104 protein-coding genes, 2 tRNA genes, 1 pseudogene and 1 riboswitch (1 of these 108 running past the window's edge) are annotated in these 115,343 nt (G+C 48.6%); of the genes and pseudogenes, 48 read left to right on the top strand and 59 right to left on the bottom strand.

Going from position 1 to position 115,343, the window contains the following annotated elements:
• From H6G45_RS15970 to grrP, 4 genes are all read right to left on the bottom strand, one after another.
• Positions 1-469 carry the 5' portion of a hypothetical protein gene (locus tag H6G45_RS15970; RefSeq protein WP_242018205.1) on the bottom strand. The gene continues 17 nt to the left of window position 1, outside the view, so the window shows 469 of its 486 coding nt (coding positions 1-469); the start codon lies at positions 467-469; the stop codon falls past the left edge of the window.
• Between the two features lie 77 nt (positions 470-546).
• Positions 547-984, bottom strand: coding sequence for a GrrA/OscA1 family cyclophane-containing rSAM-modified RiPP (gene grrA / locus H6G45_RS15965; RefSeq protein WP_190599383.1), 438 nt, complete (start codon positions 982-984; stop codon positions 547-549).
• 65 nt (positions 985-1,049) lie between these two features.
• Positions 1,050-1,454, bottom strand: a complete 405-nt coding sequence (grrA, locus tag H6G45_RS15960; RefSeq protein ID WP_190599382.1) for a GrrA/OscA1 family cyclophane-containing rSAM-modified RiPP — start codon at positions 1,452-1,454, stop codon at positions 1,050-1,052.
• A 114-nt stretch (positions 1,455-1,568) separates the two neighbouring features.
• Complete coding sequence (gene grrP, locus H6G45_RS15955; protein ID WP_190599381.1) at positions 1,569-2,468, bottom strand: extracellular substrate binding-like orphan protein GrrP; 900 nt, start codon at positions 2,466-2,468, stop codon at positions 1,569-1,571.
• A 119-nt stretch (positions 2,469-2,587) separates the two neighbouring features.
• On the opposite strand from grrP, the gene H6G45_RS15950 reads away from it, so the two are divergent.
• The gene (locus H6G45_RS15950) at positions 2,588-3,316 is read left to right on the top strand and encodes a precorrin-2 C(20)-methyltransferase (protein ID WP_190599380.1); all 729 of its coding nucleotides are present in this window, start codon (positions 2,588-2,590) and stop codon (positions 3,314-3,316) included.
• Here the strand turns inward: H6G45_RS15950 and H6G45_RS15945 are convergent.
• The 3 genes from H6G45_RS15945 to H6G45_RS15935 form a co-directional block, all read right to left on the bottom strand.
• Complete coding sequence (locus tag H6G45_RS15945; protein ID WP_242018204.1) at positions 3,313-3,876, bottom strand: DUF922 domain-containing protein; 564 nt, start codon at positions 3,874-3,876, stop codon at positions 3,313-3,315. The genes H6G45_RS15950 and H6G45_RS15945 overlap by 4 nt on opposite strands.
• Before the next feature lie 63 nt (positions 3,877-3,939).
• Entirely contained in the window at positions 3,940-4,860 is a 921-nt protein-coding gene (gene thrB, locus H6G45_RS15940; RefSeq protein ID WP_190599378.1) for a homoserine kinase, read from the bottom strand.
• A 41-nt stretch (positions 4,861-4,901) separates the two neighbouring features.
• The gene (locus H6G45_RS15935) at positions 4,902-5,039 is read right to left on the bottom strand and encodes a hypothetical protein (protein WP_190599377.1); all 138 of its coding nucleotides are present in this window, start codon (positions 5,037-5,039) and stop codon (positions 4,902-4,904) included.
• A 98-nt stretch (positions 5,040-5,137) separates the two neighbouring features.
• Between H6G45_RS15935 and H6G45_RS15930 the strand changes: the two genes are divergently transcribed.
• Positions 5,138-6,271: an aminoglycoside phosphotransferase family protein gene (locus tag H6G45_RS15930; protein ID WP_190599376.1), complete on the top strand. Its 1,134-nt coding sequence runs from the start codon at positions 5,138-5,140 to the stop codon at positions 6,269-6,271.
• A 102-nt stretch (positions 6,272-6,373) separates the two neighbouring features.
• Here the strand turns inward: H6G45_RS15930 and glmM are convergent, their stop codons facing one another.
• Positions 6,374-7,819, bottom strand: a complete 1,446-nt coding sequence (glmM, locus tag H6G45_RS15925; protein ID WP_190599375.1) for a phosphoglucosamine mutase — start codon at positions 7,817-7,819, stop codon at positions 6,374-6,376.
• Positions 7,820-7,986: 167 nt separating this feature from the next.
• Here glmM and H6G45_RS15920 point away from each other — a divergent pair, with 167 nt between their 5' ends.
• From H6G45_RS15920 to ribF, 3 genes are all read left to right on the top strand, one after another.
• Positions 7,987-8,214: a ferredoxin family protein gene (locus H6G45_RS15920; protein WP_010872324.1), complete on the top strand. Its 228-nt coding sequence runs from the start codon at positions 7,987-7,989 to the stop codon at positions 8,212-8,214.
• Between the two features lie 106 nt (positions 8,215-8,320).
• Positions 8,321-9,043: an ABC transporter ATP-binding protein gene (locus H6G45_RS15915; protein WP_190599374.1), complete on the top strand. Its 723-nt coding sequence runs from the start codon at positions 8,321-8,323 to the stop codon at positions 9,041-9,043.
• Positions 9,044-9,212: 169 nt separating this feature from the next.
• A complete protein-coding gene (gene ribF / locus H6G45_RS15910) occupies positions 9,213-10,154 on the top strand; it encodes a riboflavin biosynthesis protein RibF (RefSeq protein ID WP_190599373.1) in 942 nt (313 codons plus the stop codon).
• A 10-nt stretch (positions 10,155-10,164) separates the two neighbouring features.
• On the opposite strand, the gene H6G45_RS15905 is transcribed toward ribF, so the two are convergent.
• A complete protein-coding gene (locus tag H6G45_RS15905; protein ID WP_199309811.1) occupies positions 10,165-10,983 on the bottom strand; it encodes an HpsJ family protein in 819 nt (272 codons plus the stop codon).
• A 196-nt stretch (positions 10,984-11,179) separates the two neighbouring features.
• Here H6G45_RS15905 and H6G45_RS15900 point away from each other — a divergent pair, with 196 nt between their 5' ends.
• Positions 11,180-11,449, top strand: coding sequence for a DUF3143 domain-containing protein (locus tag H6G45_RS15900; RefSeq protein ID WP_190599371.1), 270 nt, complete (start codon positions 11,180-11,182; stop codon positions 11,447-11,449).
• 159 nt (positions 11,450-11,608) lie between these two features.
• Here the strand turns inward: H6G45_RS15900 and H6G45_RS15895 are convergent, their stop codons facing one another.
• Entirely contained in the window at positions 11,609-11,833 is a 225-nt protein-coding gene (locus H6G45_RS15895) for a Calvin cycle protein CP12 (protein ID WP_190599370.1), read from the bottom strand.
• A gap of 277 nt (positions 11,834-12,110) precedes the next feature.
• On the opposite strand from H6G45_RS15895, the gene trpS reads away from it, so the two are divergent.
• The 4 genes from trpS (at position 12,111) to rsfS (ending at position 14,913) form a co-directional block, all read left to right on the top strand.
• Positions 12,111-13,133 (top strand): tryptophan--tRNA ligase, encoded by a 1,023-nt coding sequence (gene trpS, locus H6G45_RS15890; RefSeq protein WP_190599369.1) that lies wholly within the window; start codon positions 12,111-12,113, stop codon positions 13,131-13,133.
• Between the two features lie 143 nt (positions 13,134-13,276).
• A complete protein-coding gene (locus tag H6G45_RS15885) occupies positions 13,277-13,444 on the top strand; it encodes a hypothetical protein (protein WP_190599368.1) in 168 nt (55 codons plus the stop codon).
• Between the two features lie 340 nt (positions 13,445-13,784).
• Positions 13,785-14,363 (top strand): bis(5'-nucleosyl)-tetraphosphatase (symmetrical) YqeK, encoded by a 579-nt coding sequence (gene yqeK / locus H6G45_RS15880; RefSeq protein ID WP_190599367.1) that lies wholly within the window; start codon positions 13,785-13,787, stop codon positions 14,361-14,363.
• A gap of 85 nt (positions 14,364-14,448) precedes the next feature.
• Positions 14,449-14,913, top strand: a complete 465-nt coding sequence (gene rsfS / locus H6G45_RS15875) for a ribosome silencing factor (RefSeq protein WP_190599366.1) — start codon at positions 14,449-14,451, stop codon at positions 14,911-14,913.
• Positions 14,914-15,038: 125 nt separating this feature from the next.
• Here rsfS and H6G45_RS15870 read toward each other — a convergent pair whose 3' ends face one another.
• Positions 15,039-16,199, bottom strand: coding sequence for a hypothetical protein (locus H6G45_RS15870; protein ID WP_347338281.1), 1,161 nt, complete (start codon positions 16,197-16,199; stop codon positions 15,039-15,041).
• Positions 16,200-16,337: 138 nt separating this feature from the next.
• Here H6G45_RS15870 and hemC point away from each other — a divergent pair, with 138 nt between their 5' ends.
• From hemC to pta, 4 genes are all read left to right on the top strand, one after another.
• Positions 16,338-17,300: a hydroxymethylbilane synthase gene (hemC, locus tag H6G45_RS15865; protein WP_190599365.1), complete on the top strand. Its 963-nt coding sequence runs from the start codon at positions 16,338-16,340 to the stop codon at positions 17,298-17,300.
• 147 nt (positions 17,301-17,447) lie between these two features.
• Complete coding sequence (locus tag H6G45_RS15860; protein ID WP_190599364.1) at positions 17,448-19,340, top strand: GNAT family N-acetyltransferase; 1,893 nt, start codon at positions 17,448-17,450, stop codon at positions 19,338-19,340.
• Positions 19,341-19,488: 148 nt separating this feature from the next.
• Complete coding sequence (locus H6G45_RS15855; RefSeq protein ID WP_190599363.1) at positions 19,489-20,238, top strand: DUF3887 domain-containing protein; 750 nt, start codon at positions 19,489-19,491, stop codon at positions 20,236-20,238.
• 805 nt (positions 20,239-21,043) lie between these two features.
• Entirely contained in the window at positions 21,044-23,137 is a 2,094-nt protein-coding gene (gene pta, locus H6G45_RS15850) for a phosphate acetyltransferase (protein WP_190599362.1), read from the top strand.
• 271 nt (positions 23,138-23,408) lie between these two features.
• On the opposite strand, the gene H6G45_RS19640 is transcribed toward pta, so the two are convergent.
• From H6G45_RS19640 to H6G45_RS15830, 5 genes are all read right to left on the bottom strand, one after another.
• A complete protein-coding gene (locus H6G45_RS19640; protein WP_242018203.1) occupies positions 23,409-23,573 on the bottom strand; it encodes a hypothetical protein in 165 nt (54 codons plus the stop codon).
• Between the two features lie 26 nt (positions 23,574-23,599).
• Positions 23,600-23,797, bottom strand: a complete 198-nt coding sequence (locus H6G45_RS19635) for a hypothetical protein (RefSeq protein ID WP_242018202.1) — start codon at positions 23,795-23,797, stop codon at positions 23,600-23,602.
• A 207-nt stretch (positions 23,798-24,004) separates the two neighbouring features.
• The gene (gene sfsA / locus H6G45_RS15840; protein ID WP_190599361.1) at positions 24,005-24,718 is read right to left on the bottom strand and encodes a DNA/RNA nuclease SfsA; all 714 of its coding nucleotides are present in this window, start codon (positions 24,716-24,718) and stop codon (positions 24,005-24,007) included.
• Positions 24,719-24,771: 53 nt separating this feature from the next.
• Positions 24,772-25,359 (bottom strand): DUF1997 domain-containing protein, encoded by a 588-nt coding sequence (locus H6G45_RS15835; RefSeq protein ID WP_190599360.1) that lies wholly within the window; start codon positions 25,357-25,359, stop codon positions 24,772-24,774.
• A 158-nt stretch (positions 25,360-25,517) separates the two neighbouring features.
• Complete coding sequence (locus H6G45_RS15830) at positions 25,518-26,474, bottom strand: RNA polymerase sigma factor, RpoD/SigA family (RefSeq protein ID WP_190599359.1); 957 nt, start codon at positions 26,472-26,474, stop codon at positions 25,518-25,520.
• 107 nt (positions 26,475-26,581) lie between these two features.
• Between H6G45_RS15830 and H6G45_RS15825 the strand changes: the two genes are divergently transcribed.
• Positions 26,582-26,854, top strand: a complete 273-nt coding sequence (locus H6G45_RS15825; protein WP_190599358.1) for a hypothetical protein — start codon at positions 26,582-26,584, stop codon at positions 26,852-26,854.
• Between the two features lie 7 nt (positions 26,855-26,861).
• Here the strand turns inward: H6G45_RS15825 and H6G45_RS15820 are convergent, their stop codons facing one another.
• From H6G45_RS15820 to H6G45_RS15805, 4 genes are all read right to left on the bottom strand, one after another.
• Positions 26,862-27,491 (bottom strand): 7-carboxy-7-deazaguanine synthase QueE, encoded by a 630-nt coding sequence (locus H6G45_RS15820; RefSeq protein ID WP_190599357.1) that lies wholly within the window; start codon positions 27,489-27,491, stop codon positions 26,862-26,864.
• A gap of 138 nt (positions 27,492-27,629) precedes the next feature.
• Positions 27,630-28,991 (bottom strand): UDP-N-acetylmuramoyl-L-alanine--D-glutamate ligase, encoded by a 1,362-nt coding sequence (murD, locus tag H6G45_RS15815; RefSeq protein ID WP_190599356.1) that lies wholly within the window; start codon positions 28,989-28,991, stop codon positions 27,630-27,632.
• A gap of 184 nt (positions 28,992-29,175) precedes the next feature.
• On the bottom strand, positions 29,176-30,483 hold the full coding sequence (locus H6G45_RS15810) for a pitrilysin family protein (protein WP_190599355.1): 1,308 nt from the start codon (positions 30,481-30,483) through the stop codon (positions 29,176-29,178).
• A 12-nt stretch (positions 30,484-30,495) separates the two neighbouring features.
• Positions 30,496-31,782, bottom strand: a complete 1,287-nt coding sequence (locus tag H6G45_RS15805) for a pitrilysin family protein (RefSeq protein ID WP_242018201.1) — start codon at positions 31,780-31,782, stop codon at positions 30,496-30,498.
• A 14-nt stretch (positions 31,783-31,796) separates the two neighbouring features.
• On the opposite strand from H6G45_RS15805, the gene H6G45_RS19895 reads away from it, so the two are divergent.
• The 3 genes from H6G45_RS19895 to ispG all read left to right on the top strand — a co-directional run bounded on the left by H6G45_RS19895 (position 31,797) and on the right by ispG (position 33,998).
• The gene (locus tag H6G45_RS19895) at positions 31,797-31,919 is read left to right on the top strand and encodes a hypothetical protein (protein ID WP_277922731.1); all 123 of its coding nucleotides are present in this window, start codon (positions 31,797-31,799) and stop codon (positions 31,917-31,919) included.
• A gap of 41 nt (positions 31,920-31,960) precedes the next feature.
• Positions 31,961-32,104, top strand: a riboswitch (cobalamin riboswitch).
• A 52-nt stretch (positions 32,105-32,156) separates the two neighbouring features.
• Positions 32,157-32,729 (top strand): HupE/UreJ family protein, encoded by a 573-nt coding sequence (locus H6G45_RS15800; RefSeq protein ID WP_190599353.1) that lies wholly within the window; start codon positions 32,157-32,159, stop codon positions 32,727-32,729.
• 57 nt (positions 32,730-32,786) lie between these two features.
• A complete protein-coding gene (gene ispG / locus H6G45_RS15795) occupies positions 32,787-33,998 on the top strand; it encodes a (E)-4-hydroxy-3-methylbut-2-enyl-diphosphate synthase (RefSeq protein WP_190599352.1) in 1,212 nt (403 codons plus the stop codon).
• A 159-nt stretch (positions 33,999-34,157) separates the two neighbouring features.
• Here the strand turns inward: ispG and H6G45_RS15790 are convergent, their stop codons facing one another.
• The 5 genes from H6G45_RS15790 to H6G45_RS15770 all read right to left on the bottom strand — a co-directional run bounded on the left by H6G45_RS15790 (position 34,158) and on the right by H6G45_RS15770 (position 37,729).
• On the bottom strand, positions 34,158-34,568 hold the full coding sequence (locus tag H6G45_RS15790; protein ID WP_190599351.1) for an HNH endonuclease signature motif containing protein: 411 nt from the start codon (positions 34,566-34,568) through the stop codon (positions 34,158-34,160).
• Positions 34,561-34,917, bottom strand: a complete 357-nt coding sequence (locus H6G45_RS15785; RefSeq protein WP_190599350.1) for a hypothetical protein — start codon at positions 34,915-34,917, stop codon at positions 34,561-34,563. Before H6G45_RS15785 ends, H6G45_RS15790 begins: the two co-directional genes overlap by 8 nt.
• Before the next feature lie 147 nt (positions 34,918-35,064).
• The gene (gene gyrB, locus H6G45_RS15780) at positions 35,065-36,990 is read right to left on the bottom strand and encodes a DNA topoisomerase (ATP-hydrolyzing) subunit B (RefSeq protein WP_190599349.1); all 1,926 of its coding nucleotides are present in this window, start codon (positions 36,988-36,990) and stop codon (positions 35,065-35,067) included.
• Positions 36,991-37,124: 134 nt separating this feature from the next.
• Positions 37,125-37,382: a chlororespiratory reduction protein 7 gene (locus tag H6G45_RS15775; protein WP_190599348.1), complete on the bottom strand. Its 258-nt coding sequence runs from the start codon at positions 37,380-37,382 to the stop codon at positions 37,125-37,127.
• 227 nt (positions 37,383-37,609) lie between these two features.
• The gene (locus tag H6G45_RS15770) at positions 37,610-37,729 is read right to left on the bottom strand and encodes a photosystem II protein Y (protein ID WP_010872352.1); all 120 of its coding nucleotides are present in this window, start codon (positions 37,727-37,729) and stop codon (positions 37,610-37,612) included.
• Between the two features lie 207 nt (positions 37,730-37,936).
• Here H6G45_RS15770 and H6G45_RS15765 point away from each other — a divergent pair, with 207 nt between their 5' ends.
• Positions 37,937-38,833: a methylenetetrahydrofolate reductase gene (locus tag H6G45_RS15765; RefSeq protein ID WP_190599347.1), complete on the top strand. Its 897-nt coding sequence runs from the start codon at positions 37,937-37,939 to the stop codon at positions 38,831-38,833.
• On the opposite strand, the gene H6G45_RS15760 is transcribed toward H6G45_RS15765, so the two are convergent.
• Positions 38,830-40,383: a glycosyltransferase family 39 protein gene (locus H6G45_RS15760; RefSeq protein WP_190599346.1), complete on the bottom strand. Its 1,554-nt coding sequence runs from the start codon at positions 40,381-40,383 to the stop codon at positions 38,830-38,832. The genes H6G45_RS15765 and H6G45_RS15760 overlap by 4 nt on opposite strands.
• Positions 40,384-40,514: 131 nt before the next feature.
• Between H6G45_RS15760 and H6G45_RS15755 the strand changes: the two genes are divergently transcribed.
• Positions 40,515-41,699, top strand: coding sequence for an aminotransferase class V-fold PLP-dependent enzyme (locus H6G45_RS15755; RefSeq protein WP_190599404.1), 1,185 nt, complete (start codon positions 40,515-40,517; stop codon positions 41,697-41,699).
• A 65-nt stretch (positions 41,700-41,764) separates the two neighbouring features.
• On the opposite strand, the gene H6G45_RS15750 is transcribed toward H6G45_RS15755, so the two are convergent.
• The gene (locus H6G45_RS15750) at positions 41,765-42,643 is read right to left on the bottom strand and encodes a Tab2/Atab2 family RNA-binding protein (RefSeq protein WP_190599345.1); all 879 of its coding nucleotides are present in this window, start codon (positions 42,641-42,643) and stop codon (positions 41,765-41,767) included.
• A 61-nt stretch (positions 42,644-42,704) separates the two neighbouring features.
• Between H6G45_RS15750 and H6G45_RS15745 the strand changes: the two genes are divergently transcribed.
• On the top strand, positions 42,705-43,709 hold the full coding sequence (locus H6G45_RS15745) for a hypothetical protein (RefSeq protein WP_242018200.1): 1,005 nt from the start codon (positions 42,705-42,707) through the stop codon (positions 43,707-43,709).
• Positions 43,710-43,747: 38 nt separating this feature from the next.
• A complete protein-coding gene (locus H6G45_RS15740; RefSeq protein WP_190599344.1) occupies positions 43,748-44,671 on the top strand; it encodes a Dam family site-specific DNA-(adenine-N6)-methyltransferase in 924 nt (307 codons plus the stop codon).
• 16 nt (positions 44,672-44,687) lie between these two features.
• Here H6G45_RS15740 and H6G45_RS15735 read toward each other — a convergent pair whose 3' ends face one another.
• The 3 genes from H6G45_RS15735 to H6G45_RS15725 all read right to left on the bottom strand — a co-directional run bounded on the left by H6G45_RS15735 (position 44,688) and on the right by H6G45_RS15725 (position 46,532).
• Entirely contained in the window at positions 44,688-45,434 is a 747-nt protein-coding gene (locus H6G45_RS15735; protein ID WP_190599343.1) for an SDR family NAD(P)-dependent oxidoreductase, read from the bottom strand.
• A 131-nt stretch (positions 45,435-45,565) separates the two neighbouring features.
• Positions 45,566-45,850, bottom strand: coding sequence for a DUF427 domain-containing protein (locus H6G45_RS15730; RefSeq protein WP_190599342.1), 285 nt, complete (start codon positions 45,848-45,850; stop codon positions 45,566-45,568).
• 49 nt (positions 45,851-45,899) lie between these two features.
• On the bottom strand, positions 45,900-46,532 hold the full coding sequence (locus tag H6G45_RS15725; protein ID WP_190599341.1) for a response regulator transcription factor: 633 nt from the start codon (positions 46,530-46,532) through the stop codon (positions 45,900-45,902).
• 215 nt (positions 46,533-46,747) lie between these two features.
• Here H6G45_RS15725 and H6G45_RS15720 point away from each other — a divergent pair, with 215 nt between their 5' ends.
• On the top strand, positions 46,748-48,997 hold the full coding sequence (locus H6G45_RS15720) for an MASE1 domain-containing protein (RefSeq protein WP_190599340.1): 2,250 nt from the start codon (positions 46,748-46,750) through the stop codon (positions 48,995-48,997).
• A 462-nt stretch (positions 48,998-49,459) separates the two neighbouring features.
• On the opposite strand, the gene H6G45_RS15715 is transcribed toward H6G45_RS15720, so the two are convergent.
• Positions 49,460-50,452 carry a 30S ribosomal protein S1 gene (locus tag H6G45_RS15715; protein ID WP_190599339.1) on the bottom strand — a complete coding sequence of 331 codons (993 nt, stop codon included), beginning with the start codon at positions 50,450-50,452 and terminating at the stop codon, positions 49,460-49,462.
• 405 nt (positions 50,453-50,857) lie between these two features.
• On the opposite strand from H6G45_RS15715, the gene H6G45_RS15710 reads away from it, so the two are divergent.
• From H6G45_RS15710 to H6G45_RS15680, 7 genes are all read left to right on the top strand, one after another.
• A complete protein-coding gene (locus tag H6G45_RS15710) occupies positions 50,858-51,769 on the top strand; it encodes a M48 family metallopeptidase (RefSeq protein WP_347338280.1) in 912 nt (303 codons plus the stop codon).
• A tRNA-Leu gene (locus H6G45_RS15705) sits at positions 51,748-51,829 on the top strand. The genes H6G45_RS15710 and H6G45_RS15705 overlap by 22 nt, the downstream gene beginning before the upstream one ends.
• Positions 51,830-52,103: 274 nt before the next feature.
• A complete protein-coding gene (gene psbZ / locus H6G45_RS15700) occupies positions 52,104-52,292 on the top strand; it encodes a photosystem II reaction center protein PsbZ (RefSeq protein WP_014407093.1) in 189 nt (62 codons plus the stop codon).
• A 122-nt stretch (positions 52,293-52,414) separates the two neighbouring features.
• Complete coding sequence (ribH, locus tag H6G45_RS15695) at positions 52,415-52,912, top strand: 6,7-dimethyl-8-ribityllumazine synthase (RefSeq protein WP_190599337.1); 498 nt, start codon at positions 52,415-52,417, stop codon at positions 52,910-52,912.
• A gap of 99 nt (positions 52,913-53,011) precedes the next feature.
• Positions 53,012-53,917 carry a tRNA epoxyqueuosine(34) reductase QueG gene (gene queG / locus H6G45_RS15690; protein WP_347338283.1) on the top strand — a complete coding sequence of 302 codons (906 nt, stop codon included), beginning with the start codon at positions 53,012-53,014 and terminating at the stop codon, positions 53,915-53,917.
• A gap of 35 nt (positions 53,918-53,952) precedes the next feature.
• Positions 53,953-54,618 carry an HAD-IA family hydrolase gene (locus H6G45_RS15685; protein WP_190599336.1) on the top strand — a complete coding sequence of 222 codons (666 nt, stop codon included), beginning with the start codon at positions 53,953-53,955 and terminating at the stop codon, positions 54,616-54,618.
• A gap of 29 nt (positions 54,619-54,647) precedes the next feature.
• Positions 54,648-55,844: a pentapeptide repeat-containing protein gene (locus H6G45_RS15680; protein ID WP_190599335.1), complete on the top strand. Its 1,197-nt coding sequence runs from the start codon at positions 54,648-54,650 to the stop codon at positions 55,842-55,844.
• A gap of 107 nt (positions 55,845-55,951) precedes the next feature.
• On the opposite strand, the gene H6G45_RS15675 is transcribed toward H6G45_RS15680, so the two are convergent.
• Together H6G45_RS15675 and H6G45_RS15670 are read right to left on the bottom strand one after the other, a co-directional pair.
• Positions 55,952-56,545, bottom strand: coding sequence for a cytochrome b (locus tag H6G45_RS15675; RefSeq protein ID WP_199309808.1), 594 nt, complete (start codon positions 56,543-56,545; stop codon positions 55,952-55,954).
• A gap of 356 nt (positions 56,546-56,901) precedes the next feature.
• Positions 56,902-57,825 (bottom strand): carbohydrate kinase, encoded by a 924-nt coding sequence (locus tag H6G45_RS15670; RefSeq protein WP_190599333.1) that lies wholly within the window; start codon positions 57,823-57,825, stop codon positions 56,902-56,904.
• Positions 57,826-58,035: 210 nt separating this feature from the next.
• Here H6G45_RS15670 and H6G45_RS15665 point away from each other — a divergent pair, with 210 nt between their 5' ends.
• From H6G45_RS15665 to H6G45_RS15650, 4 genes are all read left to right on the top strand, one after another.
• Positions 58,036-59,454 carry a DUF2079 domain-containing protein gene (locus H6G45_RS15665; RefSeq protein WP_190599332.1) on the top strand — a complete coding sequence of 473 codons (1,419 nt, stop codon included), beginning with the start codon at positions 58,036-58,038 and terminating at the stop codon, positions 59,452-59,454.
• 18 nt (positions 59,455-59,472) lie between these two features.
• Entirely contained in the window at positions 59,473-62,463 is a 2,991-nt protein-coding gene (locus tag H6G45_RS15660) for an ATP-binding protein (RefSeq protein ID WP_190599331.1), read from the top strand.
• A gap of 41 nt (positions 62,464-62,504) precedes the next feature.
• Entirely contained in the window at positions 62,505-64,784 is a 2,280-nt protein-coding gene (gene recJ / locus H6G45_RS15655; RefSeq protein ID WP_190599330.1) for a single-stranded-DNA-specific exonuclease RecJ, read from the top strand.
• 65 nt (positions 64,785-64,849) lie between these two features.
• Positions 64,850-64,923: transfer RNA gene (locus H6G45_RS15650), tRNA-Met, on the top strand.
• Here the strand turns inward: H6G45_RS15650 and H6G45_RS15645 are convergent.
• The 3 genes from H6G45_RS15645 to H6G45_RS15635 all read right to left on the bottom strand — a co-directional run bounded on the left by H6G45_RS15645 (position 64,883) and on the right by H6G45_RS15635 (position 68,968).
• Positions 64,883-65,911, bottom strand: a complete 1,029-nt coding sequence (locus H6G45_RS15645; protein WP_190599402.1) for a CHAD domain-containing protein — start codon at positions 65,909-65,911, stop codon at positions 64,883-64,885. The genes H6G45_RS15650 and H6G45_RS15645 overlap by 41 nt on opposite strands.
• Before the next feature lie 283 nt (positions 65,912-66,194).
• Entirely contained in the window at positions 66,195-68,066 is a 1,872-nt protein-coding gene (locus H6G45_RS15640; RefSeq protein ID WP_190599329.1) for a protein kinase, read from the bottom strand.
• Between the two features lie 44 nt (positions 68,067-68,110).
• Positions 68,111-68,968 (bottom strand): RnfABCDGE type electron transport complex subunit D, encoded by an 858-nt coding sequence (locus H6G45_RS15635; protein ID WP_190599328.1) that lies wholly within the window; start codon positions 68,966-68,968, stop codon positions 68,111-68,113.
• A 193-nt stretch (positions 68,969-69,161) separates the two neighbouring features.
• On the opposite strand from H6G45_RS15635, the gene H6G45_RS15630 reads away from it, so the two are divergent.
• The 3 genes from H6G45_RS15630 (at position 69,162) to H6G45_RS15620 (ending at position 75,094) form a co-directional block, all read left to right on the top strand.
• Positions 69,162-71,696, top strand: coding sequence for a glycogen/starch/alpha-glucan phosphorylase (locus H6G45_RS15630; protein WP_190599327.1), 2,535 nt, complete (start codon positions 69,162-69,164; stop codon positions 71,694-71,696).
• A 151-nt stretch (positions 71,697-71,847) separates the two neighbouring features.
• Positions 71,848-73,032, top strand: coding sequence for a cupin domain-containing protein (locus H6G45_RS15625; protein WP_190599326.1), 1,185 nt, complete (start codon positions 71,848-71,850; stop codon positions 73,030-73,032).
• Positions 73,033-73,081: 49 nt separating this feature from the next.
• On the top strand, positions 73,082-75,094 hold the full coding sequence (locus H6G45_RS15620) for a c-type cytochrome (RefSeq protein ID WP_242018199.1): 2,013 nt from the start codon (positions 73,082-73,084) through the stop codon (positions 75,092-75,094).
• Between the two features lie 69 nt (positions 75,095-75,163).
• Here the strand turns inward: H6G45_RS15620 and H6G45_RS15615 are convergent.
• The 6 genes and pseudogenes from H6G45_RS15615 to H6G45_RS15590 form a co-directional block, all read right to left on the bottom strand.
• Positions 75,164-75,724, bottom strand: a pseudogene (locus H6G45_RS15615) (alpha-isopropylmalate synthase regulatory domain-containing protein); the annotation flags it as partial.
• Between the two features lie 202 nt (positions 75,725-75,926).
• Positions 75,927-76,454 (bottom strand): DoxX family protein, encoded by a 528-nt coding sequence (locus H6G45_RS15610; RefSeq protein ID WP_190599324.1) that lies wholly within the window; start codon positions 76,452-76,454, stop codon positions 75,927-75,929.
• A 1,451-nt stretch (positions 76,455-77,905) separates the two neighbouring features.
• The gene (locus H6G45_RS15605; protein ID WP_190599323.1) at positions 77,906-78,838 is read right to left on the bottom strand and encodes an isoaspartyl peptidase/L-asparaginase; all 933 of its coding nucleotides are present in this window, start codon (positions 78,836-78,838) and stop codon (positions 77,906-77,908) included.
• 128 nt (positions 78,839-78,966) lie between these two features.
• Entirely contained in the window at positions 78,967-80,262 is a 1,296-nt protein-coding gene (gene purB / locus H6G45_RS15600; RefSeq protein ID WP_190599322.1) for an adenylosuccinate lyase, read from the bottom strand.
• A 114-nt stretch (positions 80,263-80,376) separates the two neighbouring features.
• A complete protein-coding gene (gene ureB, locus H6G45_RS15595; RefSeq protein WP_347338282.1) occupies positions 80,377-80,694 on the bottom strand; it encodes an urease subunit beta in 318 nt (105 codons plus the stop codon).
• Positions 80,695-80,925: 231 nt separating this feature from the next.
• Positions 80,926-81,882, bottom strand: a complete 957-nt coding sequence (locus H6G45_RS15590) for a methyltransferase domain-containing protein (protein ID WP_190599320.1) — start codon at positions 81,880-81,882, stop codon at positions 80,926-80,928.
• Between the two features lie 68 nt (positions 81,883-81,950).
• Between H6G45_RS15590 and H6G45_RS15585 the strand changes: the two genes are divergently transcribed.
• The 6 genes from H6G45_RS15585 (at position 81,951) to H6G45_RS15565 (ending at position 88,189) form a co-directional block, all read left to right on the top strand.
• Entirely contained in the window at positions 81,951-82,913 is a 963-nt protein-coding gene (locus tag H6G45_RS15585) for a DNA polymerase III subunit delta' (protein WP_190599319.1), read from the top strand.
• A gap of 303 nt (positions 82,914-83,216) precedes the next feature.
• Positions 83,217-84,545, top strand: a complete 1,329-nt coding sequence (urtA, locus tag H6G45_RS15580) for an urea ABC transporter substrate-binding protein (protein ID WP_190599318.1) — start codon at positions 83,217-83,219, stop codon at positions 84,543-84,545.
• 185 nt (positions 84,546-84,730) lie between these two features.
• Positions 84,731-86,251 (top strand): DNA repair protein RadA, encoded by a 1,521-nt coding sequence (gene radA / locus H6G45_RS15575; RefSeq protein WP_190599317.1) that lies wholly within the window; start codon positions 84,731-84,733, stop codon positions 86,249-86,251.
• Positions 86,252-86,407: 156 nt separating this feature from the next.
• The gene (locus H6G45_RS19890) at positions 86,408-86,542 is read left to right on the top strand and encodes a hypothetical protein (RefSeq protein WP_277922729.1); all 135 of its coding nucleotides are present in this window, start codon (positions 86,408-86,410) and stop codon (positions 86,540-86,542) included.
• Positions 86,543-86,605: 63 nt separating this feature from the next.
• Positions 86,606-87,814 carry a transposase gene (locus H6G45_RS15570; protein ID WP_242018198.1) on the top strand — a complete coding sequence of 403 codons (1,209 nt, stop codon included), beginning with the start codon at positions 86,606-86,608 and terminating at the stop codon, positions 87,812-87,814.
• A 3-nt stretch (positions 87,815-87,817) separates the two neighbouring features.
• Complete coding sequence (locus H6G45_RS15565; RefSeq protein ID WP_190599315.1) at positions 87,818-88,189, top strand: DsrE family protein; 372 nt, start codon at positions 87,818-87,820, stop codon at positions 88,187-88,189.
• A 19-nt stretch (positions 88,190-88,208) separates the two neighbouring features.
• On the opposite strand, the gene H6G45_RS15560 is transcribed toward H6G45_RS15565, so the two are convergent.
• From H6G45_RS15560 to nusB, 4 genes are all read right to left on the bottom strand, one after another.
• The gene (locus H6G45_RS15560) at positions 88,209-88,793 is read right to left on the bottom strand and encodes a pentapeptide repeat-containing protein (protein ID WP_242018197.1); all 585 of its coding nucleotides are present in this window, start codon (positions 88,791-88,793) and stop codon (positions 88,209-88,211) included.
• 201 nt (positions 88,794-88,994) lie between these two features.
• On the bottom strand, positions 88,995-90,617 hold the full coding sequence (locus H6G45_RS15555; RefSeq protein ID WP_190599313.1) for a sodium:proton antiporter: 1,623 nt from the start codon (positions 90,615-90,617) through the stop codon (positions 88,995-88,997).
• 45 nt (positions 90,618-90,662) lie between these two features.
• A complete protein-coding gene (locus tag H6G45_RS15550; RefSeq protein WP_347338279.1) occupies positions 90,663-91,136 on the bottom strand; it encodes a DUF2996 domain-containing protein in 474 nt (157 codons plus the stop codon).
• A 30-nt stretch (positions 91,137-91,166) separates the two neighbouring features.
• On the bottom strand, positions 91,167-91,832 hold the full coding sequence (nusB, locus tag H6G45_RS15545; RefSeq protein ID WP_190599312.1) for a transcription antitermination factor NusB: 666 nt from the start codon (positions 91,830-91,832) through the stop codon (positions 91,167-91,169).
• A 227-nt stretch (positions 91,833-92,059) separates the two neighbouring features.
• Between nusB and H6G45_RS15540 the strand changes: the two genes are divergently transcribed.
• Entirely contained in the window at positions 92,060-93,868 is a 1,809-nt protein-coding gene (locus H6G45_RS15540; protein ID WP_242018196.1) for a phosphodiester glycosidase family protein, read from the top strand.
• Between the two features lie 32 nt (positions 93,869-93,900).
• On the opposite strand, the gene H6G45_RS15535 is transcribed toward H6G45_RS15540, so the two are convergent.
• Genes H6G45_RS15535 through H6G45_RS15525 form a run of 3 tightly spaced genes read right to left on the bottom strand, consistent with a single transcriptional unit; the run spans position 93,901 to position 97,510 of the window.
• Positions 93,901-95,622 (bottom strand): DUF262 domain-containing protein, encoded by a 1,722-nt coding sequence (locus H6G45_RS15535; RefSeq protein ID WP_190599310.1) that lies wholly within the window; start codon positions 95,620-95,622, stop codon positions 93,901-93,903.
• Positions 95,623-95,624: 2 nt separating this feature from the next.
• Positions 95,625-96,251 carry a retron system putative HNH endonuclease gene (locus tag H6G45_RS15530; protein WP_190599309.1) on the bottom strand — a complete coding sequence of 209 codons (627 nt, stop codon included), beginning with the start codon at positions 96,249-96,251 and terminating at the stop codon, positions 95,625-95,627.
• Positions 96,248-97,510: an AAA family ATPase gene (locus H6G45_RS15525; RefSeq protein WP_190599308.1), complete on the bottom strand. Its 1,263-nt coding sequence runs from the start codon at positions 97,508-97,510 to the stop codon at positions 96,248-96,250. The genes H6G45_RS15530 and H6G45_RS15525 overlap by 4 nt, the downstream gene beginning before the upstream one ends.
• Before the next feature lie 108 nt (positions 97,511-97,618).
• Here H6G45_RS15525 and H6G45_RS15520 point away from each other — a divergent pair, with 108 nt between their 5' ends.
• Together H6G45_RS15520 and H6G45_RS15515 are read left to right on the top strand one after the other, a co-directional pair.
• Complete coding sequence (locus H6G45_RS15520) at positions 97,619-97,903, top strand: DUF1778 domain-containing protein (RefSeq protein WP_190599307.1); 285 nt, start codon at positions 97,619-97,621, stop codon at positions 97,901-97,903.
• Positions 97,896-98,411, top strand: a complete 516-nt coding sequence (locus H6G45_RS15515; protein ID WP_190599306.1) for a GNAT family N-acetyltransferase — start codon at positions 97,896-97,898, stop codon at positions 98,409-98,411. The genes H6G45_RS15520 and H6G45_RS15515 overlap by 8 nt, the downstream gene beginning before the upstream one ends.
• A gap of 299 nt (positions 98,412-98,710) precedes the next feature.
• Here H6G45_RS15515 and priA read toward each other — a convergent pair whose 3' ends face one another.
• The 10 genes from priA to H6G45_RS15465 all read right to left on the bottom strand — a co-directional run bounded on the left by priA (position 98,711) and on the right by H6G45_RS15465 (position 114,421).
• A complete protein-coding gene (priA, locus tag H6G45_RS15510; RefSeq protein WP_190599305.1) occupies positions 98,711-101,206 on the bottom strand; it encodes a primosomal protein N' in 2,496 nt (831 codons plus the stop codon).
• A gap of 6 nt (positions 101,207-101,212) precedes the next feature.
• Positions 101,213-101,626, bottom strand: coding sequence for a DUF948 domain-containing protein (locus tag H6G45_RS15505; protein ID WP_190599304.1), 414 nt, complete (start codon positions 101,624-101,626; stop codon positions 101,213-101,215).
• 104 nt (positions 101,627-101,730) lie between these two features.
• Complete coding sequence (locus H6G45_RS15500) at positions 101,731-102,078, bottom strand: YtxH domain-containing protein (protein WP_199309807.1); 348 nt, start codon at positions 102,076-102,078, stop codon at positions 101,731-101,733.
• 110 nt (positions 102,079-102,188) lie between these two features.
• Complete coding sequence (locus H6G45_RS15495; RefSeq protein ID WP_190599303.1) at positions 102,189-106,943, bottom strand: EAL domain-containing protein; 4,755 nt, start codon at positions 106,941-106,943, stop codon at positions 102,189-102,191.
• Between the two features lie 201 nt (positions 106,944-107,144).
• Positions 107,145-108,377 carry a P-aminobenzoate N-oxygenase AurF gene (locus H6G45_RS15490; RefSeq protein ID WP_190599302.1) on the bottom strand — a complete coding sequence of 411 codons (1,233 nt, stop codon included), beginning with the start codon at positions 108,375-108,377 and terminating at the stop codon, positions 107,145-107,147.
• Positions 108,378-108,390: 13 nt separating this feature from the next.
• Positions 108,391-109,290: a ferritin-like domain-containing protein gene (locus H6G45_RS15485; protein WP_190599301.1), complete on the bottom strand. Its 900-nt coding sequence runs from the start codon at positions 109,288-109,290 to the stop codon at positions 108,391-108,393.
• Positions 109,274-110,362: an aromatic ring-hydroxylating dioxygenase subunit alpha gene (locus H6G45_RS15480; protein WP_347338278.1), complete on the bottom strand. Its 1,089-nt coding sequence runs from the start codon at positions 110,360-110,362 to the stop codon at positions 109,274-109,276. The genes H6G45_RS15485 and H6G45_RS15480 overlap by 17 nt, the downstream gene beginning before the upstream one ends.
• 14 nt (positions 110,363-110,376) lie before the next feature.
• Positions 110,377-111,096, bottom strand: coding sequence for a hypothetical protein (locus H6G45_RS15475; protein ID WP_190599299.1), 720 nt, complete (start codon positions 111,094-111,096; stop codon positions 110,377-110,379).
• Between the two features lie 45 nt (positions 111,097-111,141).
• Positions 111,142-112,221 (bottom strand): fatty acid desaturase, encoded by a 1,080-nt coding sequence (locus H6G45_RS15470; RefSeq protein WP_190599298.1) that lies wholly within the window; start codon positions 112,219-112,221, stop codon positions 111,142-111,144.
• A 493-nt stretch (positions 112,222-112,714) separates the two neighbouring features.
• Positions 112,715-114,421: an NAD-binding protein gene (locus tag H6G45_RS15465; RefSeq protein ID WP_190599297.1), complete on the bottom strand. Its 1,707-nt coding sequence runs from the start codon at positions 114,419-114,421 to the stop codon at positions 112,715-112,717.
• Between the two features lie 42 nt (positions 114,422-114,463).
• Here H6G45_RS15465 and H6G45_RS15460 point away from each other — a divergent pair, with 42 nt between their 5' ends.
• Positions 114,464-114,625 (top strand): hypothetical protein, encoded by a 162-nt coding sequence (locus H6G45_RS15460; protein ID WP_190599296.1) that lies wholly within the window; start codon positions 114,464-114,466, stop codon positions 114,623-114,625.
• 91 nt (positions 114,626-114,716) lie between these two features.
• Positions 114,717-115,067 (top strand): phage holin family protein, encoded by a 351-nt coding sequence (locus H6G45_RS15455; RefSeq protein ID WP_190599295.1) that lies wholly within the window; start codon positions 114,717-114,719, stop codon positions 115,065-115,067.
• Positions 115,068-115,343: the final 276 nt, after the last annotated feature.

Here is a 115,343-nt window from a genome sequence, read left to right as displayed (position 1 = left end):
ATAACCAAATTGACTTTTGTGTATCGTCCGGATCGATAATTAATTCCGGCGCTAATCCTGATTCCGATGCTTCAGATTCTTTAAAACTAGAACCGAATACTTTTTGCAGTCGGTCCCGGGAAATTTCTATGGGAACATCAAACGTGACAGCATAGACCCCCCAGGTACCAGCCGGGATCATGATTTCTGTGACGGGGAGACCGTAATAGTTAGTTTGAATTTGGTAGTAAGCAAAGTCATCTTCAATTTTTTCAGGGAAAAGATCATCAAAAAATTCCTGACTAGGACGATCAATGCCTTCCCAAGGAGCAATATACATGCCCTCCAGCCGACACTCAGAAAAGCCCTGCATCATATCTTGAAACCTATTGTCAATGGCATCCGACGGGCCGGCCATCAAAGGGGCGATCGCCAGCAATTGATAACCACCAATTACTAGAGCAATCATGGCCGCCGGACAATCAAACATGGCAAAGGAAGAAAAAAACAAATTTGCTTTCCCTTGGTCTCAAGGTTCAGAATCCTTTCTGAGAGGCTGATCCCTTACTACCAACGGTTAACAAAACCGCCGCCACCAACCCGGTTCGCAAAGCCACCGCCATCCCCCCAACCGTTGCCCCAGGGATTATTGATATTGGCAAAACCGCCACCACCACCGCCATCGGCCCAGCCGCCTCGCCCTACATTGGCAAAGCCACCACCGCCAGCGCCATTGCCCCATCCTCCCCGCCGGGCATTACCAAAACCACCGCCACCACCACCCCGGTTAGCAAAACCTGCTTGCAAATCAGCTCGATTGCTGGGGACTTCCTGGGAAGGAAGTTGATTGGCTCGTTGTTGCAGGGCCGCACTCAGGTTATTTAAGCGAGTGGCTAGGGGATTATGGGGATTAGCTTCTAGGGCGGAGCTGGGTTCTGCCACTGTCCCGATCGCCGTGAGGGCAAGAACGAATGCCATCCAGCTAGAGCAGTTATTGATGGACATAGATATTTCTCCCGGATTGATGAGGTGATAGCAGAAAAGGACAGGTCAGACTTCAATGATAAGCTCTACCAACGGTTGATGAAGCCGCCCCCGTTGGGCCAACGACGGTTATAGAAACCGCCCCGATCGCCCCAGCCATTACGCCAGGGATTAACATTACCCCAGCCACCGCCGCCGCCCCCATTGCCCCAGCCGCCCCGGCCTAAGTTGACAAAGGTACCGCCGCCCCGTCCATTACCCCAACCGATTGCCACTTGGGGGGGGACTTCCGGAGAGGGGGCAACACTGCCGAGGAGATTGGTGGAATCAGCTTTATTGCTAATGGTGGAGTGGATACGGGCAATACGGGATTCGATGGTGCCACTTTGACTGGAGACATCATTGTCGACCACGGCGGCTTCAGCAGGGGAGGATGCCACACTGGCGATCGCCACGAGGAAAGCAGTCCAGCCAAGTTGGTTAGAGTTCATGACAAATACCTAAAAATCGACAAAAACAATGGGGCTAGGGATTGGGACGAGGCAAGGTCGGAACAGCCCCCAAAAGGTACCAACCAAATTACCATCCATCAAAATCAACCTCATTTACTGGCCATTTTTGGGTTCCATCACCTGCTCGTGGGTAATCACCAGGTAATTAAAGAACTGACGGAGATTGTCATTGTCCACTGGCACAATTCCCTCGGTACCAATCCATTTGTCAACGATGGCCACGTCTTCCGGATCGCCCTGGACATAGCCCTCCGCTAGCCGCACCAGAGCCCGATTAGCCAAGCGCAAAAAGCTGGGATTGCCCTCCCGCACCATACAACCGACCCCATACCTAATTTGCGCCGGTTGGGGAATAATTTTGGTGTCAGGCATATCCAATACCTGCCTTAGGCCTGCTAGTTGAATACCGTCCGCCGCCACTGCATCCACTGTGCCCTTTTTAAGGGCTTCCATGCCGGCCCGCACACTGGGAACGGGCACCACTTCGATGTCAGCTTGGGCAATTTTCACTGCATCCTCCACAATGGTGTTGGGCACCAGGGCCACCCGCCGTCCCATTAACGTTTCGGGAGAATTGATCGGGGTGTCATTGGGCACAAGTAGTTGGACACCAGCCACTGCATAGCTAGCGGTAAAGTCAACGTAGCGGTCCCGCTCCCAGGTAAAGGCGGTATTACAGACAATGTCTAGCTCACCGTTTTTGACCTTGGGCAGGGCATCTTTCATATCTTGTACTTCCACAATTTGCAGAACCACTTCCCGCCCCAATTCCTTACCCACTTCCTCCCGGATGCGATCGGCAATGTCAATGGAGTAGCCCACCACCTCATTGTTTTCGTTGATATAGGAGAAGGGCACAGTGTCCAGGTTTGCCCCAATGGTTAGATTACCCGTGCGAATAATTTTCTCCATTACGGTTTCGGCGATCGCCGCCTGGGCACCCACCGTGGCGAGTAACAGTCCAATGAAGGTGGCTGACAACTGCTTCAACATGGCATTAATTAACCCAAAAGTTTGCGTCCAGTCTAATATAGACCGGCTTTTGTCTGGGTAAAGTAAAGAACTATTACAAATAAAAAACCATATTTTTATTCCTATTTTTATCTTTGTCCATGACACTTGGTATTCTCTATGGCGTTAGTGTGGGCCCCGGCGATCCGGAGCTAATTACCCTCAAGGGGTTAAAAACTCTGCAAGCTTGTCCCGTGGTGGCTTTTCCCGCTGGACTCCAAGGGAGATCGGGGGTTGCCGAGGGAATTATTACCCCCCATCTTCTCCCAGAACAAATTTCCTTGCCCTTAAAATTTCCCTATGTGCAAAAGGAAGAGATTCTAGAAAAGGCCTGGGAAGAGGCAGCAGCAAAAGTTTGGCCCTATTTAGAAAAAGGAGTAGATGTGGCCTTTGCCTGCGAAGGAGACATCAGCTTTTACAGCACCTTCACCTACCTTGCCCAGACGTTAAAAAGTAACCATCCCCAGTTGGTGATCAACTACATCGCTGGGGTGAGTTCCCCCTTTGCCGGAGCTTCCGCCCTGGGCTTACCCCTCACTTGCCAGGAAGAAAAATTAGCAATTTTGCCGGCATTATATTGCCCAGAAGAATTGGAAAAAGCGTTGGATTGGGCAGAGGCGGTGGTATTGATGAAAGTGCGAATGGTGTATGAACAGGTGTGGGAAATTTTAGCTAAAAGGGAACTATTAGACCAGACCTGGGTGCTGGAAAAAATTTCTACCACCGAGGAAAAAATTTATCATCCCCTTAGTAACTATCCCCAGTTGTCCCTATCCTATTTTTCTCTGATGTTGATCAAGCAAAACCAAAATAAAATTCGGAAAAATTAACGGAGAAAATTTTCGATCATAATGCCTTCTTTGCGGCCATGATCTGTTTGGCGATCGTAATCCAGATCCCTTTGGCGGTAACGCTGGATAATCTGTTGAGCAGTGCTTTCAGCTTTGGTTTCTAAACCCTTACAGTTGGGAAATGGACCCAAGTTCAGTAAAGCTTTTTCAATGGATCTAGCTGCATAAAGGCCAGAATTTTTGTGGTTTTCCTCATGCTTAAAGAGGGCGGCTAAGTAGCGATTAAAAACTCGTCGGGCTTCTGGATCAGTGGGGTGATTAGTAGGAATGCGGGGCAGGGTATAGGTAACATCGAGGTTGGTGGTAACGGTGGTGATTTGACATTGTTGGGCCGTGGACCACCATTGATACTGCCAGCGCACTAACCATTGAGTGTAACCACGATACCGTTTTCCCTGAAAAATAATTGGGCTACGTCGATTTAATTCATCGTTTAAGTCCCATTTAGTTTTTGGGTAAATGGAGTAGTATTTGTACTCGACTTTAACAATGGGTTCCGCTTCTACTCTGGCTGTCCAAAGCAGTCCCAAAATTATCATTAATGGGCCAAGCAATGCTGGTTTAACATACATTTTCCTCAGCCTGTCCACCGTTGGTAATGGTTACCTCAATTTAGTAATGGTTGCGCCCTTGGTATCAATGGGCAAACAATGGCTTTCGGCCTCAATGCCGGCATTATGCCAGGTTTCCACTAGGGTGGAAGCGACTTGGGGAGCCCGGACTTCGTCGGCGATCGCCAATAGGGTGGGGCCGGCACCGCTAATCACTAGGTTGTAGGCCCCGGCGGCTAGGGCGGCTTGGTGGAGTTGGTCGTAGGCAGGGATTAAACTCTGGCGATAGGGTTGATGGATTTGATCCTGGAGAGCTAGGGCCAACCAGTCCCCCCGACTTTGGTTAAAAGCCTGTACCAATAGCGCTAGGTGGGAAGCATTAAAAATAGCGGCACTACGGTCATACTGATGGGGAAGAACAGCCCGGGCGGCTTCAGTGGATAGTTCAAAATTGGGAATGGCCAACACTGGGACAAATTGGCTCGGCCAATCTAGGGCAACCAATTGCCAATGGTCACCATTTTTGACGGCCAACTGACAACCCCCCAATAGGGCCGGGGCCACATTGTCGGGATGCCCTTCCATGGCGATCGCCATCTGCAAAATTTCTTCCTCAGTACAAGGATTACCCGCCGCCTGATTGGCCGCCAATAATCCCCCCACAATGGCCGTGGCCGAACTGCCCAAACCCCGTGCCAAAGGAATTTCTAAGTCAATCTCTAGTTTTAGGGGAGGTACGGCCTGCCCGATTTGTTGATAAAAATAGGCAATGGCTTGGTAGAGTAAATTGTCTTTGTCAGTGCTGATTTTTTCTCCGTCCCTGCCCCGGGCTTCGATCAATAAATCAACTTCCGGATCCGTCGGGCTGGTCACCGTCACATGGTTATATAACCCCAGGGCCGCCCCCAAACAATCAAAGCCTGGGCCAATATTGGCGGTGGTGGCGGGCACAGAAACGGTGAAGCTGACCATGGCAAATAGCAGAAAAAATGGGGATTAATGCTCTGGCATTATCAGGCTTGGTCTGGGCCAGAGGCAATAGTGGGCTGACCGGCAGTCCAACCCATCGGCGATCGCCTAGTGGCTATGATTAATTTCTGCTGAGCCGAAAATAGTTCATCAGGGCTATGGCTAACTGGCTGGATGGCCATGTGGTAATGGGGTTAATGGGACTAAAATATCCATCTATTCAGCCAATGATGATTTATTAATATTTACTTATATTCATTTGGGGAGTAAAGCTTAGCCAATGGAATCCACTGGGAAAATATCGAACGTAGCAGAAAAAGTTTTTGCCATTGCGGATCAATTTGATCACCAGGGAAAAATTATCCAGATCAAATCCTTTGGCAACGGCAATATTAATGACACTTTTTTGGTGGATTTAGATGGCGAAACCCAGACTAGTTTTGTTTTGCAAAGGATCAATCACGAGGTATTTAAAAATCCAGCGGCGGTGATGGGTAATATGGTCAAGGTAACTACCCATATTAAGCAAAAATTACAACGGCATCCCCTGGAACGTCCTTGGTTAATGCCGGAAGTGATTTTAACTAAAAATAATCAGGACCATTGGGATTCGGGCACTGGCGAATTTTGGCGGGCCATAAGTTTCATTGCCGGTTCAGAATCCTTTGACACCCTGACCAACCCAGCCCAGGCCAGGGAAGTGGGCACAGCCCTAGGCATTTTCCATCAACTGCTGAGCGATCTTTCCCCTAGTAAATTAGTCGATACCCTGCCAGGATTTCACCATACCCCTGTTTACCTGGAACAGTATCAGCAGGCATTGGCCCAGAGCCCAAGGCTAACGGGAGCATTAAGCCGAGAAATTAACCATTGCCAGAGGGTGATTGAAACCTGGATTGGCCGCTGTGCCGTGTTGGAACAAGCTAAAGCCAAAGGGCAATTACCCCTGCGTTTAATGCACGGCGATCCTAAAGTTAATAATATTTTGTTCGATCGCCAATCGGGACAAGCGGTCAGCGTGATTGATTTAGATACCACTAAACCAGGCTTAATCCATTACGATTTGGGTGATTGTTTACGTTCCGGTTGTAACCTGTTGGGGGAAGAAACGGAAAATTGGTCAGCGGTGGAATTTGATCTAGACCTCTGTCGCGCAATTTTGGCGGGTTATTTACCCCAATGTCAACATTTTCTCACCTCTGCTGATTACGATTATTTGTTTCCCGCCATTGCCCTCATCAGCTTTGAGTTGGGACTGCGGTTCTTCACCGATTACCTCAACGGCGATCGCTATTTCAAAGTTAAATATCCTGAGCACAATCTAATCAGAGCTTTGGTGCAATTCCAGTTAGCCAGCGACATTCAAAGCCAAGAGGATGCCATTGGTCGGATGATTAATGACATTAGGGGCTGAAGCCTTTTTCTGACAACGAGGCGTCCTTGCCACCGCTCAGTTTGCCACGGTTATGGGTAGTGAACTGCGGTTTTGCAAGCTCTTTTGGCTAACCGATAACTGTTAACTGTCTCCCAAATGGCATTGCACAGCGCTGGTGAGTTGTGCCGACCAGTGGGCTGCCGTCTCCGCACAGGCCGCCTCCACCATGACTCGAATCAGGGGTTCCGTGCCCGAAGCCCGCACTAAAATTCTTCCTGTGTCGCCCATGGACTCTTCCGCCGTGGCGATCGCCTGTTGCAAAGAGGTGCATTCTTGCCAATGCAAACGACGCTCCCGGTCTAGCACCCTGATGTTGCGGAGAATTTGGGGATAGGGGTGGAAACTTTCCGCCAGCAGTTCCCCCAGGGATAAACCAGACTGTTGCACTAGGGCGGTTAAGTGCAGGGCCGCCTGCAGGCCATCCCCGGAATAGCTATGGTGATGACAAATAATATGTCCCGACTGCTCTCCTCCCAGCATGGCTCCGGTTTCCCACATTTGGGCTTGGACGTTTTGGTCCCCCACGGCAGTGCGAATTAACTTACCCCCCAACTTCTCCCAGGCCCGCTCGAAGGCCAAGTTGGCCATGACAGTGCCGACAATTAAGTTATCAGGCAGATGATTGCTTTGCTGGAGGGTTTTACCCCACAAAAAGAGAATGTAATCCCCGTCCACTGGGCGGCCTTGGGCATCCACTGCCATCACCCGGTCCGCATCGCCGTCAAAGGCAAAACCTAAATCCGCCCCAGTTTCCCGTACTGCCCTTTGCAAACGGTGTAAATGGGTGGAGCCACAATCGACGTTAATTTGACTGCCATCGGCCAAATCGTGCAGGGCCACCACCTCTGCCCCTAAACTGCGAAAAATATGGGGTGCTAAATTCACCGAAGCCCCCCAGGCCAGATCCAGCACCACTTTTAGTCCCTGAAAATCTAAGGGTTGGGGCAAACTACTTAGCAAAAAATCCTGGTAATGCTGAACGCGCTGGGGTTGGCCGTAGCTGCGACCCCACTGGCTGGTATTGAGAGCAGAAGTTTGGCTTTGGCCCCGTAGTCCGGCTTCGATCGCCATGGCCAGGGATTTAGGCAATTTCAGTCCCTGGTGATCAAAAAACTTGATGCCATTATCTTCCGGTGGGTTATGGCTAGCGGAAATCATGATGCCCCCGATCGCCGCTGTCTTTCTGGTGAGGTAGGCCACGCAGGGAGTAGGACAAAGCCCTAGTTGCCACACCTCCACCCCCGCACTGTTCAAGCCGGCGGCCATGGCGTTGGCGAGCATATCACTGGAAAGGCGAGAATCTTGGCCAATAATCACCGGCCCGGAAACATCAGCGTGGTGCCGCAACACCTGTCCCGCCCAAAAGCCCAAGGATAAAGCCAAAGGCGCTGTCAACAATTCCCCCGCCTTACCCCGAATACCGTCCGTACCAAACAATGGCGATCGGGGCAAACTGAGGCCGAATTCTCCCATCGTTGAAGGCAAAGGCAAATCTAAACCACGGCTGTGGATGGGGGACGCAACCATCTGAAAATTTTCCTCACACAATTCTTCCTCTCAGGATAACTGCTTCGGGAAATTTCAGGTAAATCACGCTCCAGTGGATTGCCTCAGGGGTTGAACGTCCGCTACCCTTAGAACTGTGACGATTTGTAAAAATCCGCCAACTTTTGAAATTCTGATTCCGGCGAAATATGCCCCACACCATTGTTACGGAAACCTGCGAAGGCGTGGCCGATTGTGTAGAAGCCTGCCCCGTAGCCTGCATTCACCCCGGAGACGGGAAAAATACCATTGGCACTGATTGGTACTGGATCGACTTTGCCACCTGCATTGATTGCGGCATTTGTCTCCAGGTCTGTCCAGTGGAGGGGGCTATCCTGCCAGAGGAACGGCCCGATTTACAAAAAAGTCCTGCCTAGGGTTGGGAGAGAGTCAACTGCCCTGGGCTAGCTTAAATACGACTAGTTGACTGATATTCACTGAGTTCCCCGGCCTGGGTCGATCAAACTTTTCCACCCTTTACCTATGTCTGACCTCCTCGTTGTTAAGGATGTATTTGCTGGCTATGTGGCCGATGTGCCCATTTTGCAGGGCATTAATTTTTCCATTGCGCCGGGGGAGTTGGTCACAGTCATTGGTCCCAATGGAGCGGGAAAATCAACCCTAGCCAAAACCATTTTTGGTTTACTGACCCCCAGCCAGGGGGAGATTATTTTTAAGGGTAAAAACATTGCTGGCCTTGGTTCTGACCAAATTGTGCGCCGGGGTATGTGCTATGTGCCCCAGGTTTGTAACGTGTTTGGCAGCCTAACGGTGGCAGAAAATTTAGATATGGGGGCTTTTCTCCACCAGGGCCCCACCCAAACCCTCAAGGACCGCATTTACACCATGTTTCCTAAATTGGCCCAACGCCGTAACCAGAGGGCTGGGACTTTATCAGGCGGGGAACGGCAAATGTTGGCCATGGGTCGGGCTTTGATGTTAGACCCGGATTTGTTGTTGCTAGATGAACCGTCGGCGGCTCTGTCACCCATTTTGGTTAAGGATGTGTTTGCCCAAATTAAGGCGATTAATTCCACTGGTAAGGCGATTATTTTGGTGGAGCAAAATGCCAAACAGGCTTTGATGATGGCTGATCGGGGTTACGTGCTGGAAAATGGCCAGGATAAGTTGGAGGGGTCGGGGCAAAGTCTACTGAATGATCCTTTGGTGGGAGAACTCTATTTGGGGGCGGCCTACCACGCTTAAATTTTTCCAGGATTAGACCGTTTCTGTGGCTAAATAATCGCTAACCGCCCGGTATCTGCAATCCTTCAATGATGTTTTCCCATCTGTGAACAATGACGTTTTTTCCTTACCCATTACCCAGATCGTTTCAGTCCTGACCGATAATCGCCATTATTAATTACCAATTACTTTGCATATTCTTTCCGCCACCAATGTTTTGCAAACCCCCACGGCGATCGCCCTGGGAAACTTTGATGGGGTCCATCGGGGCCATGGGGCGGTGTTGCGTCAGGTGATGGATTTTGCCCAGGGACTGGAACATCCCCTACATTCGGCGGTGGTTAGTTTTAATCCCCATCCCCGCAGTTTTTTCAGTGGGCGCACCCAACCTTTATTGACCCCCTTGCCGGAGAAGGTGGAGCAATTGACGGCGATCGGCATGGAACAGTTGGTGTTGTTACCCTTTACGGAAAACTTAGCCAACCTTAGCCCCAGGCAATTTGTCCAATCTATCCTAGTGGAACAGTTGCAAGCCAAATTTATCAGCGTCGGCCAGGATTTTTGCTTTGGTCATCAACGGCGGGGCAATGTGCAGGATTTACAAAACCTCGGCCAAGAATTTGGCATCACCGTGGCGATCGCCCAGTTGGAACAAACGGATACGGAAAGGATTAGTAGTTCGCGCATTCGCCGCGCCCTAAAGGAAGGCAAGTTAGCCATGGCCAATCAGTTGTTGGGAAGGCCCTATGCCCTGCGGGGGACGGTGGTGCAGGGACAGCAATTGGGTCGTAAATTGGGCTTTCCCACCGCTAATCTTTGTTTACCGGAAGATAAGCTCTGGCCCAAGTATGGAGTTTATGCGGGTTGGGTCAACTTAGATGCCTTAGCTGTGCCCATACCAGCGGTAATTAACCTTGGCGATCGCCCCACAGTCAACGGGCAGGAACCTTCAGCGGAAGTGCATCTCCTGCAATGGTCAGGGGATTTATACGGCCAAGGCCTGGAGGTGGCTTTGACCCACTATCTCCGGGCCGAAACAAAATTTGCTGGCTTGGACCAGCTAAAAAATCAGATCAGTCAGGATTGTCGCCGGGCAGAAAAATTACTTAATCTGGATGGGGCTATGACCTAACGGCCCTAATCTAGGCAAGGGGATCGGCACTGGGGGGAGTCGGAGACGCGGAAAGTAAATTCCTCAGACCCAAAGCGCCAAAGGCGGCAAAACCAATGGAGAGCATTAAACTGCTTAGTCCCACCCGTAAACCTTGCTTGAGGGCTTGATTAGAGGCTTGGCTTTCCACTTTTTGCCGTTGCTCCGCCACCTGGGTTTCCAAATTAGTTTTAATTTCTTCCATCTTTGCCTTCAGGGCGGCCGGGTCTTTAGACATTTCCTGGAGACCTTTGAGTTCGTTCACTTGGCGCTCAATATTAGCTAACTGCTCTTGGTTTAAGGGATTCCCATTCGCCTGACCGGCCGCTAACAGTTGCTCCCCTTCTTTGATTTGTTGTTCCAATGCTTCTGGATTTTGGGACAGGGCATCAAATTGCCTGAGGGCCCCTTCCACCTGTTGTTGCCCCTGGCCGATCTGGGTTTCTAGTTGGGCCAACTCCGCTGTTTTAATTTGGTTCACATTGGTCAAATGTATGGGGATCAACAATAAAAAGACTAATCCCAAGGCGATCGCCAAAATATAAACCGGCATCCGTAAATCAAAACCACCTTTGGGGGACGTCGTAGCGGTTTTCGCCATGGTATCCACCAAGTAACCAAGGGAAATCAACCCCATACCCAACATGGGCACTATGCCCCGGTCGACAATGCCCGTTATCGTTGTCAACTGCCACTGGGGATCAGCCATTTGCAGAGGGAAAATGAGGCTAACAAAATCCAGCAGGGCAATGAGGACGAAAATAACGCCGAACAACTTCAACGTCAGGGCGGTAAAGGCAGGGATGTTCATAGATTCCAGAGAGCAACGCAATATACTATACGCCATCTTAGCTAAGCACTTTCCTAGCACGGGGGGCAATGGTAGCGTTGGTGCCGCCTCCCATTGGCGGTTTAAACAAGATCCAAGATCAAAGTTAGATGGTCTAGATTAGATTAGGCGAATTAAGCCAACGTCCACCAAATTATTTTCCATTTTGCCATTGCCCATGAGTCTCCCCGCACCGGAAACCCCCCTCTATAACCATCCCCTGCCCCAACTAGAACGCTGGCTCATGGCCCTGGGGTGTCAGCAAGACCGTGGCGATCGCCATTGTTGGATGCTTAAGCAAGGGGATTGGGATGCGGAACTGAGTTTGGACACGGAGGAATTAGTCATCTGCTACTTCCCCCAGCAACCCCAGCGCCAAGTGGTGCGGAGCTTTAAATACTCCCTCAGCCGACAAGATGTGGAAGCCGCGGTACTGGAAGGGCCTTAGGTTTTACCACGGGGAGATATGGTTTACCCCCATCCCTCCAGCACAAACAGCAAAAAGCAGTAACAACCCCCAGGAAATTGTCACTGCTCCAACCAAAAACATCGTTTCGGGAATCCTGGCGATCGCCAGTTATGGTTAGTGGGTTGGGGTTACTGTCCCCTAGTCATCATAAATACGGCACTCGGCGGCGTCGGGGTTTTCGTCACAGAATTTTTCTAGGGGGGTTTGGGCGGGATGTTGTTGACGTTGGTGGGCGGCTTCCGCTTCTAGCTCTTCCACAGCGTCCCAGGCTGCAGCGCACTCCGCCGGAGAAGCTTCATCGGCACCGCAAACTTGTCTAGCGTTGGCTAGCTCCTGTTCGATTTTTTCTTGAATATTGCTCATAAAGTTTAACCGCCTACGATTATCTACAGAGAGTAAGGCTCATTCATGTTAGCGAATTTGGTTGGCTTTGGGTAGAAGAAACCACAACGGTAATATGCGGTTTTCCTCACTTTGCCAACCCTAACTTACCCCATCGGGCCCAAGGGGGCCACCGCCGGGGATAGTATTAAGAATTGTGAAAATAATCACAACAGTTTCCTAGGGGAAAGCATTGGGTCAACTAAACCAATCCCCAAGTTTAATTAAGTTTAATTTCGCTCATAGGTCAACCACCACCATGGACAAGCCACGTATCCTTTCCGGAGTTCAGCCCACGGGGAATCTGCACCTAGGCAACTATCTGGGAGCTATCCGTAGCTGGGTCGAACAACAGCAACATTACGATAACTTTTTTTGTGTGGTGGACCTCCATGCCATCACGGTGCCCCATAACCCTCAAACCTTAGCCCAGGATACCCTCACCATTGCGGCGTTGTACCTCGCCTGTGGCATTGATTTGCAGTATTCGACTATTTTTGTCCAGTCCCATGTGTCGGCCCACAGTGAATTGGCCTGGTTGCTCAACTGCGTCACCCCCCTCAATTGGCTAGAACGCATGATTCAGTTTAAAGAAAAGGCCGTTAAACAGGGGGAAAACGTTAGCGTGGGGCTACTGGACTATCCCGTACTAATGGCGGCGGATATTTTGCTCTATGACGCTGATAAGGTGCCAGTGGGGGAAGACCAAAAGCAACATTTGGAACTGACTCGAGACATTGTGATTCGCATTAACGACAAGTTTGGCCGGGAAGATACGCCGGTGTTGAAGTTACCGGAACCCTTAATTCGCAAAGAGGGAGCTAGGGTGATGAGCTTGGCCGATGGCAACAAAAAAATGTCTAAATCCGATGAGTCGGAACTGAGTCGCATTAACCTGTTAGACCCACCGGAGGTGATCCAAAAGAAAATTAAAAAATGTAAAACCGATCCCCAACGGGGTTTATGGTTCGACGATCCGGAGCGTCCGGAATGTCACAACTTACTGACTTTGTACACTCTGTTGAGTAACCAAACTAAGAAAGCGGTGGCGAAGGAATGTGCCGAGATGGGTTGGGGTCAATTCAAGCCCCTACTGACCGAAACGGCGATCGCCGCCCTCGAACCAATTCAAGCAAAATATGCGGAAATTTTGGCTGATCGGGGGGAATTGGACCGCATCATCCAAGCTGGTAACGCCAAAGCCAGTCACACGGCCCACCAAACCTTGACTAGGGTGCGGGAAGCCCTAGGATTTTTACCAGATCCCCACCACCCCCAATAATTTGGGAAAACAGGAGCCGTGTTAGGATGAAGTTTGGGATGCGCCTCCACGGCCTAACATTTCCTGTGCAAACTTCCCGTAGCACGACGACCGCAACCGGACTCAGAAGTGGTCTGTAAACTATATTTCACGAGGAACAAACAATGGCAAAACGTCGTAATTTAAAGAAGGAAAAAGCTGAACGTAATCGTGCTTATGCCCGTCAGTTTCGCTCCGCCAGTCGCACCCAAAACCGCCGCTATTCCGGTGGTCAAAGGCAACAAAGTGACTCCAATGGCTCCAGCAATAACGGTGCCGCCAGCGACGTTTAACCTATTTTTAGCGCCCCTAATGGTGGCTAAAACTCTGCATAAAAAACGGCGATCGGTGGGTTTCGGCCCGCCGTTTGTTGTCTGTAGATCGGGCGAATGAACTTCCCCGCTGCAAGCAACGGGGTATCACTGCGCTTCACTTCACACACTTCGTGGTTCAGTTACGCTTGCTTTACAATGCCCTTCGGACATCGTTTTCATTTGTAGTCGCAGCAAGCTGCGGGGTATGTATCCCAAGAATTAAGATCAAGCCTGATTGCGGAGCGACTTGTTTTCCCTAAGACAAAGTTTTCGTCCTCAACCATTACTTTCGATTTCGGCGAACATTTATTTTTTGGCCATGGCTGAGTTAGACCGACAGGGGGTAATTCAATGGCTAAGGTGCAACGTTTCCCCCCAACGGTTAGACCACATTTTGGGGGTTGAAAAAACTGCGGTGCAATGGGCTCCCCTCCATGGAGTTGACCCAATCAAAGCTGGACAAGCGGGACTACTGCACGATTTAGCTAAGTTTTTCCCGCCGGCCAAATTGTTGGCGATCGCCGAGGAGCATCGGTTACCCCTCGATCCAATTTTGCGAGCTAGTCCCCATCTCATCCATGCCGATGTCAGTGCGGTCATTGCCGCCGAGGAATTTGGTGTTGATGACCCAGATGTTTTGACTGCGATTCGTTGTCATACTTTGGGGGCGGTGCCCATGGACCCTTTGGCTTGCCTGATTTTTGTGGCTGATGCCCTGGAGCCCACTAGGGGCAATAGCTTGGAGCTAGAAAAACTCCGTCAAGTGGCCCAGCACAATCTTTATCAAGCAGTGCGCCTTACCTGTGAGCAAACCCTGACCTATTTGATCAAACATCACAAAGTTATCCATCCCCAGGTGATTTTGACCCGCAATTGGGCTTTACAAATGGCAAAGTAAGCACAACATTGCCAGTGGTTCTGGCTACACTAGAAAAATATTCCTTTACCCGTCCATCGTTCTTTTGGAGTTGACAAAATCCTACATGACTGAAATTTCCCGCTTCGATGCATCCCCCCCCACTTTGACCGTTAATCCCACCGTTCCCGCCGATGCCCCCGCCACCGAGCATTTGGTGTGGACCATTGCCCAAGCCGCCGAAGAACGCAAAGCCGGGGATTTGGTCATTCTTAAGGTTACGGATGTGTCCTATCTGGCGGATTATTTTGTCATCTCCACCGGATTTTCCCGCACCCAGGTCCGGGCGATCGCCGACAATATTGAAAAGCAGGTGGAACTAGTCCACGGTCAACTGCCTACCCACACGGAAGGCAACAGTGAAAGCATTTGGGTGTTACAGGATTTTGGCGACGTTCTCGTCCATACCTTTATGCCAGAGGAACGGGAATTTTATAAACTAGAGGCCTTTTGGGGCCATGCCCAGGAGCAAACTTTAGCCGATATTGCCACGGCGATCGGCATTGCCTACAATCCCCCTACTTCTGCTTGAAGAGTATTTTGACAACTCCCTGAAACCCTAAGTTTGGCGGCAAACTAGATAAAATTCCCCCGGCATTGGGTTACTAAAAAAGTGCAGAGGTACTCCGCCAACGGGTTCTGTATAACCATTCCTAGTCACGATTTCAGCAATAAAAAAGTGACACTGCCCAGGCCGGCGATCGCCGTGTAAAGCCAACGGATTAACCGTGACGTGGAGGCCATGGCCAGGATGGTTAGCAGAAATACGTCCAGAAAAACCCGACTGTAGTTGAGGTAATAATTCAAAATGTAAAAGCTGGCCACCAGTAACAGCCCGCCATAGAGCCAGCCGCCATAGGTCAGGGTGATATTGCCCCGACGTTGGGGTAGAGTGAGCCAAACTAACAGGGCCAGGGTAAACAGTAATAAAAACCAAAGGAAGGCTTCGTACAGATTGTTAGCGGTCAGCCCCGTTTGGATTAGGTTCTGAAATTTTTCCCCGATGCCCACCAATGGCCAGCCAAAATTGCCGGTACCACTGCCCCCTGGTAACTGCCGCCCATGGATATAGCCCAACCAGAGAGTTAAGGGAAGCAAACTGAGTAGTAAGACCCCCATTGATCGCCATTGACGATTTTGCCCCAGGGTTAAAGCAATGGCCAGCCAGATAATTAGGGTCGTTTCCCTCGTTAATAATCCCAAAGCAAGGAGGAAGGGCACCAACCACCACTTTTTATTTTGATGGAGGGGAAATATTGCTTGGCAGACCACTGCCCCCAAACTAAAAACACTGGCCAGTAAGTCCGCGGTGGAGAGAAATAACACCATCCACATCCCCGGAATTGCCAGCACCGCCAAGGCTCCCATGGTTTTCTGTTTTTGATCTTGAAAGTAAAACGCAGTTAACCCTGTACAAACGGCGATCGCCACAATGTTAATGAATACCAAAGCCCAGGGAATTAACACTGGATTGCCCAAACCGAGAACATAGCCCAGTAGAGGATAAAGAATGCGGCGGTAACGATAGCTGGGGTGATCCAAAGCGGCAATAGAGTCTGGATTATGCAAGCCCGGATCCAGGGCAATGGTTAAAAATTGTTGGCCGTCGTAACCCAATTCCCCTTGATAAATTAATGTTGCCGCCGGATTCAACAACGGGGACAGGGGCAACACCGACCCAATGCGGAAAAAGCCTGTAATCTGGCCGTCAAATTTAGCCCAATAAAAATAGCTCGCCACGGCGATCGCCAGCCCTAAGGCCACCAACATCGCTTGATAAATGTATTTACGACCAATGTTTTGAGCAATCTTTTCCACGGCGATCGGGTTGGAATAGTAACAGCAACAGCCAGAGTGAGTGAGTTTCCTCCTAGCTTTACAGAAGGAAAACCAAGGCCGATAGCCTCTGATGCTATGCTAGATCGAGTCTATTTTTAACAATATTTTTTAAGTTTCATGACTGTTTCGACTTCTGCTCCCACAGTTCGGATAGGCTCACGGAAAAGCCAGCTAGCCCTTGTGCAAACCTATTGGGTGCAGGAAGAATTGCAAAAGCACTTCCCCGATCGCCAATTCGATGTCGAAACCATGGAAACCCAGGGGGATAAAATCCTCGATGTGGCGCTAGCAAAAATTGGGGATAAGGGACTATTTACCCAAGAACTTGAAGACGGGATGTTGGGAAGAAGAACCGATCTCGCCGTTCACTCCCTCAAGGATTTGCCCACCAATTTACCAGCGGGCTTGATGCTCGGTTGCGTTACTAAACGGGTCAACCCTGCCGATGCGTTGGTTTTAAACGCCAAACACCAAGGCAAAGACCTGGCTTCCCTGCCGGAAGGGGCTGTGATTGGAACTTCTTCCCTCCGCCGTCTGGCCCAACTGCGCTACCACTTTCCCCATTTAACTTTCAAGGATGTGCGGGGCAACGTTAATACTCGTTTGGCTAAGTTAGATAGCAATGAGTACGATGCCATTATTTTGGCCGCCGCTGGTTTGGAACGGTTAGACATGGCCAATCGTATTGATCAACTCATTCCCCCGGAAATTTCTCTCCATGCGGTAGGTCAAGGGGCCTTGGGCATTGAGTGTCGGGACGGCGACGGGGAAATTCTCAGCCTCCTAAAGGTTTTGGAAGACGAAGATAGTCGAGATCGTTGTCTAGCCGAACGGGCCTTTTTACGTCAATTGGAAGGGGGTTGCCAAGTGCCCATTGGGGTTAACACCCATTTAGATGGGGATAATCTGACCCTGACGGGGATGGTGGCCAGTTTAGATGGCAAAAGGCTGATCAAGGATAACCTCAGTGCCCCCCGGAACGAAGCGGAAAAATTGGGACAGGATCTTGCCCTCAAGTTACGGGAGCAGGGCGCCGGGGAAATCCTAGCGGAAATTTTGGCCGAAGTGGGACGAGGATAGGCGCTCTAACTCTGGCTGGAGAGTGAGACTGTAAACTTGGAGGTACAACGTTGCCCGTTGCTGATGGGCGAATGATGCCCTGACCTTTATTAACGACAACAGCTTCGGTGACGAGATGCTCGTCTTTACTCCTCCCGGTCAAGCACCATGGTTAATTCTGATCGTCAAGAACGATTAGCCCAATTACAAAGCCAATATCCCCAAAAGTTTGTCCCCACCGCTGAAATTTTTAGTCATCTTCATCGCGGCGATCGCCTGTTTATCAGCACCGCCTGCGGGGAACCTCAATACTTGGTGCAGGAGTTGGTTAACTATGTGCAAGCCCATCCCAAATCCCTATTTGATGCGGAAGTGCTCCAGGTCTGGACCCTCGGTTTAGCGCCCTATACCGATAGCAAATTTGCCAAAAACTTCCGCCATAATTCCTTCTTCATTGGCCACCACACCCGTAGCGCCGTTAATGAAGGCCTAGCAGACTATACCCCCATTTTTCTTTCCCAAGTACCGGGATTATTTGAGCAGGGATTTGTGCCCATCGATGTGGCCCTAATTCAAACTTCCTATCCCGATGACCATGGCTACGTTAATTTGGGGGTGAGTGTGGATATTGTCAAAGCGGCAGTGGAGCAAGCGTCTTTGGTCATTGCCCAAATGAATAGCCAAGTGCCCAGAATCCACGGGGATGGGTTCATTGCCCTGGAAAAATTGGACTATATCATTGCCCATGATGAACCGCTGTTGGAATACCAAATGGAGCGGGACAATATTCTCGCCGGCCGCATTGGCAAATATGTCGCCAGTTTGATTCAGGATGGGGATACGATTCAAGTGGGTTATGGCAGTATTCCCGACGCAGTGTTGAGTTATTTAAGCAACAAGAAAAATTTGGGGGTGCATACGGAATTAATTTCCGATGGGCTCGTACAACTGCTTAAAAGTGGAGCGGTTAATAATAGTCAAAAAACAAGAAATCGGGGTAAAGTGGTGGCAACTTTTTGCATGGGCAGTCGGGATACCTACGACTATTTGAACGATAATCCTGCGGTGGAATTTCGCACTGTTGATTACACCAATCATCCCATTACCATTGCCCACCACGACAATATGGTGGCCATCAATAGTGCCCTAGAAATTGATTTGACAGGACAGTCCACCGCCGAATCCCTGGGCAGTAATTTTTACAGTGGCATCGGTGGCCAGGCCGATTTCATGCGGGGAGCGGTGATGGCCAAAGGGGGGCGTACCATTTTAGCTCTGGAATCCACCGCCGAAAATGAAACCATTTCCCGCATTGTGCCTTTTCTTCGGGAAGGTGTGGGCATTACCCTCAATCGGGGGGACATTCATTACGTGGTTACGGAGTATGGCATTGCCTATCTCCACGGTAAAAACATTCGGGAACGGGCCATGCAGTTAACGGCGATCGCCCATCCCAAATTTCGCCCTTGGTTAATTGAGCAGGCGAAAAAGCATCATTTAATTTATGCTGACCAGGCTTTTATTACCGGGCAACAGGGGGAATATCCTGAACATCTGGAAACCTATCGCACCACCCGCACCGGGCTGGAATTATGGCTTAGACCAGTGAAATTTAACGATGAACCTAACTTAAAAGATTTCTTTTATGCCCTTTCCGACGAAAGTTTGGTGCGACGTTTTATGTCTGTGCGCACTGATATGCCCCACCAAAGACTACAACAGTTTTCTGTGATTAACTACAACGAAGAAATAATTATCCTGGCGATCGTCAAGCAACAACATCAAGAGGTCATTGTCGGGGTTGGTCAGTATGCCCTTAACGAAGATAGCCACACAGCGGAAGTGGCCTTTGTTGTGCGGGATGACTACCACCAACAGGGCATTGGTACTTTATTGTTGAATTATTTGACCCAATTGGCCAAAAAACAAGGTCTACTCGGTTTTACCGCCGATGTTTTGCTGGAAAATCGGGCCATGTTGCGCCTATTCGAGAAAATGAATTTTCGCCTAGAACGATGTATGAGTGACGGGGTTTATGAATTAAAAATGTTTTTCAATTAGGAAATTTGCTCGTCATTGCAACTTCTTGTGGTTGACTTCGTGCTCATCGTCTCACTGCTAGCCAACCTTTTGACCTGATTAATCCTGAAGTCCACCATAAATTGGGCTAAACTCAATGGCAAAGTCATTTAGGAGTGAACAGAAATCGATGTTCTTTAATCTTTCTCTCAAAAGTATAAATATATTGACTGTGTTGGGTTTGATTACAACCCCCATGGTCATCTTTGCTCCCCCTAGTTATAGTCAGGAGAGACAAATCATCACGGCGGAGCAACGGCAGGAACTTATTGCTACATCCGAGCAGATTTTAAGCTTAATTAACGCAGGCCAGTACGCCGCCGCCCTGGATTATCTGGTGCCAGAAAGTAAGGATTACATTACACCCGAACAGATCAAGGCCATCTGGGAAAATGAAATCATCGCCAAGGATGGTGCTTTTGAAGAAGTTGTCACAGCCAAAGTAATCGATGTTGTCAATGCTGACATTGTCATCCTCAATGCTAGATTTGCTAACATCAGTGAAAATATTCAGTTTATTTATAATAAAGAACAGCAATTAATTGGTTTTGGTGTTCCAAGCAAACAGAGCATTGATGCCATCGTTACATCTTTTATTAATAACTTAGCTACGGGGGAATACGGCCTAGCTCGTAGGTATTTTAGTCCCCTGTTTAAAACAGAAATTTTTCCAGCTAAACTTGAAGAAGAATGGCAAATTGAGTTAAATCAATATGGTAAATTTATGGGTATTAAAGATATTGTTGTCCGCCCAGGGGTAACATTAAGCGAGCCAGACTTGGCCATTGTTACCCTCGAATTTGAGCAGAGTACCAACGATTACTTTATTTTATTTGATAATCAAACTGCCATTATCAACATAGATTTTGTTACCGATTAATTTACCAAGGTGTAGATGAAGCTTCCCCCTAGGAGACCTATTCAATGCAGTGATGGGCAGCCTAGGGGAGACCGTTGTCAGCTCCGTACCCAGTTTATTAAATTAAAAATATTGGTTAATTTTCCTCAAGAATGTATTTGAAAATTTTATCTAATTCTCTAAGCTTTGGAGAAAAATAGATACGAATATTGTCTTATTGTCAGAGTTTTAGGGGACAAACTAAAACTTTCTAAGTAAGCTCAGGTCCCACTTGATAACAGGGAAAATTTTTCGAGAAGTGTGACTTTTTACACTGGGGCTTTAGGGTTAATTTTATCAGTCTGCTGGTCTCACTCCATAGCCCATACAGCAAATTCCGAATCAACTTGATACACACATAACAGTCGTTACGATTATTATGTAAGAACTTTACTGTGCTAACCAGAAACGTAACCTCTGTAACAAAGACGTTAGATTTTGACATAACCAATTTTTTAAATAGACTAAAGGCTTGTCAGACAAGGGATTGAGAGATTTTAAGTTTTCTTTAGAAATCAGTTCTTGAATGCCTGGATTGAGTATGTAAAATTTATTGCTCTGAACTTTGAAAATGCACCCTTAGATTTATTAGAATTACTTTATAAAACTTTACTGAATTATAATTTATTTCCTGAAAAAAAGAGTTATTACTTAGGTAGATGGGGCAATGACAAGGGTTAATTGGTAGTGGTTAATACTTAATTGCAGGTCAAGATCTCCGGGGAAAAAGTTTTAGTTGATTTTCCTGGACAAAACCATTGCTAGCTATGTTGAGGCTATTTAAATTATGACTAGTTCCCTTTATTTGAGCACCACCGAAGCCCGCAGTGGTAAATCCCTGGTGGTATTGGGTATTTTAGACTTAATTCTCAAAAAAACTACCCGTATTGCCTATTTTCGTCCCATTATCCAAGACCCAGTTAATGGCAAACATGATAACAATATTATTCTGGTGCTGGAAAATTTTCGTCTTCAACAAACCTACACTGATTCCTTTGGTTTGTATTTCCACGAAGCGGTGAGTTTGGCCTCAGATGGAGCCATTGATCAGGTATTAGACCGAATTTTGGCTAAATATCGTCATTTGGCGGATCGGGTGGATTTTATCCTCTGTGAAGGCTCAGATTATTTGGGGGAGGAGTCGGCCTTTGAGTTTGATCTCAACACCACGATCGCCAAGATGTTGAACTGTCCCATTTTGCTATTGGGTAATGCCATGGGTAACACCATTGCAGATAGTTTGCAGCCCATTGATATGGCCCTGAATTCCTATGAAGAAGAGTCTTGTCAGGTAGTGGGAGTAATTATTAACCGAGTCCAGCCGGAATTAGCTACAGAAATTCAAGCCCAACTGGAACAGCATTATGGCGATCTTCCGATGGTATTGGGCACTATTCCCCAGGACAGCATGCTGAAAAGCCTACGTCTGAGGGAAATTGTCACCGGTTTAAATGCTCAAGTGCTGAGCGGTGCGGATTTGCTCGATAACTTGGTTTATCAGCATTTGGTGGTAGCTATGCACATTTCCCATGCCCTCCATTGGTTGCACGAAAAAAATACTTTAATTATCACCCCTGGCGATCGGGGTGACATTATTCTGGGGGTGATGCAGGCCCATCGCTCCCTCAACTATCCCAGCATTGCCGGTATTTTGCTCACTGCGGACTACCATCCCGAACCGGCCATTATGAAACTAATTGAGGGGTTACCCGATGCCCCTCCCCTATTGCTAACCAGCACCCACACCCACGAAACCTCTGCCCGTTTAGAAGCTCTCCACCCCGCCCTAAGCCCCACGGATAACCATAAAATTCGCCACAGCATCGCCCTATTTCAACGGCAAATTGATGGAGAAAAATTACTCAATTACCTCAAAACGATCCGCAGCAAGGGCATTACTCCCAAACTATTTCTCTACAATCTAGTTCAAGCTGCCACCGCCACCCAACGGCACATTGTCCTACCGGAAGGGGAAGAAATTCGTATTCTCAAAGCCGCCGCTAGTTTAATTAACCATGGCATCGTCCGTTTGACCTTACTCGGAAACATTGAGGCGATCGAGCAGACAGTAAAAATTAATCACATTGACCTGGATTTGAGTAAAGTTCGTCTCATTGACCCCAAAACTAGCCCTGATCGGGAACGTTACGCCGAAACCTATTATCAGCTACGTAAACATAAGGGCGTAACCCTTGCCATGGCCCGGGACACCCTCACCGATATTTCCTATTTCGGCACCATGATGGTGCATTTGGGAGAAGCAGATGGCATGGTTTCTGGCTCCGTCAATACCACCCAACATACGGTGCGCCCTGCTTTGCAAATTATTAAAACCCAGCCAGGTTTTTCTCTGGTATCTTCAGTCTTTTTTATGTGTTTGGAAGATCGAGTTTTAGTTTATGGAGATTGTGCCGTTAACCCCGACCCCAATGCGGCACAGTTAGCAGAAATTGCCCTTACTTCTGCCGCCACGGCCAAGAATTTTGGCATTGACCCCAGGGTAGCCCTATTGTCCTATTCTTCCGGCTCGTCTGGACAGGGAGCAGATGTGGAAAAAGTCCGTCAAGCTACGGCGATCGCCAAAGAAAGGGAGCCAGATTTAGCCTTGGAAGGGCCAATTCAGTATGATGCAGCGGTGGATGCCACAGTGGCGGCTCAGAAAATGCCGGGGTCGGCAGTGGCCGGTAAAGCAACGGTATTTATTTTTCCCGATTTAAATACCGGTAACAATACTTATAAAGCAGTGCAAAGGGAAACAAAGGCGATCGCCATTGGCCCCATTTTGCAGGGATTAAATAAACCAGTTAATGATCTAAGTCGGGGGTGTTTGGTAGAAGATATTATTAATACGGTGGTAATTACGGCTCTGCAAGTCAAATAATTTTACTTGTGACTAGTTAAAATATCCCCTTAAAGCGTATTTAAAAACTAATAATCATATAGCTAACTCAACTAAGAATAGGGCAATATAAACAACTAAGGTACTTCTAACACAAGCCTGGAAAAAATCCCTACTGTCTTAATTTTATTTCAAGTAGCTATACTCTTAATTTTTTTCACTAAAGCTCTGTCAATGCCAAGTTTTTTCCCTTGTTTATCACCAAATTTAAGGAAACGGGAGGGGGATTTTAAAATCAATATTTCTCCCCAAATCACCAATAGTTGGGCTGAAAATTGGCATCATTTAAAATCACCAATGTCTCCCCCGACGGAGCTAGCACAAACAGGCCCTTGCCATAGGCATGGTTAACCACCTCTTGGCTTAACACCATGGCGGCCACTGCGCCCAAAGCTTTGACATCACGGTAGCGGGGCATAAACTGTTTGAATTTACTCAACAGTTCTATGTGTCGTCCACATCTTTTTCCGTTAAATTACTCTTTACTTCAATTAAAATGGCTTGGGTTTCATTGACTACTAACAGTTCAATTTCCAATTCCCCATCTTCCCGTTGCACTGATACGCCAGGATGAAACTCATGGACGTCAATGCCTCGGTCTTGAAACAGACGCACCACAGCGGGTCTAACTTGCCATTCCACAAATTCCCCCAACCGGTCACTGAGTTTACCAACATCCCTGCTAATTCGTTTGATGTAACGCTCTGTTTTTTGGAAGCGGCAATCAGTTTCTTGAAAACGGCGGCAAGCTCAGCTAATATTTGCCAAACATTATCCGCGGTGGTGGCCATGGTAGTGGGAGGGACTAAAGCTAGGAATATAGTCTATTTTAACTCTCTGAACAAATTGTCAAACTATCAACTCTGCCATCCCAAGGAATTTAACTCCTTCTGGACTAACCATAAATCGACAGGACATCACCTCTACCCCAGCGGCGATCGCCTGACGGAATAGTTCTCCATAACGGCGATCGTAGGCGTCTCCAGGGGAGAAATGAGTACAATCACCCCGATTGATGAAGTAAAGCATCACCGCCCGGGATGTGGGGAGAATATCTATCAACTCCTGGAGATGTTTTTGACCCCTGGTGGTTTCCGTATCAGGAAATAAAGCCAATTTTCCCTGGGCCAAGGTGGTATTTTTTACTTCTACATAAATAGATTTTTGTTCTGGCTTAGTAAGCAAAAAGTCAATGCGACTTTTTTTATCTTTACCATAGGGAACTTCGGGCTTAAACGCATCGTAGCTACTCGTTAAATTAGGAAAAATTTTCTCAGCTAAAGCCTGCTTGATTACCCGATTAGGCAAGCTAGTATTTACCCCGACCCAGGTACCATCAATCTCAATCATTTCCCAGGTATAGGCTAATTTACGCTGGGTATTATCACTTTTAGAGAGATAAACTTGCGCTCCAATTTGGCACACCCCTGTCATGGGGCCAGTGTTAGGGCAATGGGCTGTAACTATCTTACCATTATCTAACTGCACATCGGCTAAAAAACGCTTGTAACGTTTTACCAAAATGCCAGGAATTAGGGGCGGATAGGAATAAAAAAAGTCCATTAATTTTGTTTCACTAGGCCCAGTTAGGGGGTCGTCTTTAAATGGTTTTCCAATTAAATTGGTTCCAAAGCTTCGGTAGCAGAAGAAGCCGGGGTTACTAGGTGATCATTTTGCTGGGCCAACCACTGTTGATAGTCTGCCAACAGTTGTCCTTGGAGTCGTTGCTTGATGCGAGCTAAAACTCCCCGCAACAGACCATTGGCCGTCATTTCTAGCAAAGGTTTTGGGGTCAACCAAAGAGCCTGGGGTAAATCTACCCCCACCTGTAAATCCGCTTTGCCCTGGAGCAGAGTATGGCCATCCTGGCAATAGGGAGCTAAACGACCCTTTAATTGCAAACTAAAGCGATGGTTGATGTAGTCAATGCCCCGGATTTCACAGCTTTCCGATTCTAAAAATACAGTGCCGGTGGCGTTGGCCCAGACTTTCAGTACCACTGTGGGTTGAAAATGATAAATATCTAAAAAGTTGAGCGGTCGCATTTTCAATCTAAACCGATCGCCTGGTAGCACTTCCATCAATTTCGGGTCGGCGATCGCCTGGACCAAGCGTTGGGGTTGGCGCAGATAGTGTTGCAAACTGGGCAAAGGGTCAGATTGCCGAAGCTGCAACTGCTCAGTGGCGGAAAAGGTGACTCGCATAGTTTATTGTTATTACTTTTATTCCAAGGGTGAGGTTTGGTGGCAAGGATAATTGTTAAAATTCTTTACATTTCTTAAAACGCTGGTAGGGATTATAAGGTTTTTAGGGCATCAACCTCAGCGAAAACAGAGTTAATGTAATGAAAGTTAGCTTTTCTTTAGCTAGCTAAATATTCTTGGATCATGGACTTGCGTTTGCGCAATTTATTCAAGGCTTCTCGTTCAATCTGCCGCACCCGTTCCCGACTAATGCTCAGCATGGAGCCAATGCTTGCTAGGGTGAGGGGCTGGCCATCGTTGAGACCAAAGCGGAGGATTAAAACTTCCCGTTGTTGGGGCGTTAATTCCGCCATCAGGCTATCCAGGTCCAACTGCAGGGAGGCATAGGTGGCAAAATCCTCCGGTAAAGGACCGTCATCTTCCAACAGATCCCCCAACTCCGTATCCTGGTTGTCCCCCACCCGTAGATCCAAGGAGAGGGGATGGCGGGAGCGCTCCAAATATTCCCGCACTTGCTTGGGAGTTAACTCCAAATGTTCTGCTAATTCAGCAATGGAAGCGGCCCGGCCTTTTTCCTGGGAAAGTTGCCGTTGGGCTTTTTTAATTTTGTTTAACTTTTCCGTAATGTGGATCGGTAAACGGATAGTGCGGCTCTTTTCGGCGATCGCCCTGGTGATGGCCTGGCGGATCCACCAATAGGCATAGGTGGAAAATCGGTAGCCCTTGGTGGGGTCAAACTTCTCTACCCCCCGTTGCATACCAATGGTGCCCTCTTGGATGAGGTCGAGCAAATCCAGATTGCGCTTGAGGTATTTTTTGGCGACGGACACCACCAGTCGGAGATTGGCCTCCACCATTTTGCGCTTGGCCCGTTCCCCTTCTTTGATCGTTTTCTCTAATTCTCGAATGGACAAATCGGCAGCCTTGGCCCACTCGCTGGGGGAAACGGGCTCGCCATCCTTGCCTTCGGCCAAAGACTTCTTGATTTCGTTGAGGCTAACAACCTGTTGAATTTGCTTAGCGTAAACAATCTCTTCTTCATGGGTGAGCAGGGGCACACGACCAATTTCTCTGAGATAGGCACGGACGGAATCGGGGCTGGTTCTGGCAGTCATCTTGGATTAAGGATTTCAGTGGGAGAATCGCAGTGGTAGACCAATAAACCCAGGGAACGCCACGTTAGTAATATTCGAGACGGACTGGGCGAGGTAAATGACGGATAATGCCTGTCCGATGGGGGCGTTTGGGCCAACTGGAAACTGAAGATTTATGGGGGAATGACTGGGATCAATCCACTAATAATATTAAACAATTCTTTAAGTTTTGTAAAGTTTTTTGTGAAGCATCTACTCCTACAAAGGCGATCGCCAAGGTCTGGGAGGTAAGAAAAACAGGAAAATTTACCCCAGAAAGCTTGATTTACCTAGGGTTAGAGCTTTTTAAGCTTAATTATGAGAAAACTTTACAATTCCTGAAAATAGCACCGCAAAACTGACCGCAGACTAGCGCACACCCAAATATTTATGGGTTTGGAGACTCAAGCGCCATTGGGGGTGGGAGAGAATATAGGCAAAAATTCTTTCATTAGCCGCTTCAGTGCCCCATTCGGCCTGGAGATAGAGGGGAATATCTGCCTTGACCTTGGTTGCAGCCATTGCCGCCCAGCTAAAATCTTCTTCCTGGCTAATAATCACTTTTAATTCGTTGGCCAGGGAGTAAATTTCTGCTTGGGGCAGTTTATAGGGTTTGGGGGAGAGGGTAATCCAGTCAAATTGCCCCGTCAGTGGGTAAGCGCCAGAAGTTTCCAGGTGGAGACGTAAACCTTGGTTTTTCAGGGCTTGGCATAGGGGGTGGAGGTTGTGCATGAGGGGTTCTCCCCCCGTAATTACTACAAAGCTGGGTTTAGCTGTAACTGCTTGTTGCACCAATTCTGTTACCGTTTGTCGGGGATGGTGTTGGGTCGGCCAGGTTTCCTTTTGATCACACCAGGGGCAATGAACATCACAACCCCCGAGGCGAATAAAGAAGGCATTGGCCCCAGCCCAAGCCCCCTCCCCCTGGAGGGAATGGAAAGTTTCCGCAATGGGATAGGTCACAGTTGACGGTTCAGAAATAGGGCCCATAGTTGACATTGCTTAAACACCAGCGTTTCACCAAATTTCCCCAAGGCCCCATGGTGGAGGATTTTCTTTACCTCAACCCAGCGTTTGCCCCAGTTTGGGTGAAGAGATTGAGGAAAAAGATTGGGTCCGCCGACAATTAGCCGACAGTTACGAAACCAAACCTAAACAACAGGCACGGAAATCTTCTCCCCGTTCTTCAAAGCTATTATATTGGTCAAAACTGGCACAGGCCGGCGAGAGCAGCACCGCACTGGCATTGTTTTTACTGGCCAACTCCAATCCCCGCTGAACGGCATTAGCCATGGTTTCCACTATTTCGTAATTTCCATAGTCCACTGCCTTTAGTCGAGCCGCAAAGCTGGGGGCCGCATCCCCAATTAACAGCACTGCCACTGCTTTTTTTTGAATTTGGGCTAACCAGGCCTGGTCGTCCCCTTCCTTGGCTTCTCCCCCGGCGATCAGAATGGTGGGGCCTTTCATGGAAGATAGTCCCACTTCCGCCGCATCATAGTTAGTGGCCTTACTGTCATTGATAAATTGCACTCCATTGACGGTGCAAATAGGTTCTAAGCGGTGGGCCACTCCGGTGAAAGTTAACAGGGTTTCTGTGATCGCTTTTTTGTCTATGCCGGCTAAACGGGCGGCGGCGATCGCCATTAGCAAATTTTGTTGGTTATGTTGCCCAGGCATTTTGAATAAATTAATTGGGGCAATCAATTCCCCAAAGGCATTGACCCAATTGTCCTGCAGGTAAACCCCCTGTTTGGGGTCACAAAGACCGGCCAGATGATTAGCTCCCTGGGTACTAGTCCAATGGGCTTGGGGGTATAAACCGGGGCCATGGCCATAGAGGTGGGGATCGTCGCCGTTGAGCACCTGAATGGTGGAGCGGGAAAGCAAACTGGCTTTGATGTCGAAATAATTTTCTAAGGTTTTGTGGCGGTTGAGGTGATCGGGGGTAAAGGTGGTCCAAAGGCCAATTTGGGGCGCTAGGGTGGGGGAAGATTCAATTTGGTAACTGCTAATTTCGGCCACAATCCAATCGTAGTTTTGGTTTTGTAGCACCAATTCGCAGGCCGCATGGCCAATGTTGCCGCAGGCGGGGGCCTTCAAACCTGCTTTTTGGAAAATGGCATGGACCAAGGATGTGGTCGTGGTTTTACCATTGGTGCCAGTGATCCCTAGCCAGGGTACAGCGTGGAGATATTGCCAAGCTAGTTCCAATTCCCCTATCACTTCCACCCCTTTTGCCCGGGCGGCCACCAACAGGGGAATGTCCCAGGGCACCCCAGGGCTAACCACCATGCGTTCGGGCCAAGTCGTTGTCGTTGGCTCCAGGCGATCGCCTAGGTTAAGGCTGATGCCCTCCTGGATTAGGGGTTGTCCCATGGCCCGCAGTTGCTCATTATCCGCCTGGTCGAATACCGTTACCTCCCAGCCATCCCGATGCAAAACTCGAGCCGCGGCAATACCGGAACGTCCTAACCCAATTACACAAGCCTGGGGCATATGATTTGACTTTACTGTGGAAAACTAACGAATGGAGGTGGCGGGTCCAAAGGAAATCCCGCTGGCATCGATGTCGCACCATTGTAGCTTTGAGGGGGATCCCAGCCAACCAACCTCGACAATTCCATCGGGCAAGTTACGCCATTTCAGGGTATTTTAGATTTTTTTCAACCTTGGTTGAGCTTTATACCAGGGCAGCCGAGGTTTGGCTTTCTTCTTCTGAAGCCCAGTCGAAATATCTCGCTAAACCTTCCTCTGGCCCCACCACGGAAAGGTAGGGTTCCGCCAAATAGTTTTGGGCCACCCGTTGGGCATCGGGCGCTGTCACGGCTTTAACCTGTTCTTGAAATTCGCTGTCAAAACCCAAACCCAAGCCCAAGGTTTCATACCAACCAAATAGATGGGCAATTTCTCCATTGGTTTGTTTACCCAGGGCATACTGGCCCAACAGTTTATTTTTCGCCGCCGTAATTTCCTCTTCCTCCAACGCCTGGGCGCATAATCGCTCGGTTTCCGCCCGTAGACCGGCAATGGCGATCGCCGTATTTTCTGGGGCAGTGCCCATATAGGTGACAAATTGGGAAGACCCCAACCGGGTGGGGTAAAAAGCCGATACGTCGTAGGCTAAACCCCGTTTTTCCCTTAGTTCCACAAACAAGCGGCTAGAGAGACCATTGCCCAAGTAGGTGCTGAGCAATTTTAGCGGTGCATAGTCTTCATGTTTAACGCCCACCCCTAGATAACCTAAGAGTACTACCGATTGCTGGGTCGCCTGGGGGGTGAGATGTTCCTGGGGAGAAACATTTAACGGCGTTAGAATCGGGCAAACAATCGATTGCTCCGGAATGGCCCAATCTCCAAAGCTAGTTTCTACCCAATCCTTAGCCTGGGCCAGGGTTAACCGTCCCGCCAAGCTAATTACCAAATTATCGGGGCGAAAATAGGCTTGGTGATATTCCCACAAATCCTGGGCAGTAAAATGGGGTACCACTTCCTCGCTACCCAAAATGGAGTAACCATAGGGATGGTTGGGATACATGGATTGGCGCAGTTGGTGAAAAGCCACGTTGAAGGGTTGTTCCCGTTGGGACTGAATTGCCTGGACGATTAAGCGTTTTTCCAGTTCAATTTCCCCCACGTCAAAGGTGGGATAACGTAAGATTTCCGCCGCTAAATCGAGGATGACCGGAAAATCAGCGGTGACAGTTTTGAGACTTAAAGCCCAATAATCGCTGGCCGCATCGGCCCCGAGGTGCGCTCCCAAGCATTCCACAAATTCAGCAATGGCTAAAGCTGATCGCCGTTTAGTGCCCTTAGTAATTACCGTGGCCATGAGATGGGAGAGCCCCACTTTCTGGGGAGAGTCCCAACAGGCTCCTGCTTGCTTGAGAAAAATCCGTCCTGCCACTAGGTCTGCGGCTGGATTTTCTGTACAAATGAGGGTGATGCCGTTATCAAGAATGAGGCGATGGATAGATTGATGATTGCGCATAAATTGCCAAGACTAGGATTGGGCCGCTTCTAGGAGTACCAGGGCATAGGCCTCGGTGGATAGGTAACGCTGGGCTAGGCTTTGTAGGGCCTCGGGGCGATACTGACTGACGATGCGGGGATAGGCGATCGCCAACTCAGCGGTGGCTAGGGTTTGGTAATAACCGTAAAGGCCGGCTAGTTGGGCAGGGGTTTCGGTGGAAAAAATAAACTCATTACAGAGTAGCCGTTGGGCCCTGGCCAATTCCGCTGCACTAATGGGGGTGGTTTGTAGATTCTGGATAGCGGCACAAATTTCTGCTTCCACCGTTGCTGCCTGGGTTGAGGTCAGATAGGCATTGATGGTAAATAAACTGGCTTCCTTTTGCAGGGAAAAACAACTCTGGATATCAAACACTAGCCCCAGTTCTTCCCGCAGGCGTTGCACTAACCGGGCGCAGTGGCTACCGGCCAACACCATGGCCAATAAATCTAAACCAATATTGTCCTGGAGACGGTCAATGCCTGGGCCATTCCAACCCATGGTTAAACGACTAGGACCCAATTCCGGTATGCGGAGAGTTTCCCGTTTAACGGTCTGGATCGGGTGATTTGCTGATGGGGTTGTGGGGGGACATTCTGACCGCACGCCAAAATGGTCAAAAACATCTTCAATGTAGGCGATCGCCGCCGTTTCCCGGATATCCCCCACCATCACCACAGTCATATTTTCCGGCTGGTAATGGGTGCGGTGGAAGCAACGCAATTGATTGGCGGTGTAGTTTTGTATGGCGGTGGCATCCCCCAGCACGGAGCGGCCATAGGCATGGCGGGGATGGAGCAGTTGACAAAGAGCTTGAAATCCTAACCAATCGGGGTCATCTTCACTGCCACGAATTTCCTCTAGCACCACTTCCCGCTCGTAAAAAAGACATTCTTCCGGCACTTCCGCCTGCAAAAGAATTTCCGCTAGGTAGGGTAACGTTCTGGGCAAATAATCCGCCGCAGTGGTGAGGTAAAAATGGGCATAATCATGGCTAGTGGCGGCGTTGGCCATGCCCCCGTTGTATTCAATTACTTGGTCGAAGGCCCCCGGCGGTACCCTTTTGGTGCCCTTGAAAATCATGTGTTCCAATAAATGGGCTACCCCAGGCCAGGCATCTGGCTCGGCGATCGCCCCGGCCCGCACCCACACATCCACCACTGCCACGGGAACGGAGGGCAAGTCCTGGTGAATCAGGGTCAACCCCCGGTCAAAGGTGAAAATTTTGGCCGGAAAATCTGGTTTGGTTGGGCATGGTTGCACAGACACAAGGCTCATATCCATTGGGGTCTATGACTTCTATCCTAGGCGATCGCCGCCTTAACCGTTGGTTAACCGTGCCAATTTGTAGAATTTTCGTGACAAGGACGCTAATTAGTGGAGTAGAATCTCGTTCTTTAGTTTATATCAACTAATCAAATCATCCTCGAAAAGGGAGGAAAATCCGTGCTAGGGTTGGGAACTGAGTTCAGTTGGTTCCAGTGGGTAACAGCCAGTGGAGGTAACGGGGAAAAGCTGGTGTAAAGCCAATACTGTCCCGCAACTGTGATGGGTCTAGTTGCCCTAAGTCAGGATGCCCGCCAACCATTACCCCTTCTCTTAATCAAATCTGCGAGGTACAGATTGTGAATGTTACAGGTTTATCTAATTTAATGACTTCCCCCCGGATCCTAGCGCACCATCCCTTTGGGGGCACTACGCCGGATAATTTCTTTGAAGGTTTTCTTTCTGGATTAGGGCACCCCGTTATCGGCCTAGACCATCTTGCCTTTGTTATTGCCGTGGGCCTCATTGCTGCTGGATTGCGCCATGGTTGGCTTATGCCCCTCATTTTTATCACCACGGCGATCGCCGGCACGGGATTACATTTAATTGGCGCCGATCTTCCCCAACCGGAATTAATTATTGCCGGTTCCGTCCTCCTATTTGGCCTACTCTTGGCCATCGGTCGTCCCCTATCATCCCCCGTGGTAATGGTTTTAGCCGCCGTAGCCGGTGTGTTCCATGGCTATGCCTACGGGGAAGCCATTGTGGGGGCAGAAATGAATCCCATTGCGGCCTACCTGCTCGGTTTTTCCATCGTTCAACTGGCGATCGCCATGGCAGCCTACACTTTGGCCAAGGGCTGGTATGAAACCCAAGAATCCTTACTAAATCTAAGATTTATTGGCTTTTTGCTAGCAGGGGTAGGACTAGCCTTCACCTCCGGCGCCTTGTTGGGGTAATTGGTTGTGGGATAATCTAGGTTGCCTACAGTTTTTTGCTAAAAACTAAACTTTCCCATGGTAACTGTTTCCCTACCGACCCCTGTCCAGCCCGAGTTCGACACCACCATCCATCGCCGCAAAACCCGTCCTGTGCCCGTGGGAACCGTTACCATTGGTGGCGGTCATCCCGTGGTGGTGCAATCCATGATCAATGAAGACACCCTGGATGTGGATGGCTCCGTGGCCGGTATTCGTCGCCTCCATGAAATTGGTTGTGAAATTGTCCGGGTAACGGTGCCTAGCATGGCCCATGCCAAAGCCCTAGCAGATATTAAACAAAAGCTCGAGAGTACCTACCAGAGGGTTCCCTTGGTGGCGGATGTACACCACAACGGCATGAAAATTGCCCTAGAAGTAGCCAAACACGTCGATAAGGTGCGCATCAACCCAGGCTTATATGTTTTTGAAAAACCCGATGCCCAACGGGAAGGCTACAGCGACCAAGAATTTGCTGACATTGGTGACAAAATTCGCGAAACATTGGAACCCCTAGTAGTTTCCCTGCGTGATCAGGGTAAATCTATGCGCATTGGCGTTAACCATGGTTCCCTCTCGGAGAGGATGCTCTTCACCTACGGGGACACCCCAGAGGGCATGGTGCAATCAGCCCTAGAATTTATCAAAATCTGTGAATCCTTAGATTTCCGCAATCTAGTCGTTTCCATGAAAGCTTCCCGGGTGCCGGTGATGCTGGCGGCCTATCGCCTCATGGTCAAGCGCATGGATGAATTGGGGATGGATTATCCCCTCCATTTGGGAGTCACCGAAGCTGGGGATGGAGAGTATGGTCGGATTAAATCCACCGCTGGCATTGCTACCCTTTTAGCCGATGGCATTGGAGACACTATCCGGGTTTCCCTCACTGAAGCCCCCGAAAAGGAAATCCCCGTTTGCTACAGCATTCTCCAGGCGTTAGGTTTACGAAAAACCATGGTGGAATATGTGGCCTGTCCTTCCTGTGGCCGTACCCTGTTCAATTTGGAAGATGTGTTACACGAGGTACGGGAAGCCACCAAGCACCTGACTGGGTTGGACATTGCCGTTATGGGATGCATCGTTAACGGCCCCGGAGAAATGGCGGATGCTGACTATGGCTATGTGGGTAAACAAGCCGGTTACATTGCTCTCTACCGTGGTCGAGAAGAAATTAAACGGGTGCCTGAAGCCGACGGAGTACAGGAATTGATTAACCTGATCAAAGCCGACGGCCGCTGGGTTGATCCCTAGATATTCCCTAAAACCTTCCACACAATGAACAAATGTGGGCAAGCTCACCAGCGGGCCTATGTCATGTTTTACGTTACTCCGTGTTTTGTGGCAACAAAGAGGATAGCCGATGGAAAAGTAAAAGTTCCAGTCTGGACTATCCACTTTCTGGGATCAGAGTTATCCTATTTTTGCCAAGAGTTGGCGGACAGTGAGGTTTTCTAACCGATTGATGCGGAGCAGGTTGGCGGTTACTCGCCCGATCGCCGTTTTGGTTTGAATGAGTCCGCTTACAGATTCAAGGGTGTAGTGGTCTGTCCAGATATCTTTTCTTGGATTGTAGAGTCTAACGGTTTCCCCTGTATGGGGGTCGATGGAAGCGATGTCACTGCCTTTGGCTAGGTTACAGAGAGCACAGGCAAGGGCTAGGTTTTCAAGGGTACTGTGGCCGCCATGTTTTTCGACAATGATATGATCAACATGATGGGAAGACAGCGATAGAGCTTCAGGGATGAGGCAATATTCACAGCAATCGTTAGCCCGATCGCCAACAATACGCCGTAGGGATGGAGAAATATAGCTTTTACTCATCAGCCCGGAGTTTCAGCAGGGCTTGGGTTTTTGCCAGTCGCACAAGATGTTCTATAAATTCATATTGTTGCCAAAGGCGTTGCTCTTTAGGATCTAGACCTTGGGTGCGATTTTTCTCTAGAAGAGTTTCGATCTCGGCCTGCAGGGTGGGAGAAAGATGTAGATCAAGTATTTGTTGAGGACTGGGGAGTTGAGCCAAAAATTCGAGAATTTCAGTAAGTCCAGACAAGCCTGTGTTGGGATTAGCGTTTAGTTGCTGTATGCCGAGGGCCAATATTTGTGGCAATTCTCCCTGGAGGGGTTGAAGCTGTTGAGCAATGTCGTCGGGGATGTCTAGGGTAATTTGCATGCTTAACCTTCACTGAATGATGGTAAATCAAGCATAGACACTTTTGGCGATCGCCAATGTCGACCTTGTTTTTTTGTGTACATTAATGAAATACTCTCAACCCTAGGCACAGCAACCAAACCATGCCTAGAGTCCTTAAAAAAAGGATTAGATATCCAAATCGGTCAGATCTAACTTGGTGCCATAGGTTTCAATGAATTCCCGCCGGGGGGCAACCCGATCGCCCATGAGCACGGTAAAAATGCGATCAGCTTCAGCAGCATCTTCAATGTGCACCCGTTTCATCGTGCGGGTTTCCGGATTCATGGTGGTATCCCAAAGTTGTTGGGGCATCATTTCCCCTAAACCCTTAAAACGCTGGATGGTGTAATTAGCGTTGGGAGGAAATTGACTAATTTGCCCCTGCAATTCCCGGTCAGAATAACAGTAGAAATGGTTTTTACCCCGTTCCAATTTGTACAACGGTGGACAGGCGATATAAATGTAACCTTGGTCTACTAAGTCCCGCTGATAACGGTAGAAGAAAGTCAACAAAAGAGTGCGTATGTGCGCCCCATCTACATCAGCGTCAGTCATAATCACAACCCTATGATACCGAAGGGAAGATATATCAAAATCGTCACCCTTAATACCTAGGCCTAATGCTGTAATCAGAGCTTGAATTTCAGTGTTTTTATAAATTTTGGCATCGTCAGTTTTTTCAATATTTAAAATCTTGCCCCGCAGAGGCAGAATTGCTTGGAAACGACGATCTCGACCTTGCTTGGCCGACCCACCGGCACTATCGCCTTCGACGATGAAAATTTCCGATTCTGACGGATCTTTGGAGCTACAATCTGCCAGTTTGCCCGGTAAAGTTGAAGATTCTAAAACTGACTTACGACGTACTAATTCTCTGGCTCGACGGGCCGCTTCCGCCGCCTTAAAGGCCTGTACCGCTTTTTCAATAACGGAGTCGGCAACACCAGGATTGAATTCCAAAAACTCCGTTAGGGCTTCCCCCACCAAGGTATCCACAATGCCCCGGACTTCCGTGTTACCCAATTTAGTTTTAGTTTGCCCTTCAAATTCTGGATCGGGCACTTTCACAGAAATTACCCCGGTTAGACCTTCCCGAATATTTTCTCCCCCTAAATTACTATCCCCTTCCTTCAATTTATTGCGTTTACGGGCAACGGAATTAAGGGTACGGGTTAAAACCGCTTTTAGACCTTCTAAATGGGTACCCCCATCAATGGTACGGATATTGTTGGCAAACCCCAGCAGAGTATCACTGTAGGCATCCACACACCACTGGAGAGCCACTTCCACCTGGACATCATTCTTTTCCCCCGAAGTGTAGATAATTTCATCGTGGAGCGGAGTTTTGTCTGTAGTCATATAGGTGACATATTCCCTAATGCCCCCTTCATAATAAAACTGCTCTTCTTTGAGGGAATCGGCCCGGCGATCGCCAAAGGTAATACGTACCCCAGCATTGAGGTAGGCTAGTTCCTTGAGACGACTGGCTAGGGTGTGGTAGTCAAACTCGATGCCATCCTTAAAAATTTGGGTATCCGGCAAAAAAGCAACCTGGGTACCTGTGGAGTGCTCCTCGTTAGGAGTGGCGGCCAAGCTACCGATGGGATTGCCCCGCTCAAACCGTTGGAAATGTTCCTTACCCTGACGCCAGACCTTTACTTCCACCCACTCGGACAGGGCGTTAACCACGGAAACCCCGACCCCGTGTAAACCACCGGATACCTTATAGCCACCGCCCCCAAACTTGCCTCCAGCGTGGAGCACCGTCAATACCGTTTCCAACGCCGATCGCCCGGTGGTGGGATGAATATCGGTGGGAATGCCCCGACCATTGTCCACTACAGTGACGGAGCCATCGGCATTAATATCAATTTCAATATGGGTACAATAGCCAGCCAACGCCTCATCAATGGCATTGTCAACCACTTCATACACTAGGTGATGCAGACCCTTTGGCCCCGTGGAGCCAATGTACATCCCTGGGCGCTTACGGACTGGTTCCAACCCTTCCAAGACTTGAATTTGATCGGCACCGTAGTTCGTGGTCGTCATGGTCACTCCAAAATCAGGCTGAGCTTAGGCATTTTTGCTGTGGGATGACAAAAGCCCTCAAAATCTTAGCACAAAAGGGTTAAAGGCTTTAATATCGAGGACTGAGAACTGATTTGGAGGCGGGATCGATCAAGCTATTTTTCTAGGCGCACCACATACCATTGCCAAGTACCGCCATCCCCCCGGTCGAGGTCGCAGTAATTGTCCCGTAAATGTTCTGCTTTTGCCGCCAAAGTAGGCAATTTATCCAGTCCTTGGGGGAGGCGAAGATCGTATTCAGCCAAAATCTCCGTCAACTTAGCAGTCATTTCCGCCGGAGTTAGGAATGTTTCTGGTTCCTGGTCAGCCAAGAACACAAACATTTCTTCTTGGTACATCAGTGGATCGACCATGGCAATTGCTGGAAAATATTGTTGAGGTGGAGGTCGGCGCTGGTTAATCGAGTAGGGATTTAGTCTTCTGGGTTTCCTGATGGGGCATTGCTCCAAAAATCTCTCCGGTGGAAAGACTTTGCATTAACCAAGTAACCCAGAAAACAGTAACCCTCCTAGCCCAGGGCCAGGAAGGGCCATTGCACAATACTTTATCGATTCATCGGCGATCGCCAAGACGTTGTGGCCTAGGCTTCGCGACCTAAAACGTCCTGTAATTGCCGGATCGCGGCGGCCCCAATATTGATAGCGGCCCAAGTTGCGGCGATCAGAAGGGGGCTAACAACTACAATTACACGCCAATCCATTGCTGTACCTCGTTTTGTTAAAAGAATATAAATTTTTTGAACACTTTTAATCTTACATCCTAATGCTGATCCCTTGGGAAGGGAAACATGGCCGGGGGTCGGGGGCAATTGCCCCAGCCAGTAAACCGGAAAAATTCTGTTAAGATCTCCTCTCAGAGAGGCAGTCACCGCTCGGAACTCAAACCACCGTTGTCACCATTGCATGTAATGACCATTAGCCGGTTTCGTCAGGCAGCCGAAGCAAAGGAATTTTTAATTACCGCAGAAGTTACCCCCCCCAAAGGTGGTAATCCAGAGCGGATGTTGGCGGTGGCGGAGAAGTTGCGGGGCCGGGTCCATGGGGTCAATGTCACCGATGGCAGTCGGGCAGTGTTGCGCATGTCCTCCATTGCGGCCTGTGTGTTACTGCAACAGCGGGGCATTGAAGCTATTTGTCAGATGACCTGTCGAGATCGCAATTTAATTGGTTTGCAGGCGGATCTGATGGGGGCCTATGCCCTCGGTTTACGTAATGTTTTAGCTTTAACCGGCGATCCCCTCAAAGCGGGAGACCATACCAAAGCCAGGGCCGTATACGATTTAGAATCGGTGCGGTTGTTGAGTTTAATCCGTTCCCTCAACCAGGGGCTAGATTTCAACCAGGCTCCCTTGGTGGATGGCAGGCTAGATTTATTTCCTGGAGCAGCGGTGGATCCCCAGTCAAAGAGTTGGTCCGGTTTGCAAAGTCGGTTTGAAAAAAAGCTCGTAGCCGGGGCCCAGTTTTTCCAAAGTCAGTTGATCACGGATTTCGATCGCCTGGATAAATTTATGACCCAGGTGGCCGTGGGATGTGGCAAACCAATTTTGGCGGGCATATTTCTTTTCAAATCAGCTAAAAATGCGGCTTTTATCAAGCGGGTGGTACCGGGGGTAAATATTCCTGATTCTTTAATTGATCGCCTGGCCCAGGCCGAAGATCCCCTAACGGAAGGGGTGGCGATCGCCGCCGAACAGGTAAAACTGGCGAAAGAACTATGTCAGGGAGTCCATTTGATGGCGATTAAAAAGGAAGAATTAATTCCCGAAATCCTCGACCAGGCTGGCATTGCCCCTCTGGAAAATTAAGGCTTACCAACCTTAGGGCTAAAAAATAAACTAAATTCATCCGCTTGCCCCCGTTGTTGTAGACCCGGCAAGCCTAACCTAGTCTGGGCTTCTGGATCCAACAGTAAATAGTTCCCCTCCTTGGCCATGGCACGTAACTGGTCATCGTTCATCGCAATAACTTGGCGATCGCCGTAGAAATCTAAACTGGGGCGACTGTAGGCAAAGGAAGTATAAACTGGCGTGTTTACCGGAGTGGCCTGTTTAATTAATTCCCCCACCGGTTTAACGGCAAAAGCTTCGTTCACTTCCCAATTCCACAGGGGGCTGGAGAAAAGAAATAGGAGAGTTACATATAAACTCACCACCAGGGTTTTAACGAATTTGGCAGAATGGTTCAGATATTGCCTGGCACTCCACCCCACGCCGACAAATAGCACGAGTCCCATGATGATGATCACCGGCCTTTGCTCAGTGAAGCCAGCGTATAGTCCCCCCACCAAGCCCACCCCAGCAGTGAACGCCAGTAGATAACCAATCAGCAGAGGGTAACGCTGACGATTTTGTAAATCCGCCAGATAGTGCCCCCCCATGAGAGCGAAAAAGGGATAGCAGGGGAGGACATACCAAGGCAATTTAGTGCCCATGGCGGAAATAATTGCTAAAAAGCCAAAGCCAAAAATGATGGCTACCTTAGCCCAGTCCTGTCGCCATTGTTTGATGGTCGTCACCATGGCTGGAACGAGGAAAAATAGCCAGGGAGCGGTGTATTTTGCTATCTCTAGTAAGTAGTACCAAGGCGGCCCTGTATTGCCCTCCAATTCCTGGGTAACTCGGTTAAAACTGTGGAATTCAAAATGAATTTGCCAGAAGGTTTCCCCATACTGAGCAAATTGGAGTTGGTACCACCACAGCACCGGGGCAAAACCGATCGCCAGCCCCAACCAGAATTGCCAGCGCTTAAAAATCTCACCGGCCCCTAACCAGAGAATCAAAATTCCCAACAACATTGTCAGAGCCAGCACCAACAATCCTTTAGCTAAGGCAATTAAGCCCAAGCCAATCCCCATGCCCGCTAACCAATGGGGTTGTTTACGCCCCTTCAGTAAACAGAATAATGACCAGAGCAAACAGGTATTAATCACCCCGTCCAGCATGGTTAAACGACCCAGACGGGCGGTGGGGAGCAGGGTTAACAAGACTGAACTACTCCAGAGGGCGGCTTTCGGAGTAGAAAAAATTTCCTTACCCACTAGATACAGTAAGGGCACCGCCAGGGCAGACCCTAGGGCTAAGGGTAAACGGGAACTAAATTCACTGATGCCCAGCAGATGGTAACTGCCCATCACCAACCAAGTAATCAGGGGTGGTTTGGATAAAAAGGGTTGTCCCAAATAGGTAGGAAAACGCCAATCTCCCCTGAGGTAAGTATCTTGAGCTGTAGTAGCGTAATAACCTTCGTCAAAATCCCGCAGAGCCACATTACCCAAGCCGGCGATCGCCAAAACTAGAGCCGCTGCCGTGAGTAGCAGTAGATATTTCCGATCATCGTTAAGGGCAGGAAAGTTCAAGGGCAGAGTCTGGGGACGTGGTGACGGTTGGACTTGAGGGGCATTTTCCCATGTTCTCGGGGGAACTTTGGGCTTTTGTTAAAGTATTTTGTTGATGTTACCCCCAACTAACGGCTGACCCTGTGAACCTGATGCCCGATCGCCAGCAATTCCCCGGCTTAACGAATAAAACCTATTTCAATTTTGGCGGCCAGGGTATTTTACCCACCGTAGCCCTAGACGCAATTATGGCCACGTATGGCTATCTGCAGGAAAATGGCCCCTTTTCCATTGCGGTTAACCAGTACATTCAGCAGTTAATTGCCGAACTACGCCAAGCTTTGGGGGAAACTTTTAACGTTAATCCCAACACCATTACTATCACCGATAACGTCACCACCGGCTGCGACATTGTGCTTTGGGGCATCGATTGGCACCAGGGCGATGAAATTTTACTCACCGACTGTGAACATCCAGGCATCATTGCCATTGTCCAGGCGATCGCCGCTCGGTTTGGGGTTACATACCGCTTTTTTCCGGTGGCAGATACCCTAAACCAGGGGGATGCGGCCGCAGTGTTAGCTGATCATTTGGGGCCAAAAACCCGTTTGGTCATTCTCAGCCATTTACTTTGGAACACGGGGCAGGTATTACCCCTAGCGGAAATTATGGCCGTTTGTCGCCGTCACCAAGGGGATTATCCAGTAAGGGTCTTAGTGGATGGAGCCCAATCCGCCGGTTCTTTACCCCTAGATTTTTCCCAACTAGAGGTGGATTATTACGCTTTCACTGGCCATAAGTGGTTCACCGGCCCCGCTGGAGTGGGGGGTCTGTATATCCATGGCGATGCCAAAGGCACGGCGAATGCCGCACGCCTGGGGGACATTAACCCGACCTATGTGGGCTGGCGTAGTATTACCTATGGCGCTAAGGGGGAACCCACTGGCTGGGCCGAAGGGGGCAAACGGTTTGAAGTGGCCACCTCCGCCTATCCCCAATATGCCGGTTTGTTGGCCGCTCTGCAGTTACACCAACGGCAAGGCAGCGCCGAGGAACGTTACCAAGCAATCTGTCAACGCAGTCAACTGTTGTGGCAGGGCTTAAACCAGCTACCCCACGTCCATTGTTTAGCCACATCGGCTCCCCAAGCGGGTTTGGTTTCCTTCACAGTGGATTCTCCCCTGGGCCACCGGGCGATCGTCCAGAAACTGGAGGAACAACGCATCTATCTCCGCACCATTGCTGACCCTGACTGTATTCGGGCCTGTTGCCATTACATAACCAATGAAGAGGAAATTGGGCATTTGTTAAGCAAATTAGCTGAATTTACCCCCTAAAAATTTATCCTCAAGGCTTTTAGTAAACCAAGGAGAGATGCCCTTGTTTTGAAGAGAGCTAAACCCTAAATTTGTCCTGTTTCCTGCAACAACCAAAAACCGGCAAAGGCTTCACTGTCGGGGCTGGCTTGGATGGCCAAAAAGTGAATGCCCTGGGCTAATTTTTTTGCTTGTTCAAATCCCTGGGCTTCCTGTTCACTGGTTTTATCGGTGACGTTAGCCACAATCCAACTATCACTGGCTCCGGTTTCCAGGCGGACAATGGGACGGGGGTCGGTGTTGTATTGCAAATAGCCCAATTCCAACCCTGATAACCAGGCAGCAAAGGGTAAAGCCCTGGGGGAAAAGAGGATCAGACCGGGAATGCGGCAATCGGCGGGCAAATTGTAGGGAGAGAGAGGAAAACTTTCCCCAAAGCTAATTTCCCAATCCGGCAAATCGTTGAAATCGGCGGCGGCTAGACTGACTAAGGCCCACTGATCTCCCCGATCGCCCCGCACTGCATCGGGTAAGGCAATGGCATTGAGTTCTGGATACTGCACCGATGTGGAGGAGGCCAACTTGGGGTCATAGCCCGGTTGATGGGGATAAAAATTTTCTAGGCGATCGTCTAACCATTGCTCCAGCACATAGGTGCGCCGGCTGGGGACCGGGGGAATGCCAGCTTCCTCACAGGCTTTGCTGATCATGTTATTCATCTGCCGCCGGAAAAAACGGATCTTTTGGGGCATCTGACCCGCTTCGGCGATCGCCGCTTCGATGGCCTGCCGGAGCCAAACGGAATTAACGGTGGAACTGGGGCAATATTGGCTATAGCGAAACAAATCCTCGGGCGACTGTTGCACGGACTGGGGAGATTCACAAATTAGTACTTCCCACACCTTTTTTTCCTCATCGTCCAACAACGGCCGTGAATAAAAATCCAATTCCCAGGTAACGCCCATATATCAATTAAATGTTTGTCAAAGCCAGCCCAAAAGGGCTAACCGCTATCCTATCAAGCAATTGTCCCCGGTTTGCCATCGTCCCATGGCCCAGGCCTATAACTGCCCCCATCACCATTGTCGGACCAAGGCCACTGAGCTTAAGATATCTTGGGAAGCAGGGGGCTTGCCATCCGACCTCTACATGATTGATTTCACTGCCCCTGGTTTCATTTTTCATCGCCCTAGAACCTTACCCAATATGATCTCCCAGCCCCAAGGATTCGCCCGCCTTAACCGCTCTTCTGCCCGCTTTTTCCCAGCCCGTTGGTTAATGGCGTTGGGTTGGGGTGTGGGTTTAATAGCGTTGGGATCAATACCAGTAACGGCGGCTACCATTGCTCAAGGCACCGTTACAGAGCGCCAAGTCCGGGCTTTGATCGAACAATTTGATGCGGTAGCTAATCAACACGATACCGATCGCCTGGGGGAAATTTACAGCCCTGAATTTAGCAACAGCGACGGTCTGACCTTTGCCCAGATGGAAACGACCTTGCAACAACTCTGGGAAACCTATGGCAATTTGACCTACAACACCGAGCTGAAAAGCTGGAAACAGAATGGACAAGCAGTGGTGGTGGAAACTTTGACCACCATCAAGGGTGAACGGCCTTGGCTGGGTCGCACCGCCCAATTGAATGGAGAAATTACTTCCCGCCAAACCTTTATGGACAACAAATTGGTGCGCCAGGAAGTGTTGACGGAAAAGATGACCCTCACCGCCGGAGAAAATCCACCGGAAGTGGATGTCAATCTGCCTCAGCAAGTGCAGGCGGGCCAAGAATTTGATTTCGATGTTATCCTGCGCCAACCGATTGGAGATGACCTCCTGGCGGGCACGGCCTTTAGTCAAAAAATAGACCCTAATAACTATATTGATCCTTCCCAGGTGAAATTAGAATTGTTGCAGGCCGGTGGTTTATTCAAAAGGGCGATCGCCGGCAAGGAGCCCCAGTGGTTATCTGCTTTATTAGTCACTCCTGAGGGCATGGTGTTGGTTACCCAGCGTTTGGCCGTTGTTCCTTAAAAAATCTGCAATAGTGACAAGGAAGTCAATTAGAAAATGTGAAAGTTAAGCAAACTATTGCCAAGCCATTCTTAAAATGGGCTGGAGGTAAGGGGAGGCTAATTGAACAATTGGTTGATTTCTTTCCCCCGGAAATCACCACTGGTCAGTTGACTAAATATGCTGAGCCTTTTATTGGTGGTGGAGCATTGTATTTTTATGTTGCTCAACATTATTCCCAGATAGAAAAATTCTTTATTTCAGATTGTAATCGACAACTAGTTTTGACCTATAAAACTATTCAACAAAATGTTGATGATCTCGTTGATTTTCTAAGTAAATTACAACAGAAATATTATTGTCTCGATAAAGATGAGCAAAAGAATTTCTTTTATCAGCAGAGGCTCAAATTTAACCAGAATATTGCTGAAATAAATTTAGAGAAGCTTAGTAAATTGTGGACAGAACAGACTGGTTTACTTCTGTTTCTAAATCGTACCTGTTTTAACGGTTTATTTCGAGTTAACTCCAAAGGAGAATTTAATGTACCTTTTGGGGATTATAAAAATCCTAAGATTTGTGATGCTGAAAATCTTAAGTTAGTATCTAACTTACTTACTAGAACAGAAATCAGATTGGGCGATTTCACGGCGAGCAATGATTTCATTGATTCTGCAACTTTTGTTTATTTTGACCCCCCCTATCGTCCTTTAAACAAAACCTCTAGCTTTAACTCCTATGCTCAGGGAGATTTTAACGATCAGGAACAATTAAGATTGGCAAATTATTTTCGTGAACTTAGTGACAAGAAGGCTAAGCTCATGTTGAGCAATTCTGATCCTAAAAATGTAGATGAGAATGATAATTTTTTTGAGGAATTATACCAAGATTTTCGTCTTGAAAGAGTCAGTGCCGCCCGCATGATTAACAGTCGAGCAGACAAACGGGGCAAGCTGAAGGAATTATTAATTACCAATTATTAAGCTTTATTAATCTTCCTTAAAACTTCAAATATTCCGCCCCATCCAAACGGATAGTGGTGCCACTGAGGAAATCCTGTTGCAGTAAATATAAGGCCGCATCGGTGACTACTTTAGGATTACCAGTCATTTTTAAAGGAATACGTCGCTCTGCATAATTTCGCATGAACTGTTCCGGGTCTGGTGCTTCCGGGGCTTCTAAAATCTGCCCGAGGGCGAGGCCATTAACAGTAATATTGGGGGCTAATTCCAGGGCTAAAATTTCCGTCATATCCCACAAACCCCGTTTGGTGAGGCGGTAAACAAAATGGTCTGGCCTGGGACGGGGAATACGGGCATCATTAATGTTAATAATTTTCCCCTGGCGATCGCCGGATATCTGCTGGGCAAAGGCCTGGGACAACTGAAAGGGGGCCCGGAGGTTAACCGCAAAAATCCATTCCCAGAGGTCGAGATCCACCTGAAAGAATTTATCTTCCAGAGGAAAAACTGAAGCACTGTTGATCAGAATATCCACCTGACCAAACACTTCCTGAGCTTTGGGAATAACCGTTTGGGTCGCCTGGGCATCGCTCAAGTCAGCAGAATAGGCAAAAGCTTTTCTGCCCAATGCCTCCACCTCTTGCTGAACTTCTAGGGCCCCTGCTTGGGAATTACCGTAGTGAATAAAGACGTTACAGCCTGCTTCGGCCAGGGCCATAACTAAGGCCCGACCAACCCTTATGCCTCCCCCGGTGACCAGGGCTGTTTTTCCAGTTAATTCCATCGTAGTTAGTTAAATTCCTGAGCCTTGGGCGATTACAAACTGAGTCGGGTGAGCATACAAAAGAGCAAATTCGCCATTGTGCATGGCTATGCAGTGAAAATCACGGCTAATAACTGCAAAACAATTTAGGCTTAGGCTTCAACCTTCACACCCCGCCAAAAGGCAATGTAGCCTTTAATGTTTTCCGCTCTCGGTTTGGGATCGGGGTAATACCAAGCCGCATCGGGATTCGTTTGGCCGTCCACCACTACGGTGTAGTAACTAGCGGTGCCTTTCCAACCGCAAACGGTGTTGGTGTTGCTGGGCTGAAAATACTGGGGATGGATGCTGTCGGGGGGAAAGTAGTAGTTGCCTTCCACCACTTCACATTGATCGCTGTCAGCGAGGACGACCCCATTCCAGATTGCTTTGGCCATGGTTTAGGACGGGTAAAGTAAACGCCTTGGATTATAGCCCTTTCTGCAATCAAACCAAACCGGAACGCAGAGCAATGACGGCGGCCTGCACCCGGTCATCGACGGACAATTTATTCATGATGCCTCGTACATGGGTTTTAATTGTGTTGGTGCTTAGATATAAAGTTTGGGCAATTTCTTGGTTACTTTTTCCTTCCACAATCAATTTCAACACGTCAATTTCCCGTTCCGAGAGGCTGGACACGTCGGCTTGGCCTTCCGGCACCGGCGGTTTGAGATTTTCCACCACTACCCGGGCGATTTGGGGGTCTAGGTAGGTGGCTCCATCCTGGGCGGCGGCGATCGCCAAAATTAAGCGCTCCAAGGTGGCCCCCTTCACGCAATAGGCATCGGCCCCACTGGATAAAGCAGCAATAATCTCGTTGGGCAGAGTGTGGGAAGTTAACACCACAATATGGATTTGGGGGGAAGTTTGCTTAATTTGTTTGGTGGCTTCAATCCCATCTAGCCCCGGTAAACCAATGTCCATCACGATCAAGTCTGGGTTGAGGGCCGCCGCCTGTTGCACCGCGCCATAGCCATTATCTACCCGACCAATAATTTCAAAGCGCTCATGGGCCCCCAAGGCTTGCTCCAAACCTAATTGCATCAATGGATCATCTTCAACGATCAAAATTTTCATAGGCAGGCAAGGCTCGATTTTCACCCTATGGGGGGAAGTAAAATCCATTCCAGTTTAGGCAAAGTTTAGATAGTAATCTTCAGTGCTTAGCAATTCTTTGTACTTTATCGGTGATTACTATCACGGTAAGGGCGCCGATGCAGAAAGCGGATTTGCCCACTATCTCATTATCCCCATGGGGGGGAAAGAATATTGACCATATTAAATAAAACAGTGTGCCCCGTCGCCCATTGTCAGATTTTTCGTTGATGCTGATCTACTTACCCAAGTCCCTACGCCGGAGGCTGGTCAACACTTTGCCGTCTTTGGCATTGGCGATCGCCCTGGGCCTGTGCACGGCATTAGCCTACGGAATGTTAGGCCGGGGGCAACAATGGCTTAGTTTGGGCTTGGGGCAAGGCCTGGCCCTAGCGCTGTGGTGGCAGGGCACCAACATTATGGCCCTGGCCTCGGGGTTGATCATTGCCCCCATGATAGTACTAGGAGATCCCCCCCTGGCATTGGCCCTAGGGATGATTAGCACGGCAGTGGTGCTGCTGGCCGGTCGCGGACTAAAGATGTTGGAGTTTTCCCCCCAGGGTCAACGGCTCCAGGATGGCATGGTCTTTTTGCTGGCAGGGGTGGGGCTGGGGGCCACTGTAACGGCGATCGCCGCGCTGTTGTTATCCCTCTGGCAGGGGGATAGTCGCATTTGGTGGACAGGGGCTTTGGCCTGGTTGGGCAGTGCCACCGGCATTTTGCTGGCCACTCCCCTGTTGTTCAAGCTTAGATATGGCCGCTGGACATGGCCTTGGTCAACCCACATTGACCGGCTGCGATGGTTGGAGGCCCTGGTCTGTGCTGGCCTTTTGTTGATGTTAGCCTGGTTGATTTTTGCTGGGGATGACCTTATTCCCCTGGCGGATCGGGGCGCTATCTATACCCAGTGGTTGGAGTATTTACCTTTTCCCATTGTGGTTTGGGCCAGCATTCGTTTTCCGGTTTGGGGGGGAATCCTATCTACTTCAGGTTTGGCCCTGTTGGCGATCGCCGCTACGGTGCAGGGCAATGGATCCTTCAGCGTTCAAAGTGCCGACCAAAGCGGGGCGATGATTCTCCTGCAGATGTTCTTTTTGGTTTTGGGCACGACCAGTTTATTGCTGTCGGTGGCGGTGAGGGAAAGGCGTCGCACCGAAGAACAATTACGAGGTAGCTGGGAACGGGAACGGTTGTTGGCGGAGGTGGCCCTACGGGTGCGGCAGTCGTTGCATTTAGGTACCATTTTCCAAACCACGGTGACGGAAGTGCGCCATTTGTTGCAAACCGACCGGGTTTATATCGCTCTCTTGCAGGGAAATAATCCGTTGGCCGTGGTGGCCGAGTCCTCTAGTCCAGCTTATATTGCCCCCATCAATACCCAGGTGGCGGCTTCCCAAAAGCCAGAGGAAATGATCATTAAAACCATTCCTGCCCAGGCCATGGTGATCCATCATCCCGACCAATTACCCAAGGGAGACCCACTGCGGCGTAGTTTTTTTCGTTATCAGGTGAAAAGCTTGCTGGCCATTCCCCTCGCTACGGTGGACGGCAGGTTAGGCATGATTGTGGTACATCACTGTCAACAGCCCCGCCATTGGCAAAAGGCCGAGGTGCGCTTACTGGAACAATTGGCCACCCAAGTGGCGATCGCCATTCAGCAGGCCCAACTTTACCAACGGGTACAAACCTTGAATGCCAGTTTAGAACAGCAAGTGGGGGAACGCACTGCCCAGCTAGAGGACAAGATGGTGGAGTTACAGGATCTCCAGCAAATGAAAGCTCTCTTTGTCCAGGCCATTTCCCATGATCTACGCACTTCGGTGATGGGTTTACTGATGGTGCTAAAAAATTTATCCACCACAGAGGGGGAAACCTTAATTCTGCCCCGCCATCTCCTCGATAGTCTGATCCGCAGTGGCGATCGCCAATTAACCCTCCTCAATGCCCTCTGTGAAGAACAAACTGCTGAATGTCGCCCCCTCCATCTTGCCCCCCAAGCCCTACAACTCCAGCCTTTTTTGCAACAAATTTGCCGACAATGGCGATCGGCATGTGAGCAACATCAGGTAAATCTCAACCTAAAATGTGACGAGACCTTGCCTCCTCTCCAGGGAGACCCCCATTACATCAAGCAGGTATTCGACAACCTTTTGGGTAACGCCCTCAACCACAATCCCCCCGGCATTGTCCTCACCCTAGCGGCCCAACCGGAGGGCAATATGGTGCGTTTTACCCTCAGTGATAACGGTAAAGGCATGGCCAAAGACCAATGTGAGCATCTTTTCCGGCTCTATTTACGCAACCGCCATAACCAAAGATTGACCGGTATTGGCCTTGGTTGTTATCAGTCCCGCCAAATTGTGGAAGCCCATGGTGGCCACATTGGTGTTACTAGCAGTCCGGGGCAAGGGTCCCATTTTTGGTTTACCCTCCCCTTGGCAGTTTAGTAGGGTCACTTGAAACAAGAACAATACAATGGGACTTGCCAAAAAGCTTATATCAAGGGCACTTTACTTATCGCTCCTCTATCAGAAAAGGGAAGATGGAAGAGCAATAAATGCAAAGGATGAACTACTCCGATCCGCTTGAGATGAGGTCGTAGCTTCCCATCCAGCAACCAGCAACGCAGTAGAAACCTTGCGACCTTTACTACCTTGTCTGACAGTTTGACAATAGGCGGAATCCCCCGTTCCAGAGTTAAGGACAATTTTCAAGGGCTTGATTTGTCCTGTATCATGTTCCGCCGTTAAGGACTGGGAAAGGACGTTGGGCTAATGGGGATGCAGAACGTCCTTAGGACTGGCGGAGGCTCAACAAAAAGCCCTGGGCCAGGAATAGCTCAGGGTTATTGATTGATAGGCAGGAAATCATTGAATTTCCACTGACTACTGAAATATCAGCTAAATTAATTACTCATCCACAGCGCTGACAGCCAGGGACTCATCTTCCTCATCGTTGGTGTCAGTGTCATCAACGGAGGCCGGGGGCTCATAGGGAATGCCTTGGGCTTCCGCCAAACGTTTCTGCCGGAAAATTTCGGCCATTTCGTCGGCTTTTTCGTTGACCAAATCCCGGTCTTTTAGCATGGCACCAGGTTCCGGCTCCAACTGCTTGGTGGAAAGGGAAATACGACCCCGTTCCGCATCCAGGTCAATGATCATCACCTTGATTTCATCATTGACATTAAAGACGCTGTGGGGGGTATCAATGTGGTCGTGGGAAATCTCAGAAATGTGCAACAGACCGCTGACACCACCGATGTCGATGAAAGCACCGTAGGGTTTGATGCCCCGGACGGAACCCACCACTACCTGGGCCACTTCCAAGCCGTTCATCTTCCGCTCTACTAGGGCCCGACGATGGCTGAGCACTAGACGATTACGCTCTTCGTCCACTTCTAAAAACTTCAGGGGTAGGTCTTCCCCTACTAGATCCTCTTTCGCTTCCCGGGCACTGATGTGGGAGCCGGGAATAAAGCCCCGCAGTCCTTCAATTCTGACTAAAGCACCACCACGATTTGTGGCGAAAACATTGGAGCGCACCGTGGCGTCTTCTGCTTGGAGTTGTCTGACCCTTTCCCAAGCCCGCATATACTCAATCCGGCGGATGGAAAGGGTGAGTTGACCGTCTTCGTTTTCATCGGTCAGAATGAAAAATTCCCGGGTTTCGTTGGGCTGGAGTACCTCTTCAGGGTCATCCACACGGTTGATCGACATTTCCTGAATGGGAATATAGGCGGCGGTTTTTGCCCCAATGTCAATCAGAGCCCCCCGGGACTCCATGCTAAATACTGTCCCAGCGACAATGTCCCCAGGACTGAAATGATAATCGTACTTGTCAAGAAGGGCGGCAAAGTCCTCGAGAGTGAATCCAATAGTTGCTGTAGAAGTTTGACTGACCATGTAAGTTTTAAGTCCTAATCCCTTAGTCTCCGTTTAGTGAATATGCGTGCCTCCTGTTACTTACCGTACAAGCCAGGATACAGACTCTCAATTATACAGTACGAGTTGGACAAAGGGGGCAAGCCTTCCGCCAGTAAGAACAATTTTGCTCACCCCGTTTAGACCAGCTTGAAACCTTGGCGATCGCCTGGGGACTTTGGTCTTAGGGCCTGTTGGTAAAGTTTTATCTGCCTTCCAAATGGATCCGCTGAAGCTCTGGCAATACTAGGGGACTTTGATCCAGTTTTGCCTAAACTTGGGGCGGGATGGTCACTGTCAAATCCTGTCTTGGATGTTGCCTTGGACTCCTGGTTAATGGCTGCTGCCGCAATGCTCTCCCGTTCAGAAAACAATAGAATTTGAACAGTGAAGTTAGGCCAGATTTTAAAAATGTCAGAATTTATCAGCAACTCCATTCCTCTGGTGGGATTAAAGGCAGACCATTTTCGCCATCCTTTGGATCAAATGGCCACCACCAATTTGAAACAGATTCCCGGCCTAGACCTGATGCTGCGGGGATTGCTAGGTTCCGTGGCGGAACAGTTTTTTGCCCTCAATAATTTAGCCGCCAGTGTCCGGGTGGGGGAACAACAATTGCCCCATCTCCACCAACTGCTTTTGGATGCCTGTAAAATTCTCGACCTGGAAGCACCGGAACTCTACATCCAACAAAACCCCCAACCCAATGCCTACACTTTTGCCATGCGGGGTAAAAAGCCTTTTATGGTGATGCACACTTCCCTAGTGGATATGTTGACTCCGGCGGAAATCCAAGCGGTAATGGCCCATGAGTTGGGACACCTTAAATGTGAGCATGGGGTATATCTGACCCTGGCTAATATTATGGTGCTGGCGGCGGGGCTAATCCCCAACTGGGGGGCGGTGTTAACCCAATCCCTCCAGTCCCAAATGTTGGAGTGGGTGCGCTGTGCTGAATTTAGCTGTGACCGGGCGGCCCTGTTGGCGGTGCAGGATCCCAAGGTGGTGATGTCAGTATTGATGAAGTTGGCCGGCGGTTCCCCCCAATTGGCTCCCCTGTTAAATTTAGATGCTTTCATTGACCAAGCCAGGGAATACGATCGCCTGGGGGAAGATGAAATGGGAGCAATGCTGAGGAATTTACAAACCCAGAACCTGACCCATCCGGTGCCGGTACTCCGGGCCAGGGAAATTGATCGCTGGAGTGATTCCCAAACCTATCAAAACTTGCTCAAGGGGCGCAAAAATGCGTATAATCTGAAGACCGAAGAAAATAAGGGCGGCTGGCGGAATTGGTAGACGCACCACACTCAAAATGTGGCGACTTCGGTCGTGAGAGTTCGAGTCTCTCGCTGCCCATCTTAATGGCTAAGGCATGGTCTGGTTTCCACTGAATCGGCTATACTCCCTGAGGATAAATTTTATCTGACCTCAGTTTGTTGATCATAGAAAAACCTTGGACAAGGTCTCTGGGCGATCGCCCCTGGGTAATCTGGCTATGTGCTTCCCTCAGGGCACATATTTTGGTAGCTTACATAGGGAAAGATTCAACGATAATATTTGCCCATATCAGCGACTGTCGAGGGTTTCAGCCGGGGACAGTCTTGCTTAATTTATAAGGAGAAACTCTAAAATGTCCATTGTTTTTCAGATTGCGTTGGCGGCCCTGGTGCTTTTTTCTTTTGTGATGGTGGTGGGAGTGCCGGTGGCCTATGCTTCTCCCCAGAACTGGGACCGTTCTAAGCCTTTGCTGTATTTAGGTTCCGGCATTTGGGCCATTTTGGTAATTGTGGTGGCCCTGTTGAACTTCCTGGTCGTCTAGGGGCGGCGATCGCCCTATCCCGGTAATTTTTTCCCATGGCCTGGCTATTGATGAACCCAGGCTGTGGGGAATAGCCCCCGCAAAGTTTGATTCAGCGTTAACCCGATCTAGGGAACTACACCATGACAGTTTATGAAGGGTCGTTTACTCCTCCGGCCCGGCCATTTCGTTTTGCCCTTGTAATTGCCCGTTTCAATGACCTGGTGACGGAAAAATTACTTTCCGGTTGCCAAGATTGCCTCAAACGCCATGGCATTGATGTGGACCCCGCTGGTACCCAGGTGGATTATATTTGGGTGCCCGGTAGCTTTGAAGTACCGTTGGTGACCCGTAAGTTGGCAGTATCGGGGCAGTACGATGCGATTATTTGCCTAGGGGCGGTGATCCGGGGGCAGACTCCCCATTTCGATTTTGTGGCCGGAGAGGCGGCCAAGGGCATTGCGGCGATCGCCAGCCAGACTGGGGTGCCGGTGATTTTTGGTATTTTAACCACAGACACCATGCAACAAGCTCTAGAACGGGCAGGCATTAAGAGCAACCACGGTTGGGGCTATGCCATGAATGCGTTGGAAATGGCTAGTTTAATGCGGGCCATGGCTCCTTTGACGGCAACTAAGTAATTAGATCAGTCAGTGTGTTAGCAGTTAATACAGCTAAGTTTTAGCTCCAAAACTTCATTTTTTCCTTTGCCCTTGTCCCAATCTCTCCTAGAGGAACGCATTAAAGCCCAAGCATTGGCGATCGGTTTCCATCAGGTGGGCATTGCTGACGTTTTGGCAACGGAGACCGATCAGGCAGTCCAAAGGCTACAAAGCTGGATTGCCCTGGGTTATAACGCCGATATGGCTTGGATGGATAACCCCAAACGCCAAAACGTGAGAGAGCTTTTACCGTCGGCCCAGTCAGTAATTGCGGTGGCCCTAAATTATTACACTCCCCACCGCCGCAGTGATCAGCCTGGGATTGGTAAAATTTCCCGCTATGCCTGGGGACGGGATTACCATCGGGTCTTAACTAAAAAACTCAAAGCTCTTAATTTGTGGCTGGAACAACAGGTGCCGGATTTACAGAGCCGTTATTACGTCGATACAGGCCCCATTCAAGACAAAGCCTGGGCCGAACGGGCCGGCCTTGGTTGGGTGGGCAAAAACGGCAATTTGATTAGTAGGGATTACGGTAGTTGGTTATTTTTAGGGGAAATTGTCACCAACTTACCTCTCAACGGCGATCGCCCCCACAGTCAACATTGCGGTACTTGTACCCGTTGCCTAGAGGCCTGTCCCACCCAGGCCATTGTGGCTCCCTTTGTGGTGGACAGTAATAAGTGCATTGCCTACCACACCATTGAAAATCGGGCAGAAACCCTACCAACGGCGATCGCCAACAATTTGCAAGGTTGGGTGGCGGGATGCGACATTTGCCAAGATGTGTGCCCCTGGAATGAGCGTTTTGCCCAACCTACGGATGTGGAAGATTTTCATCCCTACGAAGGCAATCTCAACCCAGAGTTAGGGGCTTTGGCTAATATTACTGAGGCGGATTGGCAACAACAGTTCACCGCGTCGGCCCTGAGGCGCATAAAACCAGCCATGTTACGGCGGAACGCCCAGGCTAATCTACAATGAAGGACTGACCAAATAGTTGGCCCACCCTCCTCACCATGGCCATTAAAGCTGTATTGTTCGATTTTGACGGTACCATTGCCGATACCCACGATGCCTTTTTTGCCATTGTCAATCGTTTGGCGGACGAGTTTGGCTATCCAGCGGTGGACCAGGTGGAATTGGCTCGCCTCAAGCAATTAAGTTCGGCTGAAATTATTAAATATTCCCAAGTTTCCCCCTTTAAAATTCCCTTTATTCTGAAGCGGTTTAAAAAGGAATTGGGCAAGGAAATCAAAGACCTCAAGCCCTATGGGGACGTTAAAGAGGTGTTGGCCCTACTCAAGCAAAAGGGTTATGTGCTCGGCATTGTCACTTCTAATTTGGGGGATAATGTGCGGATATTTTTGCGCAACAACGACTTAGAGCATATGTTCGAGTTTGTTAAGGCAGGCACCACCTTATTTGGCAAAAACCGTATTATTAATCGGGTGTTGAAGGAGCATAATTTCAAGGCCGATGAAGTGATTTACGTGGGGGACGAAACAAGGGACATCAGCGCCGCCAAAAAAAGTCGGTTAACGATGATTTCCGTGGCTTGGGGATTCAGCCCGCCGGCCATTTTGCAGGAATACGAGCCGGATTTTTTGGTGCATCAGCCCAAGGAACTACTCACGGCGATCGCCGCTTTGGATAACCACCGCTGGTATCCATTAAAATCCTAGGAATTGCCCTTGTCCTGAATGTTTCGGCTATGCCCAATGAGTTGTCCGATTTGCCTCCAGCCCTAGGACCGGGGGAAACTAGTCCGCCCCGTCGTTCTTTGCCCCAATGGGTGTTTCAAGAGTCTGTTGATCCGGCCATGCCCTGGTTACTGGTGGTGACAGTGCTGGGCATTGCCCTGGGGTTAGTTTTCCGCTGGCCCTGGTTGGGGTTTACTTCAGCGGTGCTGGCCCTGATGTTTTCCCTCCAGGTCATTCTCCCCACCATCAAGTCATGGATACAGCACTACCTCACCGTTCAAGAGCGGCGTTCCCTCTTGGGGGGGCTCGGTTTTGTCTTGGCAAGCGGAGCTCTAGCCCACTATCTAGGCCTTTACAGTTCTGTGAAGTATTGGCTCAATCAATTCAAATACGACGAATTTGGTTCCTGGGCAGAATGGGTGGGGGCCCTGGGGCAAATTATGATCGCTGTACTGGCGGTGTACGTTGCTTGGCAACAATATGTCATTTCCAAGGATTTGACTATTCAACAAAATCGCATCACCCAGCAACAAACCATTGATGCCTATTTTCAGGGTATTTCAGACTTAGCTTTGAGCGATCAGGGCATGTTAGAAGATTGGCCCCAGGAACGGGCCTTCGCTGAAGGAAGAACGGCGGCTATTCTGGCCAGTGTGGATTCCGGAGGTAAGGCAAAAATTCTCCGCTTTCTTTCCCAATCCCGCCTACTCACCCCCCTCAAGCGCGACTATTACCTCGGTCGCCCTATTTTTGATGGCATGGGGGGCTACCAAGAAGACCGCATCCACGGCCTAAGGGTAATTAACCTGGGAGTGATGCTCGTGGCGGCGGATTTGGTGGGGCAGGATCTGCGCTGGGTGGATCTGAGTGAGATTTACCTCATCCGGGCTAACCTCAGTCAAGTGGATTTGGTCAAGGCTAATCTATCCAGGGCGGTGCTCTACGAAGCCAACCTTAATGGGGCGGATCTGAAGGGAACTAGGCTATTTTATGGCACTGGGGATAAGGCTAGTCCCCGCAGTCGCAACCATATTCCCAATTACGAAACTGGTGAGTATACGGGAGCAGTGGTGGAAAATGCCAACTTCAGTAACACCAAGAATATGAGCGAGGAGCAGAGGTGCTATTGCTGTGCTTGGGGGGGAACATTAACTAGAAAAACTATCCCCGGTGGTTGTGAGGGGATAGAAAATCTTCTCGGTCGTTGAGTGCTCCCTCCGCTAAAGGCGTGGGCTTCCTGCTTGACTGGGTTTGTCTTGACACTCCCCACGGATAAATCTGGGGGTTTTCCCCCGCCATGGATCTTGATAAAAAATTAGGTTTGCTGTTGAAATCTGTTGATAAAATTGACCCATCTTCGCCAATTAGCTCTGATTACTTTCCAGTAAGTTAACATGTGTATGAAAATAAAAAGCAAGAATGTGTAGGCTAACCAAAAATGGGCATTACGTCCGATTTCTACCATGGCTTCATTTTCGGGGAAAATATCGGGCAAGGTAATGGAGAAAAATCTCACATTATTTGCTTTAAAGGAATTGGACAACAGAAATCCGGAAATTGGCACTACTCCCATAAATAAATATAAGCTCAGGTGGAGGGTAAAGTTACGCCACCAAGCTGGGGATAGTTTTGGGGTACGTTTGGTATATTTACGCCACCAGACCTGGAATAAGGTGAAAATTCGCCAGGTCAATAATGCCATGGTTAATATGCCGATGGATTTGTGGAAGTCGTATAGTTCACTGCGTAAAAATTGTCCCCTTTCTAGGTTAACCATCAAGATACCAGTACAAAAGACAATCAAATAAGCAAGGGCCATCCACCAATGGATTCGCATTAGGGACTTAAATGGGGAATTAAGCCTTGGTTTGCGTTTTTCTGTGGTTTGCTGCAATGGCGGTGTATTCATTGTCACTAGGGAAAATGCTAAAAATTTACGGTCAACAATCGTATTTTTTACCGTATTCTATACTTTTTTTGATGTTGATCGGTTAGCTGTTAGTGTTGGACTGCCAATGAATTAGTTTCTCCTACGAGTAGAGATTTGTTGTTGGAGCTTTCACTCTTGTACAGAGAATTTCACTTGTCTGTAAAAGGGTTATGGCCGACACATTATTAAACAAGGTTGCAGGAGCCGTACTTACTCAGACTAAATAGAATTAGCTCCCATTCAGCAAATGTCAGTGGCAACTTGTTTAATCGAAGCTCCAATTTGCAGTTATACCAATACCAGTATGAAGGCGGCATTTTTTTACATTAATGACATTAACGGGCGATCGCCCCGGGATGGAGGGTGGTGAAAGCCCCCATGGCACTGGCATAGGTCACGGCCTGGCAACCGAGGTGAGCATCTGTGAATAATTTATCCCCGTGGGTTAGGGCTTGGGCTAAAAATCCTGCCACAAAACTGTCTCCCGCCCCAGTGGTATCCCGCACATTGACCTTAAAAGCAGGGACTTCTCCATAGTTTTTGCCGAGGGAATAGGCGCAACCCTTGTCCCCGGCGGTGACCAATACCCCCTGGAGATGGGGAAATTTGTTGTGGATGGTAACCGGATCTTGATAGCCAAACAACCAGACCGCTTCCTCGTCGGTACATTTCAAAATTTGGGCGTGGGTAATCAGAGTGGGAATAAGTTCCTTGGCTTGCGCTTCATCGTCCCAAAAAACCGATCGCCAATTGACATCTAAAAAGATCTTGACCTGGTGTTTTGTTGCCAACGCCACTAACTGCTTCGTCGCAGTCCGACTGTGGGGATAGGCCAGGGCAATGGTACCCATCACCAGATATTGGGCTGAGGTGAATAAAGATTCAGGAATGGCTTCCCACTGCACCGCTGTGTCGGCAAAATCCCCGGTGTGATATTCCCCAAACCCAGCAAAATAGCGATCGCCTTCCCCTGTCCTGGTTACATAAACTAAACGGGTGGGTCGATGGGGATCAATTTGCACTCCATCAACGTTAACTTGGCATTGTTTTAGAACACTTTTTAACTCTTGTCCCGCCCTGTCTGCCCCCAAACGACCAATGAAAGCGGTGTTAATCCCCTGTTTAACCAAAGCACAGGCCACATTGGCAGGAGCACCACCGGCATAGTTAGTCCAGGATTTAACCTGCTCCAAGGGTATTCCCAACTGATCTGCTAAACAGTCAAAGAGCATTTCTCCAAAACATATAACCTCGGCCATGGATACTTAACCTGTTCCAAAATTCATCGCTGATTACTTTCCATCCTAGCCTGAGCACCGCAAGGGGCTTCAAGAGTTGGGTTTGCCCAGTTTGCCATGGCACTTAATCCCCCCAGCCTTCCCCATTAAAGCAACAGAACGCCCTTGGTTTGCTAATGTTGGAAGAGTTTTGGCAAATTTTGCCCCATTTTTAGTCCCAGTTGAATCACCATGGAAGTAAGCCAGAGCAAGCCTGGAGGATTTTTGCCCCCCCGTTCTTTATTGATCGGGATGGCGATCGGTGCAGTTATTCTCTTCATCTGTGCCACGGTGCGCCATTGGCTATTCCAATCCACTGCCCTGGATTTGGGGTTTTTCGACCAGGCTATTTATCTCATCAGTCAGGGGGAATATCCCAGGGTTTCCTTTCGGGGCTTTCATATTTTGGGGGACCACGCCGCTTTTTTGGTTTATCCCATCGCAATTTTTTACAAAATTTATCCCTCCGTTTATTGGTTATTTTTCATCCAGGCGATCGCCTTGGCCATAGGAGCTTGGCCCACTTGGCAATTGGCAAAACAAACGGGACTAGGGGAAAAAGAAAGTTTAACCATGGCCTTGGTTTATGGCCTATATCCCCTGATTTTTAATATCAATTTATTTGATTTTCACACTGAAGTCATAGCTGTACCTGGTTTGCTCTGGGCAGTGTGGAGCGCCAGGGCCAATAAATGGGGAATTTTCTTAATTAGTTTAATCATAATTTTGGCTAGCAAAGCAGTGCTTTCCCTCACGGTATTTATGCTAGGTATTTGGTTGCTAATTTGGGAAAGAAAAAGGTTAATGGGACTCATTACCACGGTGGCGGGAATTGCTTGGTTTATTATTACCACCAAAGGTATTATTCCGGCCTTTAGTGGCGAAGAGGCGGCGGCGGTGGGACGCTATAGCTTTCTTGGGGATTCCGTTACAGAAATTATTTTAAATTTAATTCTTAAACCCCAAATCGTTTTAGGAATGTTATTGACGCTGGATAACTTATTTTATTTAGTGCTATTAACTGCGCCGATTATTTGGGGCATTTGGGGTAAAGCCTGGGCCATGGCTATCCCGGCAATTCCTGCCCTATTTGTTAACTTAGTCACCGACTATCTGCCCCAAAAGGATTTAATTCATCAATATTCGTTGCCAATTTTGCCCTTTTTACTCCTGGTGGTGATGACCCATTGGTATCAGGGCAGTAGTTGGCTAAAAAAGCCCCGCTGGATTATTCTCTGGACAGCGATCGCCTTTTTAGCTTTGGGGAAATACACCTACTTTTTCGGCAGATATTGGCACCATTGGGGGCAGTTGGCTAACCTACAAACAGCAGTATCCTTGGTGCAACCAGGCGATCGGGTTTTGACTTCCCCCCACCTGGCGGCCCACTTGAGCCATCGACCCGACCTAGAATTAGCCATTGAAGCGGAAGCTCCCTTCGATCTAAACCGTTTTGATGCGGTGTTATTGCAAACCAACTACGCCGGTTGGGAAAATTCCCAGGGCACGGTGGAAGCCCTAGCCCAACAGGTGAGTCAGGATTCAGCTTTTACGCCAGAATATCAAGAGAATGAGGTGATTCTTTATCGACGCGCCCCCTCTATCCCCTAATTTCAGCTTAGGTTTCCCATGGGCAAATTTCCTAATCTCCTACAAAAATACTGGCTTTTGCCCTGCCTTTTACTGGCGGGTTATGGAGGAAACTATTTTAAACTACATATATTTTTCGGCGTTGATTTTCTTTTTGGTAGCATTGCCACTTTACTGGTGCTCGTTTACTATGGCTTGCCCTGGGGCTTAGTTAGTGCGGCGATCGCCGGCAGTCACACCCTGATCATTTGGCGCCATGGTTACGGGATATTAATAATCATGCTTGAAGCCCTAGTGGTGGGCTTGATGTTGCGCCGTCGGCAGACAAATTTAGTCTTAATTAACAGTCTCTTTTGGCTGTTAATTGGCATGCCCTTGGTTTATATTTTTTACCGTTGGGGTTTAGACATGACCCCGGTTACCACCGGTTTAATTACCCTTAAACAGGCTGCCAATGGCATTTTTAATAGCTTAATTGCCAGTTTTTTGATCACTGGGTTTGGTTTGCCAAAGCAAAATCTTTCTCCCTTAAAAGGGCCAGCTTTTTTTGCTTGGAAAAAAATATCCTTTGAGCAAACCTTGTTTAATTTGTTGGTGGCATTTATCTTTTTTCCCCTCCTATTTATTACCGTTTTTAATGGTCAAGAAGCTTTTTTACAAATGGAAAAGCAAACTGTCCAAGAATTAACTGCTTTATCCATCCCCATTAAAAATTCCGTTGAAGATTGGTACCAAAGTCATCTAGAAGGGGCAGAAGTTTTTGCCACCGAAATCTCACCTTTAGTAGCAGAAATTAATCAGGGTAATGGGGCGCAATTACCAGCTCTTAACCTCATGACCCAGACCATGCAAACGGCTTTTGCTGGCTTTAGTAATATCTATGTTGGCGATCGCCAGGGGAAAATTATTGCTAGTTCACCAGAGTTGAATGAAGTGGGAGAATCACGCTTAGGACTGATTCAGGCAGAAAAAATGACTGGTTTTTCCAGTCCTCCCAAAATACAAATATCTCCACTACACCGCACCAATGTTAACATCAATCCCCATATTGCTATCACCATCCCACTAGTGGTCAAAAATAGCTTAGAGGGATTTGTTAATGCCTCCTTAAACCTGGCTAAAACAAAAGAACTGTTATATGCAGATAGGGTTACCAAGGAATTAAATATTACTCTCATCAATGGCCAAAATCAGGTCATAGCCAGCACCATTGATGATCTATTACCTTTGGAATCTTATCAGCCTTTTCAAGGGGGTAATCCCAGAGATTTGAATCCATCAACCTACCATTGGTATCCCGATAAACCGGCTAATCCTACTCTCCGTTGGCGCAACTCCTATTACTACCATATTTTATCCTTGGATAAAATTAATGATTGGCAATTAGTAATTGGCTTGCCTGCGCGGCAAAGTATCGAGAAACTGCAGATTCAATCAGTACAAAAGCTTGGGTTATTGTTATTTTTAAGCCTGGTGGGTTTAGTGATTGCCATTAGTGTTAGTAAGCGAGTAGCTAATCCATTGTTAACTTTAGCTAAAATTACCACCGACATTCCCGCTAAATTACAATACCAAGGCTTAACCCCCATTGCCCTGCACAGTGAAGTGAGCGAAGTGATTACCCTCAATGAAAACTTTAATGAAATGCTGATCACTTTACAAAATCAGTTTAAAACCATCAAGCAGGCCAGGGATAATTTGGAAGTGAGAGTGGCAGAAAGAACCAATACTTTAATTATGATTAATAAGCAACTGGCGGGGGAAATTGAAGAACGCCAGCGCATTGAAGTTAAGCTGAGGGAAGCAAAGGAAAATGCTGAATTAGCCAGCGGTATTAAAAGTGAATTTTTAGCTAATATTAGCCACGAAATCCGGACACCAATGAATGCTATTTTGGGATTTTGCGATTTACTTTTACAAAAAGATCTTAGTTTGTCCCAAACAAAAAATTACCTCAATGCCATTGGCTCTAGTAGTAAGATTTTGTTAGCACTTATCGATGACATCTTAGATATTTCTAAAATTGAAGCGGGTAAATTAGTAATTAATTTGGAGCCAGTAGATTTAAGGATAATTGTTAGAGAAATCAAACAAATTTTTGATTACAAAGCTGAAAATAAAGGCTTGCTGTTAACTATTCAAGTGGATGAAACCTTAAGCCAAGCCATTTATTTTGATGCGGTACGCCTACGACAAATTTTATTTAATTTGGTGGGTAACGCCCTTAAGTTTACCGAGGAGGGACAGGTTTTCATTTATATCGGTGTGGAAGACATTCGATCCCGCTCCCAGGGCACCTACATTTCCCTAGCCATTGAAGTTACTGACACGGGCATTGGCATTGCCCCAGAAGACCAAGCGAGGATTTTTGATGTTTTCACCCAAAGTCAAGGACAGAGCACCCGCAAATATGGGGGCACAGGTTTAGGGCTGACCATCACCAAACGTTTAACCTCATTGTTGGGGGGAGAAATTAGTCTCTTTAGTCGACCTGGGGAGGGGAGTACCTTCATTTTGCGTTTCCCGGCAGTGCGCTTGGTGGAAAATTTACCCGAGTCCGGTCTTTCCCCTGGCCATGGAGTTCATTCCGATGGTCACCTTGGGGCGATCGCCTCCAACAATGCAACGGAGAGATTTTTGTCGGCTAGGGCTGGGGACATGGCCCCTAAAGACAAACGCTCGATTAACCAAAGCGGATCTGGTCAGTACTCCCCCATGGCATTGCCCCTAATGGATCAAGCTCGACGGCAACAATTAATTTCTTTGCTGGCACAGGAAGAAACTAACGTTTGGAGCACTTTACGCCATACCCTTGTTTCCCGACAATTAAGAAACTTTGGCGATCGCCTTGCAAGCTGGGGGACGGAATATGGCTGGGACAATTTAGAGGCCTATGGCCAGGGCATTATCCAAGCATTGGAGGATTTTGATAGCCGTCGACTGGAACAACTCATGGGTCAATTTCCCCAATATCGAGCTAGCCTGACGGAAATTGCTGCTGGGGTAGATAGCCGCCATACTGCCGAGTAGGGGGAAAAGTTAGCATAGAATCTACTTTTAATTCTTTGACCATGGCCCAATTTCGTTGGCAATTAATTCCCCCTGTTACTCCCCCCGCCATTTTTGTCGAACAGGTACGTCGCCATTGTGACCAATCCAGCGGCAAATTTGCGGCCCAATTGCTATGGCAAAGGGGTATTCAAGCGGCGGATCAGTTGGCCGGGTTTGTAACACCGGAGCATTACACTCCCACCAGTGCCTGGGAATTTGGCCAGGAAATGAAATGGGCTGTGCAACGGTTGGGGCAGGCCATGGAACAGGGGGAAAAGATAACTATCTGGGGGGATTTTGATGCCGATGGCATTACTTCCACTGCAGTGTTATGGGAAGGATTGGGACAGTTTTTCCCCCAGGGTGACCAGTTGAGTTACACCATTCCGAATCGTTTACGGGAATCCCACGGCCTCAATCGACCGGGTCTAGAACGTTTAGCGGCCCAGGGCACCAAGCTGATTGTCACCTGTGACACCGGCAGCACCAACTTGGCAGAAATTCTCTATGCCCGGGAATTGGCCATGGATGTGATTGTCACTGATCACCACACATTGCCAGATGATCGCCCGGAAGTGGTGGCAATTATTAACCCCCGTTACTTTGCCGATGACCATCCCCTGTTTAATCTTTCCGGGGTAGCAGTGGCTTTTAAGCTGGTGGAGGCCCTTTATGACCATTACCCGACAGTGCCCCGACAACCTTTGGAAAAGTTGCTGGATTTAGTGGCGATCGGTTTAATTGCCGATTTAGTCACTCTGAAGGGGGATTGTCGTTACCTGGCCCAGCGGGGTATTGCCCAACTCCGTACCCAAAAAGATCCCGCCACTGCCACCCGTCCTGGCATCCATGCTTTGCTTAACCTTTGTAACCGTAACGGCGATCGGCCGACAGATATCGGTTTTGGCATTGGCCCCCGCATCAACGCCATTAGTCGCATTAAAGGGGATGCTAGCTTTGGGGTGGAATTGCTCACCAGCGGAGATCCACAAATTTGCAATCAATTGGCCGCGGAAACGGAAACCCTCAACAGTAGACGCAAGGGACTGCAGAAATCCGTCATCATCGAAATTGACCAACGGCTCCAAAATATTGACCTGTCCACCACCGGGGTAGTAGTACTCACCGATCCCCAATGGCCCACGGGGGTTTTAGGCCTAGCCGCCAGCCATGTTGCCCAAACCTGTGGCCGTCCGGCCATTTTGCTCAATACCCAAGATGGGGAAATTGCCAAAGGTTCAGCCCGTTCTGTAGCCAACATTGACCTCTATGCCCTACTGCACAGTCAACGACATTTAATGTTGGGCTTTGGGGGTCATCCCTTTGCCGCTGGCTTGAGCTTACCTTTGGATAAATTGTCGTTGTTCACGGAAGCAGTTAATCAACAGTTTTGGCAAAGTTACGGAGCCCAAATTAGTTTAGATCCCATTTTGTCAGTGGACCTCCAGGTCACAGTGGCAGATTTAGGACAGGACCTATTCCGGGAATTTAATTTGCTGGAACCCTATGGCATGGGCAACCCTGCCCCCCAACTACTACTAGAAAAAGTACAAGTCGAGCGGCCCAGCTTTCGCAACATCAAAGACCGCACCGGCAATAAGGTGTCCTATCTCAAAACTAATTTTTGGCTGACGGAATATCCACCTCAAACCGATGGCGATGGTCAAGTCATTCAATGCCCTGGGGTTTGGTGGGGTCACCATCCCGATGAACTGCCCCAAAATGAACCGTTAGATTTAGTGGTGGAATTGGACTTTAACACCTATGATCGGCGTTATGAAGTGCGTCTGATCGATTTTCGTTTACATCAAGCCCAAGGGATTACCCCTAGCCAAACTAGTGCTAATTTAATTGACCGCCGTTCCCCCCATTGCCCAGACCATGGTCTTTCTCTCCAAGGTCATGTTCTCCGCACCTGTCCCAGTAGTTGGTCAGAATTACGCCGGGCCTACCAACAGGCGATCGCCGCCCAGCACCCCCTAGTGTTGGCTTATCATTTTTTACCCCAATGTCCCACTGCCCTAGTGGCCCAGCTAGAAGAACAATGGCATGGACGAAAAACAGCCGAACTTTCTCCCCTCAGCTTGCAAAAACAATGGGATTTTAGCCATGGCTTAGCTAGTCAAATTCTGATTCTGATCAAAGAGCACAGCCCAGCGTTAACCCCCGGCAGTGCCTGGCCGAAAGCTTTGGTCCGGCAAATTGAAACTTTAATTGCAGAAGAACAATTCCAAAAACAATATTTCAGCCAAGTGTCCCTCACCCCCGAACTTTTGGCCACCGTACCCGACAGCCCATAAAAATTATTTTGCCATGCTGTGAATTTAGTGTATGATTGTTAACTGTCCGTTGAAGAAACAGACAAGGCTTGGTAGCTCAGTTGGTTAGAGCAGGGGACTCATAAGCCCAAGGTCGGCGGTTCAAATCCGCCCCGAGCCATTTTTCCGTTGCTGTTGCCAGTAGGGTTTTGCACCAGTTGACGACATTGCTGACGGTGCCCAGGATCAATAAACTGGTTCTGGATTGGTTGCCATTGGTCCCAATATCCCAGGCGATCGCCGTGGAAAATGGCATTCCATTGGGGACAAAGTTTTTTTAGATCCACATCAAGGTATTGCTCCACCATGGCCCTCAAGACGAAACTGTCCTGTAGGCTACCCAAGATTTCCTGGGTCATTTTCACTTTGGCTAACAATTCTTGATATTCCTGGCCGTAGTAGTCACTGAATAGCTCCATCTGGTAACGGGTACGCTTTGCTTGCTTGCGGAGATCGTGCAGAACTAATTCTTCCCCATCCAATAGGATTTCAATAGCCGACGGGCTCAGTTGAATACAACGACGTTGTTGGGCTGTGCCATGGGGATCAGGGACAATTTCCGTACCAACCAACCAACCGGGGTGAAGGAAAAATTCCGCCAGTTGGGGCAACAGTAAGTCCGGTAAGACATCGGCGATCGCCAGGCTCCCGAGGACAGTAATTTGGGGTTGGTCTAGCCACCCTTGCCAGTGCTGTTTAAATCGGGAAAATTTGTCGTGGGTCAATAGCTTATAGGTTGCTTTAAAAGCGTGTTTGCGTTCCTTTTGTAGATATTTGAGAACTTTATTCAAATAGCGTTGCTCGTTTTTGGGTAGATGGGGCAAATATTTACTAAGCAAAATTTCCTGCAAAACGTCATTGTCCCGCTGTGCCCCCAGGCGTTTACCTATTTTCCCTACCCTTTCTTCTGTAAGCCCCTTGGGTAATTGCACTGCAGCCTCAAAACCGGCGATCGCCGTCCGCAGTCGTCGCACCCCCACCCGTAACTGATGTAAGTCTTCGGGGTCTTGATCCTTTAAAACCCTGGGGGCATATTTGAAAACTTTTTCAGTGTGTTTACTAAAAGCGAAAATTGCCAGCTTACCAAAAGTACGTGCTGCTGTTTCCATGTCAATCAATCACCAAAAATTCTCCGTTATCTCCATCCTAGGATAGGAATTTGAGGATTCCTCAAGGTTACGAACAGGTTAAGAAATCTGGCCAGGATGGTGAAGTTTTGGTTTTGGCTCAGACCGCCTTGCCATGGCCAACGGGAAAGTTCCTATCAGGGATTTGTCTGTCATGTTTCAATTAAGCTTGCAATAAAATTTGGTTAATAAAAGACTGATTTAGAGAAGATAATTGAACTTAATTATTTCATTTTAAATTAAAGACATTGAAAAGAACCCGGCGTTACAAAGGAGAAAAATTAGTTCTCATTACCCGCAATTCCAGATCAAAGGCGATCGCCTCCTTAGTTTCTGATGTAATCACCAATTCGTAGTAGCCAGTTTGGGCGGTGGGGCCAGACCAGCGATGGATGGCGGAGTTTTGCAAAATTATTTCTGGCCCGGTGGGGGGATAAAAAGAAAGGCGGGCACTGGGGGGAGCATCCAACTCCAGGCTGAATTGTTCTGTGGGGGGAATGGTGATGGCATAGGCATAGCCTTTTCCCGGTTCCAGGGTGCCCCTGAGATTGAGCTGATCGGTACCCTCAAAACTGAGTCTTTGGTAATGGCTTTCATCCTCCAGGCTGGCCAAACTATCAAAGGCCATGGCATTCCACACCTGGGCCAAGGGGCGCTGTTCAAAGTCCAGTTCCCCTAACGAAGTAAGACTGACCATGGGCAAATGGTGATGGAAGCGGGCATTGACCAAATCATAAAAACTACGGCTACTGAGGCGCAATTGATTCACCTGGGGAATCCAGCGTCGGCGATCGCCAGAATTATTTTGGGCAAAATCCCGGATCGCATCCCGATTCAAACCCTCCAGGGCATCCAACACCGCAATGGTCATGGCCATCCGTTCTTCTAGGGTGCCTAGGGTCGCAGGTCCATCATTATTGTTGCCGGTATTGTTGGTATTAGTGGTTATTTCCTCGGGGTCAATGTTTAACTGAAAAGCTAAACCATCATCCACTAGGGCTTGGAACCTTTGGGGAGAAATGCCCAAATTAAGCCGACGGGCCCGGATCTCATTTTTGATCTCCAAATCCGTTTTTTGCGGTGCATCATCCTCTGGTTTGTCTGGTGCCAAACTTTGCAACATGGCCCGTTGTTGACCCAGGAGCCACAACTGTCCAGCCCCCCAACCCATGGCCATGGCGATCGCCATCAATCCCAGCAAGATGAGTGATTTTTTCACCAGCCCCTTTAACCCATCGACTCGGACCATGGTTTTTATTGTGGTAGAAAAATGAAAGAGCCAGGGAGCTTGATGGGCCAAGGGTAGAGAGGGTTCCCCGGCCTCTCCAGCCCCTTTGGTTAACGGGCCCACGTCACCGTTAGTAGCCTGGGCACTGGGGGACTTCGGGCTGAAACTAGCCACTGTGGGTAAAAATTTTTGCGGCAAATTGTTTAAATTGTCTGCCAAAGTAGGCAAATCCACCAGGGGAGGCCAACAGGAGCATTGCAATAGTAGTTGGCGAAATTCTGGACTAAGGGCAACGGAGGATAAAACTTCTTCCCCAGAAGCATTAGGGTTCACGACCCCCGTCAGTAAGGCGATCGCCCCCAGGGCCAAATTGTGCAAATCTCTCCGGTCTTCCCCTGGGGTACCGCAATAATACTGACTATGGCTAAAGTCCACCAACACCGGCAGGCCATCCACTCTCCGCCGCACCACTTGTTCTAGGCTAATCTGACCATGGTAAATTTTTTGGCTATGGAGATAGCGCAATACAGGTAACAATTGACGGCACCATTGACGTACTTCTGATTCTGTAAAAGCCTTACCCTGATTGCGACGGCCCTTGAGCAAATCCAAATAGGATTGCCCTTCGATAAAATCTTGGACTAGGTAAAGCTCTCTCCCCAGGGCAAAAAACTCTCGAAAATTAGCAATTTGGGGATGGTCGAGGGCGTAGAGTATTTCCGCCTGTTGCTTAAACGAATTACCAGCTTTGTCCCCAGGCAAGGAGGTCAAAACTGTGATGGTGCAAGGTTCGTCAAAGCGATGGGTGTCGTGGGCGAGGTATTGTTGACCAGGGGAACTAGTGCCTAAATGGAGTTGGATCAGGTAACGGTCATCGAGGCGTTGGCCCAGGGACAGGGATGGGGTCATTGGGGGAAGGAGAAAAGGTTATCCGGCCAATGGCACATCCTAGCTTAATTTGATGGTACAGGTTTGGCTTTTTGCCACCATTGAAAACGGGCGGCGGGAAACTGACGGTCTAGCAATACGGTGAGGGGGGAAAGCACAAATAGGGCCCAAAATAGGGCAGTGGGTAGGTAAAAGTAATATTGCAAAATTAGACTGACCATGGCGATCGCCGTGGCCCAGATTAAACGACCGGAGCGAGCATTGGGAATGGAGCGGGGATCGGTGAGCATAAACAGGGCAAACACCAATAGACTGCCATTTTCCAGATGATGGAAACTAACCTCCGGGGGCCAACCCAACCAAGCGTTACGCAGTAAATCCAGCCCGGCATAGACCGCTAAAAACATTACCGATGTGTCCCACCTTCCCACTCTGCCCAACACCAACCCCCCAGCGGCCAGGAACATGGCCCCCAGCCAAATGCCTGTCCCCCATTGTCCCGGGGAAACCCAGGCATCCCCCGTTAAAGTTAGGGCCGCAATGATGCCGAAATTAGCCGGATTAAACCAATGTTTGCCCCGCACCTGCAACAAAAACTTACTGGCGATCGCCAAGGCCGCCGCTAACACCAACGTGGATAAATGGTTAGCCCGCAACAATAAACAAAGGCCCAAACCGGTGATTAAGGCACTTTTCCAACCCTGATGTCCCCAAAAACTTTGCCAGGTATGCCAGGAAAACCAACGCCCAAAATTACCCTGTTGATTGATGGTAAAAAGGCATTGCACTACTAAGGTTGTGGTCAAAATAACGGCGATCGCCAAAGGGGTCAAACTCCAGTCCCGCGCCAATATCCCCAAACTCAAAAAGCTACAGAGAAAAATAATCTGGTAATCCCGGGCATCACGGTGGGCAATGGTCATGGGGCACTCCTGGCAACGGCGACAAATTACGACCATTCTAGGCACAGGGGGCAAGGGCCATCGGGATTTGTAACGGTTTGTTATGATTCGCCGATTTTGTTAAGAAGTCCAACAAATGTCCCCATTCCTAACCAAACTTTAATGGCAGTTGCACACTATAGGAAAAGGCACACCATTAACGGAGCACCTCCCCATGGCTTTTAATACCACCAATCCCCTCATTCAGGTGGAAGACGACCGCACTGGTCTGAGCGTGGAAACCCTGAAGCGGGCCTTGGCCGACAACCTGTTTTATCTCCAGGGAAAATTTCCTGGCATTGCCACTAAACATGATTGTTATATGGCCCTGGCCTATACTATCCGCGATCGTTTGCTCCAACGGTGGTTGAATACGTCCCAAACCTATCTCAACTGCGACAATCGGGTGGTGGTCTACCTGTCGGCGGAATATCTTTTGGGGCCCCATCTGGGCAATAACCTCATCAATCTGGGGCTGTGGGAGCCGGTCAAACAGGCAGTGGAGGAGTCAGGATTAAACCTAGAAGAATTGATCAACATTGAAGAAGAGCCAGGGCTAGGTAACGGTGGTTTGGGTCGTTTAGCCGCCTGCTTTATGGATTCCCTCGCCACCCTGGAAATTCCGGCGATCGGCTACGGCATCCGCTACGAATTCGGTATTTTTGACCAGGAAATTGAAGATGGTTGGCAGGTGGAAATCACCGATAAATGGTTACAGCTAGGTAATCCCTGGGAAATTGCCCGCCCGGAGGCGGCTGTGTTGGTGAAACTGGGGGGCCATACAGAAAGCTACACCGATGAAAAGGGAGATTATCGAGTGCGGTGGATTCCGAACAATTTAGTCAAGGGCATTCCCTACGACACGCCAATTTTGGGTTACAAGGTCAGCACCGCCAACAATTTGCGGCTATGGAAGTCGGAAGCGGCGGAATCCTTCGATTTTCAGCGGTTCAACATGGGGGACTACTATGGCGCAGTGCAGAATAAGGTTACTTCAGAAAATTTAACGAAGGTTCTCTACCCAAACGATGAACAACTCCAGGGCAAGGAATTACGGTTAGCCCAGCAATACTTTTTTGTCTCCTGTTCTTTGCAGGACATGATCCGCATCCATTTAGCGGACAATCCTAGTCTGGAAAATTTCCATGAGCATTTCGCCGTACAACTCAATGACACCCATCCTTCCATTGGTGTAGCGGAACTGATGCGTTTGTTGGTGGATGAACACCATTACGAATGGGGCAAAGCTTGGAATATTACCCAGGCTACCTTTAGCTTCACTAACCATACTTTGTTGCCCGAAGCTTTGGAAAAATGGTCTTTGCCCTTATTTAGTCAGATGTTGCCCAGGCATTTGGAAATTATTTATGAAATTAACCAGCGGTTTCTGGATCAAGTGCGAATTAAATATCCCAACGACGGCGATCGCCTGGCCCAGCTATCCATTATTGACGAAGCTGGGGAAAAGTGGGTGCGGATGGCCTATCTGGCCACGGTGGGTTCCCACGCCATTAATGGGGTAGCGGCTTTGCATAGTCAGTTAATTAAGGAAACTATTCTCAAGGATTTTTACGAACTTTGGCCAGAAAAATTTAGCAACAAAACCAACGGAGTTACCCCCCGTCGTTGGCTGGTGCTCAGTAATCCCCGCCTGAGTAATTTAATTTCTTCCCGCATTGGCGAGGGCTGGATCAAAAATTTGGATGAGTTGAAGCAATTAGAGCCCTTCGCTGACCTAGCTGGATTCCGCCAGGATTGGCGACAGGTAAAACGGGAAGTTAAACAGGATTTAGCCCACTACATCAAGGCGCAGAGCGATTTGGTTGTCAATCCCGATTCCCTGTTTGATGTGCAGGTAAAGCGCATCCATGAATATAAACGCCAACATCTGAATATTCTCCATGTCATTCATCTCTACTTGCAAATAAAAAATAACCCTAATTTAGAGATCTCTCCCCGCACGTTTATTTATGGTGGGAAGGCGGCTCCCGGTTACTTCATTGCCAAATTAATCATCAAGTTAATTAACTCCGTCGCTGAAGTGGTTAATAACGATCCCGCCATTGGCGATCGCCTCAAGGTGGTGTTTTTATCCAACTACAACGTTAAATTTGGCCAAAAAGTTTACCCCGCCGCTGATTTGTCAGAACAAATTTCCACCGCTGGAAAAGAAGCTTCCGGTACGGGCAATATGAAATTTTCCATGAATGGAGCCTTAACCATTGGCACCTTAGACGGAGCAAATATTGAAATCCGAGAAGAAGTAGGGGCAGAAAACTTTTTCCTCTTTGGTCTCACCACTCCAGAAGTAGAAAAAACCTTGGCAGCAGGCTATCAACCCTGGGAATATTACAACAATTATCCCGACTTAAAAGCGGTGGTGGATTTAATCAATTCTGGCTTTTTCTCCCATGGAGATACGGAACTATTTCGTCCCTTGATGGATTCTTTATTTGGCCATGATCCTTACCTAGTTTTCGCTGATTTTCAAGCTTATGTGGATTGTCAGCATCAGGTGGGAGAAGCCTACAAAGATCAGGAAAATTGGTCTCGCATGGCCATTCTAAATGTGGCCCGCATGGGTAAATTTTCTTCGGATCGTACTATTCGGGAATATGCCGAGGATATCTGGGCCATCAAACCTGTTGTCATTGAACTAGAAGATCTTTGTCCTGATGGTCAATGCTTGTTAATTTCCCCTAATAAATAATCACCTAAACGTGTATCCACTTTATTGCTAAAATCTTCCCCTTAGCATCAGTTACATTTTGTTAACGGGGTGTTACCGTCCCCACAATCCTCGTTTATTTTCCAGATAAAGACAATTTTTATCACTGGATTGTGACCATTCCAGCATCACTATGGTTGATTCGATAATGGGAAAGCTGAGACGGCGGTTTTTGTGGGTAGCATTGAGTGTTTTGTTGGTAACTTGTCTGGGGATTTTTTCCCCCACTATTGCCCAAACTCAACAATGGCGGTCGCTCTCCAATGTGGTTTGGGGTAAGGATTTACCAGCTTTTAGCTATGCTTTTAACAAAACACCCCTAGTTCTTTATGACGGCGGCACCACTAAGCAGGTGGGAACCTATAACTTTCCCGTCAGTAAAGGCATGGCGGGGGTTTATATGAGCTTAGAGCCGGGGGCCATTAGGGAGTTACACTGGCACGCCAACGCCGCTGAATGGGCCTATGTCATGGAAGGCCGCACCCGCATTACCCTCACCAGTCCCGAGGGCAAAGTGGAAATTGCCGACGTAGATAAAGGGGGACTCTGGTATTTTCCCCGGGGTTGGGGCCACAGCATTGAGGGGATTGGTCCCGGCACTGCCAAATTTTTGTTGGTGTTCAACGATGGCACCTTTTCCGAAGGGGCAACCTTTAGTGTTACGGATTGGCTTTCCCACACCCCGATCGCCTGGGTGGAAGAAAATTTAGGTTGGACGGCGGCCCAGGTGGCCCAATTGCCCAAAAAACAGGTATATATTTCCTCCTACGGCCCAGCTCCTGGCCCCTTGGCCAGTGCGACTCCCCAGGGTCAAACTGCCAAAATTGAAGTTCCCCACACCCATAATCTCTTGGGGCAACAACCCCTAGTTTCCTTGGGTGGTAATGAATTAAGACTCGCCAGCGCTAAGGAATTTCCCGGCAGTTTTAACATGACCGGTGCTTTAATTCATTTGGAACCGGGGGCCATGCGTCAGCTCCATTGGCATCCCAACGCGGACGAGTGGCAATATATTCTCGATGGCGAAATGGATTTGACAGTTTTTGCTTCCGAGGGTAAAGCCAGTGTGAGTCGTCTCCAGCAGGGGGACGTGGGTTATGTGCCCAAGGGTTATGGCCATGCCCTCCGCAACAGTTCCCAAAAATCGTTGGATATTTTAGTGGTTTTCAATGATGGGGATTACCAGAGTATTGATCTAAGTAATTGGTTAGCCAGCAATCCTAGCTCGGTGTTAGGAAATACTTTCCAAATTTCACCAGAATTAACCAAACAATTACCAGTGCAAGACACAACTTTTTCTCTACCAACTCAAAAATAATTATTTATAAATACCAAGGGAGAATAATGGCATGAAAATAGGAAGAATTATGGCTTATGCCCTAGTTATGATTATTTTTGTGCTGTTTTTTTCTCTGGTAACTCCAGTCAGCTCTAAAATCGTTCCCACTATCCCTTTGCCTGGGGTTTGTAATGCCAAATTATCTCCCCTTGCTATTAGTTGGCAGTTGCCGACAGACGTGGAAGGGGAACTTAAGCAAACCAATTTCAATGTTGTGCAACGGGCAGTGGATAGCTTTGCCTGGCAGGAATTTATTGCTCTTAATTGGCCCGCTATGGTCGGCGATCGGGGGGTGGCGAACAAAAATTTAGCCATCAATGCTCCAGGGCCGAGGGTGTGGGAAACCTGGAAAGAAACCAGTGAAGTTTATTTACCCAATGGGGTTGCACCAAAGCCATGGAATAGTAATGAACCCTTACCTAATGACTTAGTTGGTGACAGGACAACCAAAATTCTCTTTCGCCAAAGTAAGGTTGATGAAGTGCTTAACGACGACTTTCAACCCACTAAAGCGGATGGGGCCCTGCCGGGAACTTTGACTGATCAGTGGGGCAACGTGGTGCGTTACGAAATTCGCATGAATAAGGTGTTGTTTGATTATGTGATGGAAAATAAGCTTTACAACCCTGAACAACAGGCTCTTTTGCCCAAACTTAATGCCCCCGATGGCTCTATTTTGATTAAGGCTGCTTGGCGGGAGATTAACCCAGAAGAATCCAGCCGTTTCCACACAGTGCCGGCCTATGTGCAGAATTTAACCACCAAGGAATATCAACTACGCCAGGTGGGTTTGGTGGGTTTCCACATTATGTATAAAACCCCAAGTGCACCCCAGTGGATTTGGTCCACCTATGAACAAGTGGACAATGTCCCCGCCTTGAATCACAGTTCTTCCACCAATACAGTCTTTTCCCTCCATGGCGATCGGTGTGTCAATTGCCTAACCAATCAACAAACAGAACCAGGCATTCCCAATCAAGTTACCCGCAAAATCCCTATTCCCTCGCAAAATCCTGATTGTAGTCAACCCACTCAGGCGGTGGATAACATTGCGGAGCTTAATCGCCTTGTGCAACAAGGACTGGAGAATTCTGTTTGGAGCCATTACCAGTTAATCAATGCCCAATGGGCCACTCCCAAACCACCGACGGATAAAAGTCCTGATACTGTTTTTCACGTTCTACCGGCTTTACTGGGCAATACAACCTTAGAAACCTATATCCAGGACACCTCTTCCTGTATGGGTTGCCATTCCATTGCCCGCAGCAGCAATGTGAAAAAATTTGCTTCGGCGGATTTTAGCTTTACCTTTGCCGACGCCCTCCCGACTCAAATTGATCCCCAAGTTGTTTCTCCCCCCAACAAACCAATAACCACTTGGGACAATCAGCATTGGAATAGCATTCTGCGGGGTTATCAACTATCAACCCAAACCTATGAGCAAATGCCGGAATTTGTGCCCACCGCCAAGCTTCATTGTGCCAGTTGTCATTTAAATGCCGGGGCTAATCCTAAGGCTTCTTCTTGGTTTGGGATGATGAAGAAATATCAATACCCAGGAACTGACCATTTACAAAAAAGAATCAATCTTTGTTTTGAGCATAGTCTGAACGGCAAACCTCTGCCCATTACCGCTGATAATCCCGATTTCCAAGCTTTTATCAGTTATATGCAGTGGTTGGATGAACAGGCCCAGGTACTGAACATAGATTTACCCAAAACGCCTTACCCTCCGATCGCCAAATTGGCAGGGAATCTAAAGCTGGGCCAGGCAATTTTTGAACAAAAATGTGCTTTTTGCCATGGTGCATTGGGGCAGGGTCGCTATGGCAGTGATACCTATTATCGCCCGGCCCTGTGGGGAGACCATTCTTTCAATCGCCAAGCAGGGATGGCTAGGATTAATACCCTAGCGGAATTTATTCACGGCAATATGCCCTATCAATTTGATGGGGTTTTAACGGATCAAGAAGCTTGGGACTTAGCCACCTATATTGATGGTCAACCAAGACCGGAGGGCTCTGGCTCACCACACAATTGATAATTGTAGCTATCTGAATTTTGCAATTACTAACCCCTGCGTCATTGAGTGAGGATTAGGCAAGGAATATCAAGTGGAGATTACCTCTTGATTTATTAGTCCACAGGTTAGTAAGCGCAGACCGTATTCAATGCCTTCTACCACAGCTTGGTAGGAAGCTTCTAAGATGTTGCCCGAGACCCCCACCGTAGTCCAACGGCGATCGCCATTGCTGGATTCCACTAGCACATGGGTTTTGGCCGATGTGCCGGTCCCCCCATCTAAAATCCTTACTTTGTAATCGGTGAGGTGAAAATCGGCAATTTGGGGATAAAAACGGGTCAAGGCTTTACGCAGAGCTTGGTCTAGGGCTGACACAGGGCCATTGCCTTCCGCCACTTCCAGGATATTTTGCCCATTGACAGTTACTTTCACCGTGGCTAAAGCATTACGGTACGCGGGGTTTTCCGCTGGGGTGAGCAGGTTCCAATGTACTTGGAAATCTTGCACTAAAAATAGGGGTTGGCGATCGCCCATGGCCTGGCGCATCAGCAGTTCAAAGCTGGCTTCCTCTGCTTCAAATTGGTAACCTTGCTGTTCTAGATCTTTGAGGGTTTCTAAAATGGCCCGGCAAGCCCAGTCTTGCTGATCTGTCGGCTAGAAAATCCTTTTCTACCTTCAATTTACCTATTTGCCGATACAGTTCATTAATTTCTGCTTCCTTATCTGTTGATTTTTCTCCCTTACTTGTATTTGTATCCCCCTCAAAGATTTTGGCAGATTCTGACCCTGATTGGAAAAGTAAGATGGACTAGATTACTTCAGCAATGTGTCTTCTAGCGCGCACTTTCGCCTACCTTAACCGTATCGTATCATCAGCAGCATAGGCATTTTCCAACGAAGTCCGCTTAGTTGTAATCGGCACGAGGGCAGCTGCGTCGATTTTATTGACAATTAATGCATCCAGTGAGAGTAACCCGGCACCATTGACAGCGAAAAAAAGGAAACAAGACGCATAAATTGCCGACAATTCTAGGTAAGGAATGCTGAGTCCCGCGACTAGAACATGATGATACATTGCCACTGCCATTGTGCTAAACAGACCTAATGCCGCCGGACGGGTTAATAAACCAATCGCGACCAGAGGAGCTGCGGCTAATTCTGTAAAGGCCGCAACGTAGCTGAAGAAAATAGGGAAAGGAAGTCCAATGACTTCGACATAGGCCCGGGAAAACCCTTCAATGTCAGCGAGCTTATCCAACCCGTTGTGAATCATCATGAGACCGACCACGACTCGAAGCACGGTCCAAACCAGGTGAAACTTGATGTCTTGTTGTAGGCTCGGCTTGAGTAGCGATGTGACCAAAGAAAGTAAAGGCATAAAATAGCTAAAAAATTTGATGAACAACAAATTGAGTTAAAAAATTTGATTATGAAAGTCCTTTGTACCTTGCTGTGATTCCAGACACCACACAGCTAGACTCATCAGAATTACAAATCTTTACATTCAATGTAACGTAACGTAAAGAAGAATGCTACCTGATATGCCTTGGGAGAATGGGAGCGGGAACGGTAGTGATTTTCATGTTAGTGATGCTTGAAATGCAGAGCCAGCATGGTTTGCAGCACATCTACCAATTTCTTCTGATAATTCCCAATATCTCCGAAGACCAGCTTATAAGCTAAGTTCCGCCAACCAGGGCATGAAAATGCTGATTGATGAAATAATCTAGATCAACTTTCAGAGCAATTGCATCTTGTCAATAAACCGCAAAGATTATCAATAATGTTGAGAACAAAGTCAACAAGAGGGGGTGGTGTCAAACTGATACAGAAATCTTTTCAAAAGTAAGAAATTCTGGGTTTATGCGATTGCCCTGGATCAACCTCTAGCCTGATTTTGCGTAGGAGTTGCACAACTGACAAATTCTTAAAAGCTTTTTGAGATTGCAAACGTAACACCATCAGATAGGCGCTCACCTTAATCAACAACCCTGTATTGACCTTACCTCGAAGAAATGGAGAGGGAAGTTAAGCGGGGACAGGTGGTTGTGGGTAGAGGTAAAAATTATCCTCAAATTGAGATGGAGAAAGAAAACCGATGGTTGAATATAATCGTTGGCGGTTATAGAAAAACTCAATCCATTCAACGGTGGTGTTATCTATGTAGTGAAAGTCTAAAATAGATGGCAATCATGATAAAAATAGAACCTCTGGACTACTTATGTCACTTTCCCATAAAATTTACCCATGGTAGAAATTATATAAACTTACACCATTGAATTGACTGATTGAGCTATGGGTAATCACGATAAAAGTAAACTTCCCTGTCCATCGTGGGGTTCATTGCATATTTCGAAGAATAGCAGCATCCACAATAAAAAACGAAAGTATTTATGCAAGAAATGCGGCAGGCAGTTTGTGAAAACCCCTATCAAACATTACATAAGTAAGCAAGAAATTGAATACATTGAACGAGGTCTTCTAGAGCGAATATCTCTCAGGGGTCTGTCGAGAATGCTGGGAATATCAATTAAGTGGTTGCAGAATTATGTTAATAAGTTTTATCGCTCAATCTCTTTTGAAACAAGTGGTCTAACGTCTTGTCTTAATGATTTGATTCTCGAATGTGATGAGTTATGGTCATTATAAATAACACTACCAAAAAGGGAAGATAGAATAGCGATAGTAAGAAGGGAGAATTTTCACCCTTAAAAAAATATAAATTAACGGGATATTTAAATTTAGTTATTTTAAAAAAATATGAGGTAAGAATAATAAAAATATCTACCAAATTCAGGAGTGTATTGTGATTTTTAATCGGGATAGGGATTAAATGTTGCCGTGGTGGTCCCCATCGGTTAGCTCCAAGGTGTCTCCGATCGCGGTGCCGGTGTGATAGGCCGCCAAGAGGACGGGACAGGTTTTTCCCCAGGCAATATGGCCCTGATGATCCAAGGCGATCGCCCCTAGGTCAGTATTATTGTCCAAAGCTTCGGCGATGGATTTTTCCATGGCCTGGGCTAAATCTTGGCCGTCTTTGACCCGGATTACCACCTTGGCCGCCAAACACTCATTGATGATGTCTTCTCCCACTCCGGTGCAACTAACCCCAGCAAAACGGGTGGCATAGTTCCCCGCCGGCATAGCGGAATCACTCACCCGGCCAATGCGCTCTAACCCCTTGCCCCCAGTGGAAGTGCCCGCCGCGATTTTACCATTGCTGTCTAGGGCTACTACCCCGATAGTGCCTTTTCTGGCTTCAATGCCTGCGGTAGGATCGGCAATTAACCGAGCCATTTTTTTACGCACATCTTCCCCCCGTTCCTCCATCCATTCCTGAATGCGAAAGTCAGTGGCGGGGTCGTAAATGGGTAGTTGCATTTCCCTGGCCAAATCCGCTGCGCCATAGTCAGACAAAATCCGGTCCGTTTGACCCTGCAAAAACTGGGCCATCTGGATCGGGTTTTTAATGCGGGAAACATTAATCACCCCACTAAAATTCTGGCGATCGCCGTCCATCAAGGAGGCACTCATGCGCACCTGGCCGTCGGACTGGAGCACAGAACCAGTTCCAGCATTGAAACGGGGATTATTTTCCAGCAGTTCACAACCCTGTACCACTGCTTCCAGGGCACTGCCCCCCGCTGTTAACGTTTCATACACCGCCGCCACAATTTGATGCAGAGATTGGCGCACAGTGGCTAAGCCCCCCTTATCGTCGAGGGAACTGGCACCACCATGGATGATTAATTTGGGGGTCATAGAATTTATAGAATTTTAGGTAAAGGTGTGGGTGTTGGTCAGCCCGGCATTAACAAGTTGAAGATAGACCAGGAACTCTCGGTGACTATGGGGCACAGCCAAACAGAAAGACATATTCGAACTTCTAACTAAATATCCAAACGGCTATAAATTTCCGCCAGGTTGCTCAAATGTTGTTGGGGGTCGAAGCATTGGTCAATTTCCTCAGGGGAAAGCAGGGTGGTTACTTGGCCATCGGCCCGGATTAACTTTTCAAAATCTCCCCCTTCCGTATTCCAGGCTTGGTGGGCGGAACCTTGCACGACACGGTAAGCTTCCTCCCGATTCATACCCTTTTCCACCAGGGCCAACAGAACTTTTTGGCTGAAAATCACCCCGCCGTAAACGTTCATATTGCGTTTCATATTTTCGGGGTACACCAACAGATTTTTCACTAAATCCGTGGTTTCCTTCAACATAAAATGGGTCAGAATACAGCAGTCGGGAAAGGCTACCCGCTCCACGGAACTATGGGAAATATCCCGTTCATGCCAGAGGGCGACATTTTCCAGGGCCGCCACTGCATGGCCCCGGACTAGGCGGGCCATTCCTGTTAACCGTTCTGAACGGATGGGGTTGCGCTTGTGGGGCATGGCGGAGGAACCCTTCTGACCCTTGGAAAAATATTCCTCCACTTCCAACACATCGGTGCGTTGCAGGTTACGGATTTCCACAGCAAAACGTTCCAGGGATGCGGCTAGCAAAGCCAACTGTTGTACGTATTCCGCATGGCGGTCCCGGGAAATAACTTGGGTAGAAGCAGTGTCCGGTTCCAATCCTAATTTCTGACAGGCGATCGCCTCCACTTTGGGGTCAATGTTGGCATAGGTACCCACGGCACCGGAAATTTTCCCCACCGCAATGGACTGGGCTACCCGCACCAAACGATCCCGATTTCTTAGCACTTCCGCCAACCAACCGGCCAATTTAAAACCAAAGGTGATGGGTTCAGCGTGAATGCCATGGGAACGACCCACCATGACGGTGTAACGATGTTGTTGGGCTTGGTAACGGATGGCCTGAATTAGTTTTTCCAACTGCTCTAAAATCAGGTCGAGGCTAGCCACTAACTGCAGTGCCAAGGCTGTGTCCAACACATCGGAACTAGTTAACCCCAAGTGAATATAACGCCCCGCATCTCCCACATACTCATTAACATTGGTCAAAAAGGCGATGACATCGTGACGTACTTCCGCCTCAATTTCCAACACCCGTTGGGGATCAAATTTGGCTTTGGCCTTGATTTCGTCCACCGCTGATTGAGGGATGTAACCCAACTCCGCCTGGGCTTCACAGACGGCAATTTCCACGTCTAGCCAGGTTTGTAGCTTGTAGGTATCCGTCCAAATTTTGCCCATTTCAGGCAGGGTGTAACGTTCGATCACAGGGCCAATTCTCCAAACAACCGCTTAATTTTACTATTTGGCGGCAACCATCGTCAGATTTAGAAGCGATGCAAAAGTTCGGCAGTCAACAAAAATAGGCGGCGATCGCCTGATTTAATCCAAAGGGCCATTCACCAAGCCATTGAAACCATAGACTTCCCTACTGCCGGCATAGGCCACCAAGTTAACGGTTTTTTCGTCCCCTGGTTCAAAACGCACCGCCGTTCCTGCGGGAATGTCTAGCCGCATGCCCCTCGCCAAATCTCGGTCAAATTGCAAAGCGGCATTGACTTCGTAGAAATGGTAATGGGAACCGACTTGAATGGGGCGATCGCCGGTGTTGGCCACGTTGATGGTGCAGGTGGGGCGGCCAACATTTAGTTCTAGGTAACCTTCGGGGGTGATGATTTCGCCGGGAATCATAGTGGCAATATGGTTAGTTGAGCTGTGGGTATTAGTTAATTAGCTTAGGGCCTGTTTTAAAAGCCCCCCCGGCCCCCCAAATTTGGGGGGAAACTGAGCGAAAGTCCCTCAGTATTGCCGAAGGAGATTTAGGGGGCAGAATAAAACTTTCCAAACACGCTCTTAGGGCTGCTAAGCAAAAAATTAAGATACTCCCCAACAGTAACCCTAAAAACAGATCCGTGGCCATGGCATAGTTCTTTAAGCCTTATTAACATCTTTCCGCACCGCCTTAAACATGCCAAAGCGACAAAGTCCGGTGCCAAAGGCAAGGCGCATTAGCAAAATAGTGGGTACTTCCCGCACCGATTTGACAAATCCAGGCAAGCCATATTGCAACCAGCCCTGGGGCCGGATAATGCCCTGCCAAATGGTGTCCAACCAAGCGGGGAGGGTGGGGACAGTCCAATCGGCGGTGGTGACCTGGCCCTCCACTAACCCAGTGGCTTCCAGATTTTCCGCAAAACCTTCAATACTGGCAAAGGCTGGGTGGGACCATTGATCCAACAATTGCCTCATCACCGGTTTTTCCCAGAAATTGAGGGGCACTTGGCGATCGTCCCGCTGGTTCCAGTCCGCTACTACTAAAATGCCCCCTGGCTTGAGTACCCGCAGTAATTCCTTCGCAAAGATGGCTTTATCAGGCATGTGGGGCCCCGCTTCCACTGACCACACCACGTCAAAGCTAGCGTCGGGGAAAGATAAGGCCATGGCATCGTCCACCGCAAACTTGGCTGACAGGCCTGCAGGGGTTAATTCTGTGGCTCGCTTAACCTGTTGGGGGCTAATGGTGATGCCCGTAACGTTAAAACCATAATTTTTGGCGAGAATACGACTGCTGCCGCCAATGCCACAACCCACATCCAACACGGTAGTTCCAGGGGGTAATGTATCTAGTCCTCCCCACTTAGCCATGGCGTGGACAAAATCAATTTTTGACTGGATAAAATCCTTGGCTACTGGGGGATCGTCATAATGGCCGAGGTGGATATGGTCGCCCCAGTAATATTCCAAAATGCCGTCCTCCGTCCATTGGTCATAGGCGTTAGCCACGGAATCGGATGATTGATAGCCCCGGGCGGTGAATAAATATAATCCGGCGGCGATCGCCAGGGAGAGGGAAAAGAGGCCAGCGGGCAGAAGCAAAGACTCGGGCATGGAATAGTTAAAACAGCAGGGAAAGTTAAGTATTAATCTTGTTTAGGTTAACAAAGTTGGGCAGGGCCATGAATCGCTTCCAATCCATCCTTGGCCAAGACCAAGCCATTGCCTTACTACACCAGGCGATCGCCCAGGAGCGCATTGCCCCGGCCTATTTGTTGGTGGGGCCCAATGGGGTAGGCAAAAGTTTGGCTGCTAAGGCTTTTGGGGAAACCTTATTAATGGGATGGGAAGCTCAACCCAATCGCCAGGAACGTTTTTTTGCCGGCAATCACCCTGACCTCCTGAAAATAGAGCCAACTTTTCAACATCAGGGCAAACTATTAACCGCCCCCGAAGCCGAGCAAGCTGGGCTCAAACGACGGGCTGCTCCCCTGATCAGGGTCGAACAAATTCGAGAAATTAACCGTTTCCTCAGCCGTCCCCCTTTGGAAGCGGACAGAGCCGTCATCCTGATTGAGGAAGCCCAAGCCATGAATGAAGGGGCGGCCAATGCTTTACTAAAAACCTTGGAGGAGCCGGGGCGGGCCACTTTGATCCTGCTGGCCCCCAGCGTCGATGTCCTCCTACCCACCATTGTTTCCCGTTGCCAGCGCATTCCTTTTTATCGTTTGGGGGAAGATGACATGGCCAAAATTTTGCAAAGGCTAGGCCGTCAGGAAATCCTTAATCACCCTGAACTGTTGGCGATCGCCCAGGGCAGTCCTGGCATTCTGTTTGAAGCTTGGGAACAGATGCAGAGTATCCCCACTGAACTGCGGCAAAAGTTAATTCAGCCCCCCGCCGATCCCCTGGCCGCCTTTGATTTAGCCAAACTGGTGGACAGTAACCTCGACAATGGTGCCCAACTTTGGTTGGTGGACTATCTGCAATACCATTACTGGCAGAGCTACGGCCAACGGCAATGGCTAGAAATTTTGGAGAAAGCCCGTCGGTATCTGGCCGCCTACGTCCAACCCCGCCTCGTGTGGGAAGCGACTTTTCTGGCCCTCCATCGTCTGCCATCTTCCGGCGATCATCGCCAATAATCAAGATTGTTCCCTTTGAACGGTTCCAATGCCAAACCTCCCTGACAATGGGAGCAAAACGGGCCAAAAATACGTTTAGTCCGGGAAAGACTGTATCCTATGCTACATAATTGTTTCTTAACCTGCTCGTAGTATGGGGTCTTATTTGTTTCCGGCGAACCTACTCTCGGAAATACCTTCCCTTGTTGACCTAAATAAACTGCGGATAAAAACTTTTTAAGAGCACTGTTTCCGCCCAATTAACTCCTCTCCACCAGCCAACAAGCATATTTAGAATCCTTACGAGGTAATAATTTTTCGCGTATGACTAACCCTTTTGGAAGACGTAAATTTTTGCTGTATGGATCAGCAACCCTAGGCGCCAGTCTATTGCTCAAAGCCTGTGGTGGTGGGACAGAACCGACCACTGAACCCACCGGCACCCCCACCGAAGGAACGGCCCCCACCGGGGAACCAGTCAAAGTTGGTTTACTCCACTCCCTCAGTGGCACCATGGCCATCAGTGAAACCACCGTAGTGGAAGCGGCGGAACTGGCGATCGAGGAAATTAATGCGGCCGGTGGAGTTTTGGGTAGGCCCATTGAAGCCATCAAAGAAGATGGTGCTTCCGATTGGCCCACCTTTGCGGAAAAAGCAGCGAAGTTGATTGACCAAGACAAGGTAGTTAACGTCTTTGGTTGTTGGACTTCTGCTAGCCGTAAAGCGGTACTGCCCGTATTTGAAGCTAAAAACCACATGCTTTGGTATCCGGTACAGTACGAAGGTCAGGAATGTTCGAAAAACATTTTCTACACCGGTGCTGCCCCCAACCAACAAATTGAACCGGCAGTGGATTGGCTGTTGGAAAACAAGGGGAATAAATTCTTCCTGGTGGGTTCCGATTACGTTTTCCCCCGCACTGCCAACACCATCATTAAAGAGCAGTTAAAGGCCAAAGGTGGCGAAACCCTAGGGGAAGATTACCTGCCCCTAGGCAACACCGAAGTTACCCCCATCATCACCAAAATTCGGGAAGCCCTGCCCGATGGTGGCGTAATTTTCAACACCCTCAATGGGGACAGTAACGTTGCCTTCTTCAAACAGATCCAAGCCGCTGGTTTGACCCCCGACAAATATCCGGTTATGTCCGTGAGTGTGGCGGAAGAGGAAGTACGGCAAATCGGTAAGGAGTATCTGCTCGGTCAGTATGCTTCTTGGAACTATTTCCAAAGCGTGGATACCCCCGCAAACCAGAAGTTTGTAGCGGCCTTTAAAGCCAAGTATGGCGAAGACCGGGTGACCAATGACCCTATGGAAGCGGCCTATATTTCCGTTTACCTCTGGAAAGCAGCGGTGGAAGCGGCGGGTGATGTAGGGGAAACCCCCGAAGGGCTAGAAAAAGTCCGGGCGGCGGCGATCGGTCAAACCTTTGATGCCCCAGAAGGCATGGTGACCATGCAACCCAACCACCACATTTCCAAAACTGTCCGCATTGGGGAAGTCAATGACGAAGGTCAGTTCACCATTGTTTGGTCTAGTGAAGGCCCCGTTGATCCCATCCCCTGGAACCAGTTCGTACCGGAAACCAAGGGTTTCACCTGTGATTGGACCCGCACCGATGTGGAAAACCCCGGTAAGTTCAAAGCCAGCTAAGGTGGCATCTTTTTCAACCGAGTAAATAGCTATAACACTGCTCACTGTTTGATGGTTTGAGTTATTAGGGCCATTGGCTACATTGATTTCCCCCTGACGGGATTTGAATGGGTCAGTGGCTTTTTCTTGCTCCATTGAGGGTGATTAGGTCAAGATAGGCCCTACGTTTATTCTCCTTGGCACCCATGGCTAAAGCCCGGACAAAGTTTGTTTGCTCTGCCTGTGGAGCCGACCATGCCCAATGGTTTGGCCGTTGTCCTAAATGCCATGAGTACGGCACTCTCCAGGAAGAGGTGGTCAATGCCGTTTCTAGCGGTACCAATCGCCGCAGTTTAGGGGCGCAAAAATCCGGTTCTGCCAGGGTAAAAACTGGGCAACCCCAGGCGGCTTTAACGTTTTCTCAAATTCACCAGGAAAATCAAGGGCGTTTTCCCTCTGGCTATGGGGAGTTAGACCGGGTTTTGGGGGGAGGCATTGTGCCTGGGGCATTAATTTTAATTGGGGGAGATCCGGGCATTGGTAAATCGACTTTGTTACTGCAAGTGGCTTTCCAGTTAGCCACCCGTTTACCCAGGATTTTATACGTTTCAGCGGAAGAATCGGGACAACAAATCAAGCTCCGGGCCACCCGTTTAGGTATTACCCAAACTGTCAACGCTAGTGACGGCACAATGGCAGAGGCAAACCTCCCCCATGACGGCAATTTATTTGTTTTGCCAGAAACTAATTTGGAGGATATTTTGCGGGAGTTGGAAGCCCTGCAACCCCAGGTGGCCATTATTGACAGTATTCAAAATTTATATTTTCCAGCCCTTAGTTCAGCCCCTGGTTCCGTTTCCCAGGTCCGGGAATGTACAGGTCTGTTAATGCAATTGGCCAAACGGGATCACATTAGTTTATTTATTGTCGGCCATGTCACAAAGGAAGGGGCGATCGCCGGGCCGAAGGTGCTGGAGCATTTGGTGGACACGGTGTTATATTTCCAGGGCGATCGGTTTGCGTCCCATCGTTTACTCAGATCTGTTAAAAATCGTTTTGGTGCGACCCAAGAAATTGGCATTTTTGAAATGGTGCAGTCGGGACTGCAGGAAGTGCTCAATCCGTCCCAATTGTTTTTGGGCAGTCGGGAAGAATTTATGTCCGGCACTGCCATTACGGTGGCCTGTGAAGGAACTAGACCCCTGGTGGTGGAGTTACAGGCCTTGGTTAGTCCCACCAGTTATGCTTCCCCCCGGAGATCAACTACAGGGGTGGATTACAATCGCCTTTTGCAAGTTCTTGCCGTACTGGAAAAACGTCTGGGGGTACCCCTTTCTAAATTAGATGCTTACCTATCCGTGGCGGGGGGTCTGGAGGTGGAAGAGCCGGCGGTGGATTTGGCCATGGCGATCGCCCTGGTGGCCAGTTTTCGGGACCGGGTGGTGGATCCAACCATGATTATTTTGGGGGAAATTGGTTTAGGGGGTCAAATTCGCCCCATTTCCCAGCTAGAAATTCGTTTAAAGGAAGCGGCCAAGCTCGGTTTTAAAAAAGCCATTGTCCCTAAAGGTCAGACTGGGATTGAATCCGCTGGCATTAAACTCATCCCTGTGGGTAAAGTCTTTGCGGCGATCGCCGTTGCCCTACCAGCCAATGAAGACACTAGTACAAATAAGGAGATGTCAATAAAATCTGAAACTCCGCCCCATCTCCCCGCCATAAAGTGATCCACGGGGTCAATTAACTCCAGATTTTACTGTTTTTTAACAGCCATCAAATCGCAGGCAAATCTAATCTAATGTTTGACAGGCTGTCTGGAGTAATTTATTAACGATAAACCTAAAATAAGTTAATTGTTCTGTTCGTTATCCTGAAAGACCCCGATGAAAGCAATCGCCTTTGTGGCCAGTGTTTTTCTTACCGCCGTTCCTCTGAGTTTGCCCGTTTTAGCTGGCAACGAAGATCCCCTCTTTATCAGAAAAATGGGTTTAAAACCCTGTCCTGAAGGACGGCTTTAATTGGCAGGTGCAAGTTTTACACACAAAATATCTTGTGTAAGCTAAAATTTGGGTATGTTAACTATGACCTACGCCTACAAGCTGAAACCAACTCCACAACAAGTGTTAGACATAGAGGAAAACCTCAATGTCTGTCGCAAGGTGTGGAACTATGCCCTGCGGGAACGCAAGGATTGGTGTGCTTCTCGTAAGTCTCCGGTTAATGCTTGCTCGATTCGAGGTGAATACATTCTCTGTGCGGACGAACCCTTTCCTGATTACCATGTCCAAGCAAAACGCTTGACAGAGGCAAGAAAACACATTCCTGAATTAGCTAACACCCATTCCCAAATACTTCAACAAACCTTAAGGCAGTTGGAGCGGGCTTGGGGTGATATGCAAAAAAGAGGGTTTGGTTTTCCACGCTTTAAAAAGCGGCACAGTCTGCGTTCTTTTGTCTTCCCTCAGTTAGGGAAAAATCCGGTGTCCGCAGAAGGGATCAAACTTCCGAAAATTGGCATAGTGGCGTGGCACTATTCCCGTCCTATTCCAGATGGGTTTATGGCGAAACAAGCGAGGGTAGTGAGAAAAGCATCGGGCTATTTTGTCATGCTTACCTTGCAATCAGATGTGAGTGTTCCTGATGTGCCTTTCCACGGCCATCCCATCGGTGTTGATGTGGGATTGGAATATTTCCTGTCCACATCCGACGGTGTACAGGTAAAACGTCCCCGTTTCTTCGGTGAACTTCAACGTCAGCTTAAATTGCTACAACGAAGGCTCAAAACTAAGCAAAGGGGAAGTGCCAATGAAGCTAAACTCCGTCGCAAAATAGCAAGACTTCATGAAAGAATTGCTGATACCCGTAAGGATTGGCATTTTAAGTTAGCTCACCAGTTGTGTGACCAGGGAGACTCCATTTTTGTGGAAGACCTTGATTTTCGCATTATGGCTAAAGGAATGCTAGGAAAGCACACTCTCGATGCTGGACTAGGACAATTTGTTAATCAGATTTTGCCTTGGGTCTGTTTTCAAAGAGGAGTGTTTTACGGCAAGGTAGACCCCAAAGGGACAAGTCAACAATGTCCTGATTGTGGGGCTAGGGTCTCAAAGGACTTAAGCGTGAGAATACACCACTGTCCTGAATGTGGCTCGATTAAACCTAGGGATACTGCCGCCGCCCAAGTAATTTGTACCCGTGGGCAACGGGGAATAGAAAATGTCTGTGGAGTCGAGGTGACGGGGATTCTGGTAACAGGGTCTAGTCAACTGGCTGTGAAGCAGAAAACCTAGATTGTGAGGTCTAGAAATCCCCCGGCTTTAGCCGGGTTGGAGGATGTCAACAACCTCACCACCGATCAAGCTTATCGTAGCACCATGGCGATCGGTTTTTCCCAAGCTCAATTGGAACGTGGACATCCCCTAACCATTTTTCTCAATGACCAGGGCATCTTGCTCGCTTCCAAGGCCAAAGCTGATCAGTACCAAGAGCAACAAGCAACTCTCCGGGCCATTATGAAAAAGGGCGGCCTGGTTATCGCTTGTCCAGCCTGCATGAAAAAGTATGGAATTAGCGAAAGCGATCTGCTGGAGGGAATCAAAGTCGGTAATCCGGCCCTAACTGGAGAAGCTTTGTTCCAAGATGACACCAAAACCCTTTCCTGGTAACGACTGAAATTAAGCAAATCTAAGGACAGAAAAGAGTGTCCTTGGTTTGCCTGCCCGTGGTTGGGTTAGTCCCCTTTGCTAGCCCGCAAAGATACTCCTCTGTGTCTAGTCTTAAAATAATGTCCGTTAGGTCTGCCCCCTCAATGTCCACTTCACCAAACTTAGTATTGGTGCCAAAGGAACCCTCCAAACGGGCATTGCGGAGATTGGCATGGGTCAAACGGGCGGACTCAAAATCCACTCCCCGGGCGTCCGCTCCCTCTAAAATGGCACCGTCCATGTTGGCGGAAAAAAACCGTGCTCCCTGCAGATTAGCTCCGGTGAAATCCGCGCCCCGTAAATTGGCATGGTCAAAGATGGAACCATGTAGATCTTGATGGGAAAAATCCGCCCCCACCAGGTTGCCCCGGTTGTAGTCTAGGGCGAGGCTAGGGCTAGTGAGGGTGACAAGGGCCAGGATGAAAGTGGCAACTAGTAAGCCAGCTTGAACTACGGGTTGCCATCGGTCCAGAGGCTTTGCTTTTTCCCTCTGGACCCCGGCGATCGCCTTCCATGGGAATAGATTATGGACGAAAAATTTTTGACAAATTACTAAAAAGTTCATTAACATCCAACTCCCATAGCGCTTACCTTTTTCCACTATACATCAGCGTCTGAGAGCCTGTTAGTCAAGTTTTACTTCTCGAACCAATCTGCTTATATCTAATCAGAGGAGAGAATTTTTACTTAGTTTTCTTAAACATTGGAGCATTAGGAAGGCTTCTTAAAAGCAGACTAAACATCATCATTTCTACAATTGTACCGATCAATCATCCTGCAGGGCTAAAAGTTTTTCATTCAACACCTGTAAATATTCATTACTGATGTCATCGGCTAATATTCCCTTCGCTAAGGCATCATTAATAGCACTTTTTTCTGCTATGTAGAGACGACGGTATAGACCATCAATGTATTCTTTTTCTACCTCACCCTCAGAAAAAATTAAATTTCTTTGGTTATAAAAATTTCTTAATTCTTGCTCAGAATTGGCAATGCGAGCTTGGTAATCGGCGAATAATTCTTCGTACAAAAACTTAGGTAAACTGCCAGTTTCCAACAGATATTTTAATTCCCCTTGGGCCGCCTTCGCCGTAACTAAATTTAGCTGGAGCACAGCAATTTTTTCGGCCAGGGGAGACGGTTTGCTCAATTGTAATTTTTTCACCACCCAAGGCAGACTTAAACCTTGCCCAATTAGGGAAACCATCACAGTGCTAAAGACTAAGGTAACCACCTGCTCCCTTCCCGGTAAAGTGAGGGGCAGGGCCAAAGCTAGGGCCATGGAAAGAGAACCTTTAACATTGCCGGCGATTAGCACATGTTGCCAGCGCAGGGGCAAAGGCCGGTCAAAGAAGCGGAGTAGATAAAGGAGGGGATAAATGGAAAAAATACGGCCAATTTGGTAGGCCACAATGGCAATTAGGGCGGCGGGAATGGTGGCCAATAGAATGCGGGGATAGACCTCAATGCCCACCAAGAGAAAAATCAGGGTGTTGACGCAAAAACCGGCATATTGCCAGAAGCTTAACAAGGTAACTTTGATGGAAGCGGAGGTTTCCTTGAAGGCTAGGTTGCCGATTACTAACCCTGCCACCACCACGGCGATCGCACTGGAAACCCCCAAAAATTGACCAATTTGAAAGGTTCCTAGGGATACGGACACCGTCAGCAGAATGTCGCTCAGATCGTCGTCTAGCTGACGGAACAGGCCGACGCACAGATAACCAAGTCCCAGCCCCAGCAAACCGCCCCCCACAAAGGCAATAAACATTTGCCTAATGCCTTGCCCTGGGGTAAAGGTTCCCTGGACATGGATGGTGGTAATTACACTGAGCAGCACCATGGCCACCCCGTCATTGAGCAAGCTTTCCCCTTCCACAATGGTGGCTAAACGTCGGGGCACGGGCACTGTCCGAAAAGCAGCAATCACAGAAACGGTGTCGGTTATGGTCAGGATCACGCTGACCCCAGCGGCGGTAATCCAAGCTAAACCAAGCCCTATCTTCAATAACACTGCAGTAATGGCCGAGGAAAGCACTACCCCCGGCCCCGCCAATAGGGCAATGGGTTTAATGGTGCTACGCAGGCGGCTAATGTCGGTGTTAATGGCCGCCTCAAAAATGAGAATGGGCAAGAATAGGTTGAAAATTAATTCGGGGTTCAGACCAATGGAAAGATGACGGGGGATGGCCAAACCCGCCAGCACTAAACCGACCACGTAGGGAATCTTGAGCCAGCGGGCCACCAGGGCTACTAAGGTAGCCACCAATAGCAGAATGATCAGATTCTCCACCAAGGTGGTGATGGCTAGGTTACCTAGGGCTGATTCTGGCTCTGCAGGAAGTTTATCGATATTGATTTCCGCACTGACAGCCAAATATCTAATCATTATGTTTGGTGGTATCCCCCATAATGGGTGGTGACTATGCCTGGGCTAGTTGCCCCCTAACCATTTTTGGCCATTTAACCGCTGTAGGATGTAGAGCACCATCAAATCAAGGGTGACTTTGCGCTCGTCAATCATAAAGGACTCCAGGGTGCTGGGGGGACGATTATCAACGCTGTAGGCAAAGCCTTTGGGTCCCTTGATGTCTTCTTGGAAGAAATAGAGGCTGAATTGTTTCGCAATCTGGCGATCGCCGCTCCAGGTGCCTTGTACTTGCCAGTAGGCGGTGTTGTCGGCACCGGGGATAGCTAGGGGGTTTTGGTTAAAGTCTAGAGCCACCTGACCCAGACCAATTTTACCGAGAGCACTTTGGAGGGCGGGGAGAAAATCTTGCTGGATGAATTCGGTGAAGGGCTTATCTTCTACTGCGGGGGGTTTAGCTTTCTTTTCAGCGGGGGCTTTGGCTTCTGTCATTAATTTGGGGGGCGATCGCCATGATAAGGAAAAGGGAGTGAGCGCCACTGGGGGCAATCACAAAAAAAATAACAAATATTAACGGGGTTCACCAGGGGTAACGGGGGCTCCATTAGTCTTTTTTTCCGTGACCCGACGCAAGACCCCATTGATAAAACGGTGACCATCCTGGCCAGAGTAGCGTTTGGCCAACTCCACCGCTTCGTTAATGGCTACTTTTTGGGGCACACCGAGGTAATCCAGTTCGGCGATCGCCAGGCGGAGTATATCTTGATCAATTTTGGCCAGGCGGGACAGTTGCCAGTCCACCATGGCTTCTTGCAGTTGCTCATCGATTTGCTGACGGCGGCGACAGACGGTGCCAATTAATTCCAACGCAAATTTCCGTACTTCCATTTGTCCGGCCAATTGCAACGTTTCCGGCAAATCCACTGCTAGGGCTAGGCGATTAATCACGGTTTCCGTTAGGGTCATGGCTTCTTCCAGCATGGCCTTGGCACTGTTGAGGTTATTGGCCCGAATTTCACTGTTTAACAAGCGTTCGTGACTACGACTCAATTCTGCCGAGGCTGTTTCTAAAATTTCATGGACTTCCCCACTCAAGGTGCGGGTGGCGGCCAACAGCAATGCTTCCAGGTCGCCTTGCTCCAAGGTTTCGGGCTTGGTGTCCTTGCGGCTCAATTGGCTCAGGCTCAACAAGGAGAGTTCACGGGCCACACGGCGGGGTTGTTGACGGGGAAGCATAGGTTCAATTCTCAGCAAATCAGGAGCAATACTTTTTCTGATCCTATGCCCATTGTTGGTTACTTGGACAATCTGGCCCAGGTCTTGGCGATCGCCGGCCCAATTGCGATTACTATTCAACTCACCAATGCCCATGGGTTGGCGATGCACTAGAGCGCTACCAAAGGATTGGGCAAATTGTGTATTAGTGGCAGAATAGCTCCATGGCCCTAGGGGATTTGCTGAAAATGGTTAATTGGACTAGAAATTGGTTGGGTTTTTCGTGTTTATTTTTGCTCACCCTGGTGGTAATGCTGGGGCTGAAACTTTTGTTGGCCAGTCCGGTGGTGGCCCAATCCCCCCCAGGTTTTATCCAACAGGGCAATCAAATTAGCATTGACGGCAAATCCTACCCCGTCGCCTGGGGCCAATGGCAGGAAGGGGGACAGATCCGCACGGGCTTAGGGGATACCGGGGCCATGCAGTTTTTGGGGCTGGATCTCCTCGATAACGCCAATCCCAACCAACAACCGGTGCAATGGTTCAGCGGCGATCGCCAAACTTTAAACGCCCGCTTTGTGGCCCCCAATCGTTACCTGGATGTAACTCCCCTATTGCAACCGTTGGGTACAGCGCAGTCCCAGGGCAATACCCTGATCATGCCCAATCCCAATGCCCAAATTCTGACCGTGCGGGACGGGAGGCAACCCTGGGGGGAAAGGGTAGTGTTGGAACTGAGCCGACCGGCTTTTTGGCAAGTGAGCCAAGCTAAGGAAGAAGCGGTTTTAACCATTAACGCCAGCAGCACCATCGGTGGCCAAGGCAATGCCAACTCCCCCGGCCTACAAGGCATTGACCAGGACGATTTGGGCGGCAAAACCAGCGGCGGGCAACAAATTCGTTATCGCCTGGAAAGATTGGGTTCCAGCAGTAAAGTGCATTTTCAATTGCCCGTGGGTTACAAGCTCCAAGTTAGTACCCTCACGGCCCCCCTGCGACTGGTGATCGATGCCCGGGCCGATGCTCCCCCAGTAAAAACCATCAACTGGGCAGAAGGCATTACTTGGCAACAACGCTTTGTCAACATTGCTGGGGGTCAGTTTCCCGTCACCACTGTTACGGTAAATCCCCGATCGCCGGCCATTTCCCTACGACCCCTAATGGCTAATCCCACCATGGCCCAGGGTACTGCTCCGTTAGTGACCATTGCCAGGGATCAACAGGCGGCGGTGGCCATCAATGCGGGCTTTTTCAACCGCAATAATCAACTTCCCCTAGGGGCGGTGTGGAGTCAGCAAAATTGGCGATCGGGACCCATTCTGAACCGGGGGGCGATCGCCTGGAATGACCAAGGACAAACCACCTTTGGCCGCCTTTCCCTCTCGGAAAGTATTACCACTGCATCGGGACAACGGTTAACCGCCAATTATCTCAATAGTGGCTATGTGCAACGGGGCATTGCCCGATATACCCCCGCCTGGGGGCCAACCTATGTTTCCCTCAGTGATAACGAACAGGTTTATGTGGTGCAAAATAACCAAGTCACCGCCCAATATCCCTTGCCCAAAGCGGGACAACAACAAATGCCCATCCCCAGCGATGGTTATTTAATCATTGACCGGGGTAACCAAATTCCCGCCGGAGTTTTAGCCGTAGGCACCACTATCAATGTCAATGGGCGATCGACACCGGAAGCGTTTAATGCTTTTCCCCACGGCATGGGCGCAGGGCCCCTCCTGATTGACCAAGGACGCATTGTGCTCAACGCAGCCGGGGAAGGTTTTTCCAGTGCCTTCCAACAGCAACGGGCTTCCCGCAGTGCGATCGCCGTGGACAGAAACGGCAATATTATGCTGGTGGCTAGCCATAACCGGGTGGGGGGAGCGGGAGCTAGCTTGGGGGAATTTGCCCAAATTTTGCAACAGTTGGGGGCAGTGAATGCCTTGAATTTGGATGGCGGCAGTTCCACTTCCCTAGCCCTGGGGGGTCAATTGTTGGATCGATCGCCAGTGACGGCAGCCCGGGTGAGCAATGCCATTGGGGTGTTTGTCCGTTAAGCCCGAATCAGTTACTTTTTAGAGAATTCAATTCAACCGCCAAAGTCAATCCGCCAGATACCCGCTGCTATTTTAGCCAAGTGTTTTTGTCGAGATTCAATTTTTAGTTCATCCCACATATCGTAATGTTCGGCGATCGCCCGGGTAATTTGGAAATCACTTTGGGCATAGACAGCCCGTTTTGTTTCATAATCTCCATTGCCCAGATCCCGATTACGGGCCGTTCTGAGGAGAGTCATATTGCCGAGCCGGTAAATTAAGCGGTCCTGTTTAACTTCTTCAATGGCAGACCAAGCGATGGAAGGATTTTCGGGCAGAATATGTTCCAGGTTGTAGGTGGCGCTTTCAAAATCAAAGGCTTGACCCGATTTTTGTTTCTCGATGGCAAACATAATGTAACGAACAACCTTTTTATTGCGACTGTAGGTGGTGCGGAGTTCTTTGGCCGCAAAGGCATTTTTAAACTGATCATCGTCGGGATAAACGGCTTGTAAAGCCATCAGTACCTGTTGATAGGTAACATAGGTTTGGTTAGAAACTTTGACGGCAATGTCATTGTAAAGACGTTCTTGGTCATGGCTTTGCAGGTTACAAATAACGTTGTAGCGAAAGGAAATGATGGCGATCGCCCTAATGATACGGGTAAAAGTATCTCGATCTGAGTCGAAGAAATGACGATGGCAAGCCAGAAGCATGGCCAAGGGTTGGCGCACGCTAAACATCAATAATTGCTGGAGACTCTGTTTTTCTTCTGGGTTCCAGGTTGGATCTTGGGGATCCCGGAGAGCTGCATAGATAGCGGCACACTGATCGAGGCTACGAACCAAGCCAAAGGCATTTTCCCGGCTAGTGACCTGTCGTCGGATGGTTTTAAACAAGTCGGATTTACGTACTAGTTTGTGCCGACTATTCCAAAATACCCGCAGAAATTCGGGAAAGCTTTCACTACCTAGTAGTCCCACAATTCGTTCCCATTGCTCTTCTAAAGCCCGCATTTCCGTTTCGTGGGTTTGTGCAGTGCTGATCAGAGAGAATAAATAATTCTTCAATAGGTCGGTGGCGGAAAGGCGTACCCCTCTGGCGTTTAAGGTTTCAAAGACCTTGAAGGCATTAAGTTCGTCGGTGACAGTGATGACAGTAAAAAAAAGTTTATCCACCAGGGCGTCAATGAAGGCGGCAAAGTTCTGTCCACTGTCGAGTTGGTTGCCTATTCGTGTTTTAATGCGGTCTTTGAACCAATCAAAGGCTTTTCTGAGTTGGTGTTCGGAAGCATTGAGTCCCCGTTGGGGAATATGTTCTAAGGGAACCAGGTAGATTTGATAAAAGTGATCATTGTGGCGATTAAGTCGTAATTTGGGCTGGGCAATGAGACTGACCGGATCGAGGTAACCGATGTAGCTATTTTGTAGTTGTTCTTGACGACGGCGGTTGTTGTCAGCATCTAACCCAGCATTGATTAAGTCTTTCAAGTGGCTTAGCCCCGCCAAAATCATAATGCTGATAGTGGTTAGCCGTTGTTGACCATCAATAATGTCGAAGCGTTTGCTATCGGAGGATTGTAGTACTAAATAGCCCATGTAGTGAGCCGGTTCACCGTCTGCTTCAAAGAGGGCAGTAATGTCTTGCCAGAGGTCGTCCCATTCGTCGTCCCCCCAGGAATAGTCCCGTTGGAAGGGGGGAACGTGGTAGCTCAGTCCATTGCCAAGTAATTGACGGAAGGTAGAGTTAGTGGTGTTGAAATTTAATGTTGCCATCTTTACCTCCCCCTAAATAAATAATAAATACTTGACCAAAAGGGGTTAAAATCGCCGGCTGATGAAGGCAGTAAATATTTCTGCACGAATAAATTAAACTCTTCCACTGAGAGAGATTCGTCCAGAAACGGTTCGATCGCCTGTCGGCGCAGGGCACGTAATGCGGGAATATCTAAACCCAGTTTCGTGATGGTGGTAATGGCAGCTTGATCCTGCTCATAACGAGGCTGGATATAACCATCAGCAGTGAATTGAAATGATGTTTCACACTTGGGGTCAAGGGGAGAAAGTAATAATGCTGGGTCAAACCAATTATCTTTGAGCTTGCCGCAATGACGAGGTTCTCCTTTTTTAATTTGGTCTTGGCAAGAACAGAGTAAATTATCAAAATCTAAGGAATTAAGTGGGAACTTACTTTGGGGGCGAAAATGCTCAACATGAGAATCATCTGGGTCTAATCTTTGTTCACAGTAACAGCAGATATAACCTTGTTCTTGCATTAGAGCCTGTTTAATCGTTTTTTTAAGGTCACTGCCCAGGCGTGCATAAAGGGGTTGCCAATCATCGTTGCTTTGTTGTTTCCACTGAAGGATTTCTTGTGGTTCAGCCTGTTTTTGGATATATTTCATCGACCAATGATCTCCTTGCGTCGAATTAGCACCTCGGCTTTAACCAATTCAGGGTCGTTACCGATCGCCACTTTCATGTCCGTAATAGCCTGTTTTGCTGTGGGGAGTTCTCCTTGATCGATGAGTTCGTAAATGCGATGAAGATCCTGACTCACTTGCTGGGGTCGGGTGGTGTGTAAACCCATTAGATCTTCTAAAATTCGGTCTACCGTTTTCCCGTAGGATGCACTGGGTTGAGTCACGGTTATGTTATCGAGAGTTTGGGTCAGGAGAAAAATATTGTCAGGTTGGACATGGGTTAAGACATGGGGGGAATGGGTAGAAACAATAAATTGGCAGTAGGGAAACACGTTAACGAGTTGAGGAATAATCATTCGCTGCCAAGTGGGATGGAGATGCAGATCGATTTCATCAATCAAAACAATGCCTTTTCCCTCTAGTGGGTTCCCGATGGGGTTGGCGATCGCTAATCGTCGAGCTATATCACCAATCATTGCAATCAAACATTTTTCTCCATCTGAGAGTTGATTAATAGTAAAGAATTGTCCCCACTTTTGAATTTCCATTCTGAGAGGGTTTCGTCTCACGTTTAAATTTTCAAAGTCAGGTAGGAAATGTTTTAGAGCATTACGAACTGCTTCCAATTGAGGATCTGGACTAAAATCTTGAGAATGGGTTAAAAACTTTCGACTTTCATTTTCTAAATCTTCTCGTTCCCGGAACCACTGAAAAAATGCCATGAATGTGGAACTTCCTATTAAGGCTTGATCATAGGCTTCCATCAAATCAAAAGTCTGGTTCTGTCTAGGTTTTAAAGAAATTTTGTTTACAGCCCGGCCTACGGGGTAGAAAACAAATATTGGTATATAGGTCTTGCCTTTTGTAGCTATGATACTAGCTTGTATTTTTTCTACGTACTTATTCAATAAAGCACAATCGCTAAAATTAAGAGAAGAAGAAGAACCTTGACGCCTTTTGCCAACTAACCATTTCACTTGTTTATCATCGTCAATCAAACTTATTTCAATTGAAGCATTGGGTTCGTCAATTTTAATATCCTCTTCCGAGATTGAATCTCGTTTTTTCTGGAGTCCTTGAATTCGACTAACTGTCCAGGACAGCATGAGGGCGATCGCATCAAGAATGGTGGATTTCCCCGCTCCATTACAACCCACCAGCACGTTTAAGTGGGGCTGCAACTCCATTGTCAAGGACTGCGCTCCACGATAATTGTGCAGGCTTATGGTTTTGATGTGCATGGTTGCGGTTGAATACCTGTTAAATGGCAGAAGCCATGGAAAGCCTCTTCATTGTAATGTACAATGTGAGCACAACTAATGGGCATTAACAATCCCTGTTAACAAGTTATGAATAGCAAAGTTTCCCACACTAGAGACGAGCGTGTGCAGTTGCGTTTAACCCAACGGCAAAAAGCGACAATCCAGCAAGCGTCCCAAATTAAGCAGACCTCGATGACAAGTTTTATTTTGGAGCAGTCCTATCAAGCCGCGTTGGCAGTGGTGGGAAATCAGCAACTATTTTCCCTATCGGACCAGGCATGGGATGACTTTTGTATAGCATTGGAATCACCTCCGAAATCTTTACCCCGTTTGCGGGATTTATTAACAGAGCCTGGGGTGTTTGATGACTAAAGGAAAATCATTCCAGGCCCCGATCGTCTTGGAGCCTGGCCATGAGCTGGGGACTTTTGATTGTGGTGTTCCCGAACTGAATCTGTTCTTGCAGAAATATGCGTTGACCAATAGCCGTAACCACAGTGCCAAAACCTTTGTAGCGTTGGGGGAGGCTGGGCAGGTGATTGGTTTTTATAGTTTGGTGGCGGGGGCGGTGGAGCATGAAGCCGTACCACCGAGGGTGAGTAAGGGTTTGGGAAAATATCCCATTCCGGTGATTGTTTTGGCGCGGTTAGCGGTGGATCGGCGTTATCAAGGTCTGGGGCTGGGGAAAGGTTTGTTAAAGGATGCGTTGTTACGGTGTTTAAATGTGGTCGAGCAAATTGGAGCAAGGGCGATCGCCGTCCATGCCAAGGATGAGGAAGCGGCGGCGTTTTATGAACGCTATGATTTTGAGCGATCGCCGTTGTCGGAATGTCATTTATATTTGTTAGTCAAGGATATTGTTAAGACGGCGGGGATTTAGATGAGCCAGGTTTTTTTTGTGAGGAGTTTGGTAAATTTGGGTTAAAAAGGTAGTGGCATAAATTTCCAGAAACCAGACAAAGTCTTGGTAAATTTCAAGGATAGCAGCAAGCAATTCTGTCTTAGCTAATTGAGATTCCATTCTAGTTTCTGGGTTGAGCAAGAATCCATTGGTTTTGTTAACGGTAATACCATAGTCCGTCAAGCAAGAAAGGGCAGTATCTGGGAGACAAATAAGAATAGAACATTTACCAAAAATTAAATCCTAGAACTAGAAGTCAAGTAAGTTGGAGAGTGCTCTCAATCAATGCTAAGGGGGTCCACATCAATATCTAGGTAAACAGAGTTAGGACAGATTTGTTTAATTCTCTCCAGGGGTAAAATTACCTTCACAGAACTAGGGTATTTAATTAAGAACTGCCAGCGGTACCGTTGGGCAATGCGGAGAATACTGGCCGGGGCCGGTCCTAAAATTTCCACTGTCTTGGGTAAAAGTCGTTCGCACAAAGCGGCGATCGCCTGAATGGTGTTTTCTACTTCCTTTTCATTGGTCCCCAGACAACGGAGCAGAATTAACTTGCCGTAGGGAGGATAATTTAACATTTCCCGTTGGGGTAACTCCTGGGCAATGAAACCATGGTAATTGTGGGTTTTGACCGCTTGGATGACGGGATGGTGGGGAGTATAGGTTTGGATAATCACCTGGCCCGGTTCTTCCCCCCGGCCGGCCCGGCCACTCACCTGGGTTAAGGTCTGAAAACCCCGCTCAGCGGAACGGTAATCGGCAAAATTGAGCAAACTATCGGCGGCCACCACCCCCACCAAGGTAATTTGGGCCAGGTCCAACCCTTTGGTTAACATTTGGGTTCCCACCAGTAAATCCGCTTCTCCCCGTTTAAATTGATCCAACAATTGCCGATGGGCTCCCTTTCTGCGGGTGGTGTCACTGTCAAAGCGAATCCAACGTAAATCGGGAAATTCCTGGGTTAGGGCTTCGGTTACTTTCTGAGTGCCACTGCCAAAAAATTTCAGATAGGGAGAGGAGCATTCTGGGCAAACCTTGGGCTGGGTTTCCGCATGGTTACAGTAATGGCACCGCAGGAGGGGTTGGGCATTGCCCTGGACGTAGTGATAGGAAAGGGAAACGTCACAGTTGGGACATTCCAACACGTAACCGCAGCTGCGACAGGAGACAAAGGTGCTATGGCCCCGGCGGTTAATGAATAAAATACCCTGCTGTTGTTTGGCTTTTAATTCCCCCAGGGCAGTTTGCAACGCTCGGCTGAAAATGGAGCGATTGCCCTGTTTTAATTCCGCCCGCATATCAACAATTTTAACCGGGGGTAGGGGGCGGGACTGTACCCGATCGGGTAACGCGAGGTAATGCCTTTGGGGGTCGCCTTGATGTTGATGAACCGTATGCCAACTTTCCAAAGCAGGGGTGGCAGAACCGAGGATGAGGGGACATTGTTCCAGCTCGGCCCGGCGTTGGGCCACGGTGCGGGCATGGTAATTGGGGCTGGACTGGGTTTGCTTAAAACTACTGTCGTGTTCTTCGTCGAGGATGATCAGTCCTAACTTGGGCAGGGGGGTGAAAATAGCGGACCGGGTGCCAATGATAATTTGTTCGTGGCCCAACAGGGTTTGGCGCCAGGTGTCGTATTTTTCTCCGGCAGATAGGGCGCTATGGTACACGGCCACTTTCTGACCAAAGCGGGCCCGAAAACGGTCGGTTAACTGGGGAGTTAAACCAATTTCTGGTACTAACACTAAAACCGATTGCCCGTTGCCCAGGCGATCGCCACAGATTTGCAGGTAAACCTCCGTTTTGCCGGAGCCGGTGACGCCGTGGAGTAAAACTTGGTGATAACCCTGGAGGGGGCGGATGGTTTGGCAGGCTTTTTCCTGGGCTGGGGTTAATGTTGGAGCTTGGCTAGCATGGACCTGGGGTTGACCCAAAAGCCGTAATTTTTCCCGTTCGGCGATCGCCACTAGCCCTTTTTTGGCCAAAGATTGAATGGTGGAGGCGGAACAGGGCACCGCTTTGAGCAAATCCGCTAACCAGAGTTCTCCTCCTTGGTTTTTGAGCACGGTCAGGGCCCTGGCCTGCAATTCCGTCAGTTTGAGGCTAGGGTCAAAGTTTAATAAAGTCACCATTTTGGGTAACTGGGGCCGCACCGCCTTGGGGGGTTCTAGGTAACTTTCCACCCATTGCCGTTTGAGCAAATCCCGCAACGCCTTGGTTAGTCCCGGTACTTTTTGCCGCAGATAACGGTAACTGTAATCCCCTTCTTTGGAAGACTGCAGTAGGGTCAAAATTTGCCTTGCTCCCTGATGGGACGGTTGACTCAAAAACATGGGCCAATCCGACGGTAGGCGATCGCCATTTAACCTAATGCGGCGCTGGGAACGCTGGAGTAATCCCGGTGGCAAAGCCATGCGAATGACGGTGATTAACTCCGTACAATAATATTCCGCCAACCAATGCAACAGCCGCCAATAATGGGGCGCAAAAAAGCCCGACACAATTACGTCTTGGATTGGCTTAATTTTTTCCGGCGGTAAGTCTGGGGGCAAGCTGGCCACACAGCCCACCACCACTCCCCCTAACTGTTGGTTGCCAAAGGGCACCGCCACAATGTCCCCATCCTGCACCGTTAAATCAGGGGGAATGGCATAGGTGTAAATGCCATCGGTTTGGGGCAGATCCACCAACACCACTGCCCAGGGACGCACCTGATGTTCTTCTCGATAGTCAAAGCCCAACTCCGCCAGGGCCAAGGGAGAAACCGTCATACCGTTTTACTTTTTGCCATTTTTTCCCTTGCTCTCCACTGCCAAATGCCCTGTGGGATGGACCTGCCAGGAATGCCAGGCCGCCTTCATCCCCGCTAGCAAACGCTTTGAACCACTCTGCACTTTTTTGGCCCCTTCTTTGGTGATGGTGACCCCCCGGTCCACCGTTTGGGCCACGTCTTCCACCGTTCTCACCCCTTGGTTCAAATCGTCCGTCAACTCACTAATTTCCAAGCCCGTTAAACGAATCGCTTCCAGGGTCGGGGGAAATTCCCGGTTGAGGCTGTCAAACAACTTCTCGGCACTGCGGGCCGCCCGGGCCAACTCCTGGAGGGCTGGTAGGGCCACCACCAGCACAGCAGTCAGGCTAATGGACACCATGGTGAGGGAAAGACCCAGCCAGAAAAGGGGTTCGGTCATAGGTACGGCAAAAGTCGATGGGGGGCAACGGGGAAGGGATTAGGGCGGAAAAAAGTTTTAGGTTTAGCCACCAGAGAGTTAACCAACTGCAGCATTGATGAAAATTAGTTATCCGCCAAAGTGGTTTCCGCTGTAATGTCCCTGGGTTTTGGTTCCGACTCTGATACAACGGTGGTTTGTGTGGCTTCCACTCCAGCGGCGATCGCCTCTTTTAATCGTTCTAAGGTGCCCTGCCAGTTGCGTTGGGTGGCCTCGGAAAGATAGTCCGCCTGCAATTGCAGGGTGGTGGCCAAATCCTCCGCTAAATCGGGGAGGGCGTCGGCAGATTTTTTCAACAGTTGTCGGGTCTGTTTACCGGAACGGGGGGCCAACAAGAGCCCTGTCACCGATCCCACTAAACCGCCAATTACCATGCCTGCCAACAGAGCGCCACCTTTGTTATTGCTGGCCATGTTCCCCCGCAAAAAGAATTTCCCCCATTCTAGTGGACAGGGAGAAAATGCTGTCGGGATTTTTGACGGAGTTGAGCTGGGGCGGATTTTTTATCAACGGTGGGCAATTTCTAATCAATTTGCAAAAGGGCATGAAATTCTTCGATCGCCATGGGTCGGCCGTAGAAATAACCCTGGAAGAGATGGCAACCCCGCTCGACCAAAAAATCAACCTGTTCCTTGGTTTCCACCCCTTCAGCGATAATTGCCAGGTCGAAGTTACGGGCCACCCCGATAATTGCTTCCACCAAGGCCGCATTGTTCAAATCCGTGGGGGCGTCCTGGACAAAGATACGGTCAATTTTCAATTCATTCAGGGGTAACTGCTTCAGGTAAGCCAGGGAGGAATAGCCGGTGCCAAAATCATCCACCGAGAAATTTATGCCCAAAGCCTGCAACTCAAACATGGTGGCGATCGCCTGACGGGTATCCTCCACAATCAGCCCCTCCGTCACCTCCAGGGTTAAAAGAGAAGGATCAATGGCAATGCAGGCCAAAAGGGCTTTCATGTCATCCACAAAGCTTGACTGGCGAAATTGTCGGGGGCTGACATTAACCGCAATGTGGAGCTTAGAACCAAGGTTTTGTAGCCGAGCTAAATATTGGCACACCTCCTTCAACACAAACTCTCCAAGATCGCAAATCAGACCATTTTCCTCCGCAATGGGAATGAAAAGATTGGGGGGAATGAACCCCCGAGTGGGATGGTGCCACCTTAGTAGGGCTTCTGCCCCGACCCACACTCCATGGTGGTCCACCTGGGGTTGGAGATAGACCTGGAATTCCCTGTTACCCAGGGCGTGGCGCAGATCGGCCTCTAGGGCAAAGCGAGACTCCACTTCCAACTGCATTTGCGACTCAAACAAACACACCTTATTGCGTCCGGCCTTTTTGGCTTGGTACATGGCCGTATCCGCTTCCTTAAACAAATCCGCAATGGTTTCATTGACTTTGGGAAAGAGGGTAATGCCAATGCTGCCGCTGATCTGGACCTGTTCCGTTTCCAGGGTAAAAGGGGTGGCCAAAGCCCGACGAATTTTTTCCCCTACCCCCAACCCCAATCGGGCTGCCACTTCCCGGTCATGGGCTAATTCCGGCAATAACACAATGAATTCATCCCCCCCCAAGCGGGCCACCGTATCCGAATCCCGCAGGTTATCCGTTAATCTTTTCGCCACCATTTGCAATAGGCGATCGCCACTGTCATGGCCCCGGGCATCGTTAAGGGTTTTAAAGCCGTCCAGATCAATCAACATCACCGCCCCGTAATGTTTAGACCGCTGGGCCAGGGCTAGGGCATTTTTAGCGCGGTCCAGCAACAGGCGACGATTGGGCAAAGCTGTGAGGGGATCGTAATAGGCCAGACTTTTAATCTGGGCTTCGGCCCGTTTGCGCTCCGTAATATCAGTTAAAATTCCCAACATCCGCAGGGGCTTACCACGGGCATCCCACTCGACAATTTTTCCCAGGGACAGGAGCCATTTCCATTGCCCGATCATGGTCCGTTGCCGGTACTCCACTTCGTAACGGGGAATCTCCCCCCCAATGTAACTGTTATATTTTTTCTCCACCCTTTGCCGGTCCTGGGGATGAATACGCTCCAGCCAAAGTTGAAGAGTTTCTTGGAAGTTTTCTGGGTTGTAGTCCAAAATTTGAGCGTACTGGGGAGAAACCACAGCTTGCTCCGTTTGTAGGTTGAGGTCGTAAAAGCCCTGGTTTGCCACCTCTAGGGCCAGCCTCAATCTTTCTTCATTTTCTGCCAACTGCTGCTGGGCCTTCTGCTTGCTCTGGTCCGACTTAATGGCCGTCAGGGCAAAGGAGATATTATCGCTAATTTCCTGGAGCAAACCCTGTTCGTCTCCGGTGAAAAACTCCGCTTCCTGGGAATACAAAGTTAATACTGCCACCACCTGGCTACCTTCCCGAATGGGCACTGAAGCAGCAGAGAGGAAACCATAGCGTACTGCCCCTCCACGCCAGGGAGCCATATTTGGATCTTGGGCAATGTCAGAACAGATTACTAATTTCCCTTCCCTCACAGCCGTACCAGCCGGACCCCAACCAGCGGGTTCATCTCGGATAGTGATGTGGATACTGTCTAGGTAGGCGGTGGTGTGGCCGCAGGCAATATAGGGAATAACGGCTTGACTCTCGGAGTCGATCAACCCAAACCAGATGAGGGGAAATTTGCCCACTTTTACCCCCACGTCACAGATGGCCCGGAACAAATCATCCCGTTCTCGATTTTCAATGATGGCCCGGTTAACCTGGCTCAGGGTGGCATAAAGACGGGAAAGGTGCTCAATGCGACGCTGGTTTTGTTTGCGTTCACTAATGTCCCGGACCACCGACAGGAGGCGAGCTTTACCATCGATCACCGTCGGCTGAATGGATACTTCCGTCCAAAAAACGCTGCCATTTTGTCTGCGGGCCAGCCATTCAAACATCTGTAGCCCGACATTTCCCGCCTGGCGAATTTTTTTCTCAATCTCTGCTTCAGCCTTGCCTGGTTTATGAGCACTGAAATCTAGAATAGAACTCCCTATCACACTCTCCTTGTGACCATAGCCGTACATAGTGAGCATGGATTGGTTAACATCGATCACTTCTCCAGTTTGGGGATCTTGGATAAAAATGGCTTCGTGGGTAGAGTTAAAGATTTCGCGGTAATTACGCTCGTTTCTTTCCAGGACAATTTCGGTGTAATGGGATTCCAGAAAACGACTAAGGAATTGGCCAATGGTACTGAGTAACTGTTCTTCCTGGGGTAAAAAATCCCTTCCTTCGCTGTAGCAGACTTCCAAACGCCCTTGGTGGAAATGTTCTGTCTGGAAATCAACGGTTAAACAGCAATTGGTCTTTTGATAATCGCTGGTTTGGTAGAGAGTATTTCCCCAGGTCAGGCGGGCAGAAGCGAGCTTGTCGTGGTGGAAGGCCAGGGGCAAAAGTTCTACGGTGTTCTGCAAAAATTCTTCTAAAACTAAATCCGGCTGTTGGGCCATCTGGGCGATCGCCACCAGGCAATCCATTTCCTTGACCCTTTCCCGCAATTGCCCCAGGGTTGCGCGCAATTCTTTGGTTTTTTGCCTGATTTGGTGGGTGAGATTGGCCTGACTGTTGGTGACAATGGACACAATGATGGTGATCAGGGCAGTAATACCTGTGCCAACAACAAATGTGATCAGAGCCGCTCGCTCAGCCTGTTTTTGGTTAAAGTCCGGCCCCGGCCAGAGCAAAAGGGCGTAGGTTTTACCGAAAATGAAGACGGGATAAATCTGAAACAGTCCCGGGCGATCGTGGCCCCCCTGTTCTCTTCGCCAAGAACTGATGGAGAAAGGAAGAGGGGAAGATGAAGCTAAAAGTTGGGGCGCTAGCTCCGTATCAAGTTCTAACCATGCCAACTCCAGGGAGTTATCCCCATAGCTGATCTCCCCAAAGGTTTGCCGCAAAAATGCATCTAGCCGGATCACCACCGCCGCCACTCCCATGGGAGGATTTTCCACCTTACCACCGGCAAAAACCGGGGCATAGGCCACAACGCCCCTCTGTTCTTCCCGTTCTTGGACAAGGGTGAGAGGATCGGTTGCACTGGGAAGTCCGGATTTTAGGGCATTATCCAAAGCTCTTTTCGAGGGACCTCTAGAACTCACATCAAACCCCAGGGCCATTTCATTTCCCCCCAAGGGCTCTGCATAAAAAATTGGGTAGTAGGCATCCCGCCCCCCAACTGGAACCATCTTCCCCTGGCGATCGACTTCAAAAATGCGAAAATCCTTTAATCCTTCTTCTTGCGCTTGCCGCTCAAACTCTGACTTATCCACCGCCAAAACCTTAGGAATCCATTCCCAAGCCTGAATACTAGATTGCCTAACCATGGGCCAGGTAAAGCGGGTGAATTCCGTACGGGTTACCTCTTCACTAGATTCAAAGAAACCAGTCAAGCTAGAAAGGCCATAATTTTGCAATTCCCAAAGCTTTTGGGCAAACAGGGTAGCCCGGGGAATGGCAAGTTGATTGAAATTACTTTGGTTGACTAGGAGAGTATTTTCTTCAACCAAGGCCATGGTAGCTAAGGTCAGACATAAGCCCACGATCGCCATGGCCAGAGCTTCCCCTTGATTAATAATAAATCTGCTCCCCCAACGATGACGAGATTGTAGTAGATAATCTCCCCCCAGAATTACAACAATCAACCCCAGGCAAAAAAACAAAGGGGCCCAAATTTTTTCCCGTAATTGGCTTTTCCACTGGCTAGCTTCAACGTTGATGGCGACAATTACCAAAACCTCTGGGGAGCGAGGCTGGAGGATAGGGGCATAGGCCGAGACAAAATTACCCCGTTCACTGTGGTAGGGGCCAATGATTAACTTTTTGGCTGGAGGCTCAAATAATTGCTTGATTGCCGTTGGAGGATTTTGATAGACAGCACCGGGGAAATTAGCTAGCAAATCCCCAGGATTAAGACTATCGGGGCCAAAGAGAATTTTCCCTCCCCGCATCACCATGGTGTAGATACTGCTCTTATCAAAGGTCCGGGCATAGGCCATCATTTGATCGTGCAGTCTTTGAAAATGGGGATCCGTTAGATCCTCTGTAGTGAAGGTAATTTCCTGGAAAAGTTGGGGATTAAGGTTGGAGGAAACCATTTCAACCTGTTCTAGTAAGTCTTGGCGCATCTGCTCACCAACTTTTTCCATGCGCCAGCGGGCCACCCCCAATCCCCCCAGAATAATTAAAAACACTAGACCAGATAAAATTAATTTCCGCCAAAAACCCCGCCCATGGTGGCGAAAAATAGAAGACGGGGGGCGAGAAATGATAGACATCGGGAAGTTGGGGATACATTACCCAGGGAAAAATGCCGGAGCTACCATCTTGAACAGCAGTACCTCCCCTCCTGTGGCTCAATCAGAGGGAGAAATCGGTTTGTGCTAAGCATTTAAGCATTAGAGTGCGGAAACTTATAGACTTCCCCACACCATCAGTTTAAACAAAATTTGCTTAATTTTTGATAGTAGCACTACCCTTTAATTTGCTTTGGGAGAGGCGGAGGGGAAGGGGTTTGTTTGAAAAAAACTTTGCAATGCTCTGCTCTGGAGTTTTAAATAATGTTCCATGGAGTTGCCCTTCATCAAGGCCATAGATTTATTTGTCTGGTCTACAAACGGTAGGGGGTCTAGGTAAGCTTGGTAGGATAACCAGGCTTCTTGGTGGGTTTGAAAACTGCGGTGCAATCCTTCCGTTTCCTGGGCGAAACAGGCCCAAAGCATGGCCTCACATTCCTGGGCAGAAAGACCGAACAAAGGCGATGTGAGGAGCTTAGCAATGGTGCCATACAGGGCAGGGTCGTACCAAAAAATCCCATTGATAGCAACGGACACATGGTAATGATCCCTTTGGCATCCCCTAATGCCCAAATTGACTAGTTGTCGCTCAAAAGCAGTGGGGGCAGGAAGAAGGCCCCCCACATTGTGGGACAAAATGGTGGAGGTGTTGAAGTGAAAGCTTTCGTCGAGAAAATGGTAATAGGAAATTTGGGTGGGAATGGGGTTGCGTTCCGCTTCCTGTTGTTGGTAAAAGTGACTGAGTTTATGTTGCACTAACTTGCCATTCAGGGTCCGCAATCCCCGTACCGTAAGATATTGACAAGCCAAAAAGGCATTGTTAGCAGACAGTAAACCAAAACCTTGGAGTTGCATCCCCTTCCACCATTTTTTCAACCGATTTGTGTCAGCAAAAATCATTGTTTCCCGAAATGGCGATCGCCTGGGTTGGCCAAACAGATTACCGCCGAATAGAGTTTGCTCTACTTGGTCAATCACAGTTTGAAAAGCCTGGATATGGCACCGTTCTTGGGAAGTTTCTAAGTCTAGGGTGTCACAAACTAAGCGAAAATCCGTCAGGGGATAGAGACCAGTGGCGCTGGTTTGATTGAAATAAATGGTAGCTACTTCCGCCGCAATAATTTGGGTGTAGTAAGCCACCCAGTAAAGATGGTTGAGAATGAGTTTTTGTCCTGCACTGGCTTGATCCCATAGGGGCGTGCCATAGAGGAGGGAAAATTCTGGTGCTTGCCAATATTGGTCTCGGCATTGCTCATAGTCAAATTGCTCGGCTAATTGATCTAAAGCTGGACTATGATCTGTTTGCTTAGCTCGACGATAATTAAGCTCTAGTTTTTTGCGGGTTTTGCTATCCTTTGCTAACAAAGATGGCTGTGTATGACTAGGTCTGGGAATGGCGTTGACAGTGGTTGACATGGGTCTCATTTTTCTAGCACAACTCAGCGGCATAGGGGACGAAACATTGTTGCTCTTCCAGACGGGATAAAATTTCCGGTGGTACTCCATGGACCATTAAGGAACGCAAAAGATTGAGTTTATTTTGGCTCTGCACTTCCGTTTGCAATTCGGTAAAAATTTGCCGGCGATCGCCAGGGGATAAATAACCTTTGCCCTGTTCTATGGCTTTAACCAACCGTTGGGGCCCCACTTGCACCATCTGCAAAAATTCCCTGAGGGCTTGGTAAATATTTTCTAGACTGAGTTGATCGTATGACCAAGTTTGTAATTGGTGAACTCCCGTGGCGTGGTGGCGGGCTTCAGCGGCCAAAAAGCTTTGTAGGGTTGCAGTTAAACGATCATTTTGACAATGGCTGGCGAGGGAACGGTAATGGCTCAAGCCCCAACCTTCCAAAACTACCTGCACCATGGTTAGTAACAGAGCTTTATCGTCCGATTCTAGTAATTGCCCCATAAACAATAAAAAACTATCCTGATTAAACTCTGGCTTCTGCTGAAAAAATTGTTCGATTTGGCATAAATGTTGGGCTTCATCGGCGGCAAATAAACTGTATAAAATTCGTTCTTCTTTGCTTTCTGCTAGCAAGACCATTTTCGCCATATAGCCCACTCCCGCCTGCTCCACCCAATAAATTTCCGTCAGTAAATCCTGGTTGGCGATCGCCAAAATTGTGGCCTGTTCCGCGGCACTGGCCTGTTTAAACAGGGTTACTTGATTTAAGCCAAAATATTCGGCGGGCCAATATAATCCTTGGCCATGGTCAAAAGTTTCCCTATCCCCTAATTGACCTAGGGTTGAGGTGAGAATTCTCCCCAGGCGATCGCCGGAGGAAATCGAGGGGAGGGTAAAGCCGCTAATGGATTGGGTCATGGATTTTTACCCCTCCATTGTGGTTATTTACTGCCGGGGCAGAGGGCAATTTTTCCTCATCTAGTGGTTGCCAAGTTTCCCAATGGAGAACCGGTTGTCTTTCCAGATGGTGGATAAATTCAAGAATTGATCTATCCTCTGCCAGGGGAGTTTTGAGCGCAAATTTAATGGTCTCAAAAATCTTAGTATCTCCCTTTGCAAAATAGTTGCCCACCAGATTGGTTAGCCAAAGAATAATGCCATTCAATAACCAGCCCCACAGCCCAGGGCGATGCTTAGTTAACAAAATTGTTTGCCCTTCCGTTTGCCCCTTTTGCCCTAAGCGCAGGGTAAACATAATGTAAAAATGTAAAAAGTCTGGCCCCAAAGTTACTGTGCCCGTACTGCCAAACCAATAGGATAAATTATAAGTACCAGCTTCTCGGTAAAAGGGTTTAATCAGACGCACTAAAAGGGAATCATTGCCCCCCTGGGTGGTGTTAGTAAAATTAATCATGTTTTGATTAATAATCTCGGCTTTAAAGTTGATCTCCACCGGAAAATTATGCACCGTATTGAAATGGTGGGCATCAATGGCATTAACCATCACCACATTGGGATGACAAGCTTTTGTAAAATTTTTACCCAAGGCACTAACAACTTTTTGAGCGGCTAACTCCGGCGGTATAGGCAAGGTTTGACTAGGTTCAGTCCCAGTCCAGAGCCAAATTAAACCATAGGCTTCGGTCACCGGCCAGGTGGTAATTTTCAGCGGCAATGATTTCCCTAAACAGGGTACTTCCACGCATTGTCCATCGTGATCAAACCGCCAATTGTGGAAAAAACAACGCAGACTTTCCCCTTCCACCTTGCCCTCCGCTAAATGGGCCCCCATGTGGGGGCAATGGGCATCCACCGCCACTACTCGGCCGCTGTCAGTGCGATAAACCGCTAAATCTTTGCCCAATAAAAATACAGCTTTAACCTGGCCCCGTTTTAATTGTTTAGAGGGCAGCAACCAATACCAACCGGCTACAAAGCGCTGGGGCTGATTAAAAACTTTGGCGGATTGCGGTTTGGGCAGGAAAACCACAGTGGTCAGACCAATTAGCTCAAGATATTTACAGCATAGCTGGAATGCCAAATTCTTAGTCCCGCTTTGGTCAAATTTTCCGTTGACACCTCGGCCAAACAAACCAACTCATCCCCCTGCCCATGGCCAGGGTTTTTTTGCAAAAAGAACTCCACATGGCGATCGCCTAATTTTTCCATGGGTACCTGGCGCAGGTTAGGGGTTAATACTTGGGGCTGGGGTAAACGCACAATGCCCACACTGGGATCGTAGTTAGCTTGGAATTTTTCCCGGGCTAGTTGGTCAATAAAATCTTGTACAGGCGGTGGAGTGGGGTGGAGATAATGGGGATAGAATTCCTTGGCAAAAATGCTCAAAAACCGATAGGTGCGGTAACCGGAGGAAATCAGGAGCCAATACAGTTTTTCCGGTTTTGCTCCATGGAGAATTTGCATGGCCTTTGTCCAAGCCTTAGCCAGGGCTGGGTTAGACCACATGGACGGATCAGTAATGGTATCGCCGGAATAGACAATTCTGACGATTTGTCCTTGCCGCTGGGCCGGGTAGAAGCAAAAGGTAGTGAAGCCTTTCAACACCCCAGCCAATTTGAGTAAAATCACCCAATCCTTACCCCCTAGGTCGGCTTGAAATTGCGTCCAATGGACTCCCTCAAAGTGGGTTTGGAGCAGCGCAAACATGGCCAGTTGGTCGGTATTGGGGATTTGGTCGGCGGGCAACAGAAAGGCTTCAATCATAGATTTCTGAGGGATTTTGTCTTCTCCCTCAATCCCCGGGGAAGGTCATGATGCTTTGCCCATGGCTTCTAGCCAACGATAGTTAGAGGCGATCGCCGCTCTGAAGGTGGGATAAGCTTTGTACTCCACATCAAATTCTTGGCAAACATCCTTAATGATATTTTCTAGCTGGGGATAGTGAATATGACAAATATTGGGGAAAAGGTGGTGGGTGACTTGGTGGTTTAAACCACCACAAAACCAGTTCCAAAATAGATTAGTGGTGGCAAAGTTGGCCGTGGTGCGAATTTGACAAATAGCCCACTCGTCATCAATGGCGCCGGATTCATCATCGGGGGTTAAAAATTCAGTGGATTCCAACACATGGGCTAACATAAAGATGGTACAAACCACAATGCCGTAGGTCATATAGGTGACGGAAGCACCAATTAATACTTCCGGAATGGAAAAACCTAAGACCAAGGGTAAACCGAAAACGTAGCCTAGCCAAAGCACTTTAACAGCCAATAAACTAGCTAATTCCAGGGGCTGAAAAGGAGGGATTTTATGGTCATGGTATTTACCTTTATTAAGCACAAGGTAAACGTCGTAGAGAAACCAATAAAAAGGAATAAAAAGATACAATCCCCAAATATAAAATTGCTGGAAGCGATAAATGCTAAAATGTTCCTGTTCAGGACTCATGCGTACTGCCCCATCCCCATGGATTTCCACGTCGTGGCCGAGGATATTGGTGTAGGTGTGGTGCAAATAGTTATGACGATAGCGCCAAAGAAAACTGGATAACCCGACAAAGTCGTAGGTCAGGCCCAAGGCCCGATTCACGTAGGGATTAGAGGAATAGGCGTTGTGGTTGGCATCATGGCCGACATTGAAGGAAAAGGCCGCCACGGCGATCGCCAAAACCACACAACCGAGGAGGCGTACCGGAAAAATAACTGGAGCAAAAAGCACAAAGGCCCAAGCGGAAAACAACCAGAGCACGATGATCAGGGTTTTCAGATACATGGCGGGGTTATCCCTTTGGGTCAGGCCATGCTCGGCAAAGTAGGCATCAACCCGTTGGTTTAGTACCCGACGAAACCCCCGCTTCTGGGTAAATTTAATTCTTTCCGCTGTTAACATTTATAAATTTTAAATAGATAAAAAACTCCCACATTATACCGCTATTAACTACCAAAAAAACTCCAGCACCGAGGGAATCTAAAAATTTACTCAAAATAGCAGACCGTTGACAAAGTTATCGCCTGCTCCCCATCAACCCGTTCAAGCTCCAGCAAGAAGAGAGAAATTGTATAGGGTTTTTTCTCAAAATTGAGTAGTGAGAGGATTATTTAAACATATCTTGAGGAGAATGACGAAGTCTTCCGGAACAGATGCTAGTCAACCACCACAGTAACTAAACAATAAAGTGAAGCTGTTGGCTCCATTCATCCTTTTCTAGTATTATTTGCCAGTAAAATTTAGCTACAAGTTAAACTTATATTGCTATTTTTTCTGCTTTAACTTTTCGAGAAAAATTATCCTCTGCTGTCGTCTAATTTAAAAATATCAAACATAGGCAAAATGTTCTTTTTTGATCACTATTAGCCCAGGCAAAAATTCTATTCCACCCATGCTAAACCAAAAAAGAGTCCAGGGGATCGGCGGTGGCATGGGGCGATCGCCAAAGTTGCTCCAGGGCAGTGGCGGGCATGGTTAGATACAATACATCCCCGGAGGTGAGATGGGTACCCAACAATTCCCAGCTATGGATGGTTTTACCGCCCCGTTCTAGATAGAGGGGGACGAAATCTGATTTGTGAGCCGCAATTTTCACCAATTGCTCAGCAAAGGGATGGTTTGGGGTAATTAACGTTGCTAGGGCTACCCAAAGCAGATCGTCGGTCATGCCGTTGCCCAAAATTTTGCCCCCCAGGGCCGCCGCCGCAAAGGAATAGGTGGCCAATTCCGCTGGACAAAGCACTGTTTCAAATTCAAATACGTCCTGGAGGGACAAGCTAAACTGGGCATCCTGACAGCGCAACACCACCGGCAAACTAGGGGCGATCGCCTTGGCGGTCAGACCAATTTCCAAGTTCACCGTATCATTACTGGTGGCCACCACAATGGCTTCGGCTCGGTTGATATTGGCGCAGGCTAAACTTCTTTCTAGGCGGGCATCTTCTACAATTACCGGCACCCCCAGGGAACGGGCCGTATGCAGAAAACGATTATCCGTATCTTTTTCGATCACCACAATTTCATGGCCCTGGTGGATTAACTCTTCAATAATGGCCATGCTCACTCCCCCCAGCCCACAAATGATGATGTGATGGCGATCGGGTAACTTGGCCGCATCCAAAAACTGACTAAAGCGACTGCCAAGGATGAAATCGTTCAACAGGGCATAGCAAATGCCAATCACCCCTGCCCCAGCGATCATCATCACCGCTGTGAACACTTTGATAATATCGGGGGACTTTTCCGCCACTTCTTCCTTGCCACCGGCCCCGGTAATCATACCGACGGAAAAATACAAAGCGTCCACCGGAGCAATGTGTTGGTCAATGGAAACGTAGGTGAATGTGGCCAGAAAAATCATCAACAATAGAAATAAAATCACCCACATCACCTGTTGGACGTAGCGCTGATATTCCCGCAGATTGGTAATTAGTTTGGAAAATTTGCGCCAAGGCGATCGCCGTTTGGCCTTGGGTTGGGGTTTTTGCCCGACAATCAAATGATCCCCAGCTTGCAAAGTTAGCCCATCCACCACTGCGCCGATTAAATCCGTTTCACTATGGGCCGGCAGATAATAGATCAACATCCGACTGGGGTCGTCCCATAAATCTGCGAGGGGTAAATTGAACCAGGGATGGTCTTGGTCAATGATAATTTCTTGGATAGGCCAAGTCTGGTCAAACAAACGCAATTGCCCGATCGCCTGATTACCCAAAGCCGCAAAGGAAAAAATCGGGGCCGCCAGGGCAGAAACACTTAAACTAACGTGGTCTGGGAGGGTGGTGTCTAAACGTTTGCCCAGAGCATGGTTAAACAAACGATTAACAATGCGAATGCGGGGATTGAGAATGCGGGCCTGGGTCAGGATAGCCAAATTGAGGGCGTCGTCACTGGTGGCTAGCACTAGGGTTTGGGCGGTGTGGATGGCGGCCTTAGTCAGAGTCGCGGTGGACCTCAGTTCCCCCACCACAATATTGCTGGGATTTTCCCCTGCTATGGGGCGATCGGAAATGCCAATCACCTCCGCTCCCTGTTGTTTGAGCAAGCTAAAAATTCGATAACCCGTTTGTCCCAGCCCACAAACGACGATGTGCGGTTTCATAACGTCCTAAAAAAATGGGAACCTGAACAAAAAACGTTGCCAATGGGAAGCCCTGTCCCAGGGCCGCTGGAACTGATCAAACTCACCAAACAGCGCCTCGCTAACCCAGCCATTTCATTTTCTCCATTCTCCCCAGACACCGCTAGCAAAACTGTCACCGTTCAATCATTTTGTCCCCACTGGCGATCGGGTCTGCTCCATTAACCGCGGTAAACCGACCAGTCAACCATTGCGGCGAACGTTTAAGATGGGGACATTGTTCTAGTTTTTGATTGTAATTACCAACGGAGGGAAAATGTTACAACTGCTTATCGTCTGGATTGTCACCTCAGTTAGCCTCCTGATTATTGCCCAACTGCCAACGGGGGTAGAAATTTCCAGCTTTAAAAAAGCGCTTATTTCCGCAGTAGTTATCGGTTTGCTCAATGCCTTAGTACGTCCAGTACTAACATTTTTTACCTTTCCCCTAATTTTTCTCACCTTTGGGTTGTTCTACACCGTAGTCAATGCCATCATCTTTGCCCTGGCGGCCGCCTTTGTGGAAGGATTTAGTCTCCGTTGGGGTTTTTGGAGCGCCCTCATTGGAGCCATTTTGCTGGGATTGATCAACTCCATCCTCTTTCAGCTACTACCCGTTGGCAGCTAGTCCAAAAATTGACTGAGTCATTGTCGTGGAGTTCTAGAGTGCCTAGTTGAGGCGGTGGGGTTGATTTTAACTTCACCTTTTTTTTGTCTGAAATATTAATCAATACAGCGGATTCCGCATCTAACTGGCACAGTAACAACAATGAGTAAAATAGTTCTGTCTTGTTGTAGCAGAATTCAGCATAACACCAATTTCTGCTAACTTTTCAACAGATTCTTTATCTTTAGGTCTAAATCGCCGAATGAAAGCTTTGAGTTCCCACCAAAGATGTTCAAT

The sequence above is a fragment of the Synechocystis sp. FACHB-383 genome, from assembly GCF_014698605.1.
GTDB lineage: Bacteria > Cyanobacteriota > Cyanobacteriia > Cyanobacteriales > Microcystaceae > Synechocystis > Synechocystis salina.
This window is presented reverse-complemented; position numbering and strand designations above follow the sequence as displayed.

What these genes read in the sequence shown, in the direction of transcription:
- grrA (WP_190599383.1), bottom strand. Translation starts at nt 984, where the DNA reads ATGTCCATCAATAACTGCTCTAGCTGGATGGCATTCGTTCTTGCCCTC.
- grrA (WP_190599382.1), bottom strand. Translation starts at nt 1,454, where the DNA reads ATGAACTCTAACCAACTTGGCTGGACTGCTTTCCTCGTGGCGATCGCC.
- grrP (WP_190599381.1), bottom strand. Translation starts at nt 2,468, where the DNA reads ATGTTGAAGCAGTTGTCAGCCACCTTCATTGGACTGTTACTCGCCACG.
- H6G45_RS15950 (WP_190599380.1), top strand. Translation starts at nt 2,588, where the DNA reads ATGACACTTGGTATTCTCTATGGCGTTAGTGTGGGCCCCGGCGATCCG.
- H6G45_RS15945 (WP_242018204.1), bottom strand. Translation starts at nt 3,876, where the DNA reads ATGATAATTTTGGGACTGCTTTGGACAGCCAGAGTAGAAGCGGAACCC.
- thrB (WP_190599378.1), bottom strand. Translation starts at nt 4,860, where the DNA reads ATGGTCAGCTTCACCGTTTCTGTGCCCGCCACCACCGCCAATATTGGC.
- H6G45_RS15935 (WP_190599377.1), bottom strand. Translation starts at nt 5,039, where the DNA reads ATGGCCATCCAGCCAGTTAGCCATAGCCCTGATGAACTATTTTCGGCT.
- H6G45_RS15930 (WP_190599376.1), top strand. Translation starts at nt 5,138, where the DNA reads ATGGAATCCACTGGGAAAATATCGAACGTAGCAGAAAAAGTTTTTGCC.
- glmM (WP_190599375.1), bottom strand. Translation starts at nt 7,819, where the DNA reads ATGGTTGCGTCCCCCATCCACAGCCGTGGTTTAGATTTGCCTTTGCCT.
- H6G45_RS15920 (WP_010872324.1), top strand. Translation starts at nt 7,987, where the DNA reads ATGCCCCACACCATTGTTACGGAAACCTGCGAAGGCGTGGCCGATTGT.
- H6G45_RS15915 (WP_190599374.1), top strand. Translation starts at nt 8,321, where the DNA reads ATGTCTGACCTCCTCGTTGTTAAGGATGTATTTGCTGGCTATGTGGCC.
- H6G45_RS15905 (WP_199309811.1), bottom strand. Translation starts at nt 10,983, where the DNA reads ATGAACATCCCTGCCTTTACCGCCCTGACGTTGAAGTTGTTCGGCGTT.
- H6G45_RS15900 (WP_190599371.1), top strand. Translation starts at nt 11,180, where the DNA reads ATGAGTCTCCCCGCACCGGAAACCCCCCTCTATAACCATCCCCTGCCC.
- H6G45_RS15895 (WP_190599370.1), bottom strand. Translation starts at nt 11,833, where the DNA reads ATGAGCAATATTCAAGAAAAAATCGAACAGGAGCTAGCCAACGCTAGA.
- trpS (WP_190599369.1), top strand. Translation starts at nt 12,111, where the DNA reads ATGGACAAGCCACGTATCCTTTCCGGAGTTCAGCCCACGGGGAATCTG.
- H6G45_RS15885 (WP_190599368.1), top strand. Translation starts at nt 13,277, where the DNA reads ATGGCAAAACGTCGTAATTTAAAGAAGGAAAAAGCTGAACGTAATCGT.
- yqeK (WP_190599367.1), top strand. Translation starts at nt 13,785, where the DNA reads ATGGCTGAGTTAGACCGACAGGGGGTAATTCAATGGCTAAGGTGCAAC.
- rsfS (WP_190599366.1), top strand. Translation starts at nt 14,449, where the DNA reads ATGACTGAAATTTCCCGCTTCGATGCATCCCCCCCCACTTTGACCGTT.
- hemC (WP_190599365.1), top strand. Translation starts at nt 16,338, where the DNA reads ATGACTGTTTCGACTTCTGCTCCCACAGTTCGGATAGGCTCACGGAAA.
- H6G45_RS15860 (WP_190599364.1), top strand. Translation starts at nt 17,448, where the DNA reads ATGGTTAATTCTGATCGTCAAGAACGATTAGCCCAATTACAAAGCCAA.
- H6G45_RS15855 (WP_190599363.1), top strand. Translation starts at nt 19,489, where the DNA reads ATGTTCTTTAATCTTTCTCTCAAAAGTATAAATATATTGACTGTGTTG.
- pta (WP_190599362.1), top strand. Translation starts at nt 21,044, where the DNA reads ATGACTAGTTCCCTTTATTTGAGCACCACCGAAGCCCGCAGTGGTAAA.
- H6G45_RS19640 (WP_242018203.1), bottom strand. Translation starts at nt 23,573, where the DNA reads ATGCCCCGCTACCGTGATGTCAAAGCTTTGGGCGCAGTGGCCGCCATG.
- sfsA (WP_190599361.1), bottom strand. Translation starts at nt 24,718, where the DNA reads ATGGACTTTTTTTATTCCTATCCGCCCCTAATTCCTGGCATTTTGGTA.
- H6G45_RS15835 (WP_190599360.1), bottom strand. Translation starts at nt 25,359, where the DNA reads ATGCGAGTCACCTTTTCCGCCACTGAGCAGTTGCAGCTTCGGCAATCT.
- H6G45_RS15830 (WP_190599359.1), bottom strand. Translation starts at nt 26,474, where the DNA reads ATGACTGCCAGAACCAGCCCCGATTCCGTCCGTGCCTATCTCAGAGAA.
- H6G45_RS15825 (WP_190599358.1), top strand. Translation starts at nt 26,582, where the DNA reads ATGCCTGTCCGATGGGGGCGTTTGGGCCAACTGGAAACTGAAGATTTA.
- H6G45_RS15820 (WP_190599357.1), bottom strand. Translation starts at nt 27,491, where the DNA reads ATGTCAACTATGGGCCCTATTTCTGAACCGTCAACTGTGACCTATCCC.
- murD (WP_190599356.1), bottom strand. Translation starts at nt 28,991, where the DNA reads ATGCCCCAGGCTTGTGTAATTGGGTTAGGACGTTCCGGTATTGCCGCG.
- H6G45_RS15810 (WP_190599355.1), bottom strand. Translation starts at nt 30,483, where the DNA reads ATGCGCAATCATCAATCTATCCATCGCCTCATTCTTGATAACGGCATC.
- H6G45_RS15805 (WP_242018201.1), bottom strand. Translation starts at nt 31,782, where the DNA reads ATGAGCCTTGTGTCTGTGCAACCATGCCCAACCAAACCAGATTTTCCG.
- H6G45_RS19895 (WP_277922731.1), top strand. Translation starts at nt 31,797, where the DNA reads ATGACTTCTATCCTAGGCGATCGCCGCCTTAACCGTTGGTTAACCGTG.
- H6G45_RS15800 (WP_190599353.1), top strand. Translation starts at nt 32,157, where the DNA reads ATGACTTCCCCCCGGATCCTAGCGCACCATCCCTTTGGGGGCACTACG.
- ispG (WP_190599352.1), top strand. Translation starts at nt 32,787, where the DNA reads ATGGTAACTGTTTCCCTACCGACCCCTGTCCAGCCCGAGTTCGACACC.
- H6G45_RS15790 (WP_190599351.1), bottom strand. Translation starts at nt 34,568, where the DNA reads ATGAGTAAAAGCTATATTTCTCCATCCCTACGGCGTATTGTTGGCGAT.
- H6G45_RS15785 (WP_190599350.1), bottom strand. Translation starts at nt 34,917, where the DNA reads ATGCAAATTACCCTAGACATCCCCGACGACATTGCTCAACAGCTTCAA.
- gyrB (WP_190599349.1), bottom strand. Translation starts at nt 36,990, where the DNA reads ATGACGACCACGAACTACGGTGCCGATCAAATTCAAGTCTTGGAAGGG.
- H6G45_RS15775 (WP_190599348.1), bottom strand. Translation starts at nt 37,382, where the DNA reads ATGGTCGATCCACTGATGTACCAAGAAGAAATGTTTGTGTTCTTGGCT.
- H6G45_RS15770 (WP_010872352.1), bottom strand. Translation starts at nt 37,729, where the DNA reads ATGGATTGGCGTGTAATTGTAGTTGTTAGCCCCCTTCTGATCGCCGCA.
- H6G45_RS15765 (WP_190599347.1), top strand. Translation starts at nt 37,937, where the DNA reads ATGACCATTAGCCGGTTTCGTCAGGCAGCCGAAGCAAAGGAATTTTTA.
- H6G45_RS15755 (WP_190599404.1), top strand. Translation starts at nt 40,515, where the DNA reads ATGCCCGATCGCCAGCAATTCCCCGGCTTAACGAATAAAACCTATTTC.
- H6G45_RS15750 (WP_190599345.1), bottom strand. Translation starts at nt 42,643, where the DNA reads ATGGGCGTTACCTGGGAATTGGATTTTTATTCACGGCCGTTGTTGGAC.
- H6G45_RS15735 (WP_190599343.1), bottom strand. Translation starts at nt 45,434, where the DNA reads ATGGAATTAACTGGAAAAACAGCCCTGGTCACCGGGGGAGGCATAAGG.
- H6G45_RS15730 (WP_190599342.1), bottom strand. Translation starts at nt 45,850, where the DNA reads ATGGCCAAAGCAATCTGGAATGGGGTCGTCCTCGCTGACAGCGATCAA.
- H6G45_RS15725 (WP_190599341.1), bottom strand. Translation starts at nt 46,532, where the DNA reads ATGAAAATTTTGATCGTTGAAGATGATCCATTGATGCAATTAGGTTTG.
- H6G45_RS15715 (WP_190599339.1), bottom strand. Translation starts at nt 50,452, where the DNA reads ATGGTCAGTCAAACTTCTACAGCAACTATTGGATTCACTCTCGAGGAC.
- psbZ (WP_014407093.1), top strand. Translation starts at nt 52,104, where the DNA reads ATGTCCATTGTTTTTCAGATTGCGTTGGCGGCCCTGGTGCTTTTTTCT.
- ribH (WP_190599337.1), top strand. Translation starts at nt 52,415, where the DNA reads ATGACAGTTTATGAAGGGTCGTTTACTCCTCCGGCCCGGCCATTTCGT.
- H6G45_RS15685 (WP_190599336.1), top strand. Translation starts at nt 53,953, where the DNA reads ATGGCCATTAAAGCTGTATTGTTCGATTTTGACGGTACCATTGCCGAT.
- H6G45_RS15680 (WP_190599335.1), top strand. Translation starts at nt 54,648, where the DNA reads ATGCCCAATGAGTTGTCCGATTTGCCTCCAGCCCTAGGACCGGGGGAA.
- H6G45_RS15675 (WP_199309808.1), bottom strand. Translation starts at nt 56,545, where the DNA reads ATGAATACACCGCCATTGCAGCAAACCACAGAAAAACGCAAACCAAGG.
- H6G45_RS15670 (WP_190599333.1), bottom strand. Translation starts at nt 57,825, where the DNA reads ATGGCCGAGGTTATATGTTTTGGAGAAATGCTCTTTGACTGTTTAGCA.
- H6G45_RS15665 (WP_190599332.1), top strand. Translation starts at nt 58,036, where the DNA reads ATGGAAGTAAGCCAGAGCAAGCCTGGAGGATTTTTGCCCCCCCGTTCT.
- H6G45_RS15660 (WP_190599331.1), top strand. Translation starts at nt 59,473, where the DNA reads ATGGGCAAATTTCCTAATCTCCTACAAAAATACTGGCTTTTGCCCTGC.
- recJ (WP_190599330.1), top strand. Translation starts at nt 62,505, where the DNA reads ATGGCCCAATTTCGTTGGCAATTAATTCCCCCTGTTACTCCCCCCGCC.
- H6G45_RS15645 (WP_190599402.1), bottom strand. Translation starts at nt 65,911, where the DNA reads ATGGAAACAGCAGCACGTACTTTTGGTAAGCTGGCAATTTTCGCTTTT.
- H6G45_RS15640 (WP_190599329.1), bottom strand. Translation starts at nt 68,066, where the DNA reads ATGACCCCATCCCTGTCCCTGGGCCAACGCCTCGATGACCGTTACCTG.
- H6G45_RS15635 (WP_190599328.1), bottom strand. Translation starts at nt 68,968, where the DNA reads ATGACCATTGCCCACCGTGATGCCCGGGATTACCAGATTATTTTTCTC.
- H6G45_RS15630 (WP_190599327.1), top strand. Translation starts at nt 69,162, where the DNA reads ATGGCTTTTAATACCACCAATCCCCTCATTCAGGTGGAAGACGACCGC.
- H6G45_RS15625 (WP_190599326.1), top strand. Translation starts at nt 71,848, where the DNA reads ATGGTTGATTCGATAATGGGAAAGCTGAGACGGCGGTTTTTGTGGGTA.
- H6G45_RS15620 (WP_242018199.1), top strand. Translation starts at nt 73,082, where the DNA reads ATGGCTTATGCCCTAGTTATGATTATTTTTGTGCTGTTTTTTTCTCTG.
- H6G45_RS15610 (WP_190599324.1), bottom strand. Translation starts at nt 76,454, where the DNA reads ATGCCTTTACTTTCTTTGGTCACATCGCTACTCAAGCCGAGCCTACAA.
- H6G45_RS15605 (WP_190599323.1), bottom strand. Translation starts at nt 78,838, where the DNA reads ATGACCCCCAAATTAATCATCCATGGTGGTGCCAGTTCCCTCGACGAT.
- H6G45_RS15590 (WP_190599320.1), bottom strand. Translation starts at nt 81,882, where the DNA reads ATGCCCGAGTCTTTGCTTCTGCCCGCTGGCCTCTTTTCCCTCTCCCTG.
- H6G45_RS15585 (WP_190599319.1), top strand. Translation starts at nt 81,951, where the DNA reads ATGAATCGCTTCCAATCCATCCTTGGCCAAGACCAAGCCATTGCCTTA.
- urtA (WP_190599318.1), top strand. Translation starts at nt 83,217, where the DNA reads ATGACTAACCCTTTTGGAAGACGTAAATTTTTGCTGTATGGATCAGCA.
- radA (WP_190599317.1), top strand. Translation starts at nt 84,731, where the DNA reads ATGGCTAAAGCCCGGACAAAGTTTGTTTGCTCTGCCTGTGGAGCCGAC.
- H6G45_RS19890 (WP_277922729.1), top strand. Translation starts at nt 86,408, where the DNA reads ATGAAAGCAATCGCCTTTGTGGCCAGTGTTTTTCTTACCGCCGTTCCT.
- H6G45_RS15570 (WP_242018198.1), top strand. Translation starts at nt 86,606, where the DNA reads ATGACCTACGCCTACAAGCTGAAACCAACTCCACAACAAGTGTTAGAC.
- H6G45_RS15560 (WP_242018197.1), bottom strand. Translation starts at nt 88,793, where the DNA reads ATGAACTTTTTAGTAATTTGTCAAAAATTTTTCGTCCATAATCTATTC.
- H6G45_RS15555 (WP_190599313.1), bottom strand. Translation starts at nt 90,617, where the DNA reads ATGATTAGATATTTGGCTGTCAGTGCGGAAATCAATATCGATAAACTT.
- nusB (WP_190599312.1), bottom strand. Translation starts at nt 91,832, where the DNA reads ATGCTTCCCCGTCAACAACCCCGCCGTGTGGCCCGTGAACTCTCCTTG.
- H6G45_RS15540 (WP_242018196.1), top strand. Translation starts at nt 92,060, where the DNA reads ATGGTTAATTGGACTAGAAATTGGTTGGGTTTTTCGTGTTTATTTTTG.
- H6G45_RS15535 (WP_190599310.1), bottom strand. Translation starts at nt 95,622, where the DNA reads ATGGCAACATTAAATTTCAACACCACTAACTCTACCTTCCGTCAATTA.
- H6G45_RS15530 (WP_190599309.1), bottom strand. Translation starts at nt 96,251, where the DNA reads ATGAAATATATCCAAAAACAGGCTGAACCACAAGAAATCCTTCAGTGG.
- H6G45_RS15525 (WP_190599308.1), bottom strand. Translation starts at nt 97,510, where the DNA reads ATGCACATCAAAACCATAAGCCTGCACAATTATCGTGGAGCGCAGTCC.
- H6G45_RS15520 (WP_190599307.1), top strand. Translation starts at nt 97,619, where the DNA reads ATGAATAGCAAAGTTTCCCACACTAGAGACGAGCGTGTGCAGTTGCGT.
- H6G45_RS15515 (WP_190599306.1), top strand. Translation starts at nt 97,896, where the DNA reads ATGACTAAAGGAAAATCATTCCAGGCCCCGATCGTCTTGGAGCCTGGC.
- priA (WP_190599305.1), bottom strand. Translation starts at nt 101,206, where the DNA reads ATGACGGTTTCTCCCTTGGCCCTGGCGGAGTTGGGCTTTGACTATCGA.
- H6G45_RS15505 (WP_190599304.1), bottom strand. Translation starts at nt 101,626, where the DNA reads ATGACCGAACCCCTTTTCTGGCTGGGTCTTTCCCTCACCATGGTGTCC.
- H6G45_RS15500 (WP_199309807.1), bottom strand. Translation starts at nt 102,078, where the DNA reads ATGGCCAGCAATAACAAAGGTGGCGCTCTGTTGGCAGGCATGGTAATT.
- H6G45_RS15495 (WP_190599303.1), bottom strand. Translation starts at nt 106,943, where the DNA reads ATGTCTATCATTTCTCGCCCCCCGTCTTCTATTTTTCGCCACCATGGG.
- H6G45_RS15490 (WP_190599302.1), bottom strand. Translation starts at nt 108,377, where the DNA reads ATGTCAACCACTGTCAACGCCATTCCCAGACCTAGTCATACACAGCCA.
- H6G45_RS15485 (WP_190599301.1), bottom strand. Translation starts at nt 109,290, where the DNA reads ATGACCCAATCCATTAGCGGCTTTACCCTCCCCTCGATTTCCTCCGGC.
- H6G45_RS15475 (WP_190599299.1), bottom strand. Translation starts at nt 111,096, where the DNA reads ATGATTGAAGCCTTTCTGTTGCCCGCCGACCAAATCCCCAATACCGAC.
- H6G45_RS15470 (WP_190599298.1), bottom strand. Translation starts at nt 112,221, where the DNA reads ATGTTAACAGCGGAAAGAATTAAATTTACCCAGAAGCGGGGGTTTCGT.
- H6G45_RS15465 (WP_190599297.1), bottom strand. Translation starts at nt 114,421, where the DNA reads ATGAAACCGCACATCGTCGTTTGTGGGCTGGGACAAACGGGTTATCGA.
- H6G45_RS15460 (WP_190599296.1), top strand. Translation starts at nt 114,464, where the DNA reads ATGGGAAGCCCTGTCCCAGGGCCGCTGGAACTGATCAAACTCACCAAA.
- H6G45_RS15455 (WP_190599295.1), top strand. Translation starts at nt 114,717, where the DNA reads ATGTTACAACTGCTTATCGTCTGGATTGTCACCTCAGTTAGCCTCCTG.